This is a genomic window from Shewanella indica, assembly GCF_033842865.1.
GTDB classification, from domain to species: Bacteria; Pseudomonadota; Gammaproteobacteria; order Enterobacterales; family Shewanellaceae; genus Shewanella; species Shewanella indica.
Window position 1 is genome coordinate 57,672 of record NZ_JAWXXR010000001.1, and the last position, 115,343, is coordinate 173,014.

A 115,343-nucleotide genomic window follows, 5' to 3' on the forward strand; every position below is an offset into this window, starting at 1 on the left:
GACTGCCCTGCCAGAGTTTGGCACTGCGGGGATAGGAGATCACCAGCACCAAAGAGAATAGCCACCAGCAGGCGCCGATAAGAATGATGGCCAGCATGATGGGGTGTAACTGACCTCTGGACCAGACGGCATCGGTCGGTACCAGGAGGTTAATCGCCACCAATACTATCGCCAGGGTAGCGGTAAAACTCCATTGAGTGACCTCACAACGGCTGTCGATAATACGGCCCCACTCTTTCGCCGCAATCAGAAATACCGCCACCAAGGCCCATGAAAAATAACTCGCCGGGAGCAAAAAAATGGCCCCCATAACCAGTGGGATTAACCAAATTGCTGTTATTATTCGTTGTTTTAGCAAAAAATGTCCCTCGTAAGATGTTATTCGCTGCGTATTTCTTCTATCTGACTTCCGGTCAGACCGAAACGACGCTGGCGGCTGGCAAAAGTCGCCACAGCCTGGCGAAATGCCTGCTCATCAAAATCCGGCCAAAGGGTGTCGGTAAAGACCAACTCGGCATAAGCCGCCTGCCAGAGAATAAAATTACTGATGCGGTAATCCCCGCCCGTACGGATCATTAAATCAACTTCATGTTGATTTTGCATGCACAAATGCGCTGCCAGGGCCTCTTCACTGAACTGACTGCTGGTCATTTCACCGGATTCGACTTTTTCTGCCAGTTTGCGGGCGGCCTGCATTATGTCCCAGCGGCCACCATAATTAGCGGCGACATTGAGGGTCAGCTCTGAGTTGGCAGCGGTTTTCTCTTCGGCGGCACGGATCTGTTTTTGCAGTCTCTCGGAAAAACGACTGGTATCCCCAATAATATTCAACCGGACACCATTTTGGTGCAGCAGCTTGATTTCCCGACGCAGCACGGTAAAAAACAGCTCCATCAACAGGCTGACTTCCTGATCCGGACGACGCCAGTTCTCACTGGAAAACGCGAACAGGGTCAATGAACGTACCCCGAGCTGCCTTGCTGTACTCACGGCCCGGCGCACGGCTTTGACTCCGGCCTTATGCCCAAAAACCCTGGCTTTACCCTGGGCCTGAGCCCAACGGCCGTTACCATCCATAATGATAGCCACATGCTGCGGGATAGACTGTTTTACCAGCTCTGAAAGCTGCTCAGGTAAGCACTCTGAAGTCTGGCAGTCACCTGTGCTGGTTGGAGTCGTAGGATCGGCTTCCATATTGGATGACATCTGAATAAACAACCCTTATAAATAGACAAACGCCGCGTAGTATACCCCTACACGGCGCATCAACTCTAGTTTAGCGAGTCAATATCAGACTTCCATCAATTCCGCTTCTTTCGCGGCCAACAGTTCGTCTATCTTCTTGATATGTACGTCAGTTATCTTTTGTACTTCATCTTCGCTGCGGCGTACATCGTCCTCGGTACACTCTTTGTCCTTCTCCAGGTTCTTCACCGCAGAGTTGGCATCACGACGAACGTTACGCACGGCGATACGACCGTTTTCAGCCTCGGCACGCACCACTTTAACCAGATCACGGCGGCGCTCTTCGGTCAGAGCCGGCAGAGGGATACGGATAGTGGCACCGGCAGACATAGGGTTCAGGCCCAAATCTGAGCTCATGATCGCCTTTTCTACAGCCTGGATCATGCTACGGTCGAACACGTTAACCGCCAGAGTGCGGCTGTCTTCAACTGAAATATTACCCACCTGCTTGAGCGGGGTCATGGTGCCGTAGTAAGACACCTGGATAGAATCCAGCAGTGCGGGGTGAGCACGGCCGGTACGCACCTTGGCCATTTGTGCCTTGGTGGCTTCCACACACTTGTCCATACGAACCTGTGCATCTTCTTTAATCGCATCAATCACGTTAAATGTCCTTTTTGCAATCAGTCGGTTATTTCGTTTTGATCAGCGTGCCTTCGGCTTCTTCACCCATGATAACCCGGCGCAGCGCACCTGGCTTATTCATATTGAAGACCAATATAGGCATGTCGTGGTCACGGGCCATGGTGAAAGCAGCCAGATCCATGACTTTCAATTCTTTATCCAGAACTTCATTGTAACTCAGTTCATCGTATTTGACGGCTTCAGGGTTCTTCATAGGATCATCTGAATATACGCCATCAACTTTAGTGCCTTTTAGCACGACTTCTGCTTCAATTTCAATCCCTCTCAGGCAAGCAGCAGAGTCTGTGGTACAGAATGGGTTACCGGTACCGGCAGCAAAAATCACCACGCGCCCGGACTTGAGCAAGCTGATAGCTTCGGCCCAATTGTATCTATCGCACACGCCATTGAGCGGAATAGCAGACATCAGACGGGCATTAACATAGGCACGGTGCAGCGCATCACGCATTGCCAGACCATTCATCACTGTCGCCAGCATACCCATGTGATCGCCCACCACGCGGTTCATACCGGCCTTGGCCAGCCCTTCACCACGGAACAGGTTTCCGCCACCGATGACCACGCCAACCTGAATGCCGAGCTCAACCAGCTCCTTAATCTCCTGGGCCATACGATCCAGTACCTTAGGATCGATACCGAAGCCTTCTTCGCCCATCAGGGCTTCGCCACTCAGTTTCAGCAGAATACGTCGAAATGCAGGTTTTGGGTTGGTGCTCATCTTTTTCTGTCCTGGTCATAACAAGACCGCAGCGGCTGCTGCGGTCTTGGGAGGGTTAAGAATTGGCGATTAAGCCTTCTTGGAAGCAGCGATTTGGGCAGCTACTTCAGAAGCAAAATCTTCTTCTTTCTTCTCGATACCTTCACCCACTTCCAAGCGGATGAAGTTAGTCACAGTGGCGCCTTTCTCTTTCAGAACTTCGCCAACAGTTTTCTTTGGCTCCATGATGAATGGTTGACCAGTCAGAGAAACCTCACCGGTGAACTTCTTCATGCGGCCGGCAACCATCTTCTCAGCGATTTCCTGAGGCTTGCCTTCGTTCATAGCGATTTCAACTTGAACGGAACGCTCTTTCTCAACCACTTCAGCTGGAACGTCTTCTGGGTTAACGTACTCAGGCTTAGAGGCAGCAACGTGCATTGCAATGTGCTTCAGCGTTTCTTCATCGGCTTCACCGGTAACAACAACACCGATGCGATCGCCGTGACGATAGAAAGCCATCTTGTCACCGTCGATGTACTCAACGCGACGAACATTGATGTTTTCACCGATTTTGGCAACCAGGGCAACACGTGCTTCTTCGAACTGGGCTTTCAGATCTTCAACAGTCACTTTGGCAGCAGCGGCAGCGTCCAGAACTTCGTTGGCGAAAGCCAGGAAGTTAGAGTCTTTTGCTACGAAGTCAGTCTGGCAGTTAACTTCAACCAGAGCAGTGTAACCAGCACCGTTTTTGATCAGGATAGTACCTTCGGCAGCGATGTTACCGGCTTTCTTGGCCGCTTTAGCCGCGCCGCTCTTACGCATGTTATCGATTGCAGCTTCGATATCACCGTTAGTTTCGGTCAGGGCTTTTTTACAATCCATCATGCCTGCGCCAGTACGGTCGCGCAGTTCTTTAACCAGGGCAGCAGTAATTGCCATTGTTAAATCCTCAATTGATAATTCGACAAATTTAACCTATTGATAAGTAGGTATAAAACAGGGGCCATATGGCCCCTGTTAACCAATCATATCTCTTGGTTAATAAGGGTGATGTACTAGCATCGCACCTTATTATTCAGCTTCGATGAAACCGTCTTCTTCAGCTTGAACAGCCAGGTCCTGACCACGGCCAGCTTTGGCAGCAGCAGCTACAGACTCAGCATACAAACGGATTGCACGCATAGCGTCGTCGTTACCAGGAATGATGTAGTCAACGCCATCTGGAGCAGAGTTGGTATCTACTACGGCAACAACTGGGATACCCAGGTTGTTGGCTTCTTTGATAGCGATGTGTTCATGGTCGGCACCGATAACGAAAATGGCGTCTGGCAGACCGCCCATGTTCTTGATACCACCCAGAGACTTCTCAAGCTTTTCCAGCTCACGGGTACGCATCAGCGCTTCTTTCTTGGTCAGCTTGTCGAAAGTACCGTCAACAGACTGGGTTTCCAGATCTTTCAGGCGCTTGATTGACTGACGAACGGTTTTCCAGTTGGTCAGCATACCGCCGAGCCAGCGCTTGTCCACGTAGAACTGCTCGCAAGATACGGCAGCTTCTTTGATGGCTTCACTGGCAGCGCGCTTGGTGCCTACGAACAGGATTTTACCTTTCTTGGAAGCAATGTTGCTGATGAAAGCCAGAGCTTCATTGAACATTGGCACAGTGTGCTCGAGGTTGATGATGTGTACACCGTTGCGAGCACCGAAGATGAAAGGCTTCATCTTAGGGTTCCAGTAACGGGTTTGGTGACCGAAGTGTACACCGGCCTGGAGCATATCGCGCATTGAAACTGTAGTCATTTTCTATACCTTAATTTAAGGGGTTAGACCTCCACGCATCCCATGTCTTCGACCCTTTGGTCAAGCCGCGGGCACCCCGAAGAATGTGTCGATACGTGTGTGATTTAGTATTTGAGTTAAATGCCATGTATAATGGCCGCCATCTTTACTCTTACCTGCCGACAAAATGGGTTCCCCCATCAAAGGCAGCCGACTTGAAGCTAATTCGAACTCATAGAGTCGTCAACTCAAAGTCACTTAGAGTCAAACATAACGGCGCGCTTTATACCATAAATCGCCGGCAAACACAAACTTTTTACCGCTCTCATGTCGGCCTTAAACTCAGTTCAAAGCCGCGTCAGTAGCGTTATTTTACCGTTTCACAAACAAGGTGAATTGGCCTTGGCCAAGGCACTCGTTATTAAGAGAAAGCCCCATGAGTATAGTCATCAAGACAGCAGAAGAAATTGAGAAAATGCGCGCCGCCGGCAAGCTGGCCGCCAATGTGTTGGAAATGATAGCCCCACACGTCAAGGTCGGGGTCAGTACCAACGAACTCAACGATATCTGCGCCAAGTACACCGAAGAACAGGGCGCCATCTCCGCGCCGCTCAATTACCACGGTTTTCCCAAGTCCATCTGCACCTCTATCAATGAGGTGATCTGCCACGGTATTCCCAGTGATCGCGTGCTCAAGGACGGCGATATCCTTAACATTGATATCACAGTTATCAAGGACGGTTATCACGGCGACACTTCCAAAATGTTCCTGATCGGTGATGTCAGCCCGAAAGATCGCCGCCTGTGCCGTATCGCCCAGGAGAGCCTCTACGCCGCCATCCGTAAAGTTCGCCCCGGCATGCAGCTGGGCGAGATTGGTACCACAGTTGAGAAGTTTATCAAGGCCAGCAAGTCAGGCCTGGACAAATATTCAATCGTGCAGGATTACTGCGGTCACGGTATCGGCGCCGGCTTCCATGAAGAGCCACAAGTGGTGCACTACAGAAACAACGACAAGACCATACTACGCCCTGGCATGTGCTTTACCATTGAGCCGATGATCAACGCCGGTCGCCACACTTCTGTACTGAATAAGGATGACGGCTGGACTGTCACCACCTCAGATGGTAAAAATTCAGCTCAGTGGGAACATACTCTGTTAATCACCGAAACCGGCGTAGAAGTTCTGACGCTGCGCGCCGAGGAAGATTTCCCGAGGATCATCAATCACGCCAAATAAGGCGTCACCCAAGGAATAGAATGAGCACAGCGCTGGCAGCCAAAACGGCACTTTGTGAGCAGAATCAAGCCCTGTTTGACAGGTTTACCTCGCGAGAAAAGATAGTCGAACTGGTTACCAGCCGCTGTCGCTTTGTCGATAAGCAGCTGATTGAACAATGGCAGGCCGAAGGCTTGGATGCTTATCCCATCGCTCTTATCGCCGTCGGCGGCTATGGCCGCGGTGAGCTGCATCCCTACTCGGACATAGATCTGCTGTTTCTGGTGGATGACAACCTGGACCCAGCAGCCGAGAGCAGGCTCAGTGCTTATATCGCCTTTCTCTGGGACGCTGGTCTTGAAATCGGTCACAGTGTCAGAACCTTGAAAGAAACCCTGCAACAGGGTCGACAAGACATCACCATAGCCACCAACCTATTGGAAGCCAGACTGCTTACCGGCCCGGAAATCCTGTTTGATACTCTCTACGACGCGATTCGCGAGCACCAATTCTGGCCCTCAAACGCGTTTTTCAATGCCAAGCGAGATGAACAACGTGCCCGCCATGCCAGGGCCAACGCCTTCGATCTTGAGCCCAATATCAAGACCTGCCCCGGTGGCCTGAGGGATATTCAGACCATAGCCTGGGTCGCTATGCGCCACTTCGATGCCGCCAGACTTGAAGAACTGGTCGGACACGGCTTTTTGGAGCAGGTAGAACTCGAAGAGCTGCTTGAGTGTCAGCACTTCCTCTGGGAGCTGAGATTTGCCCTGCACCTGGCATCGGGCCGTGACGAAAACCGTTTGCTGTTTGACTTGCAGCGTCAGGTAGCCGGCCTCATGGGTTACGAAGACGCTACCCAACTGGCGGTCGAGCAGATGATGAAGCACTATTACCGCACAGTGCGGCGGGTGATGGAGCTCAACGAGATGCTGCTGCAACTGTTCAAACGCGCCACCCTCGGACACACTCAGGCGCTGGAAATCCAGCCTATAGATGAACACTATCAGCGCCGCGGTCGCTTTATCGAGGCGCTGGACTTGGCGCTGTTTGACGATCCGGAAGAGATCGTCAGGCTGTTTTTGCATGTGGCCCGCAATTCCAACATTCAGGGAATTTACGCGCCAACCCTGAGGGCACTGAGAAGAGCCAGACGCGCCCAGCCGCAACCTCTGATGGCCCGGGAGGGCTGCCGCAGAGTATTTATGGAAATTCTCCGTCATGCTCGCGGTATTGCCGCCCTGTCGCTAATGCACAAACACGGGGTGATGTCGGCTTATTTACCTGCCTGGCGCGCCATTGAAGGCCAGATGCAGTTTGACCTCTTCCACGCCTACACGGTAGATGAACACACTCACAGGCTGCTGCTCAATATCGACAAATTTGCCCAGGCAGAACAGAAAGAGGAATTCCCACTCGGCTCTGTGCTGATCAATCAATTGCCAAAAAAGGGGCTGCTGGTATTGGCGGCCATTTTCCACGACATCGCCAAGGGCCGCGGCGGCGATCACAGTAAGCTCGGCGCAGTCGATGCGCTGGAATTTTGCAAACTGCACGGTCTCAACGACCACGACGGCCGCTTGGTCAGCTGGTTGGTAGAAAATCATCTGTTGATGTCGATTGTCGCCCAGCGGCGGGATATTTCCGATCCGGAAGTGGTCGCCGACTTTGCCGATAAAGTTCGCGATGCGGTGCACCTGAGTTACCTCTACTGCCTGACGGTAGCCGATATCTGTGCCACCAATGAAAAAACCTGGAACAACTGGAAGGGCTCCCTGCTCAGGGATCTCTATTTTGCCACTCAGAGAGTGCTTGCCCGCGGTAAAGAAAAGCCGGTGGATATTCGTGCCCGGGTACGGGAGCATCAAGCTAAAGCCAAGAAAGAGTTGCTGCGGCGCGGCTTCAAGGAAAAAGCGCTGGATCTGTTGTGGCAGAGATTCAAGGCCGATTACTTTTTGCGTCATCAACCCAATCAAATCGCCTGGCACGCTGAGGCCATTCTAAAGCACAAGCAGGATGAACCGCTGGTAATGGTATCCAAACACACCACCCGTGGCGGCACAGAGCTGTTTGTCTACTGCCAGGACAAACCCAAGCTGTTTGCCACTGTGATGGCGGTGCTGGACAACAAGAATATCAATGTTCATGATGCCAACATCATGACATCCAAGGACAATTACGCTTTGGATACCTTTGTGATCCTCGAGCAGGACGGCAAGGCGGTAAGTCAGTTATCGCGGATACAAAGTATCCGCAAGGCCCTTGGCAAAGCGCTCAGTGGCGAACAACCCAAGATCCCGCGCTTTCGCAAGTTGTCGCGCAAGATGAAACCTTTTAAAGTTCCGACTCAGGTCAGTTTTCTGCCTACCCGCCGCCATGGTACAAGTATGATGGAGCTGATAGCCTTGGATAGCCCAGGTCTGCTGGCCAAGATAGGTGAAACCTTCTATCGCTGTGATGTCACCCTGCTGGCGGCCAAGATCACCACGATAGGCGAGCGCGCTGAGGACTTTTTTATTCTACAAACCAATCAGGGACTGGCACTGGATGAAGCCCAGCAACACAGGCTGAAAGAGTCACTGATCAGTGCCCTGTCCCAATTCGGGACCCCAACAACCTAAGTAAACGGGAGAAACCAATGGAGGCTTTACGCCAACGTATTGAGGCGGCTTTTGAAGCTCGCGCACAGATAAGCCCAACCACAGTTGACGCCGAGCTGCGTGCCGACGTGGAACGAGTGATTGACATGCTGGACAGAGGCGAGGCCCGAGTGGCCGAGAAACTGGACGGCCAATGGCATGTGCACCAATGGCTCAAGAAAGCCGTTTTGCTGTCTTTCCGCATCTTCGACAATGGCGTAATCGACGGGGCCGAAACCAAGTATTTCGACAAGGTACCACAGAAGTTTGCCGACTATGATGAAGCGCGTTTTCGCGCCGAAGCCATACGTGTTGTGCCACCGGCTGCGGTGCGCAAAGGCTCTTTCATCGGTAAAAACACTGTGCTTATGCCCTCCTACGTTAACCTGGGCGCCTATGTGGATGAAGGCACCATGGTCGACACCTGGGCCACGGTTGGCTCCTGCGCGCAAATTGGTAAAAACGTGCATCTCTCCGGCGGTGTCGGCATCGGTGGCGTACTCGAGCCACTGCAGGCCGGCCCGACCATTATTGAAGACAATTGCTTTATCGGTGCCCGCTCTGAAATCGTTGAAGGAGTCGTGGTCGAGGAAGGCTCAGTGATCTCCATGGGGGTCTATATCGGCCAGAGCACCCGCATCTATGACCGCGAAACCGGCGAAATTCACTATGGCCGGGTTCCAGCAGGTTCTGTGGTGGTGTCAGGCACTCTGCCCTCCAGCTGCGGCAAGTACAATCTTTATGCCGCCATCATAGTCAAGAAGGTAGACGAGAAGACCCGCGGAAAAGTGGGTATCAACGAACTGCTGCGGATGGTCGACTGACCCTTGCCCTCGGGAACTGACCTAGAGCAATAAACACTTTATTAGGTCAGTATCCCCATCTATGTGTCTGTCTGCTCTGCCCATAAGGGCACAGGCAGACACATTTACTTACCAAGAGACAAACTTCCACACCTTGGGACACACCCTGCCCAAACAGCAACAACTGCTGACAGAAAGCCTCTATTCAATCGCTGGCAAATGCCGCTGCTGCGACTGTACTTAAATGGTACTTGAAGCATCCCGAAAAGGAGCAAGCCATGAACCTTTGCCAACGTACCCGCACCGGCGCAGTATTACTGGCTGTCGCCGGCCTGAGCTTCGGCTCTCTCAGTGCCCAGGCCGCAATGGATCCTTATATTGAGCAGGCGTTGATCCAGGTCTGTAAATCCAGTGCCAGCAACAGCATGATAGAGTTTTCCACCACCTTGCGTGAGTACCGGATCAATGAACAGCGAGTATTCCCTCGACTGGTGTGCAATGGTGAGTCACTGCATCAATTTGCCATGAGTCATGGCGCCGATCGCACAGCCAAAAAGATTGGCCGCTTCCTGCCCGGCAAAGTGACCATTTCCGATATGGCCATGATCCCAGAGGAGGAAAAACTCTACGTGAGTTTCCGCTGAACTCACTGAGCCCAAAACACTCGGATTAAAATACCAAGGTTTTGTTGCCGTACACCACGACCTGTTCATTGAGTACCAGCGCCAGACCCCGGCTGAGAACACTTTTTTCCACATCTCGGCCGGCTTTGGCCATATCTGCCGCGCTGTAACTGTGATCCACAGGGATAACATCCTGCTTAATGATAGGCCCCTCATCCAAACAGTTATTCACAAAGTGCGCCGTGGCCCCAATAATTTTCACCCCGCGCTCCCACGCCTGACGATAGGGATTGGCGCCAATAAAGGCCGGCAGAAAGGAGTGATGAATATTGATGATCTTATTGGGATACTGCTCGACAAACTCAGGGGTAAGCACCCGCATATATTTGGCCAGTACCAGGTATTCAGGCTGATAGCCGGCGATAATATCCAACATGGCACGCTCATGGGCGCTGCGATCCAGCCCCTGATGGCTGACATGATGAAAAGGCACCTCAAACTTGGCCGCCAGCGGTGCCAGCGTATCGTAGTTGGCCACTATGGCGGCTATTTCCACATCGAGGGCACCATAGTAGGTTTTCATCAAGAGATCACCAAGGCAATGGGCCTCCTTGGTCGCCAACACCACTATGCGCTTGCGTCCGGCATCCACCAGTTTCATATGGTTTTGCTTGGGCAGAACTTCAGCCAATTCTTCTAACAGCTTAGCTTCATCGAACTCACCTTCAAGCTCGGTACGCATGAAAAAGCGCCCCTGCTGATTATCGACAAACTCGTTGTTTTTGATGATATTCAGTCTGTGCTGAAAGCATACCCCAGTAACTCTGGCGATAAGCCCATATTCATCGGCACAATCAATCATCAGTATTTTGCGTGGCATATCGGCTCCGATTACAGCATTAAAGTTTGAATATGCCACAGTCTCGCCACTGGCGCGCTTAAAATTTATTCATCAAAAGCAGCTCGTTATCTCCGGCTTGTCTGGCGGCTGTCCAGATACTTTTGCAAAAGCCCTCTCAAGGTCTCGGCCTTGGTGCCAAACACCACCTGAACGCCCTGCCCCACCACTATTACGCCCTTGGCTCCCAATCCCAACAAGCGTGACTTGTCCACCAGCTCAGGACGTTCAACACTCAGGCGCAACCGGGTCATACAGGCGCTGAGGTTGCGGATATTGGCGGCGCCGCCGAGCGCGCCTATCATGGCCAGCAGATTGCCGCCCGAAGTGGTTTCCGGCTCCAGCCGCCCCGGCGTCTTAAGATTGAATGCCATGATGGAAGCCCGGAAAATCAGGTAATAGATGACTGCGGTCAAGGGGCCCAGGATCAGAAACCAACCGGCGTTGGCGGATTGATGCCACAAAAGGGCAAAATCCAGCAAACCGTTGGAAAACACCAGCCCATAGTGAATGTCGAGCCAGATACAGACTGCATAAGCCAGCCCGGTCAGCAGTGCATGCACCAGATACAGCAAAGGCGCCACAAACAGGAAAGCAAACTCAATCGGCTCAGTTACCCCGGTGAGCCAACTGGTGGCCGCCGCCGACAGCATAATGCCGGCCAGCCGATTGCGTTCACTCTTGTCGGCACAGCGCCAAATCGCCAGGGCCGCCGCTGGCAGGCCCCACATTTTGATGAGATAGCCACCGGCCAGGTTGCCGGCCTGGGGATCGCCGGCGAGGTAGCGCGCCACTTCGCCTCTGAGCCATTGACCATCCTGATAATACTGCCCAAGCTCGAGGTAGAAAGGCGCATTCCAGATATGATGCAGTCCAAGCGGCAGCAAGAGGCGTTCCACTGTGCCATAGATGGCAAAGGCCAGCTGTGGCTTTTGATACACGGCCCAGTTGGAGAACACCTCAATATAGTGCGCCAAAGGTGGCCAGATAAGCGCCAGCAAATAGGCCAGCAACACCGCCAACGGCAGCATCAACAATGGCGCGCTGCGGCGTCCCTCAAAGAAGGAAAAGATAGCCGGCAAACGTAAATGACGACTCATGGCCATCGCCAAACAGGTCATTACCCCAAGCAACATGCCACCGGCTATACCTGTATCTATGGTTTCCACTCCGAGCCAAACCGAGGTGTGCACGGGGTTTTGCGAGGCCAGCAGCGATAAGCTTGAGTTGAATACCCCATAACCGAACGCAGCACTGAAGGCGGCAATCCCCTGATCACGGCAAAAGCCTATGGCAATCGCGATGGCAAACAACAACGGCATCATAGTGAAGATGAGATCGCCAGTAGTGGCAAACAGCTCATTGAGCGAAGGAGACAAAATACCTGTCGGCGTGCTGGCCAGGCCTTTCATCACTCCGGCAGCAGGCAGGATAGCTATGGGGACAAGCAGCGCCTGACTCAGGCGCTGAGCAAACTTAAACCAATGTTGTGAAAAGCCTTTCAGGCGCCCGCTTCTGTTTTCAGCAGGGGTAGCCAGTTGTTGAGCCATGCTTGAGCCTCGACCTCGGGTTCCATGGTTTCGCAGGCATCAATCTCCAAACGTTCACCGATACGTTTGGCGCCAAGCTCCGCAAACAGTTCATCCAATTGTTTACCTGCGCCGCAGAAGGTCTCATAACTCGAGTCTCCCAGGGCAATAACTCCGTACCTGAGCTCAGGCAAGTAGGGGGCCGTGTCTTTCAGTTCCAAAAACCAGGGCAAAATATCATCCGGAAGATCCCCTTGCCCGGTAGTGGAAGAAACCAGCAACAGATACTCATCGGCCGCCGGTATATATCCTTTAAGCTCATGACTTTGCCAAAGTTTAGCTTCCAAGCCATGAGTCTGGAGCTGCTTCTGGAGCGTCTCGGCAACAAACTGGGCATTACCATAGACAGTTCCAAACACCAGGTTCACTTTTTTCATGTTATACTCTGCACCTCGGAGTCAATACTCATTGTTCTCCACCATACTGTATCGTCTGCTTATGCTGCAAGCATAAGCATCAACAGACACCCAGCCGACACGCCATTGGCGATAAGGAAACGCAGCGATGCGACAGAGCAGCAGACAGAAACTTCAGAAGCAACATCAAAGGGCAACTCATGTTCGCCGTATGTGTTACTTTAGAGCCGCTCAACAAGACCAACACCATGCCCACTACCCACTCGACGCTTACCGTCCCTTGCTTGACATGATGCACCAGCGCACCAATAAAGACGAAACCTAAGCCAGCAGCAAACCGCTGTCTGACTCAAGCAGGGACTCATCCCAGCCCAGGCCATCGAACACTTGCTGCCATTCAGCCTCCGGCTCTGTCACTATAGTGACGGGGTCACCTGTCTTTGGGTGAGTGAAGCTCAAGCTCTGAGCCAGCAACCATAAACGGTTGAGGCCGAAGTGTTCGCGAAAGAAACGGTTTTGTTTGCCATCGCCGTGGGTGGTGTCACCTATGATGGGGTGACGCAGATGAGCCATATGCCTTCTGAGCTGATGCTTACGTCCGGTCAACGGCGAGAGGCGTATCAAGGCAAAACGACTGCTGGGGTACCGCCCTGACGGGAAAGGGATCTCGGCATTGAGCAGCGGCGCATATTGAGTAATGGCATCCTGGGCTTCCTTGTTGCGGTCGGCATTTTTATCGGCCACGGCATCCAACTCCTCTTTGAGTGGATAGTCCAGCGTACCGGCTTGGTGCATATTACCGCGCACCAGGGCCAGATACTCCTTGCGCGTCTCGCGCCCGGCAAACTGCTGACACAGAAGAGCAGCAACTTCACTGCTTTTGGCAAACAGCAAGACGCCCGAAGTAGGCCTATCCAACCTGTGCACCGGAAACACATGGCAACCCACCAGATCCCGAGTCAGCTGCATGGCGAAAAAACGCTCTTTTCGCGCCAGATAGGTTCTGTGCACCAGTAATCCCGCCGGTTTATGAATGGCAACCAGGTGTTCATCTTCATAGAGGATACGGATCTCGGGGCACTCTTCATCCACTGGTGTCAAAGATTGCTCCGAAATCTCGGCTTGAAGCTGGGTCTCATCTTGCTTGTTTGGTAAGGAGTTCATCCAAGGTTCTCAACAAAGTGATCAAATTACGATATGTGGGCGCTTCACCCCATACATGCTCGGCCATAGGCGCAGTTGCTATAGCTGATGGCAGCGGCATTTGTGCTTCTATCAGCGCGCGCATTTTCGGCAACAGAATAAACTGCAACCAGGCTTCAAACGCCATACTGTCACAGGCAAAGGGCGCCTGGCTGGCCATGGCAGTCGCGCCAGGATCCGTTGCGCTCCACATTCCCAGCGCTTTCAATTCGACCTCTATGGCCAACAGGAGTTTTTCAGTCGCCAGAAAAGGCATCTGTTACCTCGTAGATCCAAAACAATAAATTGGCGTCAATCATACCATCGGGCCAAGCTTATCCCTATAATGCACCGCATTTGTTGTACAAGAGTCAAACGAGCATGGACAGTATCACTACCCTCAGCGAACTTCTCACCGCCGCCAACACCCAGTATCAGGTCTATGATCTCGGCCGCAGGGTGCAGCACATAGATCCCATGGCTTTTCATCAAATAGAAGCCCTTCAAAGCCCTTACCCCTTTCCCATACAAGGGCATGCCCAGTTTGCCCTGGTGTTCTGGGATGGCAGCAATCAGCAATATATCTGGTTCCTGAAATTACCCTTGGATGAGCGCGGACTCCTGGTCCCAGCTGCGCGTAGCCAGTTTATTCAAATGCTGCTTGAAGCCATGGGGGAAAACCTGACCCGTGAACTGAGCGAAGCCCAGCAGCAACAGATGGCCAATCATCCCTTCAGTTTCAAGCCATCGCAGGAAAAATTGGCCCTGTTCAACGCCTTGGTGCGTAAACAATTGGGACAAGCCGCTTCTGTACAGTATGAATATGCCTGCCAATACCTGAGCGGCAAGGTGGCAGCCGAAAACTGGCAACATCTGGGACTGCAAGGGCTGGCGGATATCTGTGCCAGGGTCAATGAACTGGACCACTCAGCCCTGTTGCAACAAGGATTGAACAAAGGCGCCGCCGAGGTACAGATTGCCCTTTGCCAGCAATTGGAACATATATTGCTGCCTGAGCCGCTTGCCGAAACGCTCTTCCAGGCATTCAAAGAAGCGGCCCCCGAACATAAGGTTTACTTCCTTCGCGCCTTGGCGTCTCACCCCGAACTCTGCCAACAGGCGATAACTGAGCTGAACAAGCAACAAGCGCTAAATATTGATGCCTTGGTTGCCATCGCCGCCCGCTGCTGGCTTAGTCTGAAACAGGATGGATGCCGCAAAATTTATCTCGAGGCTTTGGCTTTACAGGAGCAAAGCTTCTTTAATCAAATCTTTGCTGATATTGTGGCCATACCCGGGATACGTACCCAGGTATTGAGCGAACTTCGCAATCCTCACCGCAGTGACCGCCTATCCGGCGCCATTGGCGGTCTGTTCAGGGCGACCACAGAATGATGACAGATTTTCTACTGATCGCAGCGCTGGTTATGATTGCTGCGTTTTTCTGGCAGCTGCGACAAATGGCCGAACTCAGCCGGGTATTTGCCGAAAGGGAATGCCAGCGACAAAAGGTGCAGATGCTTGCCATCGCCATGGAGTCGGCGCGTCCCAGCATAGGTGGCCGGAATGGTCTGTGCTGGAAGGCACGCTTTATGTTTGAGTTCAGTACCGATGGCATCAACCAGTATCGCGGCCATATTCTGATGCACGGCAAACAGATCCAGAAAATCGAATGGCCCATCTTTCCCGAACCCGAATGGCATGAAGCGCCAACGGCCAGGGGCAGTGTCGGTGGCGGTTGTGGCTCAGGAGGGGGGTGCAATTCGGGCAGGTGTCGATGAGGCCTTCTCTACCCATGAAAGCTAGTTAGGGTTGTTCTGCCATTAAAATTCAGAGTATGGAGCGACTGAGTTTATCTATTCTCAAAGCCCCGAAATAAGAAAGGGCGCGACAATTAAGCCGCGCCCATCTGTTTCTCTGTTAAGCCTTCCAGCTATTAAGTTGCTTCCCTGCACCATCCATGCGTCTGCCGTGCGTCCTGCGCTCCCTGTACCATCCTGGTGAGTCCCTGTACTTGCGTACCTGTTCCCTTAGTCCCGATTATCCCTTGATCGGGCCTTGCTCTGTCCTTAAGCGTGTCCTGTATCGTCCTTGTGCATCCTTTCAATACATCCTGTTTCGTCTTCCTGACGCTGACCATATTCCTTGGGTCAGTAGCTTTCCCTGTTTGCCATCATCCTGATAAGCATCTTCCTTGAGTTATCCCTGGACCGTGTTCCTCACGGTTGAGGCCTTCCTGACCTTGTTCCCTGAATCATCCTTGTCCTTGGATGATTTAAATACTAATACAATCCCGGCCCAGGAGTTGTACACAAACCGCCCAATAACTCTTGTAACTTTTTTGCAGCAATCAAAACAAGGTTGGTAAGTAATTAATTTTAAATGGTTTAATTATTTTTTAGTGACAAAACCCGCTATTTAACTCTTGTTTGTCTCACAACCTTGTGAGATATCTCGCACACCAACCCCGGCTTTAATGGAAAACGATGTGTAGTGAAAAACATATCGCCTATAAACCTGCAACAGAATCACCCAAACATCAATAATCTCAATAGAAGATAATAGTGTCACCCTAAAATACATTAACGCTTTTCTATAAAAGCCGCTTGCCAGGAGCTTATGCCCATATGCGATATTTAGGGTTTACATTTCCAAGATGAAAGCTGAGCAGTGATTACTGCGGGGGGAAATTTCTAATAGAAACCTTCGTCTGGCATAGCTGAATGTCCACCTTCTGCTATGGAGGTGATTTACGGCTGAAAACAAAAACCCGCCATATAGGCGGGTCTCTGTGCGAACACTTGCGTCTTTATATAGCGGCTTATTTAGTAGCCAGCTTCTCACGGATACGTGCAGACTTACCTGAACGCTCACGCAGATAGTACAGCTTGGCACGACGAACGCGACCACGACGCTTAACTTCGATGCTGGAAATCATTGGGCTGTGCGTTTGGAAAGCACGCTCAACACCTTCACCATTAGAGATCTTACGTACGGTAAATGCGGAGTGCAGACCGCGGTTACGCTTAGCGATAACCACGCCTTCAAAGGCCTGCAGACGCTCTTTGTCACCTTCTTTAACACGAACCTGAACGACTACGGTATCACCGGCACCGAAATCAGGTACGTCTTTTTTCATTTGCTCATCGTTGAGCATTTTAATGATGTTGTTCATAACTTACTCCGTTCTAGAATTAACTGAGCTGCGACTAGGCTGAGTCCATTGCGTCAACGAACTGCGCTAATAGAGTCGTCTGTTCGTCAGTCAGAGCTAGATTTTCAAATAATTCTGGCCGTCGCTGCAGTGTTCTTATCAAACTCTGCTGTAGACGCCAGCGTCTAATTTGTTCGTGGTTGCCGCTGAGCAACACCGCCGGAACATCCAGTCCATCAAGACATTCAGGCCGGGTATAGTGAGGACAATCCAATAATCCGTCAGAGAAGGAATCCTGCTCTGCCGAGGCCTGTTTGCCCAGCACGCCGGGAACCAGTCTCGAAACCGAATCTATCAGGGTCATTGCCGGCAATTCACCGCCCGAGAGCACGTAATCACCAACCGACCACTCCTCATCCACTTCCGTCTGAATGATGCGCTCATCGATACCTTCGTAGCGACCGCACACCAGGATCAGCTTGGATGATAGTGCCAACTCAGACACGCCTTGCTGAGTCAGCTTGCGTCCCTGAGGTGACAGATATATCACCTTGGCTCCCTCACCTGCCGCAGCCTTGGCTGCATGAATGGCATCGCGAAGGGGCTGAACCATCATCAACATTCCGGGACCACCACCATAAGGTCTGTCGTCCACAGTGTTGTGTCTATCATGGGTGAAATCCCTGGGATTCCACGTCTGTACTTCCAGCAGGCCATTCTTCACGGCCCGACCCGTCACGCCAAAGTCTGTTACTGCTCGAAACATCTCCGGGAACAGGGTGATGACCCCTAACCACATAAGCTGTTTCCTCGACTCAGAAGTCCGGATCCCAATCCACTAAAATCTGTTTTGCCGAAACGTTCACCTCTTTGATGAACTGTTCGGTGACAAAGGGGATCATACGTTCCGCTTTGCCAAAGCTATCTTTGGCGTTGGCCTTCACCAGCAAGACGTCGTTGGATCCTGTTTCCACGATCTGATCGACCTTGCCCATGTTGTAGCCCTTGGTGTTGATCACTTCGCAGCCGATAAGATCGCGCCAGTAGAATTCATCTTCCGGCAGGTCTTTCATCTGCTCAGGCAGTATGCCGATCTCACAGTTAGTGAGCATCTGCGCCCGCTCCCGCGTCTCTACCCCTTCAAGTGCGGCAACAACCGCCTTGCCCTGATAGCGCCACTGGGTGACCTTCACTTCACGCCATTCGCCCTGCTCTTTAATGAGCCAAGGTGAATAGTCAAAAATACCTTCAACAGAATCGGTATAGGCGGTGATTTTCAGCCAACCTTTAATGCCATAGCTGGAACCAAGTTTGCCCAACACGATTGGCTGTGGGTTACTGCTCATCAATCTATACCTTAAACGCTATTAAGCAGCTGCTTTACGAGCGTCTTTGATCAGTTTTGCTACGCGTTCTGTAGTTGCAGCACCGTTTGAAACCCAGTGCTCAACACGGTCCAGATCCAGGCGCAGAGTTTCTTCCTGACCTTTGGCCAGAGGGTTGAAGAAACCTACACGCTCGATGAAACGACCGTCACGGGCATTGCGGCTATCAGCAACAACGATGTTGTAAAATGGACGCTTTTTCGCGCCACCACGAGCTAAACGAATGGTAACCATGCGTTCTTTATCCTCTAATGATTTGCTTTTCAGCAAAAATAAAAACTGGAACCCCGTGTTCGCGAAGAGTCCCAGATAGAAAGCCGGAAGATTTTACCTGACTTTCGGGCGAATGCAACCGATCCCGGCTAATTTTACAACGCCCATTCACAGCTTATCCCAAGCGGGACAATAGTTAAGAACATCAGGTAATGTCATTTGGTATCAGCGACCGGGGAATTTCATTCCCGGAGGCAGCATGCCTCCCAGGCCGCGCATCATCTTATGCATGCCGCCTTTGGCAGACATTTTCTTCATCATTTTCTGCATCTGGGTAAACTGCTTCAGCAAGCGGTTTACATCTTGAATTTGAGTGCCTGAACCGGCAGCGATGCGGCGTTTTCGTGAGCCTTTGATCATATCCGGACGCTTACGTTCATTTGGCGTCATGGAGTTAATAATAGCTTCCATTTGACCTGTGAGCTTACCGTTTTGCACCTGCGCCAAAGCATCGGGAGGCAGTTGACCAACGCCGGGTAGTTTTTCCAGCATCCCCATCATGCCGCCCATATTCTTCATCTGCTGCAGCTGCTCACGGAAGTCTTCCAGGTCAAAACTGCCGCCGGACTTCACTTTAGAAGCCAGCTTAAGGGCTTTTTCCTTATCGACACCGCGCTCAACTTCTTCGATGAGCGACAACACGTCCCCCATTCCCAGAATACGGGAAGCTACCCGGTCTGGATGGAAAGGCTCGAGCGCATCAGTTTTTTCACCCACACCCAGGAACTTAATCGGTTTACCTGTGATGTGACGAATGGACAGGGCAGCACCGCCTCTGGCATCACCATCCACCTTGGTGAGGATCACCCCGGTCAGCGGCAGCGCTTCATTAAAGGCCTTGGCAGTATTGGCCGCATCCTGACCTGTCATGGCGTCGACCACAAACAGGGTTTCAACCGGCTTGACCGCAGCGTGCAGCGCCTTGATTTCATCCATCATCGCCTCGTCCACATGCAGGCGACCGGCGGTATCCAGAATGACTACATCAATAAACTTACGCTTGGCGTAAGCGATGGCGGCATTGGCGATATCCACCGGCTTTTGGCTGACGTCCGATGGGAAAAATTCGACTTCGACTTCATTGGCCAGGGTTTCCAGCTGCTTGATCGCCGCCGGACGGTATACGTCGGCACTGACCACAAGCACAGACTTCTTCTGTCTGGTTCGCAGGAACTTACCCAGCTTGGCAACACTGGTGGTTTTACCCGCGCCCTGCAGTCCTGCCATCATCAATACAGCAGGTGGCTGAGCGGCCAGATTGAGAGCCTCGTTGGCCTCCCCCATGGCTTTTTCCAGTTCACTCTGAACGATTTTGACAAATACCTGCCCAGGGGTCAGGCTCTTAGCCACTTCCTGGCCAACGGCACGTTCTTTGACGCTGCTGACAAATTCCCGCACCACAGGCAGAGCCACATCGGCCTCCAGCAGTGCCATACGAACTTCGCGCAGGGTGTCCTTCACGTTCTCTTCAGTCAAGCGACCCCGACCACTGATATTTTTCAGGGTGCGGGACAATCTGTCGGTGAGATTCTCAAACATCGTCCAGTTCTATACCGTTTATGAATGTAAAATGATGGGGCATATTATAACTATAGCCGGAGTATTAATGCAGCCCTGTTCTCAACATGGGGTTAAATAGACGCTTATCAAGGTACAAATGAATGTTTTTGACGGGAACCAATTACCCTTTATTACGCACTAATCTACTGGGCACTGAGTAATTTTGTCGTCTGGGTCACTGCCCAATTACCTGTGGCTCATGTTATTCTAATACCTGCAAGTTTTCTAAAGCTGCCCACAGAGGCCAATTACACATAAGGATAGGTTAATCCCAGATGGTCATTCTCTCTGCTGCCGCGATGTTTTTCTACAGCATAGCGCTGATATTAGTGACAAGCCGCTTGTTTCACGCCGAGGGGCCCAACCGCCGCACCGTTGCCGGTTTTGCCGCTTTGGGTGTGATACTGCACGCTGCAGCCTTGTACCAGGCAATCTTTACTGTCGATGGCCAGAATTTCAGTCTGACCAATGTAATATCCATGGTGAACTGGATTATCGCCCTGGCCTTTACCTTGGTACTTTCACGTATCAAGGTCATTGTGCTGGTACCTGTGGTGTACGCCTGCTCCGTGATATCCGTATCCCTGCTATGGCTTTTGCCACCTAAGTACATCACTCATTTTGAAGTGCACCCTGAAGTATTGGTCCACGTGGTATTGTCGCTGATGGCCTACAGTGCCTTGATGATAGCAGCGCTTTACGCCATACAACTGGCTGTAATCCAAAATAAGCTAAAGAAAAAGCAACTGATTTTGAACCCCGCGCTTCCGCCACTGATGACGGTAGAGAAGCAGCTGTATCATCTGATCATCATAGGGGTGATTCTGCTGAGTCTGTCGCTGGCCACCGGCTTTATTTTCCTTGATGATATGTTTGCCGATGGCAAGGGCCACAAGGCGGTACTTTCCATTCTGGCCTGGTTCGTCTATATCGCTATGCTGTGGCAGCAATATACCGTGGGTTGCCGTATCCGCACGGCAGTGATCTACAGTCTGACCGGTGCCAGCCTGCTCTCTCTGGCTTACTTTGGCGCCCGCATCGTCAAAGAACTTATCCTGAGCTAATCTGAATTAAGTCAGGCAGGGCTAGACCTTTGCCTGACTTGACACTCCATCCAATTGCCAGTATTTACTAACTTTCGCTATTCCTGACGGGGCCCCTTTTTGGACGATATATCGACCGGCATACTCCTGATAATTCTCCTGCTGTTAATCCTGATTTCGGCGTATTTTTCCGGTTCGGAAACCGCCATGATGACCCTAAACCGCTACCGGTTGCGTCATCTGGCCAATAATGGCCACAAAGGTGCCAAACGCGCCATCAAACTACTCGACCGTCCCGACAAACTCATAGGCCTGATCCTCATAGGCAATAACCTGGTTAATATTCTCGCCTCCTCAATCGCCACGATTCTGGGTATCCGACTCTGGGGCGACTTGGGATTAGCCATCGCCACCGGGGTACTGACACTCGTGGTATTAGTGTTTGCCGAAGTGACGCCCAAGACTGTGGCTGCACTGCATCCAGAACGCATCGCCTTCCCATCAAGCCTGATACTCAAGTGGTTGTTATGGCTGTTTTTGCCTCTGGTCAAAAGCGTCAACATCATCACGTCTTTCATACTCAGACTAATGGGGATCCGCACCATACGTGCCGATGATGCCCTGAGCCAGGAGGAACTCCGCACTGTTGTTCATGAAGCAGGAGCCCTTATCCCCAGACGCCACCAGGAAATGTTGTTGTCAATTCTGGATCTGGAGAAGGTCACTGTGGAAGACATCATGGTGCCCCGCTCTGAACTCTACGCCATCAATGTCAATGATGACTTCAAAAGCATCAATAAGCAGGTTATTCAGAGCCCGCATACCCGGGTACTCCTGTATCGTGACAACATAGATGATGCCGTAGGTTTTGTGCATCTGCGTGATGCGTTAAGACTGCAATCCAAGGAACAGTTCAGTAAATCTTCCCTGCTGAGGGCTGTAAAAGAGCTGTACTTTATTCCCGAAGGCACGCCGCTCAACGTGCAATTGGCCAACTTCCAGCACAACAAGGAACGCATCGGCCTGGTGGTAGATGAATACGGGGATATTCAAGGATTGGTGACGCTGGAAGATATTCTTGAAGAAATCGTCGGCGACTTTACCACTTCCATGATCACCACTCCCAGCGAAGATATTACCCCGCAGCAGGATGGCAGCTTCCTGATCGATGCCACCATCAACATCCGCGACCTCAACAAAGAGATGGAGTGGGACTTCCCAACCGACGGCCCCAAGACCCTCAATGGTTTGATCCTGGAATATCTGGAAGAGATCCCCCAGGCCAACACTAGCCTGAGACTCGCAGGTTACCCTATGGAAGTGGTAGAAGTGGCCGACAACATGATCAAAACGGTACGGATCATGCCGCAATTTTATCGTCCATCCTGAAACTCAACTTGCTTTGAACTAAGTCATTGGGCAGTTTTGGCTGCCCTTTTGGCCGCTTCCAGTGCCCGACGTTTGTCCCGAGCGATCGCGGTAATGGTGCGATCCAACTCATCTTCCAGTCCCAGCATAAAAAACACTTCGGCCATCAGGAAAAACGGGCCAATAAGCAGTTGGTTGAGATCATCAATAAAAGCAGGTTTGGCCTTTTCATACTTGTGACCTATAAACTGGAATATCCAACCTAAAACAAAAACTGTTATGCCCAACCAGATACTGGCATAGCCTTGAGTATAGAGCCATTCGGTTGTCAGAATAACCGGCAGAATAAACAGCGCCAGTCCCAGCGCCAAACGCCAATGCAACTTGATGTAATAGGCCATGACCAGGACAGCCAGTAGCATGGCTATACTGAACGTACCGTCAGCAAAAGGCAGACGCCACAGTGACAGCATTAAAAATACTGACCAGATAATCAAAGGGATACCAATAAAATGGCTTTTGATATTGGTGGGGTTCAGATGCACACTCTTGTAAGTGGACAACTGTTCAACAGCCGACTTCATAATGCTCTCCTTGGTTTTGTTATTATTCTCCTCCCGCCGAGCAGGGACCTCGAGTGCCTGGGTAATGTGCCACAGTGCTCATGGCAAATGCTTACTTATGTTTGAGCCACCAATTATCAAAGACAATTAAGGCCAATTAATGGTTTGAGATTAACGCAACACCTCCTAGGTGACAATGACTCCCCATCATTGAACAACTTGCACAAAGCTATCCAAGTAACTTTGTCTGCTTTAACTCTGAAACCATAATCCATCATCACTATCATTAACTAAATCAGTCACTCCTCTGTCATCAGAGATAGCTCATCCTGACGCCGCAAAATGGCAGGATGAAAACCTTGAACAATAAAGAGTAAAAAGCCGACCCTAAGGTCGGCTTTGGTATTGAAGATAAAGAGCTGTACTTAGAAGCGCAGGGCTACGCCTACTTTATATCTGGCTTCGCCTTCAAAGCTCCACACTGGGTAATCGGCCTTGAATTCGCTGATCACATCCTCTGCACTAATTGGGGAAACACCCGTCTGTATGCTGTCTTCTTCGGTGATGTTGACCGCTTCAAAGGTGATATCCAAATAGTCGGTTACCGAGTAGCTGGCACTGAGGTCCAAGGTCCCGTAAGACTCGTGCTGACGGTTACCATAGAAGCCAGGCAGCTCGCGCATCATATACTCAGAGCGCCAGTTATAGGCCAGACGAGCGCTGAAGTCGTCCATCTCATAGTAACCTACCAGGTTGACGGTATGCTTGGATGAGTCAGAGAACACGCCCACACGGTCAGGATAGTTTTCTGCCGGAGAGGATGCATCGGCAAAGGTATAGTTCACCGAGTAACCCAAACCGTTGTCGAAGGAGTCCTGCAGCTGCAGCTCGATACCATCTATGCTGCCGCCGTCGGCATTGTACTTCTCACTCACAGTCCAGCAGTCATAGATACCTACGCCACAAGAACTTTTACCTTCGGTTACCAGGTTGGGATCTTCAATACCTATCTGCTGATTCAGCTTCTGTTTGGTGGTGATAAAGGAGCTGACATCCTTGATAAAGTAAGTGGCGGCAAACAGGCCCGAATCACTGAAATACCACTCCAGACTCAAGTCGGCCTGAGTCGCCTTGAATGGATCCAGCGCCACACTGCCACGCACCAGTTTTTCATTATAAGGTGTGCCATCGTTGTAACCCGGCAGGGTCGAGGTGGCAAACAGCTCGGCGTAGTTGGGGCGAGAGATCACCTGAGCGGCAGAGGCGCGCAGTATCACATCCTCGCTCAAGTCGAAGGCGATGTTAACGCTCGGCAATACGTCGTTATAGCTGGACTTGTCTGTGCTCAGGTCATCGGCAAACTGCCCCTGTTTGTTGAGCGCATAATAGTCGGACTCAATATCGGTCGAGATATAACGGAAACCGAAGTTACCGCGGAATCCTTCCCCGGCAAAAGTAGCCATGGCGTACAGGGCCAGGTTCTCCTCCTGGATGGTGCCATAACCGGATTTGTCTATAGTAAAGCCATCGATGGCGGCATAGGCATCGGCAATCATGGCATCAAATATCGGTTCAGGCAGAGTGAAACCGGCGCCGGATGACATGGTGCCATTGTAGTAGGCAGAAGCATCTTTGGTCAGAACCTTGGCATCATTGACTATCGCCTTATCTGTCATCTGGGTGACTTCATGATCGGCATAACTCACACCTGTCTTGATGGCACTGATAGCGCCCCAGGCAACCGGGAAGTTGAAGTCCAACTGAGCGAAGGTTTCTTCATCCGTGTTGGGCTGCTTCTTCAGCGCCCAGCCGGCAGTGGCCAATGGGTCGTTAAAGTCACCGGCCTCAAAATACTTGTTGGCGATATCGATATTGATCTTATCGCCGGTGGCATCATAAATACCGGCAAAGTCAGCCGGGACACCGATTGAGTTACCATAGTTGGCAGTCAAGTCGGTACCACCTTCGGCTTCGGTGCGACCAATGCGACCTTCAATTGTGAAATTATCCGCTTCATAGTTGAAGTTGAAATCCACTGTATCCGAGCTCATGCTCGCCTTACGGGCCCAGGTTTGTGCCCAGGCAAAACCGCCTTGATCGCTGTGGTTTATCTTGGTACAAACACCGGCGGCATTGACCTGTTCACAGGTGTAGTCGCCTCGTTGTGTGGGGAACAGGAAGATGGAGGTGTTGGCGTTGTTGGCGTCCAACTCCAGATTCATGTAGTTGAGCCCCAGTTCCAGTCTGTCGGTAGGACGATGCTGCAACACCAGGTTGATTGCGGTGCGCTCACGATCCTGTTGGAAAGTGGTTGGCACTATCTCCCCCCAGCCAAGCAGGGTTTCGATACCATTACGCTGATAGTCCGTCTGGCTCCAGGAACCTGCCAGCAACACACCGAAGTTCTCATCTTCATTTTTCCAGCTGTAGAGGCCGGAGGCTTCAGGATCTATCTCTTCCGAGACGCTACCATAATCCCCTTTGGCACTCAGGAACACCGAGTTGGCATCCAAATCCAGCGGTTTGCGGGTGTTGATGATAACAGTGCCGCCAATCCCCCCTTCGGCAATATCGGCCTGGGACGATTTGTAGACTTCAATCGAGCCCACCATCTCGGGTGGCAGCAAGGTGTAATTGAAACTGCGGTCGATGGCCTGCTGATCGAACCAACCGGTAGAAGCCACAGAGTGACCATTGAGCTGGGTACTGGTCAGCTGCGCCGAGGCGCCGCGGATAGAAACCTGTTGCCCCTGACCGAACTGGCGGTTAACGGCGACCCCTGGAATACGTCCCAGAGACTCACCCACATCACTGTCGGGGAATTTACCAATATCTTCTGAAGTTACCGCATCGACTACGGCATCAGAAAAACGCTTGGTATTCACCGAAGCCTTCATCGAGGCACGCATGCCGCGGACTTCAATTTTTTCAATATTGGCAGTTTCGTTGCTGTTGTTATCTGCTGCCTCGGCAGCCAGCGCGCCAACAGATACCGCTCCCCCAAGAAGGATAGCGATATTTGCAGCGAGGGCAGTTTTCTTAAAGGTAGATGTTTTCATCTCGTTTCCCTTCCATCACTTTATTATCTTTTTTGTTGCCATAACCATTCCCTCCAAGGGAATGACAACGCTGTCATGTTCAGGAACAAACATTACACAATAATTAACAGCCTTGCCACAACAAAATAACCACAAAGCAAACAAAAACTGTCATATTGCTGTGTTAATGGGGTAAAACAGATTTTTAAGCTGGTCAAAAACTGTTCAGGCAGAGTTTTATACAACCAAGCATGTCAACTGTAGCGGGAAACAAATTAAGTCCCAGACTAAATCATGGCTAAATTCTGCGTTGCCAAACTGATTAAAAGTCAGCAGTATAAGATGCTCGACAGCGGCCATGCCGCTTCCGGCCCCTGCTGGCTGTGAGTATTCGCCTGATATCTCGGACTAAGTTGAATGAAAGTAACCATCAATGACGTGGCTAAATATGCCGGCGTTTCCATCAAGACAGTATCCCGGGTCACCAATAATGAGCCTTCGGTTAAACAGGCCACTATCGACAAGGTCAATGCTGCAATCAAAGCGTTGAATTACCAGCCCAATTTAGCTGCCCGCAACCTGGCTGCCACCAGTTCCTATGTCATAGGCTTCGTCTATGACAACCCCAACGCCTACTACATTATCGATATGCAGAACGGTATTCTCTCCGCCTGTCGGGACAAGGGCTATGAGCTGCTGATCCATCCCTGTGATGCCAAGGCCGATGGTATTTGTGAACAGCTGACCACCATGGTGAAACATGCCCGCCTGGCCGGACTGGTACTGACGCCGCCGCTGTCGGAAGATCCCAAGGTACTTTCCGCCCTGGATGCCATAGGCGCCAACTATGTTCGCATCATGGCCGGTGACAGAGTGCTGGCCGATACCGGGCTGGCGGTACTGGTTAACGACAGATCCGGCGCCGTGGCCATTACCCAACATCTTATCGATCTCGGGCATAGGCAAATCGCCTTTCTCAGCGGCGACTATCAGCACCAATCAACCAAAGAGCGTCTCGAAGGTTATCGTCAGGCCTTGAGGGACAACGGCCTGGACGAATCTCCCGAGCTGATTGTCGAGGGTGAATACTCGTTTGAATCCGGAGTTGAGGGTGCCAAAAAGCTGCTCAAAAAGGCTAACCGGCCCAGCGCCATAGTAGCCTGTAACGACGAAATCGCCGCCGGTGCCCTGTTTGCCGCCAGGCTGGAAGGGGTGGATATTCCCACCGAGCTCTCGATTGTCGGCTTTGAGGACAGCCCCTTCTCACGCCAAACCTGGCCCAAGTTGACCACAGTGCATCAGCCCAACGGCAAGATTGCCCAGATAGCTACCGAACTGTTGATTGCCAATCGCCGTGAACAGAGCGTTCGCAGTGAAATCTTTACCCCAGAGCCGGTTATCAGAGACTCGAGCGCCAGGGTGCAAGCAAGCTGAAATTCCAGCCACTAAAAAGGCGCTCTACAGAGCGCCTTTACGATAAGATTCAAAATCACTTTATCAGTGCAGCTTGAGTTTGGGCCTGTGCCACTTCAGCAGCCGCTGCGCCAGACGATACACCAACGCCGAAAACCAACCGTACAAACTCGCTAAATGGCGTTGATACAGGGACATGTACATCATCCGCGCCACATAACCCTCAATAAACAGAGAGCCGGATCTCAGGTTACCCATCAGATTGCCCACCGCCGAGAAACGGCTCAGTGACACCAATGAACCATAGTCGCGGTAAACAAAAGGATTTTCTGCCTTGCCCTTCAAACGGTTGAGAATATTTTTATACAGGGTTTCCGCCATCTGTGATGCGGCTTGGGCCCGGGGAGGCACAGGCTTGCCGTTGTCCTGCACCAAAAAGGCGCAGTCACCCAAGGCGTAGATATCCTTGTGGCCCTTGACCCGCATACAGGCATCTACCTCGATGAGATTACGGTTATTGACCGGCAACTTATCAAACTGTTGCAGTACATCCGGCCCCTTGACGCCGGCCGCCCACACCTTGAGTCCGGCAGGGATCAGCACATCTTCCTGGGTCACAAACCCCTGCTTGGTCACCTCTTTGACCTGCACCCCAATATGCAAGCGAACCCCGATATGATCCAGCACAGACTGGGCTCTGGAACTCACCTTGTCCGGCAATGCCGGCAATATCTTGGGCGCCGCCTCAATCAGGTGAATTTCCAGATGATGCTTGTCGACATTGAGGTAACCGTATTCTTTGACCGAGTCCAGCACATGATGCAACTCAGCGGCCAGCTCAACTCCGGTCGCGCCGGCGCCCACTATGCCGATACTGAGCTTTTCACTGGTTTCATCCAGCAGCAACAGGTTGTCCAGCAACTTGTGGTGAAATTGATTGGCACTGTCGAGGCTGTCGAGGAAGATACAGTGCTCTTTGGCACCCGGGGTGTTGAAGCTGTTGGCCACCCCGCCGATGGCGATCACCAAATAATCATAGGGTAAATCACGCTCGGCGATAATCTGCTCGCCGTCATCATTACTGACACCCGCCAGAGTGATAGTCTTGGCCTCAGGATCGCATTGCAGCATTTCACCGCGCAGAAAGCGATAGCCATTTTTCAGGCCATGGTCGCGATACAGCAAGCCTTCTACTGATTGATCTATCACCCCAACGGCCACTTCGTGCAGTTTGGGCTTCCAGATATGTACCGGACTCTTATCTATCAGGGTTATTTCAGCCTCTTCCTTCAGGCCCAATTTGCGTCCCAGCTTGGATGCCAGCGCCAATCCTCCGGCGCCGCCGCCCACAATTAAAATCCGCTTACTGGTCACAAATTCCCCCAAGAGTATGAACTAATGCAAGATAGTCTTTTATAACATGATCCCGCTCAAAAATAACCCGAGTTCTAAATTAATATTTCTTTATATATCACTGATGCAGGTAAATATTTGCCATCATTTCCTGTCCCTCAAGGTTGGTGTAATGCCACCTTGGTGCGCTTTAAGCTGTAGAACATCCACAGGCACAATAGGCTGCTGCAGGACGCCAAGGAGATCCACACGCCCGGCACCCCAAAGGCCCAGGCAAATACCCAGAGGAACAGGCCTATCAGCAGCAACTTGCTGCCCGTGAGTATCGAGGCCTCGGCCGGACGATTGATGGCCTGGAAGAAACTGGCGCCCACCAAAATCAAACCTTCCATCGGCAAGCCCCAGAAATAAAGATACATGCCTTCAATGGCAACCGGGGCCAGGGTCGGGTTGTCACCGGCAAACAGATACACCATCCATTCCGGGCGGCTGTAGATAAGCACCAATCCCAGCAAGGCGCAGATTAAGGTAACGGAAAATGCCATTTTGGCAGTCTGCTTGACCCTGTCATATTGACCGGCACCGGCATTGAAGCTGAGAATGGGTTGTGTGCCGAGGGCTATGCCTTCAAACACAAAATAGAACAGGGCCTCGGTATAACTCACCACGCCATAGGCGGCCACATGCAGCGAAGTGCCGGTCCAGAGCAGCGCCATGTTATGCATGGTCAAGACAATCGACAGGTAGAGATTCATCAGGAAACTGGGCATCCCCAACTTAACGATTTCCCAAACCAGCTCCAGGCTCAATTTCATCTGCTGCCAGTCGATATTAAGCCGGGTGCGCTTGCCAAAGAAATGTTGCAGACACAGGCCGCCGGTGACCGCCTGGGACAACATGGTAGCAATGGCGGCACCGGTCAATCCGAAGGGAAAGACCACAATAAACAGCCAATCCAGCAGAGTGTTGAGCACACCTCCAAATACCAGGATCCAGGTGACGAAACTGGGGCGACCGTCATTACGCAAAAGCGCCGAGAAGGCCATGGAGATAATGGGGAAAATACCTAAGGCAAAGTACCAGAACAGGTATTGGTAGGCACCTTCATAGACCTCACCTTCGGCTTTCAGCCAGCGCAGAATATCGTCGGTCAACATGGTTCCGGCAAGCGACACTACCAGCGCACTCAACAGGCAAAGACTAAAGGTGTTGCCGAGAATTTTTCTGGCCCTGGCGACATCACCGCGGCCAAGATTGATGGAGATAAGCGCGGCGCCGCCCATGCCCAAAAGCGCACCGATCGCATAAAGAATGGCGCCCACAGGGTAAGCCAGCATAATACCCGCGAGACCTGTTTCTCCCAGGTAATGGCCGATAAACATCCCATCTACTGTGACGTAAATTCCGGTCACCAACATGGACATCACTGTGGGGACTGTGTAACGCCAAAAGAGTTTACTGACCGGCTGCTGCAGTAAGGCGAGATCCTGCTCAGTCTGGGAGACGCTGTTTTGGGTCATGACGCTTTCTCAACATCGAAGGTGTTAAACCATAAGTTCGATATCAGAGGCCATATTAAGAGGCACCTACTCGGCCTCTTTTCAAATTAGCGCTCCGAAATTAATCACCTTAGAAAAGTGAATGGCGGATTGTACCCGAGTTATCAGCCAGGATGCCACCGCCTTGAACAGGCAGTTATTCGGCGACTTTGATGGCAAGCAGTTGCTGCTCCAAAGACTCAGGCTGCAAGGGGGCGCGACTGATGATTTCCAGTCTGGAATCCATGGCATCATCGAGCTCTTCAACACTCAATTCACCGTCGAGCATATTGAGTGCCGCTATGCCGTCTTTGGTGATCATCACAGCTTTTAGCCGCACCACATCGAGTGCCTTGGCCCAGCGATAGAGGCGCTCGAGATCGAACAGCCAATCCGAAGCAAAGATCCAGCCATAGCTGTAACAGCCCTCGCCTTTATTACTCTTGAACACTATGCCGCGAGCGTCCCACTCGGGTGCTTCGGGGCTTTGTGAGTCGGCATCAAGTGGCTTGATGGCAAACACACCGGCATTTTGCCGCAGCAGCCCGGCGCCTATGGGTGTGGCTTTAACGTTCAAATTGGCCTTTGCCGGCTTAGCCAGCGCTCGCAACAATTCATCGCTGAGCTTTTGCTCTTTGGACCAGTAAAACAGCTCCCCTTCCAGTTGCTGAGCGGCAATAAAGGCGGCTATCTGTTCACTTAGCTGATCACTCCCCGGATCACTTTGCGGCCTATCCCCAGGCAGAGCCATTGGCGCTTGGTGTTGCCAGAGGTCGTGCTTGCCGGCCAGCAGGATATCGGCTATCTGCAGCTGGGAGAGAAAGTTCTCATGTTCGGTATAACGCCTGTCACTGAATTTGCGCGGGTCAAACAGACAGATACTGGCCTTGAGGCTGAGCACTTCGGCAAACTGTTTCGAGCTTAGGATTTTCAAAATCTCTTTGGGATGTCCAAGGCCGGTGGGCTCTATCAGTAATCTGTCGGGTTTGGCCCGGGCCAGCAGCTGGGTCACCGCCACTTGAGTCGGCACCCCGGCGGCGCAGCACAAACAGCCACCGGGTACTTCTCGTATCACAACGCCTGAGTCACTCTGCCCCATCAAGCCGGCATCTATTCCTATTTCACCGAACTCATTGACCAATACCGCCCAGGTCTCACCAGCGGGCTTATTGGCCAGCAGCGCTTTGATAAAGGTAGTTTTGCCTGAGCCGAGAAAGCCGGTTATCAGATTGGTGGCGACGGGTTTAAGGATCATCTGTGACTCCATTCCTTACAGCATTGAGGCAACAGAGTGTAACCCAAGCAGGGAAAGAGTTAGCTGGAAATTGTAAACAGATGCAAAATGGGCGCCAATAGCGCCCATTTCTGTAAACCTGACTTAAGGTTTAAGTTCGTGATCCACTATCGGTGTCAGCCCTTTGGCACGGTTCTCAATGGCATCGTCCAGCTCAAAACCACTGGCGCGCCAACCCTTGGCCTCGGCCGCCGAGAAACTCTGCAAGTGCCACTCTTTGGCATCTTGGAGTTTAAAGCCTGCATCCTGCCAGGCGCCGGCATCTTTGGCATCGAAACCGGCAACATGCCACTGCTGGGCGCTTCGGGAGTCAAAGCCGGCCTCTTTCCAGGAGGCTATCTCGGTTGAACTCATACCGGACCAATCTTTGGGGGTAGAACTGCAAGCCACAAGCATACTCAACCACAGCAAGATCACTAATTTTCGCAACATACTCATCTCCTGATACCTTTACTATTCCTTAAGCTAAGGGGGCTGCGCTGCCGACGGCTTATTAAGGCAACGCATTGAGTATAGCAGGCTTTTTTAATCTATCTGCGCCTTGGCCCTTTCGGAGCCTGGCCCTTGCGACCGGGTTTATGCCCCCTGTGAGTCTTGGCATGTCGGGGCTTCTCTATTGACTGCGAGTAGCGCTCCGGCAGCGGCGCGCCCCTCTCGTAACCCGGCAGTACTTCTCTTGGCAGCTTGTAACCGAGCAAGGCTTCTATTTCAGCCAGTTTTTGCTCTTCGGCCGGGCTCACCAAAGAGATGGCTTCGCCGCTGCGCCCGGCTCTGCCGGTGCGGCCGATGCGATGAATATAGTCATCAGCCTGGGATGGCAGCTCGAGATTGATAACCCTTGGCAAGGCCGGAATATCCAGGCCTCGGGCCGCGACATCGGTTGCTACCAATACCCGAATCTCACCATCGATGAACTGCGCCAGAGCACGGCTGCGGGCGCCCTGAGTCTTGTCACCGTGAAAGCAGGCGCTCTTGATACCGTCGAGTTTCAGCTCTTGCTGCAACTGCTCGGCGCTCTCCTTGGTACTGACAAAGGCCAACACCTGTTGCCAGTTGTTGCGGCCAATAAGCTCGGCAAGCAACTCGGCTTTACGGCGATAGTCTACCGGATACACCTTTTGCTGGATCTGCGCCTGAGTTCGGCGCTCTTTATCCACTTCAAACCATTCTGGCTTATCAAGCAACTTATGCCCGAGGCGCTTGACCTCCTCGGGGAAGGTCGCCGAAAACAACATGGTCTGATGCCCGGCTGGCAGATAGCGCCCCAGACGCTCAATATCCGGTAAGAACCCCAGGTCCAACATGCGGTCCGCCTCATCCAACACCAGGGTCTTAACCTTATCCAGCCTGAGATGATCTTGGCTAAGGTGATCGAACAACCGCCCCGGCGTCGCCACCAGCACTTCAATACCGGCCGCTATCGCCTTACGTTGAGGGTTGAAGTTGGCGCCGCCGAAAATGGCCAGAATGCGAAATGGCGTATGGACGGCATATTTATCCAACTGAGTTGCCACCTGCTGTGCCAGCTCGCGGGTTGGTGTCAGGATAAGCACTCTAGGCGCGGCGCCATACTCAGGCTCAGCGAGCCCCAGTTGCTGCCACTCATCAATCAAGGCGGCCAACAGCGGCAAACCAAAGGCCGCGGTTTTGCCTGTACCTGTCTGGGCCGAAGCCATAATATCCCGCCCGGCCAATGCCGCCGGCAACACCTGCTGCTGCACCGCCGTCAGCTCACGATAGCCGCACTGGGCAACGGCTTCGAGCAGCGCTCCCGGCAGCTGGGTTTCAGAAAACTGCATCTTCAACACCTGAAACATAAAAAGGCCGGCGAGTATAGCGCAAACACAAGTTATCAGCTGACTTTTCCACTGCCGATGACCTGATGCTTACCAAGATATTTTTGCTCAAAGCCTTCGATATCCAATGCCTGGGAATACAGATACCCCTGAGCATAGTCACAACCTATACGAGTCAAGATCTCGGCCTGACCGGCAGTCTCCACCCCTTCGGCTATTACCTTCATCCCCAGTTTGTGCGCCATCACTATGATGGCTTCACAGAGAGTCAAATCGCTCTCATCTGTTTCCAAATTACGTGTAAACGATTGATCTATCTTGAGATAGTCGATATCAAACCGCTTCAGATACGCCAAGGAAGAATAGCCGGTACCAAAGTCATCCAACGACACCTGAATGCCGGCATCCCGGTAGGCCAACAACTTATCACTGACCCCCATTTTGGCATCCAGCAACAACCCTTCAGTTATCTCTATACAGATCCCGGAGCCGGACACCTCAAGACTTGCCAACAGCTCCAGCCACTCGGCAAAACGGTTACCCTCGTCGCGAAACTGGATTGGCGACTTATTGATACTAATCTGCACCTCGCGGCCATAGGCCTTGCGCCAGGCGGCACTCTGACGCGCCGCCTGTTCAAACACCCAGTTGCCGATATCGAAAATCAACCCAGTGTCTTCTGCAATAGGGATAAACTCTGCCGGCGAGACACTGCCGCGCTCACTGTGATTCCAGCGCAGCAAGGCTTCGGCCTTGAACACCCGACCGCTGCCCAGCTCGACTATAGGTTGGAACCTGAGTTCGAATTCATTTCGTTCAAGAGCCTGACGTAAATCCTGAATAAGCCGCATCCTGTATCTGGCGTATTCCTGCATTGAGGCGGTGAAATAGTTGAAGCGGTTACGGCCTTGGTCTTTGGCGGCGTACATGGCCTGATCCGCATGTTTAAGTAACAATTCAGCCGTTTGTCCATCATCTGGGAAAAGGGTAATACCTATGCTGGCACTGATAAAGGCGGTCTCATCGCCCAACTTGAAGGGCTCGGCCAGACTACTGAGGATATGATTGGCAACCCGCTCAACCCCGTTATGATCCTGCACATCCGAGAGCAATAGAGTGAACTCATCGCCACCAAGCCTGGCCACCACATCGGATTCACGGACACAGGTCTGCAGTCGCTCTGAGGTTTCCACCAGCAATAGGTCGCCCATATCATGGCCCAGGGTATCGTTAACTTCCTTGAAAAAATCCAGATCCAGAAACAGCAGCGCAAATTTTTGTTGATGACGAACAGCCTTGCGAATTTCATTGCCCAGGTGCTCGGTGAACATACGTCGGTTTGGCAAGCCCGTGAGGGCATCATAGTTGGCCTGACGCCAGATGAGACGCTCGTTCTGCTTTTTGTCGGTAATGTCGGAAAACAGCGCCACTCTTCTCAGCGGCGTATCATCCGTGCTATGAATAGTGTTGATGCTGAGCCAGATCATTATCTTGCGGCCATCGTAACAACGAAGCCACATTTCGCCCTGCCAACGCCCCTTATGCCCGAGCGCCTGACTTAGTTCACGATAGAACACTTCTCCATGATCGTCACATTTGAGCATGTCTATGTTGCTGCCAAGAATATCCTCCGCTTGATATCCCGTGATGGCACTGAATGCCGAGTTAACCGTCATAATAGTGCCGACTTCATCCAGCACACTCATCGCCTCACTGGAGTTTTCATAGACGGACGCCGCCAGTTTAAGGGAAGCTTCCTGCTGTTTTTGCTCGGTAATATCCACATGTACACCGCAAACCCTAAGCGGCCGTCCTTTTTCATCACGGCTAACCACCTTGCCGGTGTCCTGTACCCAACGCAACTCTCCATCCGGGCGGATCAGCCGGTATTGCACCTGGTGCTGCTTTGTTTTTCCGGCCAGATGATCATCCAAAGAACGCAGCACCCAGTCTCTGTCTTTGGGATGAATACCATCTAGCCACAGACGTTTGTTATCATTGAGGTTATCAAGCGAGCAACCAAGGATCTCGGCGCTGCGTTTGTTACGCACTACTGTATCCTTGATGGGATCCCAATCCCAGAAGCCGAGTTGACCGCTTTGCAACACCAGTTCCAACTGTTCGCGACTGGCGGCACTCGCCTGCTCAGCCAACTTGGCCGAGGTGATATCGATATAACCGGCAATCACCAGCTGCACCTGTTGATGATGGCGCTGACAGGCCACAGTCATATGGGTATAAACATAATGACCAGCCTTGGAGATAAAACGTTTCTCCATCTCATATTCGTCGATTTCACCGTCCAGCATCCGCCTGAATTGCGCCATATCAGCGGGCAAATCATCGGGATGGGTCATTTCAGACCAGGTCAATTGCGTCAGTTCCTGCTCTGTATAACCCAACATTTTGCTCATATGGGGGTTTATCTTGAGCCAATGTTGATCCGGCGCAGTAATCGAAATCCCTATATTGCCGATATTGAACTGGGAGCGAAACAAAAAGTCATCCTGCAGCCGAATGCGATTGTCGCGCTCAAACTCCAGTCGCCGCGACAGCAAGCGCCCAAGCAACACATTGGTGAGTGGGAACAAAGTCAGTACAGGTAAACTGATACTGGCAAGCACCCCTTTGGCGGTTTCCCAGGGCAGCAGCAACATCCAGGCCAGCATCACCAGATGCACCAGCAGGGAAAAGCCGGCCAGCTCCGGGTAGCCGATATCGGCGAGGGACTGTTTGCGTCGCCTGCGCCAAAGTAGACCAAGCAAACCACTAGAGAGAATCACTCCCACGCCAATCCAAACACCTTCGCCGCCCCCCTGATAAATACGAAAAGCGACTGCAATACTGCACCCTATCAGGGTTGGCAAACCGCCGAAAAACAGGCCTGAAATACTTAAAAGTACAGAGCGACTATCGAAGAAAATCCCCGGCTCATAGCTCCAGGGAGTGAGCATCAAAGCAATACAGATACCACCGATAATGACGCCTATTAACAAGCGCCACAGCAGGAAGTAGTCCCGTTGTTGTTGTCTGGGAATCGCATCATAAATAAATACCAATGCCAGCAGAAAAGCGGCATTTTGTGCCAAAGGAAGGAAAATGCTCTGTTCCATCTATTCCCAAGCCTGTGAATAACAAAGAAGAAATCTACAGGTCTAGTGTAGCAGAGCACCTTTGGAAACCTGACTAATTTATGCGCTTACCTCGGCGCAGTATTCATTACTGCCGAAAATTTAGGCGTCATATAACAACTTCAAATATAGTTGGGCACTGTCTTGCCATAAGAAGCGACTGGCGGAGGCCCTTTTTCTAAGGGCGTTCCAGTTGGCAGTGGGATAGAGCTCCAAGGCCCGGGACAGGGCGTCGAGCAGCGCCTTGGCCTGTTCATCCAGCCCAATCCCTGCGAATACCATGCCATTGTCACCGTCACTGATGGTATCGGCCAGCCCACCTGTGGCATGCACCAAACAGGGTTGGCCTGCTCTCAAAGCCAGCATCTGGCTGATACCACAAGGCTCAAAAGAACTGGGCATCACAAACAGATCGCCACATTGATAGAGGGCATCGGCCAGCTCCTGATGATAACCATTGATAAAGCGAAAATTGCTGTTACTCGCGGCGATGCGACCAAAGAGTGCCGCTATCTGCTCATCGCCGCTGCCGAGCAGCCAAAAACAGGCGCTGTCGCTGAACTGCGCCAGCCTTAGCAGCAGCTCTTCCAGCACTGTTTTGCCCTGCCAGGAATGACACAGCAAGAGTAACTTCTGCTCAGTGAGCCTGCCAACCGAGGTCAGCAGCATTCCCGGCGACTCAGATATCTGCCCCAAACGGATTTGGGTAATCATATCGGCCGGCGTCACTGCATCGCTGCGCCCGAGTTTACTCAATAATGCCTCTGTGGCTATCTTGGGCAGTTGCAGCTTGAGTTGCCGCCGCTTGCCGGCAGCAAGCGGTAATCCTTTTTGATAGTCACAGCCGTTGAGAATGCCGAACACCTGGCCAAGCTTGGCTTTGGCCTGCAGCTCAGCCTCCAATCCCTCGCCGCCAAAGAAGCCCAGTTCAGGCTGTGACGGACGCAGAACTTCCTTGGCGTAAGTCGCCGAGACCAGATGGATAACATCACTGAATTGAATCGCCGCCCGCAGCGGATTGATGCACCCGGGGTAGCGGGTATCCAGCGCCAGTTGCAGCTTGGGATTTGCCCCTTCGGCCAACAGCCAGGGATACCAGGCCGCCAGGGAAGATGCCTCGCCGGCAAGCGGCCGCACCCCCTGCATCGCCAGATTGTGGATACTGAGAACACAGGGCACTTTTGATAGGCCGCAGTAGGCGGGATCCAGTGCTCTTAACATGGCAAAACCGCCGCAGTGCCAGTCGTGCAGGTGAAACCTGTCCGGCAGCGGCAATAATCCCTGTTTCAGCGCCGCCGCAACAGCAGCGCCGAAGAGGGCAAACTTGCCTGCATCTGTGGCAAAGGGGCGCTCAGGGCCATCCAGGCTGTAGACTTCACGCTTAACGCTGCAAAAACCTTCATGGGCCAGAAGATAGATCCACAACCCCTGAGAGTCAGGCTGAACCGCCGGATTGGCGATACGATACAGCCGCGCCCGGGTGTTGCCTGCGCCGAAAGCAAATTCAAACTCGCACAGAAAATCGGCCCCCTGCTCCTTGGCCAAAAAACCATAGTCCGGCATTATGATATGCGCCGCCACGCCTTGGCTTTGCAGCGCCAAAGGCAACTCGGCCAGCACATCGGCCATACCGCCGACTTTGGCGCCGGCCAGGGCGGCATTTTCCGCTGCCAACATCAACACCTGCAGTTTTGCTTTCGCCACCATTATTCGTACCCCACAGGCAGTCCCAACATGTCGCGGGTCACCAGCACCACACCGTTTTCCGAGACCCGAAAACCCTTGGCCCTGTCGTGGTCATGGTTGAAGCCTATCTCCATCCCCTCGGGGATAATGCAGCCCCGGTCGATAATAGCCTTGCGAATCCGGCAATGACGCAACACCACCACATCGGGCAGGATCACCGAGTCTTCCACCTCTGAGTATGAACAAACCCTGACCTCATTAAAGAGAACGCAGTGGCGCACAGTGGCACCAGAGATAATGCAGCCACTGGAAACCACAGAGTCCAGCGCCATGCCGCGCCTGTCATCATCGTCAAACACAAACTTGGCCGGCGGCAGTTGTTCCTGATAGGTCCAGATGGGCCATTTGGCATCATAGAGATTGAGTGCCGGCGTCGGCGACAACAGTTCCATATTGGCTTGCCAGAAAGAATCCAGAGTTCCCACATCGCGCCAGTAGGCCTGTTCGTTGGGAAAGGCGCTGCGAAACGGATAGGCATAGACCCGGTGCTTTTCTATGATGGCCGGGATAATGTCCTTGCCGAAATCCCGGTTGGAATCGGCGTTCTGGGCATCTTTTTTCAGCTGTTCAAACAGAAACTCAGTATTGAACACATAGTTGCCCATAGATGCCAGGCAGGATTCGGGGTTATCCGGCAAGGGCCTGGGTTCGACCGGTTTCTCTTCAAACCCCAGAATACGGTTGCTGCTGTCCACCTCCATCACCCCGAAGGCGTTGGCCGCTTCGGCCACCGGCACCTCCATACAGGAAACCGTCATATCGGCGCCGGACTCGGCATGAGCGGCCAGCAGACCGGCGTAATCCATGCGGTAGATATGATCGCCCGAAAGCACCATCACATAGCGCGGCAGCTCGTGACGTATGATGTCTATATTCTGAAACACAGCATCGGCCGTGCCCTGATACCAGTTGTCCGAATACCGTTGAGACGCCGGCAATATCTCCACCGACTCCCCCAACTCCTTTTTGAAATGCCCCCAGCCGCGGGTCACGTGGCGGATAAGCGAATGGGACTTGTACTGGGTCACCACCCCTACCCGGCGGATCCCCGAGTTGATGCAGTTGGACAGCGGAAAGTCGATGATCCTGAACTTACCGCCGAAATAGAGCGCAGGCTTGGCCCGCCAATCGGTCAGCTCATGGAGGCGGGAACCCCGGCCTCCGGCCAGGATCAGGGCATAGGTTTCACGGGTAAGGTTACTGATATAACGCGGACTCGGATTCGGCATAAAAGCGTGCTCCCAATTAACAGAAAAAGGCGCTCACTGCGCGCCCCAGATATGGTCGCGATAACCGGCTATGGTGACATCGCTGGAGAAGCGGCCACTGACCGCGGTGTTGCGAATACTCATGGCTGTCCAGCGCTGAGGGTCCTGATAAGCCTTGGCGGCTTGCAGCTGGGCCAGACGGTAGGTTTCAAAATCGGCCGCCAGCATCCAGGGATCCTGTGGCGACTCAATGGCGGCTATGATGGGGTCGAAGATCCCCGGTTCCAGCAGATTAAAGTGCCCACTTTTAAGCAGCGCCATTACGCCGCCGAGCGCCGCCGAGGACGCTATATATTGCGCCGGACAGTAGTGCGCCTTGAGCTCCTCCACCGCCAGGGCATTGAGGCCAAACAGAAAGAAGTTGTCTTCACCTACCTCTTCGAGCATCTCGATATTGGCGCCATCCAGAGTGCCTATGGTCAGGGCGCCATTCATCATGAATTTCATATTGCCTGTGCCCGAGGCTTCCTTGCCGGCGGTGGATATCTGCTCTGACAAATCCGTACCCGGGCAGATCACCTCCATGGCGCTGACGTTATAGTCGGGCAAAAAGGCAAACCTGAGCCAAGGAGTGACTCTGGGATCCTCATTGACCATATGAGCCACGTTGTTGGCCAATTTGATCACCCGTTTCGCCATGGCATAACCGGGGGCCGCCTTGCCGCCAATCAAGACGCAGCGTGGTTGCATCCCCTGGGTATCGCCACTGACAATCCGCTGATAGAGATGGATCACATGCATGATATTCAGCAGTTGCCGCTTATATTCGTGGATCCTCTTAACCTGCACATCAAACATCATGGAGGGGTCGAAGTTCACCTGGCAGCGCTGCGCCACCAGCTCGGCCAGCGCCTGTTTATTGGCCTGCTTCACCTCACGCCAGGCGGCAATAAATGGCTTGTCCGAGGTAAAGGCGTTGAGGGCAGTCAGGCATCTTAGGTCGCTCAGCCAATCCTGCCCCAGGCGACTGCTGATGAGCGCAGTCAAACGGGGGTTACAGTGAGCCAGCCAGCGCCTGGGCGTCACGCCATTGGTACGGTTGTTGAACTTATGCGGCCAGAGTTCGTAAAAGTCCCGAAACAGCCCTGTGGTCAACAGCCTTGAGTGCAGCGCCGCCACACCATTGACCGAAAAGCTGGCCACTATTGCCAGATAGGCCATACGGATATGGGGCTCATCCCCCTCTTCTATGATGGACATCTGCCGCAGACGTGACACGTCGCCGGGCCAGTGATGCGCCACCAACTCCAGGTATCTGGCGTTGATTTCATAGATGATCTCCAGAATACGCGGCAGCATCTGGGCGAACATACGCACCGGCCAGCGCTCCAGCGCCTCCGGCAACAAGGTATGGTTGGTGTAGGCCATGCAGTGGCTGACTATGTCCCAGGCGGCTTGCCACTCCAGCTGATATTCGTCGATAATCAGGCGCATCAACTCGGGCACCGCAATCGCCGGATGGGTATCATTGAGCTGCAGCACATGAAACTTGGCAAACTCACTGAAGTCCCGGCCTTTGTTGGCAACCCAGGTCGTCAACAGATCCTGCAAACTGGCAGAGGACAGGAAATACTGCTGCCGCAGCCGCAACTCTTTACCGTTTTCACTGCTGTCATTGGGGTACAGCACCATGGTGATCTGCTCGGCCAGATTCTTGGCCGCCACGGCTTCGGTGTAATCCCCCTGGTTGAACTCGGCAAGGTCAAACTCATCCGTGGCCTCGGCCTTCCAAAGCCTCAGAGTGTTGACCCGGCCGTTGCGATAACCCGGCACCGGCATATCATAGGCAACCGCCAGTACATCCTGGGTATCCACCCAGGCTCTGTGCCGACGGCCATCGCGGTCAACATGACTCTGCACATGACCAAAGAAAGGCACTGTCACATTGTGCTGTGAGGCCCGCACTTCCCAGGGGTTGCCATCCCTGAGCCAGCGGTCCGGCTGCTCCTGCTGGTAACCATCAACTATCTGCTGGGCAAACATGCCGTACTCATAACGAATGCCATAGCCAGTGACCGCCAGCCCGAGACTGGCGCAGCTGTCCATAAAGCAAGCCGCCAGCCGCCCGAGACCGCCGTTTCCCAGACCGGCGTCATGCTCTTGCTGTTGCAGGGTTTCAAGCGCTACCGCATAGCCTTGCAGCATCTCCCGGCACTCGTCGGTCAGCTCCAGATTGAGCAAGGCGTTGCCCAGGCTTCGGCCCATCAAAAACTCCAGCGACAGATAGGCCACCTGTTTGCGCTGGTACAAAGCATCCTGGCTGCGACTGGCGCACCAATCGTCCAACAGCTGCTCTTTGACGCTCAGGGCCAACGCCTGATAGAGCTCCTGAGGCCTGCGCTCATTGCGGTTAAGATCGTATCTCAGCTGTCTGGCAAAGGCCGCCGGCAGTGAATCACAGGGCTCGCAGTCATGGTGCGCCAGATGGCCTGGGGCTTGTTGAGTGGCGGGCGCGATTGGCGATGCGGCTTTTGATGCTGTTGTCGATTGGCTCTTACTGCGGCTCTTGACTCTATTCCTTGAAGTGTCAGTCATGGCTGGCTCCTTTGGCTGAGGACGACAGATAACGGCCACCTGCGGCCAGCAGCTGAAAACTGAAGGCGGCAACGGCGAAAGATGAAGCTGTGGGATAGCAGGATTGCTGTTCATCCCGTCCGGCTTCGCTGGAAAGCAGCAGTTGCCACTGCTCACCGGCTCCGGGCGGCGGAGATGGCAGACAAAAATGGCTGTTGCTGTCACCGGCATGCAGCAGGATCAGCAGGGCTTCGGTCTGAAGTTTGTTTTCTCCTTGAGGGCTCATATTGGGCTGATGGCTCTTGCTCAGCTGATGGCTCTTGCTCAGCTGATGGCTCTTGCTCAGCTGAAGGCTCTTATTGCGCTGACGGCTCTCTGCCCGCTGAAGGCTCTTATTGAGCTGACGGCTCTGCATCAACTGTAAGCTGCGGCACTGGACTTCGCCCCAATGGCCGGGTGTCATGGCCTCGCCGGAGGCGGCAAACCAAGCCAGGGCTCTGGGAGCCTGGAGGGCATCGGTGTGAACATAGTCATCGCTGTCATAAAAACCGCAATCCCGGCGGATATGGATAAGCTTGCGAACAAAGGCGCCGAGCTCAGTATCTTCCCTGTGCCAATCGAGCCAACCCAATGGGTTGTCCTGACAATAGGCGTTGTTGTTGCCGCTCTGGGAGTTGCCGAACTCATCGCCGGCCAGCAACATGGGCGTGCCCTGGGAGAGCAGTAAACTCGCCAGCAGATTACGGCTTTGGCGCGCTCTCAAGGCCAATATGGCGGCATCCTTGCTCTCGCCTTCCACGCCATGGTTGGCACTGAAGTTTTCATGGTGACCATCGCGGTTGTTTTCGCCGTTGGCCTGATTGTGCCGCTCCCGATAGCTCACCAGGTCTCTCAGAGTGAAACCATCATGGCTGCAGATAAAGTTGATTGAACTTTGTGGGCCGCGCCCCGAGTGTTCAAACAGATCGCCGGAGCCGGAAAGGCGCCTGGCAAGCTCGGGCAAGAGCCCGGCATCACCGCGCCAGAAACGCCGCAGGGTATCGCGATATCTGTCGTTCCATTCGGCAAAGCGATTGGGGAACTGCCCCAACTGATAACCGCCCGGGCCTATGTCCCAGGGCTCGGCTATCAGCACACATTGCTGCAGTTCAGGGTCTTGCAGCAAGGCATCGAACAATCCGGCGCGATTGCTGAACCCCTGCGTCTCACGGCCAAGGCTGGTGGCCAGATCGAAACGAAAGCCATCCACCCCCATGATATCGACCCAGTAACGCAGCGAGTCCATCAGCAGCTGTACGACTCTTGGATGACTGATATCCAGGCAGTTGCCACAGCCAGAGTCATTGATATAAAAACGCTTATCTGCCGGATGCAAACGGTAGTAGCTGAGATTGTCCAAGCCGCGAAAACTGACGGTCGGCCCCTGACGATTACCCTCGGCGCTGTGATTGAAGACCACATCCAGCACGAGTTTGATACCGGCATCATGCAGGGCTGAGACCATCTGCTTGAATTCGCCAATGGCATCGTCAGAGGCCGAATATGCCCCATGGGGAGCGAAGAAACCTATGCTGTTATAACCCCAGTAATTGCTGAGCCCGCTATCCAGCAGAAAAGGCTCGGACAGAAAGGCCTGCACCGGCAGCAGTTCGACACAGGTGATCCCGAGCGACTTGAGATAAGCTATCGCCACCGGGTGCGCCAAACCGGCAAAGGTGCCGCGAAGCTCAGGGGGGATCCCGGCCATGGCGGCGGTGAAGCCCTTGAGGTGCATCTCGTAGATCACTTCATTACGCCATTGGCCGCCCGGTAAGCGCTTGCCGGTAAAGCGGGTATCGGCTACCACTTGGCATTTGGGCATGGCCCAGGCGTTGTCACAGGGATCGGCCCATAAGTCATCACCTATTCCGCCGCTGCCGGACTCCCGCTCTGGGGTCCCTGGTACTGGGGATTCAGCCCCCCCCGGATGGCACACAGCGGCCAATGGCCGGCCCTGCTCATCGACTCTGGCATAGCCAAGTTGCCAGGGCCCATACTGCCAGCGACCACAAAAGGCTCTGGCGTAAGGGTCCAGCAGCAGCTTGGCCGAATTGAATCTGTGCCCTTCCTGAGGCTGATAAGGGCCATGCACCCGATAGCCATAGCAGAGTCCTTCACCGGCCCCCAGCAGCAAACCATGGAACACCTGTTGCGAGGACGGCATAAGCTCGAAACGGCCCGACTCCCGCCATTGGCCATTTTTGAATTCAAACAGGCACAGCTCTACCCGGGTTGCATGAGCCGAAAACAGCGCAAAATTCACCCCTTCCGGCTCGCCATTGGCTTCATGTACCAGAGTTGAGCCCAGAGGCCAGGGTTTGCCTGCAAGCATCTGCATCAGCCACGCTCCAAGGCGAAATAGACGCTCGCCAGGGGCGGCACCCGGATCAGCGCGCTATATGGCATGCCCTGCCAGGGGATCACCTCGGCTTCCATACCGCCGGCGTTGCCTTGATTACTGCCGCCGTAGAATGCGCTGTCGCTGTTGAGCAGCTCGCGGTAACGTCCGGGCTCTGGCAATCCCAGTCGATAGCCTTCCCTGACACAAGGGGTAAAGTTACAGATAACCAGCACCATGTTGCCGTCAGAATCGATACGCGTAAACGCCAGCAGGCTGTGCTGACTGTCGTTGCAGTCGAGCCAGCGAAACCCTTGCGGCTCGCCGTCACACTGCCACAATGACGGCTGCCGGCGGTAACAGAGGTTAAGATCCCGCACCCAATCGCTGAGTCCCTGATGAGACGGATACTGCAGCAGGTGCCAGTCGAGGCTGAAGTCATGTTGCCATTCGCGTCGCTGGCCAAACTCGCCGCCCATAAAAAGCAGCTTTTTCCCCGGGTGAGCCCACATAAAACCGTAAAAAGCCCGCAGTGTGGCAAACTTCTGCCAGTCATCGCCGGGGATCTTCTCCAACAAGGCGCGCTTGCCATGCACCACTTCATCGTGACTCAGCGACAAAATAAACTGCTCGGTATAGGCATAGATGAGGGAAAAAGTCAGTTGCCCGTGGTGATAGCTGCGATGTACCGGCTCCTTGGTGAGATAATCCAAGGTGTCGTGCATCCAGCCCATATTCCATTTGAAGCCGAACCCCAGGCCGCCGGCAGCGACATCCCGGCTGACACCATCCCAGGCGGTGGACTCTTCGGCAATCATGATGATCCCCGGGTACTCATGGTAGAGACGCGTATTGAGCTGCTGCAAAAAGGCTATCGCTTCCAAATTCTCACGGCCGCCATATTCGTTGGCCTGCCACTGGCCCTCTTCGCGGCTGTAATCCAGATAGAGCATGGAGGACACGGCATCGAGGCGCAGGCCATCGAAATGAAACTCCTCCAGCCAATAACAGGCATTGCTGAGCAGAAAACTCTGCACCTCTTTGCGGCCATAGTTGTAGATCAAGGTGTCCCAATCGGGATGACGGCCACGGCGGGGATCTTCATGTTCATACAGACAAGTGCCATCAAAATGCGCCAGGCCGTGGGGATCGGAAGGAAAGTGCGCCGCCACCCAGTCGAGCAGCACACCAATACCCGCCCTGTGGCAGGCATCAACCAGCAGTTTAAGCCCCTCGGGATCGCCAAACCTGTGACTGGGAGCATACAGCCCCACGGGTTGATAACCCCAGGAACCGTCGAAGGGGTATTCACTCAGCGGCATAAATTCCACATGGGTAAAACCGTGAGATTGCAGGTAAGGCACCAAGAGTTCTGCCACCTCTGCGTAGCTGAGAAAACCACCTTCGCCGTTACGCCGCCAGGACCCCAGGTGCAGCTCATAGATACTGACCGCCTGTCGGTGCCAGGTGCTTTGCGCCCTGGCGGCCATCCAATCATTGTCCTGCCACTGCCAATCACTTTCCGCCATCGGCACTATCGAGGCGTTGTGGGGCGCACCTTGCATCTGTCTGGCGCAGGGGTCGGCCTTTTCCAGCCAGCTGCCATCCTGGGTTTGCAGCAAAAATTTATAGTGCTCACCGCCCTGGATTTGCGGCAAAAACAGCTCCCAAAGACCTGAGGCCGGGTGGCGGCGCATACTGTGGCGACGCCTGTCCCAATGGTTGAAATCCCCCAGCAAAGACACGCTTTTGGCATTGGGAGCCCAAACACAAAAACGCACACCTTTTTCGCCCTGGCACTCCAGCCAATTGGCTCCAAGCAACTGCCAGCCCTTCAGCAGACTGCCTTCATTGAAGAGAAAACATGCCTGCTCATCGAGCGAAGCATCAAAGCGGTAAGGGTCGTCCAGCACCAGCTCGGCCTGGGGATAGCTGATGCGGAGCCTGTAGTCGAAGGGTTTTACCCTGCGCCCCATAAAACCACTGAACAGGGGCTCGGCGCCAACGACAGGGTTAAGCTCGGCTACCTTACGGCCGGTTTTCGCATCCAGCACCTCGACAGCGGCGGCGCCGGGCAGCACGGCGCGCAGTAGCAAGCGGCTGCGGCCATTTTGCTCGACCAGATGCATTCCGAGCCAGGCGAAGGGATCGCCATGGCGCCCTTCGGCCAAGGCGCAGGCGGCGGCAAAGTCCAGTTCCGGGACCAGGCTTTCCTGCTTTGGCTCACTAAAGTGCGGCGCGGTTTCATTGGCGGCGATTTGCTGTTTCATCTGCATCTCCTGTTGATTGAGCTCGAAGCCGCTCCGGCTCAGCGCAGCAACTTTGCTCGCGCACCCGGCGGATATCCCTGAGCAAGGTTTGCAGCAGCTCGGAATCATTGAGCCTTTCCACGGCCAACGAATAACGTCGGCGCCAGTTGGGATACTCAGCGCTGGTGCCCGGGATATTGACTGCCACCTTATCGCCGAGCAGATCTGTCAGCGGCAGGCTGAAAAGCGCACTGCACCCCGAGGCAACTGTGACGGCGAGGTTGTGGATCACGTTTTGGGTATAGGTGACAGAGTCCGGCTCAAGTGCAACTTTTATCTTGTTTTCAAAGGGATAAAATTGCGAGAGCCAAACTTCAAGAGCCTGAATATCCCTGCGGCGGTCATCGCTTTCCCTTGCGTATTGTTCAGCACCCAGCAAACCAAGTTCCCGCCTGAGCCTGAGATCTTCTTCTTCCAGCCAGGCTTTGAGCGGCGCTACATCATGGTTGCTCAGCATCATGATGGCGTTTGGCTTGTAGTCATTTGGCGGCCGAAATCCACCAAACTCGGGGAAATCCTGCTGCTCACGGCAAAAATAGAACAGCTCATTGGAGTACAGCCCGCCAAGCTTAAGCGGCGCTAAGATTTGCGGTGGCACCAGACCAAGGTCTTCGCCAATCACCAGGCAGCGGGCACGCTGGCTCTCCAGCAATAAAATCGCCAGCAGGGTATCGAAGGGGTAATAGACATAGGCGCCTTCAGGCTTGCCAGACTCAGTTTCGACTGCAGTTTCAATCTGATTTTCGGCCTCGGCCGGCCACCACCAGAGACGAAACAGCGACATCACGTGATCTATCCGAATGGCACCGCTGTGGCGCATATTGGTGCGCAGCAACTCAATAAAATGGCTAAAATCCGCTTGCTTGAGACCGACGGGATCCAGAGGCGTCAGCCCCCAGTTCTGCCCCTGGGGCGCAAAGGCATCCGGCGGCGCCCCTATGCTGGCACCTTGGCAAAACTGACTCTGATGCTGACTCACCTCAGTGCCGCTGCCAACTGTGCCGACAGCCAGATCCCGGATAAGGCCGATACTCATGCCGGCTTCTATGGCGCGGGATTGGCACAATGCCAACTGCTCTTCGGCAACAAACTGCAGATAGAGATAAAAGCTGGCATCTGCGGGCCAGTCTCCGGTGGCGAAACTTGCCTGCTCCCGGGCATAGTGCTGCAGCGCCAGTCCCTCCCGACGCACAAAACCTTCGTAGCCCAGGCGCCTGGGAGCATCCTTGGGCAAAGCGTTGAAACGCTGCCACATTGCTTTGAGGCGGGCACACTTATCACGGTTGACAAGGGCATAGTCCAGCCAGGGGCTGAAGGCCGTTTGCTCGGCAAAAGATTCAGCATCACGGATTGGTGCCGTCCCTTCGGCGCAAAGCAGCGGCGAGATATACAAGGGGTGCAGGCGGCGTCTGTCTATTGGGCTGTAGGGACTTGAGGAGGCATCCTCGGTGAGCGCCAGCGCATGCAGGGGATTAAGCAGAATAAAGTCCAGCCCCTTGGGGGCCAGCTGGGTTATCAGCTTCAGCAAGGCTCCAAAGTCGCCCATTGCCTCAGGGCCGGGAGTATCCTCCTGCCACAGAGAAAACAACTGCACACTGACACCCCAGGGCCTGCGATGAGGCTCGGTTTGTCGCGCCGTATTTTTTTGCAGTACGCCTTGGAAAGCCTGCCTTGGCGCTACCATCAAGGTACCAACAGCAAGTAGCTGCTCATCGCCATCACGCTCAATGATGGATAAAGACACCCTGTGGTAGCCAAGTCCGGCGGCAATGCCACAGTTACCGGAAACCTCGTCCAGTTTAAGCTCGTGCTCAAAATAGCAGCGCTCACCGATACGATAATCGCCACGCACCGGACAGTCTGCCGCTGAAAAGCTGACAACAAACTCCTCACCCAGCTCACTCGTCAGCGTCAGCTGCAGCGCCTTGGATAGCAAAGACTGCGCCTCGAGTCTGAACCTCAGACTGAGACTGTCGAGATAACACCATTGAAATGAAGGCAACAGCTGCTGCCAGGGTTCGGCATCGAGCTGATGGATCCGCTGCTCAATCCAAAGCTCGCTCGCATCTTCGGGTATAGGGCCACACATGGCGCAGAGGATCTGTTTGCGTGTGTCGGCCGATGTAGGGCAAAAACGCCCATAGCTATCGCTGAAGCCGTCCCCTATCCCTTGCAGATACAGCAACTTCTCCAGTCCCATCTCAGCACTCCACGCCAATCACCTTAAGTTCCCTGTGAGCAGATAGCATGCCAGGGTAAAATAACAGCAATAAGACAGAGGTGTGTCAGCCAAGTGACAAGTATTTAATGATTCAATTCAGCAACTTGATGAAATCAACCCTGATGCTTGGCGAGCGTCTCTCAAAAGGCAGCAAAGGTAAATGAGTTGCACCAATGACTCAAGAGTGTGCAATCTTTCACCAATTGAGTGCAAGACATCGCCGACAAAAGCCGGGATGGGCAACCAGGGGGAAAACGGGGGTTCAAACAGAAGTCAATCTTGGGGTCGCTGACGGCGACCCGCTTGTAAAGAGGAAAACTCAGCTCTTGGTTTGCTTTGGGGTCACAGCTTCCGGCTCATCGCTCGGCTGAATTTGTCCCACCAGCAGCATGGGGGCGGCATCCAGCTCTTCGGCATCCATCATGGTGGCAATCCGCTCCACCGCAGACAAGAGCTGGCTCTGCTCCCAGGCCTCCAGCGCCTGATAGCGCTTGATAAAGTGCTCTTGCAAGGGTTTGGGCGCCTGTCCCAACAAGGCAACACCGGACTCACTCAGCAACAGGTGTATCTTGCGCTTATCGGTTTGGCTGCGCTGACGTATGACCAAGTCCTTGGCTTCCAGACGGTCGATGATGGTGGTGACGGTGGCAGGGCTCAGATTGATCTCGGTCGCCACCTGTTTAGCTAGCGGCGATCCCATGGAAGCGATTTTCTGCATCACCATAAGCTGCGGTCCGGTGAGGCCCGAGTGCTTGCTCAGCTGCCTGGAATGCAGGTCGATGGCGCGGATCACTTTGCGCAGCGAGATTAATAACTGCTCATACTTTTCCATGAATACTTCCTACTCACACTGGTTCGAAAAGGGCTACTGAAATCACAGGTAGCCGAAAGGCGCCAGCTTATCAGAAAAGCCCGGCAAACTCATAGCCCATCTACTCAATAGCTGAATTTCCCAAAATGTCAGCACCGCCAAATGCAACTTTAGACCAACAAATTATTCATCTTTTGTTGATACAAAAACCTCATAGTGTAATCATTAGATAGCTAACAATTAGAGCTCAAATCAATTATCGAGCATTAATTATCAGAAAAGGACTATCCCCATGTCGGCCACCAGCCTGAAGTACAAGAGCGAAGAAAATCCTATTCCACTGAAAGTCATCACAGAGAAGCGGCCATTTTCCAGCCATCAGGCGCTGATGCAGTTTGATGTTGCCAATCGCCCCTGGCGAGAAACCCTGTCGCTGAGCTTTAAGAATGACAAACAACTGTCCCAGGTATTCAACAATATTCGCGCGGTCGATGACCAAGTTTATGAAGTGATTGCCGCCAGGATCACCCCCTATATAGCCCAGCTGATGGACAAAGATGATCCCAACTGCCCGATTCGGTTGCAGTACGTCCCAGAGCAGGATGAGTTGGAGGTCGCCCCCCATGAAATGGGCGATCAATTGGCGGAAGATGACATGATGCCGGAAGGCACCTCGATAGTGCACAGGTATCCCAACCGGGTGTTGTTTCTGGTGCATAACATCTGTGGTTCCTATTGCCGCCACTGCACCCGCAAGCGCATGGTGTCCGATCCGCTCAATGTGATCTCCATGGACAGGATCCGTCGTTCGGTGGAGTATCTGCGCCAACATACAGAAGTGCAGGACGTGCTCCTGTCGGGCGGCGATCCTTTGCTGCTCACAGATGACAAGCTGGATGAGATTCTGTCGATGATCCGAGAGGCCAGACCGGATCTGAAAATTCTGCGTATCGGCAGCCGTTTATTGGCGCAGCTTCCTACCCGGGTCACCCCCGAGTTGTGCCGGGTACTGAAGCGTAACCGAGTCACACTGATCAACACCCAAGTAAACCACCCCAGAGAAATCACCCCCTTATTCAGCAAACATATCGCCATGCTCAGGGAAACCGGCATCATGCTCGGCAACCAGAGTGTGCTGATCAAAGGCGTCAACGACAGCATAGATACTATGCAGGAACTGGTAATGGAGTTGGTATCCATAGGCATACGTCCCTATTACGTCTATGCCATGGATCCGGCGCCGGGCAACAGCAAGTTTCAGGTCAGTTATCAGCGAATGCTGAAAATCTATCACGGCATCCGCGGCTGGGTATCCGGCCCGGCAATTCCCACCTTTATCGTCGATGGCGTCGGCGGCCTGGGCAAAATGCCGGTGCAGCCGGAATATGTCCGCAGGCAAACAGGCCCGGAAGGCGAGCGTCTGATAGCCACCAACTTTGAGGGGCGCAGCGCCGACGTATCATTCCTGCTACAGGAGTGATCCATGCACGCATTGGACTATGGAATTTTCCTGGCGTATCTCGTAGGTTTACTGGGGTTTGGTTACTTCCATTTCAAACGCCACAGTGACGGCGATGACTACTATCTCGGTGGCCGCAACATCAAAGCCAGGCACGTGGGCTTTTCCATTGCCGCCACGGATGTGGGCGGTGGATTTTCCATAGGTCTTGCCGGTCTCGGCTTCAGTATGGGGCTGGCGGGCAGCTGGCTGCTGTTTACCGGTTTGCTGGGGGCCTGGTTATCTGCTGTGTTTGTTATTCCCAGGGTCAAACGTCTGGAGCAGGGCGAGCGCTTTTATACCTATCCGGATCTGCTCAAGCACAGATTCGGGGCCAGAGTCGCCATGTTGGCCGCCTTGATCTCCTGTATCGGTTATCTGGGGTTTACCGGCGCGCAGATCCTCGCCGGCGCCAAACTGGCGGCCGCCACTCTGTTGCCCAAGGGCTTCGATGCCTTGCCGCCGCTGCAATTGGCACTCTGGGTTATAGGCGGGACCACCATACTTTACACTGTATTTGGGGGCCTCAAGGCGGTTATCTATACCGACAGCGTTCAGTGGCTCATTTTATTGCTGGGCTTGATTGGCTTTACCCTGCCCTACGCTCTGGTAGAGGTCGGTGGCTGGCAGGGGTTGAGCCGCAATCTGCCGCCGTCCCATATGTCACTGACCGCCATAGATCCCATCACGGCCATCAATTGGCTACTCACCATCACACCTGTGTGGCTGATTGCCATGACTCTCTATCAGCGAATGTTTGCCTGTAAAGATAGCGCCACCGCCAAGCGCGCCTGGTATCTGGCCGGGGTGCTTGAATATCCCCTGATGGCGATATCCGGTGTTTTATTGGGGATGTGCGCCAGAGTCATGTTGCCACATATGGACAGTGAAATGGCGGTGCCGGCGATGATCCGCGATCTCTTGCCAATGGGCTTTACCGGGCTGATTATCGCGGCATACTTTTCCGCCATCATGTCCACCGCAGACAGTTGCCTGATGGCGGCATCCGGCAACCTGACCCAAGATCTGCTCGGGCTGGATCCCAGAGGGAACAACACCCTGAGACTGTCGATGATTGCCACTCTATTGCTGGGGCTGGCGGCCATCTACCTCGCCAGTCAGGCCAGGCAGGTATTGGATGCCATTCTCTATGCTTATGCCTTTATGGTTTCCGGACTGTTTGTCCCGACTCTGGCGGCGCTGTTTTGGCCCAGAGTCAGCTCCACGGCGGCACTTTGCGCCATGTTAGGGGGTGGCCTCACGGCGCTGGCACTACTGACAGAGCTGCTCAAGCTGCCGGATGGCTTGGCTAAACTCGGTCTAGATCCCAGTATCTATGGCATTTTGGTCTCCGCCGGTTTGTTGGTGCTGGTCAACATCATTCACCAACCAGCTCCCAAGCCCCGGCTCACCTCGCATCAGGACAGTTCACACTCATGACCCAAGTTCAATTTGATCAGCAACTCAACTTACTCGGCGCCCACATCCAGCATGGCCCAGCCAATGATCGCATTTATTTAATCTCCCTTGGTAATGCCGAACCCGGCCCTTTACTGGATGCGCTGAATGCTATGGCGCTGCAACATGGTTACGGCAAGATCATCGCCAAGTTACCTGAGCACAAGGCCGGTCTGTTTTTGGCATATGGTTTCAGCGAAGAAGCCAGGATCCCAGGATTTTATCAAGGCCGGGATGCCGTATTTCTCGCCCGTTACCAGGACAAAACCAGGCAATTTCGCACCATGCCGGAGTTGGATACCCTGTTGGAGCGCGCCAGGGCGGATATCAAGCCTGAATTCCATTCACCGGCCGAGGTCAGTCGCTGCCGGGCAGAGGACCTACCACAGATGGCCAGGCTCTATAGCGAGGTGTTTCCCAGCTACCCCTTCCCCATTGAAGATCCGGAATTTTTACGGCAGAACATGGCCAGTAATGTCGACTACTTTGGGATCCGCCAACAAGGGCGGCTGATAGCCCTGGCTTCTGCCGAAAAAGATCCCAAGAGTCTCAGTGCAGAAATGACAGATTTCGCCACTTTGCCACAGGCCCGCGGACAGGGCTGCGCCAGAGCCTTGCTGGCACATATGGAACAAGCAATACTCCACCAGGGCTACCGAACCGCCTATACCATAGCCAGAGCCGTTTCCGTTGGTATGAACCGTACCTTTGCCGCAGCAGATTACCGCTATGGCGGCCGTCTGCACCTCAATACCCAAATAGGTGGTCAGATAGAGAGCATGAACCTCTGGCATAAATTACTTGTTTAGCTACCACTTATGTGGTACTTAATGAGTCGGTCTACCACGGAAAGGTTCGATTACCCAATATAAATACGGGTCTTTGTCGAGAGAATTCCATGCTTTCGACTAATAGCCCTCCCCTTGTTAAGGGATAATATGGTGACCGTAGGAACCCTAGCCACCATGGAAGGAAAGGCGTTATCCGCATCTGTGTCATAAAAACAGCTTTTATGTCACTTAGTTTCAGTTCTCTCTTAATTTTCTTTCTTTTTGGCGCGATTCTTAGCGCTACCTCACGCTTTTTGGTCAGATGAGTTGGTAATTTGACATCAAGAGAGATACAGATTTCATTTTCAACAGCATATACAGGTGAACTTATGGCTGCTAAATTCTTTATCCCTTCAGTAAACGTCCTGGGTCAGGGCGCTGTAGACGATGCTATCGGTGATATCCAAACTCTGGGATTCAAACGAGCCCTGATAGTGACAGACAAGCCTCTGGTCAACATAGGTCTGGTAGGACAGATCGCCGAAAAGCTGGGTCAGGCAGGCATTAGCGCCACTGTATTCGATGGCGTTCAACCCAACCCAACCGTTAGCAACGTGGAAGCAGGCCTTGAGTTGTTGCGCGCCAACAACTGTGACTTCGTAATCTCCCTGGGTGGCGGTTCACCACATGATTGCGCCAAGGGTATTGCCCTGGTTGCAGCCAATGGCGGTTCCATCAAAGACTATGAAGGCTTAGATCAGTCGGCCAAACCCCAGTTGCCTTTAGTGGCTATCAATACAACAGCCGGCACCGCCAGTGAAATGACCCGCTTCTGCATCATCACAGATGAAAGCCGCCATATTAAGATGGCCATTGTCGACAAGCACACTACCCCCATCATCTCAGTCAACGACCCAGAGCTGATGCTGAAAAAACCTGCCAGCCTGACCGCGGCAACCGGTATGGATGCCCTGACGCACGCGGTAGAAGCCTATGTTTCCACAGCAGCTAACCCCATCACTGATGCCTGTGCCATCAAGGCTATTGAGCTTATTCACGCCAACCTGGTCAATGCGGTAGAGCATGGTGACAATATCCAGGCCCGTGAGCAGATGGCATACGCCCAGTTCCTCGCCGGTATGGCATTCAACAACGCCAGCCTGGGTTATGTACATGCGATGGCGCACCAGTTAGGTGGTTTCTACGATCTGCCCCATGGCGTTTGTAACGCACTCTTGCTGCCTTATGTGCAGGAATACAATGCTCAAGTGGCGGCACCAAGACTGAAAGATGTTGCCAAAGCCATGGGTGTTGATGTCAGTGCCATGAGTGATGAACAGGGTGCTGCGGCAGCAATCAAGGCGATTAAAGAATTGGCTTCGGCAGTAAAAATCCCTGAAAACCTGACAAAAATCGGAGTAAAAGCCGAAGATATTCCTGTGCTTGCAGATAATGCTCTAAAAGATGCCTGCGGCTTTACCAACCCCAAACAGGCGACTCACGAGGAAATTTGCCAAATTTTCACTAACGCACTTTGATACATTTGTAATATAATTTCAGCGTCCGCTTTTTCCCTGCAATGAGAAAGCTGTACAAGAGGCCCGCTCACCGAGCGGGCCTCTTCTCTTTCTGTCAACACTCTCTTCAAGCTTCCAAGCCCATCAGCTCAGCATTTCGACGGTTATTCGGCAACAGCTAAATTTTGAGATCTGTCCCCGGTTTATTTCTGTCGAATACAGGCTAAATGAGATTAAGAGCAGCAAGCAATAAGGAGTACACCCCCGCGTTTGTAACCCTTGTCACAGTGGCCGATTTTTAGTTCAGCCCCTATGATAAATTCAGGAATCAACCAGGCAGGATCCCTTATGACAGCCATTACCCAGATAATCAATTACACAGTTCGTTGCCCCCACTACCAAGATCAGAGCGCCGAAGCCACATGGCGCAATCACATCGAAATCAATCACTCGGCAGAAATCGCCCTCGACCGACTCAGTAAGTGGCATGCTCACTCAGGTAACAGAGTATTTTGTTTTCAGAACATAGTGGTGCGTAAGGCGGAAAAGGAGGAGGCTTACTTCGCCATGATCAGCGAGAGATTAAAATCCGCCGGCCATGCGCTGATCACGCTTAAAGTGTTTATCGACAAGTGCACCAAAGATACCTCTGTTGAGGAGATAGTTGAGCACATATACCAGGACTGCCAGACTCGCCTGAAAAGCCTGGGTTGAACCGCCCTGGAGCTGATTACCCCTGAGTCAATCAAGCTGCCATAGGCAGACTCTCAATTGGCCGTATTCTTGTCATTGCTGGTAAAGATACGGCCAAACAAGCGCCAGCTCACAAATTTACTACGGACAACGGCGATAGATCACAGATATTCAATTCATTTTGGCACAAATCCGATAGATAATATCATTTTTGAGAAAATCATTTCCTTATTTTTCAAAAGCTAATAAAAGAAAACTCAAACTTACCCCAGATATAAACCATTTTTAGGCCAATTGTTGGCAAACCCTGCCACTGCTAGACTTTCCAGCGCGGGCCAAAGTCTAAAGATCTCAATCATTCAGGCCTTGCGGGGTTGATGCAAATCAGGGCGACCGAGTTCGCCCGCCGGAATAACAGAATTTGTTTTTAAATCTGCAACAGGAAAGCCATTAAATGCACGAGTTAGCCAATATCGTCATCGTCGGCGGCGGCGCCGGTGGTATGGAGATCGCCACCAAACTGGGCCACAAACTGGGCCGCAAAGCCAAGGCCAGAGTCACGCTTATCGATGTCGCCGACAGCCATGTCTGGAAACCCCTGCTCCATGAAGTCGCCACAGGCGCATTGGATGTCGGGGTTGATGCCATCAGTTACCGCAGTCACGCTGCCGCTCACGGCTATCACTTTCAACAAGGCGCCATGACGGACATAGACCGCAAAGCCAAGCAGGTGATACTGGCGCCCATTTGTGATGACAAAGGTGAAGAGCTGTTGCCATCACGGCGCATCGACTATGACTATCTGGTGGTTGCCATCGGCAGTATCGCCAACGACTTCAATATTCCCGGGGTGCGGGAACACTGCGTCTTCCTCGACAACACAGAGCAGGCCATGGCCATCCGCCAGCGCTTGTTGAACAAGTTTATGCGTTATGCCAGCCATCAACAGTTGGATGAGAAGATCAAAATCGCCGTCGTCGGCGCCGGTGCCACCGGAGTGGAGATGTCGGCCGAAATGCATCACGCAGTGGATCAGCTCAAAGGCTTTGGCTACAAGATAGATACCAGCTTGTTGGAAGTCACCCTGATTGAGGCCGACAAACGAATACTGCCCAAGGTGGAAAAGGAAGAGATCTCGGCGGCAGTCGCCAGAGAGCTGAGCACTCTGGGGGTCCGGGTGATGACCAATACCCGTATCACCCAGGTGACGGCCAAAGCGTTGACAACCAGTGAAGGCGAAGAGATCCCGAGCGATATGGTGATCTGGTCCACCGGGGTCAAGGCGCCTGAGTTTCTCCACGGTATTGGCGGCCTGGAAAGCAATCATATCCATCAGCTGCTGGTCAAACCCAATGCCCAAACCACGCTGGATGAGCATATCTTTGCCATTGGAGACTGTGCCGCTTGTCCGCAGCCGGACGGCAGCTGGGTGCCGCCAAGAGGCCAGGCCGCCAGGCAGATGGCCTTGATGACTGCGGATAACATCATAGCCATGCTCAGCGGCAAGACGCCCTCGAAAGAGTACCTTTACAAGGATCTCGGTTCACTGGTGAACCTGTCGCGCTTCCACACAGTCGGCAACCTGATGTCTTTCATTGGCGGAGGCGTCATGGTCGAAGGCAAAATAGCCAGATTTGTCTATACCTCGCTCTATCGCCGCCATTTGATAGAGCTGCACGGCGTGGTCAAGGGCACCCTGCTGATGTTTGCCAAGGGGATAACCCGGATAATCCATCCCCACCTCAAGTTGCATTGATAGAGGGGGCGCCAGGCGCCCCCTCTTTTATTTGTCACGCCGGCGAGGCTATAATCGCTGCAGACTTATTTACCCGTAACAGACGAATTCAGATACTGCCTATGACAGCTCAATCCACCGACTTTTCCAATATCAACCAAAGCAGCGCCCAGTCCTTCAAGGCGCAGAAGAATCTGATCAAACAACTGCTGGCCGGTAAAAAAGTGCCCTGCCCTAAATGCCAACAAGCCTTGAGTGCCACCTTGCCACCGGCAAAATCCACCTCAGAGCTTGCCAGCATCCGCTGCCCCAAGGGCTGCACAGATATTGAGCTGGAAACCGAACTGCCGGGCAAGTGAGTAAGCCCAATAAAAAAGGACCGCAACAGACGGTGGAAATCATCTGCTGCGGCTGCAAAGCAAAACTGTTCAAATATCGAAAGGGCGGCAAAGGCGCCTTGGTTAAATGTTTTGTCGAACGGATCCTCACAGATCATACGCAAACGCCCTGTACCTGCCCCGGCTGCGGCCAGGTCTTCGCCCGTCAGGCACTGATCCGCGGCGTGCCTGCATTCAAGATTATCGGTGGCAAGGCGCGCATGAATTAGCCCCCTTGTGCGGGCGCCGAGCCTTTGCGGCGCAGATAGAAACGGTAGTACCCCAACAGATTGCTGCCGATAAACACAGACTCCATCAATACCGCCATCGGCGAACCCAACAGGATGTTATTCAGCAGCCAGCAACCGCTGCCGACGAACATCAGCTCCCTTAATCCTTTGTCATCACGGCAAAAGGCCGCCCTGGTCTGCAACAAACTGCCGGCCAGACTCAAAAGGTCGAGCCATTGATTGAAACTCACGGCCACGGCCGTGACCGAAGCGGCCATAAACAGCCACATCAGACGTCTGTCAACGGTGAAGATACTGACAAAGAATCTGACACTGGCAACCAACATTAAAATGCCCGGGCTCCAGTGGTTAAGCAAGATAAAATGCGCCGCGATCAGCAGGCCCGACACCACCAGACAAGCGAGCACGGCGCGTCTGTGCCTGAATTGGAATGACAAAAGATCGCTAAACAGCGCCAGAGTGACCAACAGCTGTGAAATAACAAAAATGGACAACACTACATCCCGGAAGATTGAAACCGGCCGCTATTGTGCTGTGCCATTGAGGCGATGGCATTAACTTAGGTTAAGACGCCGGCGAATACGGCTGAGGCTCTCTGGGGTGATGCCGATATAGTTGGCCAACTGCACCTGGCTCAGGGCGCTTATCCAGTGTGGCCAGTGATTTTTTAACCACAGGTAGCGCTGCTCTGGCGACTTAAGCAATAGAAAAGCTTCTTTCTGCTCCTTGTAACGCAGCTGGGCACGCAGCAATGAAAGCTCGGCGCGCTGAAACCCGCCAAGCTCAAACAGGCTCAGGGGCACAACCACCAGAGTGCTGTTTTCCAGTGCCTCAAGCTGATAACGGGCAGGCTCAGCACTGAGAAAACTGCTGTAAAGCAGACAAAATTCGCCAGGGAAATAGAACTCTTTGCAGCGCTGCTGACCATCACTCAGATAGTGGCTGGCCCGCAGCAGACCATTGAGCAATAAAAAGCCCGATTGCTGTTTGCCACCTTGTGCCAGCAGCACCTCACCTGCCTGACAACTTTTCAGCTGAGCCTTATCCAAGAGTGGCGCCAAAGCACTGGGTTCAAGCCCCAATTCAAGGAAAAAGTCTGTCAGCGCCCGGAAAGCGGCCTGATGAGACATAGATTCATGGCTCATTCAGTCGGGCGCCTATTGGGAAGAAGACGGCAGAATCGAAGTAAGTGTCACAAAGAAAGTACGTTCCACATACTCGCCCGGCACTTCGGCCATAGATTGCTCCTGGGTGCGGGTCTTCAGCGCCAGAGTCACGCTGTAAGGTGGGTCGAACGGCTCTTTGGGAGTAATGGCTTCAATCTCAATTCGGTCGCCGAGAAACTGGCTGGCCAGATGCGCAATGGCGCCGGTTTGATAGTCGAATCTGAACATGCCCAAATACCAGAACACACCTGAGCCCTGGGTTGTCACCGCGAACGGAACAACAAACTGCATGGATTCGGCATTGCCGGGCAAGTTTAAGGGAGTCAGCTTACGGTAATCGAGCAACACCTCCCCACGAACCACTTCATCCTGATATTCGCCAAACGCCAGATGCTGCTCTTCTTTAAAGCCGGTGAGAGTGACTAACTTATTGCTGTCCGGCAAACGGATCCTGAACTGTTCTCGGGTATCCAGGCTGAACAACCTCTGCATCACACCTTGAGCGCCACCATCAAATTCAGCCAATGGACGCACCATATCGTTTTCCCTGACATAGAGGTCATCTTGGGTGAAGTTGAACCTGTAGATCCCAAGCGCAATCACCGCCAGAAACACCAGCCCCAACACTACAGCCACACGAATAAACAGCTTCATAATTCATCCTGTTAACACCAAAAACAACCATATCGGCACATTGAGCTACCTTAACCTCAAAGCCCAATGGCCGCAGCCGGGATCTGAATTCCTGTCAGCCCGGGTTCAGTCAAGAGCGCAATATTTAATATCCGTTGAAACGCCAACCTATGACTGAAGCGGTAACCATCAAAAGTACGTGCCAATGAGTTTCAGCCAACCAGATTCAGTATCATTAATTTATCAAATACAGTAGCAGACAGCTTGGTCGTTGAGAACTCAAGTTCGGCAACTGGTGATTCAGCTATTGAGGGCCCACGCAGTGCATTAATTAACAAAACAAGCGCACTGATGGAGCCTCGCGGCTCCGCCAAGGACGGAAGGTTAACTTTGCTCAAGATAGATGGCTCAAGACTCAAGCTCTGCCAGCCAGCCCTTGAGCAGCGCAGCCAGTTTCTGCCTGTCTTTGGCAGATACACCCTTGAGTAACTGCTGCTGAGTCGCCATATGAGCAGGCAGTGCGGCCTCAACCTTGGCCTTGCCTTCGGCGGTTAATCGTACATTCACCGCGCGGCGATCTTCGGTGCTGTGGCTGCGACAAATGAATCCTTTCTGCTCCAGCTTATCCAAACGGCTGGTCATGGCGCCTGAGGTCAGCATCATGCTCTGGTGCAATTGCCCCGGAGTCAGAGTGTATGGCTCACCGCTGCGGCGTAAGGTTGCCAACACATCAAACTCTCCCTGACGCAAGCCAAATTCGCTATGGCAACGGAGGATTTCAGCATCTATATATTTGTAGATCCTGGCCAGGCGGCCAAAGACTTCCATCGGCTGCAGGTCGTCAGTCACCCCGGCGACCAACCACTGGCTGACTATGGTATCTACGCCATCCTTGATATCTGCGGCTTGCGGCTTGTGGGCTTGTGGCTTGTGGGTTTGTGTTTTTAGCTCTTCCTGCGACATAACTATCTCTATAGCAAGATTCTTTATAAGGAATATTATGTCAGCAAGCGGCTATTCCCAAGCCTGAAAAGCAAAAACGCCGCAGAAATCGATTTCTGCGGCGTTTTTAACTGAATCAATCAGTAAAGAGGCGAATTACTCCCCTTATGATTTCTTCACATAACAGCTAAGGATAACGATGCGGGTGCCATTGACCCGACCTTCGATATGCTCAGGGTTATTGGTCAGAGCTATGTTACGCACGGCGGTACCGCGCTTGGCCACAAAGCTGGTGCCTTTCACGTTGAGATCTTTAATGATCACCACGCTATCACCAGCGGCCAACTGAGTGCCATTGCTGTCCAGTGTCGGCGCCGAATCATCGCTCTCGGCCGCCAAAGACTCGGCATCGCCCCAAGCTTTGAGATCGTCTTCCAGATAAAGCATATCCAGCAGATCCTGAGCCCAACTCTCGCCATTGAGGCGCTTGAGCATGCGATAAGCCATGACCTGCACGGCAGGAACCTGACTCCACATACAGTCGTTCAGGCAACGCCAGTGGTTAACATCCATGGTGTCCGGAGCGGTAATCTGGCCTTCACAGGTAGCGCAGATCATAATGTCACTATCGGTGCGATCACCCGAGTGAGGCAGATCATAGACAGACAGAGCGCCTTCGGCTCCACAGAGTTCACATTTCCCGCCACAGCGGCTTTGCAATTCAGTTTCTGAAGTCATCACTAATATTCTTCGGTCAGGCAAAACGCACATTATGCCGCAAAATCAGAGCTTGATCAGTTTTGCAGTTCACAAAAGCACAAAATAACTGGGGTTTTATCAGAAATGATACGCCATACTAAGGCGAATATCCCGTCCCTGAGCCGCAATGCCGTCAGCCAAATGCGGGCTGTAATACTGGTTGGTCAGGTTACGCAGCGCCAGCCTCAGCTCAAGCCCCTGCAACATATTTTCCGGCTGGAAGGCGAGATACAAGTCCTGCAGAAAATAGGCCTGGCTGGGTCTGTCGCTGACAAACAGGCCCTCATCCGGCACCTTCTGCTGCGCATCATACCAACTGCCACGCCAGGAGAGCGACAGCTCAGGAGTCAGGTAATATCCCAGGTGCAGACGCATATTGAGCGGAGGAATGTCTGCCAGGTTTTCATCCCTGCCACTGCTGTCACGCAGGCTGCCGCTGTGCTTGCCGCGGGTATAGGAAGCCGTATAGTCGGCAAACCAATCGTGCCAACGGTATTGAGCCTCGAAATCGCCACCGTAGATATGGTAGCCGTCGAGATTCACATAACCGCTCTCAAATGGCTGACTCTTGTCGACCCAGAGTCCTTTGCGCTGGGCGATATCCTGTTTTCCCTGATTCCAATACAGAGTCAGTTGGGTCGAGAGCCTGTCATCACCGGCGAAGACCCCATCAAAGGCGCTGCTCAGCCCAAGCTTATAGGCGTGCAGCCGCTCGACATCTATCCCGCGACTGGTCGCCTGAGCACTACTGGCCTTGGCATATTGCACCGCGTAAATCTCATCCACCACAGGTGCCTGCAGGCTGTAGGCATAATCCAGGGTTAGGAAGCTGACATCACCGAGACGGTATTCCAGCCCAAGCCTTGGCGACCAACCGCTGTGGCGGGTAGAGGAAAAATCATGGCCGACACTGGGGTCGTTGTAATCCGGCGCCAGATTGCCATGGCCTATGCTGTAAATACTGTCGAACCGCAACGATGGTTTTAGGATGAGGTTATCCGTCAGGGCAATGCTGTCGCTGATATAAAAGGCGTAGGTATCCTGGCGACCTCCAGGCTGGTAGTAAGGCGTGTACAGGCCGAAGTTTTTCTCCGCCTTGTTCTGATAACTCTTGTTGAATACCAATGAGCGGCGATCGAGCGAGCGATACTGCAGCCCCACAGTCAGCAAGTGGTCACCCAACTGGCTGGTGTTGTTGATATCGATAAAGTCCCTGTCGTATTCGAGCCAGGACTCGTGGCCAAAGTTACCTACAGAAACAAACATCTTATCGAAGGCTATCTGGGGCCTTACCCAGTGCCTGTCGTTACTGCTGCTGGACAGCGCCAATTGCAGATCCCACAGCGGACTGGCCGGTGTATAACGGTAGTTGAGTGAAACTGTGCTGTCTTTATAACTGTTGAGGGCGGTATTGGCGTATTCTGCCGCCTCAAAAGAGCCGTACTTTTTGATATTGAACTCAGATACAGTGGGCATTTCGCCGCGGCGGTTGGCCCAGGGTTTACGGCCTTCATCATCGTAGGAGGTATAGCTCAAAGACAACTTGTGCGCCCCCAACTCATAATCCAGCTTGGCCAGTAGGTTGTTTTGCCGATAGCCTGAGAAACGAAACACCTGGCCATTGCCCAGCTCAAGATCGCCGGCATCTTTATAGCTGTAGTTAACAAGTGCCGACAGCCCTGAGTTCAAGCGGCCATAAAGCGTACCAGTGTAAGTCTCCAAGCCGTTGTTATCGGCATAGCTGGCCTTGACTCTGGCGCCCAAGCTTTTGCCGTAATCCAGAAAATCATCGGCACTCTTGGTCACCACATACATGGAGCCACCGAAACCACCATTGCCGGAGCGGGGATCGTGGGCGCCCTTGATCACCTCAATTCGCTTGACCATATCCGGGTCGATAAAGAAAGAGCCGTAGCGATACTGTTCAAACCCGACCGGGGCGTTGTCGACATAGACATTGAGATCTTCTGTCTCACCAAAGCCCCAGACATTGATTTTCTCACCGCCGCTGCGGGGGCCGCCATCAAGAGTGATGCCGGGCACAGTGTCCAGCACTTCGGCAAAGTTTCCCGCCTGTTGCTCCTCTATGTCCTCCAATGTCACCAAGGCTTCGCCCGGACGGGTCAGCGTCAGTTCCCGACGAAAAGGCTGGCCACGCACCTCTATGATCTCTATCGCTTCCACCTTAGGTTCACCCAGCACGCTGGTACCACTCTTGGACGGCTGAGAAGTGGCGGCCAGCAAGGGCCAGGGCGCCAAGGCACACAGCAGTAATAGCAGCTTGCCGCTCGGCGCCATTCGCCGGGATTGTTCGCTTGTCATCTATCATCTCCCCTTAAAAATAAGGCGGCATTATAAGAATCAAGTCGACAAATGAGAATTATTCTCACCGATATTTACACAGGATCCAATTTGGTTATCTTTGTTTTAAAAATGTAAAACCACTTGACTCACAACAGGCTTTCACCTGAGATATCGCCGTGAAGAAAATGGAGAACAAAAATGAGCTTCAGCGAACAAGGTTTTGCCTTTCTGACCCGGCTGGAAAACAACAACGACAGGGCCTGGTTCAAGCAACATCAGGATGAGTATGAAACCCTGCTCAGGGGGCCAGCACTGGCGTTTATTGAACAGATGCAGCAGCCTATTCAGGCCTTGTCTCCCAGATTGACAGCGATCGCCAAGAAGGTCGGAGGCAGTTTGATGCGGCCACAGCGGGACACTCGCTTTGGTCACGACAAGTCGCCCTACAAGCTCAATGTCGGGATCCAGTTTCGCCATTTTCAGGGTAAGGATGTCCACGCTCCCGGGTTGTATCTGCATCTGGCCAACGATGGCTGCTTTATCGCTGCCGGGATCTGGCGCCCCGAATCCAAGGTGCTCGGCGCCATCAGACAATGTATCGACGACAACCCACGCGCCTACAGTAAGGCGTTGGAGGAATTACAGCGCCATGGGTTTACGATGGACGGTGACAGCCTGGTGCGACCACCCAAGGGGTTCGATAAAAGCCACCCATTGATAAACGAATTGAAACGCAAAGACTTTGTGGCGCTTAAGATGCTGACAAAAGAGCAGGTTTGTCGCAGCGATTTTGTCGACTTCTGTGCCAGTGAGTTCCAACACACCCAGGCGTTGATGCGCTATCTGTGCTTTGCCCTGGACTTGGATTATTGATGTCTGTTCCTGGATTATTGATTGCCGTACCCGAGCTTAAACTGCCCAGGTAGAATCTGGCTCAACGTCCAAGCTGAGCGCGCATCACACTCAACGCCTGCTGCAACTCCTGATGCAAACCGGCCTTGCCGAGCACCCGAATCCCCTGCAGTTGCAACAGTAACCAGGCCGCGAGCGCCTCGGTATTGTCACTGTTAAGCTCGCCGCGCTCTCTGGCGTGGGTCAACGCCTTGGCAAACGCCTCCTTGATGGAGTCAAACAAGTGCCGACTCTCTTGCTGTACGACAGCATCCTCCAGGCTCATCTCCAGCAGCGCATTTTGCAGGAAACAGCCGTATTTTTGCTCTCGCTGCAGGGCCACAAACTGTTCAAGGTAATCAATTACCTGCTGTAACCCTGCGCCTTCAGCGCGCAGGCTGTCGAGCGCTGGCAAAGAGTTTTGCTGCAGATACAGACGCAGCGCCTCCCGGTACAGATTCAGCTTGTCGCCATAAGTGTTATAGAGACTGAATCTGTTGATCCCCAGATGCTCGACCAGATCCGCCACTGAGGTGGCGGCATAGCCCTTTTGCCAAAAGAGCTCCATTGCCAATTTCAGCTTATCTTGCCGGTCAAAATTGCAACTTCTTGCCATACTGCTCCCAAACGTTTTCAGCGAATGACGTGCTGTATATTTAGCCAAATTAATTCTTGACTGATCGTTCTGATATCCCTAAAGTCTAACCTAAACGATCGTTCCGAAAAAGATTTGAATACATTTTCCTGAAACCAAACCAGGAAAAGTAACTAAACGACCCAAGACAGATGGAGAAAGATAGATGAAGCTGTATGAACTCGGACCTACCCCAAGTGCCCGCAGAGTCAGTATTTTCATGGCGGAGAAAGGCATAGATATCGAGCGGATAAACGTCGATCTTCGCGGCGGAGAAAATCTCTCGGCCGAATTCAAGGCCAAGAGTCTCAATGGCCGCATTCCGCTGCTGGAGCTGGATGATGGCAGTTATCTGTGCGAGTCTGTGGCCATCTGCCGTTATCTCGACGAATTGTTCCCTACCGAGCTCAAGCTCTTTGGCAACACGCCGCTGGAGCGAGCAAAGGTGGAGATGTGGCAGCGCATCGTTGAACTGCAGGGGCTGTTACCTGCCTTTCAGGCATTTCGCAATATCAGCGGCATCTACAGCGACCGGGAAACCTGCATTCAAGATTGGGGCGAAGAATCCCGCAAGCGCCTGGAATCTTTCCTGCCTCTGCTGGAGCAGCGCCTGAGTGAATCCCCTTATCTGGCCGGTGACAACTACTCCATTGCCGATATCACCGCCTATATCTTATTGGGATTCATCAAAAATCTGCAGATTTCCCTGCAGCCTTTCCCTGTGCTGCAGAGCTGGTATGAGCAAACCGGACAACGCCCGGCAATGAGCCAGCCAAAACAAGGATAAAAGCAAGGATAAAATCTAGGAGACACACATGATTGAACTCTATACCGCCGCCACCCCCAACGGCTTTAAAATCAGTATTGCCCTGGAAGAGATGGGCTTGCCCTACCGGGTACACCATCTGGATCTCAGTGCCAATGAACAGAAACAACCCGAGTTTTTAGCCATTAACCCAAACGGCCGGATCCCGGCCATCATAGACAGGGATAACGATGATTTCGTGGTGTTTGAATCCGGTGCTATCTTGCTTTACTTGGCTGAAAAAACAGGGAAATTCTTACCTGTAGATGCCAAGAAGCGCTCCCAGGTCATCCAATGGCTGATGTTCCAGATGGGCGGCGTAGGCCCCATGATGGGACAAGCCAATGTGTTCTACCGTTATTTTCCGGAGAAGATCCCGGCCGCGATAGAGCGTTATCAAAAAGAGGGCCGGCGTCTGTTTGAGGTGATGGATAATCAGTTGGCCAAACATGCCTATCTGGCCGGTGATGAGTACAGCATAGCCGATATGGCCACCTGGCCCTGGGTACGGATTTACGACTGGAGCGGCATAGATATTCAAGGCCTGCCTCATCTGCAACGTTGGCTCGATACGCTGGCCCAGCGCCCGGCCTGTCAAAAAGGCATAGTCACCCCTGAGTCCAGAGACCAGTTAAGCGATGAAGACAGGGCCAAACAGATAGCGCAAATGGTTACCCGCTAAGTCTGAGTCGTGTGGTAACCATTAGCAAACATTAGCAAAACAAGGTGCCGGGGACAGGCCGCGGCACTTCTGTTAATATTGGCGCCATTGCTATCCACACTTGATGCAGAGAAACCTTTGACCGCGCCAAGCCCTTCATTGACTCCGGCCCAAAAACGTGCCGCCAGTTATGCCAACACCATCAACACTCTGTTTACTGAAATCCTCGACAGTCGCCAGAGTGCCGATCGGGTGCTGGCGAACTATTTCCGCAGCAACAAGAAACACGGCTCCAAGGACAGAAAGGTCATTCGGGAAACCCTGTTTGCCCTGTTTCGTTGGTGGGGTTGGTTACAACAACTTGAAGCTACCGATGAGCAAACCCTGTGGTTCCAGCGCCTGGCATTGGCGGCGGCGATAGAAGCTCACCCTTGGACGGACATTATCAGTGCCTGGCAGCAACAAGTGGGCAAGTCATTCGCCCTGCCTGAGCAGGCTCTGGCCCCCAAAGCCGCCGCCGCATTGGTATTCAAGGTCTCTGGCCAACATGTCTTGGCAAGAGACCTGGCGCCGGACTGGTTCTGGCAGGCCGTGGCGCCGCTGCCAGCGGCCCGGGAAGAGCTGCTGATAGACGCGCTTTGCAGTCGCCCGCCTATCTGGGCCAGGGTGCAAAATATGCCGCAGTCCAAGGCCCTGGCCGAACTCAGAAGCGCCGGAGTCGATGCTAGCGCCGCTCCCGTCTTCAATGACGCCATCAGCCTTGGCAGCAAGAGTATCAACCTCAATGAAATCAGACTCTATAAAGAAGGGTTTATTGAAGTGCAGGATCTGGCCTCCCAGGTCATAGGCCAGGTTTGCGCCCCAAGAGCCAATGAAAACTGGTGGGACGCCTGCTCCGGCGCCGGTGGCAAGAGCCTGCAACTCAGTTCGCTGATGCAGCAAGATAGTGCCGCCAAAGGCGTTTTTGGCACTATTACCGCCTCGGATATCCGCCCGGCTGCGCTCAATGAACTGGAAAAACGCGCCAAACGCGCCGGTTTCAACATCAAGGTTGCGCCTTGGCGCAGCGATGCCCTGCCGGTTGCCAGAGAAACCTTCGACGGCGTGCTGGTCGATGCCCCCTGCAGCTGCACCGGCACCTGGCGCCGAAATCCGGACATGCGCTGGTTGGATGACAGCCAGGCCATCAGCGATAAACCCGCGCTGCAGCTCGACATACTCAGCCGCGCCTGCGATGCGGTCAAGCCAGGTGGCACTCTGGTTTACGCCACCTGCTCACTGGCGGACAGCGAAAACCGCCAGGTGGTCGATGCCTTCCTGGCCAAGCGGCCCGAGTTTACTCTGGAAACGCTCAGCCACCCATTCAGCGGTGAACAGACGCAGTATTTGACGATTTGGCCCTTTGAAGCCAATGCCGATGGGATGTTTGTTGTTCGTTTTCGTAAACAAGGCTAGCAAGAGTCAGGTTAATGCCCGAAGGGAATCGGGACAGGGAATCGGGGACAGACATGCAATAATTTTTACCTTGAGACGCTAAATTTCTCACTTTAGCTTAACCGGCGCTTTAGGTAAAAAGGAGCGGTGCAACCTATTATGCACTGTGTTATTGGAAATGGACCATGTCAAACCACTATGATTTCGATGACAACGATGCTCCATGGGGAGATCATGTCAGAGGTAAGCAAAAGAACAAACGGGTCAAACAACGCCGCCGGGACAGCAAGAGACGTTATCCGGACGAATATATGGAGCCTGAGTTCCTCAGAGATAAATGGAAATAATCTTGGCTTAATCTCAAGAAAACCAATCAACAACAAAGGGGCTTAGGAAAGGGCGAATAAGCTGCGAATAAGCCCCATTTGTGCACTGCGTCAACTCACCTGTCTAGGCTACGCCAATTTGCAACAACGCCAGCGGCGGCTCCGAAGGGGGTATTGGTGCAATTCTGCAAAAATAACGTTGCTTAAAATTGCTTATATTTCTACAAACATACACCTCATTTCCAGGCACAGGCGGAACTGTGACCGTCGAAAACAGGGACGTTTTCGTCGAGGCTACATGGACGTATTCACGCCATGTCACAGGATCGCCTGTGCGAAAGGCGCACCGCAGGTGATTGGCGGCTGCTTAGCCAGAAGCTAAGACCTAGTTTATTGATGAGTTTTGACTTAAAGCCATGATAGCCGCTGTGCCAGCGGCCTAAAGTCGTGGAGCTTCGCCCCACACCCGAGGAAAGGGGGCTGTATCGACTCGCCCCCTTTCCAAACCCCCAGCGACCCGCGACGCAGCGGAAAACCCCCTGTGCTTTTGATGCCAATTCGCTATCGCGCCAGACGCTCATCCCTGATTCGACTGGCGCTACTTCAACATAAAAAATGGACACCCAGCATTAATGGCGTGGTAGTTAGCTTCCGACTATGCTTTGTTTAAGCATTTAACAAGGAGGTTATTATGCCGCGCCCTCGCCGAACTCAAATCAGCCTTGAAGATACGCCCTACTATCACTGTTGCAGCCGCGTGGTGCGGCGAGCCTTTCTGTGTGGTGATGATGCCTACTCGGGTAAGAATTATGACCACCGCCGTGGTTGGGTGGAATCGTTATTGTTTGAACTGGAAGCTGTTTTTGCCATTGATGTGGCGGCATTCGCCATCATGAGTAATCATCTGCATCTGGTGTTGCATATCGATATAGAGACAGCAAACCGATGGACAGACAGAGAAGTGCTTGAGCAATGGCATAAGCTGTTCAAAGGTGATGAGTTAACCCGCAAATTCACCCAGGGTGAGCTGATTGAAGCGCATGAAGTTCCCAGGCTGAAGCATACTATCGCGAATAAAAAATGGACACCCAGCATTAATGGCGCGGTAGTTAGCTTCCGACTATGCTTTGTTTAAGCATTTAACAAGGAGGTTATTATGCCGCGCCCTCGCCGAACTCAAATCAGCCTTGAAGATACGCCCTACTACCACTGTTGCAGCCGCGTGGTGCGGCGAGCCTTTCTGTGTGGTGATGATGCCTACTCGGGTAAGAATTATGACCACCGCCGTGGTTGGGTGGAATCGTTATTGTTTGAACTGGAAGCTGCTTTTGCCATTGATGTGGCGGCATTCGCCATCATGAGTAATCATCTGCATCTGGTGTTGCATATCGATATAGAGACAGCAAACCGATGGACAGACAGAGAAGTGCTTGAGCAATGGCACAAGCTGTTCAAAGGTGATGAGTTGACCCGCAAATTCACCCAGGGTGAGCTGATTGAAGCGTATGAAGTGCCTAGGCTGAAGCATACTATCGCGATTTTTCGCAGCAGGTTATGTGACATCAGTTGGTTCATGCGTTGTCTCAACGAACCGATAGCGCGTCAAGCCAATCAGGAAGATAACTGTACCGGCCGATTCTATTCGCCGCCATCCCTGGCGCTCTCCCTGCGGGCCAGCTAAAGCTGTTCAAATTTATTCCGGATAAATTTGTGGGAAGGAAGATTTAAGTCGCAAGCCTTACTGGATGAAGCCGCGGTGTTAACCTGCATGGCTTACGTTGACCTCAATCCCATCAGAGCCAAGATGGCGGATACGCCTGAGCAGTCGGCGCATACCAGCATTCGGCTACGTATTCAGGCAGCATTGAAATGCGAACAACCCGCCAGGTTACTGCCCTTTATCGGTAATGAATGCAGTAATCAGCCCTGTGGTATTACGTTTGGGCTCAAGGATTATCTTGAATTGGTGGATGATACCGGGCGCTGTATTCGCAATGATAAACGTGGCGCGATAGGTGAAAAGAGTGCCAAGCTACTGACGCGGTTGAATATCCCTCATGAGAACTGGCTCAAGCTTACCACTGAATTTGGAAGACTATTTCGTGGACCGGTAGGCACCTTGCAAGAGCTCAGCTGTTACTGCGAACATTTGGAGAAGCGACGACGGCATTTTGCAACCAGTAGCCAGTACTTTCAAACGGCTTGAACCCCACTCTATCTCAACCGCAGTCATTGAAATCCCCTGAACCATGGGTAGGGCTAGCACGGCTCAAATCTCGCATTTTTGCGTGAAATCGGTTCGATTTCATCAAACCTCTGCAACTCACGGATATCTTTCTACCTCCGGGTGCTCAAATCCCCTAGCGGTGCTTGAACGCAGACTGAAAGAAGATTAAGTTATTGTTTTAAAGTGGGTGGCTTGATTTTTTCCTCTTTCGACCTCCGGTTGCTCAAATCCCCTACTGGTGCTTGAACGCAGACTGAAAGAAGATTAAGTTATTGTTTTACAGTGGGTGGCTTGATTTTTTGGCCCTGCGAACATTTGGAGAAGCGACGACGGCATTTTGCAACCAGTTGCCAGTACTTTCAAACGGCTTGAACCCCACTCTATCTCAACCGCAGTCATTGAAATCCCCTGAACCATGGGTAGGGCTAGCACGGCTCAAATCTCGCATTTTTGCGTGAAATCGGTTCGATTTCATCAAACCTCTGCAACTCACGGATATCTTTCTACCTCCGGGTGCTCAAATCCCCTAGCGGTGCTTGAACGCAGACCGAAAGAAGATTAAGTTATTGTTTTAAAGTGGGTGGCTTGATTTTTTCTGTAAAAAATGGAGTAGCTTGAAACATCTGAAATGTCTGCAGACATACACCTCATTTCCAGGCACAGGCGGAACTGTGACCGTCGAAAGCAGGGACGTTTTCGTCGAGGCTACATGGACGTATTCACGCCGAGTCACAGGATCGCCTGTGCGAGAGCACACCGCAGGTGATTGGCAGCTGCTTAGCCAGAAGCTAAGACCTAGTTTATTGGTGAGTTTTGGCTTAAAGCTATGTTAGCCGCTGTGCCAGCGGCCGAAAGTCGTGGTGTAAATGCCTCCATGCACAAGGGCCAGTTCGCCATCCCTGGCTCTCGCTCGAAAGCACGTTGCTATGCAACTCTCGCCAAACCACACCGGGCAAGGGGTTTTGCTTGTCCAAAGCCCCTTGCATCCCCAAGGACACCCCGACGTAACCGAAATCCCCACTGGCTTATGAAGCAAATTGGCTACACTCAGGACTCGCCAAATGCATCCATGCATAACGGCCAGCTCGCCTTCCTTGGCTCGCGCTCATGAACTTGTTGCTTCGCAACATTCGCCTTGCTCGACCTTCGAGCCTCGACATCCCTGTCTCGGCTACGCCAATTTGCAACAACGCCAGCGGCGGCTCCGAAGGGGAGCTGGTGCAATTCTGTTAGCGCTGAGTAGCTGGAAACATTTGAGAGTTCTGCAGACATACACCTCATTTCTAGGCACAGGCGGAACTGTGACCTTCCGAGCCAGGGATGGCGAAGCAGAGCTTACAGGGATGTACTTGAACAACGTCCCTGTTTAACGGCCAGCTCGTCATCCATGACTCGCGCTCGAAAGCATGTTGCTGCGCAACTCTCGCCATGTCACAGGATCGCCTGTGCGAAAGGCGCACCGCAGGTGATTGGCTACACCGTGGCCCGAAGCTCGGCCAGTACTAACTTAGGAACTTTTAGCTGGAAGCTATGATAGCCGCTGTGCCAGCGGCCTAAAGTCGTGGAGCTTCGCCCCACACCCGAGGAAAGGGGGCTGTATCGACTCGCCCCCTTTCCAAACCCCCAGCGACCCGCGACGCAGCGGAAACCCCCTTGTGCTTTTGATGCCAATTCGCTATCGCGCCAGACGCTCATCCCTGATTCGACTGGCGCTGCTTCGGCATCCATGCCTCGCTACGCGATTGTCATCAACGCCCTGCGGCCGCTTCGAGCGGGCAAAGTGTATACCTTTAGCATTTGAGGTTCCTGATGATTAGGTGAATTTGAAATCGTGTATAGCCCAAAGACATACACATATTTGCAGCACTGGTTGAACTGTGACCGTCGAAAACGAGGAATAATGCAAACACCCAGCATTAGCTGGGGGAAGTCGCTTTGGGTTTCCAATCCAGTCAATTCTGCTTCAAAAACAAACTAAACCAGGGTTTTGTTGCCTTTGTCAAAAACTTGACCTTTGGCTAATTGTTTTCAAATTTAGTACTGGGTATTGTATAACCAATTCAAACACTTAGTTTTAGCACTTTCTTAAGCTTAAGGCCAGAAGCAGCACTTTTCCGTTTTCAACGGAATGTAGGGACGAACAGAGTTTGGACCCGTGCGGTAGCTATGGCTTTACTCGGCTTTTATAGGACCTGGAGCGTTCATGACAAGCGCCTCAGAACTGAATTTTTATACAGTATTATTGACGTTCCGGGCAAAATGCCGGGAATTTGCAGCTAAGCTTGCGCGTTATTTCCGTAACATTGCAGGAAATGCTATTAAATTCATAACGTTAAAAATACAGCTGGTAGATAATAGGTTTAGAAACCGCGCATGCGCGTTTAGCTGCAAGGGATATTAGGGCTAAACTCTATTATATCCAGCTAATACAAACAGATAGCGATGCGCGTTTACACTCCTCCGAGGACTAAAACGCGCATGCGCACTATACAGCTGTTAGAAATTTAATCAACTTAGTTGGAAAAGAGTAGTAAATTGGAAATACATGAATTAAAGAAAGTTTTCACACCGAGCAGACCTGCACGAATAACGTTTGTGGATCGTGATGAATTCAATGACGATATTGTTACAGCACTAGAGTTGCCTGGCACTCAATTGGTTGTTTTTGGACATACTGGATCAGGAAAAAGCACATTAGTTCAAAACCTTTTACATCGAGTTTATGAAAAACAAATAACCACAAATTGTATGAAAGGGATGACATTTGAAGAGGTTGTTCTGGATGCATTTGATGAACTGGGTGAGTTTTATGTTGATGAAGTAACTAATAATGTTAAGTCATCGATAAATGGTAGAGCTAAAGCTAACTATCTAGCTATTCAAACTCAGTTACAAGCTAGTATTGAAAGTGGGCAAGCGCATAAGCAAAAACGTTACTTACCACCTCAACTCACGCCACAACGATTAGCAAAACTTTTAGGTGAGGCTGGGTACTGTTGGGTACTAGAAGATTTTCATAAAATTGAGGGCGAAGAGAAAGAAAAGTTAGCCCAAATGATGAAAGTGTTTGTTAACTTGTCAGATGAGCATGAAGATTTAAAAGTTATTGCAATCGGCGCTGTAAATTCAGCTCGTGAGGTTGTGGAAACTGATGCAGAAATGAATACTCGAATTTCTGAATTTCAAGTACATCTGATGAACAATGACGAAATACGAGAAATTATCAAAAAAGGTTGCGAAGCTTTGAATGTTGTCATCCCAGAAAAACTACAAGATGAAATAATTCACTACTCCAATGGCCTTGGTTCAATTTGCCATAAACTTTGTTATTTCATGTGTGACGCTGCACTGGTTAAGAAAACGGTCCCTCAGCCTTTTGAGTTTGATTACACTGATCTTAAAGAAGCTCTGAAGCGGTACATTAAAAGTGTAGAAGACACGATTAAAAAATCGTTTGATAAAGCTATGACAATAAATTCAGTGGAAAATACTTTACGTATCGTCGCGCATCAAGAACAAGATGGGGCTCAAATTGACAGTCTACTCGAGTGGGCAGCTGAACATCATATAAAAATAACTAAGAACAAACTTAAAGCAGACTTAGCGAAGTTAGAGAAAGAAGACTTCGGTGAGCTAATCAAGTTTGATGAAAACTCTTGGAAGTACAGTTTTTCAAATCCTTTTTATGGTGCATTTGCTTTGGCTTATTTCGAAGAACAAGATAAGAAGATGCGCTCGGCTAAGAAAAAGTCCCAAAAAGAAATGATGCAACTACTAAATGAAGCGTTCAAGACATTCACTAGTAATGTTGCTCCTGAAGACGGGAATTAAAAATTTATAACAAAGCATTTAAGAGTGATTCCCAACGCATGGCATTTTTCATTCCATCGTTGGGTTTTGTGTTTACGGTGGTATGGTTAAGTGTCGTGGTAGCGTTGCTCACACCTTAATGCGGCGTTAGTTGCTTACTGGTATCCAAATGAATTTCGATAATTTGAAAAGCATTTTAGTTTTGGATGGTGACCATGAAATTAACCTAATTGATAATGACTGGTTGGTTACTAAAGGATTTAACTCAGACGACCATAATTGGTTATCTAAAGAGCAATTTGATGCAGTGTTCATTTCCACCTCTGAGCATTCAAATAATATCTCTGTTTATGCGTTTGAGACGTTTGAAAGAACATACACAAGTACAGGCTTAACTAAGAGGTTAAACGCTGAATTTGAATTGAACTGGGAAAGCTTTGATAGATTTCAGAGTTCCACTGATATCCTATTCCTATATGTGGTTCCTAAAAATTTGAGTTGGATTTTCTATGCAAATAGGGATTGGTGGCAGTTTGCAAAACGCAACTAACAAGCTGTTGAATAGTGGACAAAATTCAGTTGGCTGATTTCGCTCCGCTCAAGATTATAGCCAACCAAATTTTGCCCTTTAACAAGCGAGAAGTAACAAAGACACCCATCAGTAAGTAACAAAGACACCCATTATTAGCTGAGTGAAGGCTCTAGTTGCCTGACTCACAGAAACACTGATGTTTTCACTGAGAGAAAATAATCTTTCAAGCCTTTTGAGGGGTGCTCGGTTATTGAAATGAGTGCAAAAAATCGAATTTCAGGCACGATGGAGTTCGAACAAAGTTCGATTGGAGAGAAATACTTGGGAGCCGCAGGGATTCAGCTAAACAATTTCTGACAATTAGCGAGTTTATCTAACTAAAAGGTGTCTGGAAAACTAGTGGCGATTCATAACGCTACAGCAGAGTTGCTTGAAACTCACAGCAAGCAACTCTGCGATAATAACCTTGGTTTCAACCAAGCTGCGCCCAAGCCTTATTAACTTCTTCGGCGATGATTTCAAGAGGGTGTTCAAAATTCTGTGTCACGTTAAAAATCACAGATCGATGTGAGCATCCAGTCGTCCTTCAAAATGGATGGACAGCTGAGATAGCGTTAAATTCCAGTTTTGAATCGGGTGTGACCACCGCTCCTGAGCCTTCAATATACCGGCGTAGAGCAGTTTGAGTAAACTGTTCTCGTTGGCAAAACCACCCTTGGTTTTCGTCAGTTTACGAAACTGACGATGTACGGCCTCAACCGCGTTCGTGGTGTAGATAGCCTTACGCACGTATTCCGGGTACTTAAAATAGGTCGATAACAGCGCCCACTTGTTGCGCCAGGACTTGATGACCACAGGATATTTGTCGCCCCATTTGGCTTCCAGCTCGTCCAGCGCCATCTCAGCTGCATTGAGGGTTGTGGCTTTATAGACACACTTTAAATCAGCCATAAACGCCTTCTGGTTTTTAGACGCTACGTATTTCATTGAGTTACGAATTTGATGAATGATGCATGACTGCACCTCTGTATGTGGGTAAATGGTTTCAATGGCTTCAGGGAAGCCTTTAAGGCCATCAACACAGGCAATCAGGATGTCTTTAATACCGCGACTATGAAGATCGGTTAGTATACTTAGCCACTGATGTGCACCTTCAGTGTCTGAGATATACAAGCCCAACAGCTCCTTTTTTCCTTCTACATTGAGCGCCAGAATGGTGTACACAGCTTTGCTGACAAAGCGGCCATTCTCTTTGATTTTATAGTGAATAGCATCAAGCCAGAGGATGGGATACAGGGCTTCTAAATCACGTTCACGCCAAGCCTGAAGCTCAGGTAGCAGTTTATCAGTAATGGCGCTGATGGTGCCATTGGGGACTTCAATGCCGTAGATATCGGCGATATGGGCACGAATATCCTGATAACTTGTGCCCAGTGAAAATAGCGCAATGATTTTCCGCTCCATCTCATCGGTCAGGTATGTCTGGTTCTTTTTTACAACCTGAGGCTCGAAGGTGCCATCTCGGTCACGCGGAGTATGCAGCTCAAAGCTACCGGTAGCGGTCTTCAGTGTCTTACTGGTCTTGCCATTTCTGCGATTACCAGGCTGCTTATCTTCAAGATGTTGGTCGAGCTCAACATTGAGGGCCGCTTCAGTAAGCTGTTTAATGAGTGGTGTGAGAATACCATCTTTGCCGGTCAGGTCTTTACCTGCACGCAGAGCTTCAATGGCGGCTTCCATGTCAAATGTAGGTTTGGTCATTTGAATATCCTTTTGGGTGTATATTACTCAAATGACACAGATTTATGAACACTACCGATTTCAATGCCGCGGCGCATCAACTCGGGTTGTTGTACATAGTTCATCCGAATACACTCACCGGCGTGTGGCCACTCTTCGGCGAGTCCGAAGAAGAAATACTCCCCGGGCACCACCAACACGCCCCTGGCTTTCAGGCGGCGATAAAGTTCCATGACACTGATGGGCAGGCCTTCAAACCAGAGCCAAAGGAAAATCGCGCCCTCGGGTTTATGAATTCTGAACCTGGGGTCCGGAGAGAACAACAAAGACACCCATTATTAGCTGAGTGAAGGCTCTAGTTGCCTGGATTACAGAAACACTGATGTTTTCACTGAGAGAAAATCATCTTTCAAACCTTTTGAGGGCCATTCAGTTATTGAAATGAGCGAAAAAGTCGAATTTCAGACACGATGGAGGTCGAATAAAGTTCGATTGGAGAGAAATATCTTGGAGCCTCGGGGATTCAGCTAAACAACTTCTGACAATTAGCGGCTCCTTGTCTTCGTCGTCGTTGTAGGTGAATACAGTAGTCGGTAAGAGATTCCAGTGTACCCACTGGCCCTTTGAATAGACGGCTAAAATCAGTCGTTAACTTGAGCCAGTTGTCGATAGGGATGTTTAAACGATTCAAAATGGTTGTTGTGCCGGCAGTGATGTGACCGCGCTTGTCGTGGCGGATAATGCGCCCGGTATCATCGACCAGTTGTAGATAATCCTTGGCATCAAAGTGCAATCCTTGTGGCATGTTCAGCCGTTCATTGCCGACAAAGGGTAACAGCTCAGGTGTGTTTTTGCCTTGCATCGCGGCCCGTATCCGCCGTTGAATACTGGTATAGTCTGAGTCTTCCGGGATTTTGGCTATTCCCGCGCGGATAGGGTTCAGGTCAACATAAGCCATGCAGGCCAATACGGCTGCATCATCCAATAGCGCCTGGGATTTGAAGCGGCCTTCCCAGAAGCGACCACTGCACCCGTCTTCCCGATTGGCCTGTCTGGCAATAGGTTCATTGAGCGCCCGCATAAACCAACTGATATCCATCAAACGTTGGCGATAGACTTCAGCGGTTTGTTGCAGAGTGAGATATTCAATATCAGAAAGTGTTTCACCGCGCAGAAAACGCTGAGATAACAGAGTTCCACTGTAAAGCAGATGCCAACGCTGTAAAACCTGCTCCAATGTCCATTCAGTGGCGGTTTTCAAGTCAACTCTGAGCACCAAATGCAGATGATTGGACATGACTGCATAGGCACACAAGTCAATGGCGAACACTGCCGCCAGTTCCAATAGACGGGATTCAACCCAATCGCGGCGATGTTCATAGCTCTTGCCGGAATAATCATCAACACCACATAGAAAGGCGCGGCGTACACAGCGGGAGATGCAGTGATAGAAGGGAGTGTCCTCAAGACTGACTTGAGCATATCTTGGCCTCGGCATGGCATCCTTTCCTTTTCAAAGGCTCCATTCAAGCCTAGACAAGGTGAGAGAAACCTGCCAAGAATTATGGGTGTCTTCATTTTGATTAGGTGTCTTCATTTTGATTTTGTCAAGAATTATGGGTGTCTCCATTTTGCTACTTCATTTTGATTAGGTGTCTTCATTTTGATTTTGTCAAGAATTATGGGTGTCTCCATTTTGCTACCTCCGGGTGCTCAAATCCACTACTGGTGCTTGAACGCAGACAGAAAGAAGATTAAGTTATTGTTTTACAGTGGGTGGCTTGATTTTTATATGTGGATTTGAATCTGCCAACAAGTTAAGGAGATGTAGTGTAAATGAGTGATGATTTATATGAGGTTATATATTTCGACCAACATTTGATTCTTAAAAAAAGCTTATATGAACAAGTGCCTCATAGTGGATTAAATGTGGCTTTTAGTTCTAATGAAGGTGTTATTCTTAGACCTCATATATATTTTCGCCCTATCAATATGACTGATACTTTTAATGAATATAAGTTCTCTGAATTAATATTTGAATGTTACGAAGGAATGGCCAATGTTGTTTCTCAATTAGTTGAAGAGAACGATGAGGAAGTCCACGTAATTACGCGTTATTTTATGAGGCACGACGATGAGAATGGTCGTTTATTGGGGGATAAATTCATATACAAAACGGAATATTACACTTTTGAATATCAAATTGAAAACTCTCTAGTACCTATCAAAAGTGCCTGTACTCCTTTGAATCCATTAGGTTTATCCTGTGAAGGTACGCTGGAGTGTTGGGTAGCAGAGATCACCTTGGATAAATATTTTTCTTTACTACGATAATCGTGGTTTTACACATAAAAAACTGCTAAAACGGACGCAGGAACATTCGGTGGTTTTGGTTCTGAGTGTGATTGGCTTGTAGTGGCCAATTAACTTGACCACTACACTGTCAGTACAAGTCTGAGCTAGTGCAGGTAATATTCGACATCGACAACGATTGGAGTGGGTCATTGTTTTTATTTGGCGACTAAACAATAACTCTCCAACCGTTTTCATTTGTAGTCCACGCTAATCTGCGATGAACCTAATTTTTACATTCGTTTTTATACCGCTTCTTCGTTTTCTTCACCGGTACGGATACGAATAATGCGTTCGATATCGGTCACAAAGATCTTACCGTCGCCGATTTTACCGGTACGGGCGGTTTCAACAATCACATCCAGTGCCTGTTCCAGCAGATCATCCTGAATCACCAGTTCTATCTTCACCTTGGGCAGAAAGTCGACCATATACTCGGCACCACGGTACAACTCTGTATGTCCCTTCTGACGGCCAAAACCTTTGACTTCCAGAACCGTCATACCGGTTATTCCTATCTCAGCCAACGCCTCACGGACATCGTCCAGTTTAAACGGCTTGATTATGGCTTCCACTTTCTTCATCAGGCACTCCTTTAGGGCTTGGAATTCTTTTGCGACTCATGACTATTCCCACGGCAGTTTGACCGGAGAAATAGCTCGCGATTTTGCTTGTTCGGATACAATCGCAATAGCTTATCACGACATACTGCGGGCAAGAAGTGATTGTCCGCTCAGATGAAAAAACCAGGCATATTCTTTAGTAGTAGCCATGATCAACTCGGTGTACTTATTCATCCCTTAGGTAAGCAAGTGCAATATTTAGTGCAAACTCATCTAAAAGGACACCAGAGCCGAGCCTCTGCCTGGACTAAACTAACACTCAGGTTCGCCGGATGCGGGCCGCCCAATGCTCAAGGATGAGATTATGCGTCATTTACCACTTGGTTTTTCGCTGCTGGAGGTCATGGTCGCCATGGTGCTGCTGGCAATACTGGCCTCAGTCGGGGCGCCATCACTCAAGTCGCTCTACGAAGGTTATCGCGCTCAAACCGGTATAAAACAAGTACAAAAACTGCTGCAATTTGCCCGTAATCAGGCCATTAGTTATGGCGTCAGAGTCAGTGTCTGTGCGCTCAAGGATGGCCGCTGTGAAGCCGATGCCTGGCAGCAAGGGATAACGGTTTTCAGCGACCGCAACGGTAATCTGACCCTGGATGATGACGACAAGCTGCTGTTTCAAAGCGGCGCTTTTGATAGCCAAGACATACTCAAGTACAACCGGAAAGCGATACGCTTTCTGCCGGATGGACTGGCGTCAGGAACCAATGGCACCTTCAAGTATTGTCCTGGTAAGGCTAATAGTCCCCACTCAAAAGCCTTGATAATCAATCAAGCCGGACGAATTCGACGCTCTCAGGATAAAAACATCAGTTGTCAGGATGGTTGATGCTGGTGGAATTAACGACCACTGCACAGGGTTTGCAAAGACTACTGTAATTAACAACTCATTCACTTATACTTAAGCGTAATCTATTCGTGTGAAGAGTTGACTATGGCTGTTGCACATTTTTCCAGTTCCAGAATCCGTGGCTTTACGCTGGTCGAACTCATGGTCACCATTGCTGTTGCCGCCATACTGCTGTCTGTGGGAGTTCCCTCACTCACTTCTTTATATGAAAGCTATCGCAGTAAGTCGGAAATAAGCCGAATTGAACAAGCCCTGTCCTTCGCCCGCAACCAGGCCATCAGCTATGGTATGGAGGTGAAAGTTTGTGGCTATCAGAGTGATACAGGTTGTGCCGCCAATTTTAATGATGGCCTCAAGGTCTATACCGAGGCCGGAGGCAGCGAAAAAATATTGCGGGTAGTGGAAGGCATCGACAGCAAGGATGCCATCGTGGGCAGCAATGTTGGCTTTCGTGCCGATGGCCTAAGCAACACAGGCGAAGTGACCTTTATCTATTGCCCTTCCAAGCAAGCCAATGGCTCAAGAAGTGTGACGGTTTCCAGCTCAGGGATGATCAAATACGGCGCTGATGGCCTGGCCTGCCCAATTTAAATGACAGAGGTCATGCCGGTTTCAGTAGAGTGAATCTATGTCAGAGCCATGCTTACAAGTCACTTTAATCTGATGGTGAAGTCAACAGGAAACCCACCTCACCTTCTTCAGTCAGCCCCAGAGACTGCCAACCAAGATGGCGATAAAAGCCTTCGGCGCGGGTACCCGGCTCGGTACTGAGTTGCAGCTTGCTACAGCCTCCGGCATGGAGCCAGTCAACCGCTTGCTGTAACAAGGCCTTACCTATGCCCTTTCCTTCCGACTCCGGCGCGATAAAAAGCGCCCAAATTCTGGCATCATCACGATCGCTACAGACAAAACCCAATAGTTGTGTTTCATCCTCTGCAACCCAAGTGCGCCGCCGACCTGTCAAATAGCTGAGATAGCAAGCTTGAGTGATCCGCCCGGGATCCTGCAGGCGGTTTTCGCGCACATTCAATCTCAACGCCATTATGGCAGGAATATCGCTTAACCTGGCGGTGCGTATGCTTGGGTTCATACAATGATAGTAATAAAAACTGTTCACCATGCTCAAATTAACGCCAATCCGGCGGTTATGTCCAGTCATCAATATATTGTTATCCCAAGAGAAGTTTACTCCAGCCAAGCCATAGAAAGTGGAGAAGGTAACACTGCCAAGCAGCAACCTATTACACTTGCTTACACTAAGGAACACATATCCGGCAACGAACGTGTAATTGTAAGAAGCCTGAATATACGCTAGGTTTATTCAGCTAATTCAGTCAGATAAATCTGGCAAACGTCAGTACACAAGGATGGTCGCCATGAACGAACAACGCCCCGACTTTATCTACCCTCCCGGCTCAGTGCTTATGCACTCTCCTCTGGTGTTAACCCAGGCCGATATGTACGGCTTTTTCCTCAAGGGCAAGCTTGCCAATTTGCAACAGAGTGTCGACCAAACCCTGAACCAGGTCGCCAACAACAAGATGTATTTCAAGGTGTTGTCCCCTTATGTACTGACAACTTTCACTCAAATCGCCAAGGCTTATTCCAGTGTCGAGGTGGATCGCAACAAGGGTTGGATCCAGGAAACCGATATCATCACCTGGGTGATGGTGGGCAAACAGGCCAATCCAGATTCCGGCGAAATCAGCGAAATTCTGTTTCAGCCGCTGCATATCTGGGTCAATGATGCGATGGCATTGATCAATGGCCGCGAGCTGTTTGGTTATCCCAAATACGCCTGCGAATACCGGATGCCAGGCGTAGATGAGCCGCTGACAGAACTGTCGTTGGCGGCCAAGAGTTTTCAAAAATTCTCCCCGGATGCCGAGCTGGCAATGGCACCACTGCTCCAGATTAAGTGCAGGCCGCAGCAGGAGAATGCCCTCTCGCCACTGGAAGCCATAGGCCAAACCTGGGACTTTATTCAGGCCCAAACCGACTTTATTCCCGATCTGGATGCTCTTGGGGCCGAGCAGGTATTCGAACTGCTGTTCAAACCGGCGGTGGAGCAAGTTTTCCTGAAGCAGTTCCCCGACGCTTCCGGCACCAAGGCGGTATATCAGGCGCTGCTGCAGGCGCCCGCCAGAGTCACCAAGGTGCATCATCTGTCGCTGCTGGATAACTCCCTGGTGGCCACAGTCTTTGCCAACGACAGCTTCCCGCTGGCCGAAACCCTGGGGGTACAGCTCGGCGAGCAGCAGGTGTTGCTGCCCTACCATGTGAACTTTGACTTTGAGGTGCCGCCGGGCGAAGTGTTGGTGGACAACTCTATAGTCAAAAAAGAGAAAATTGCCATTCTCGGTGGAGGCGTTGCCGCCATTACCGCGGCCATGTGCCTTACAGAACAACCTGGCTGGCAAAACCGGTACCAGATAGATATCTATCAACAGGGCTGGCGCATTGGTGGCAAGGGAGCCTCCGGGCGCAATGCCGCCATGGGGGATCGTATCGAAGAGCATGGGCTGCATATTTGGTTTGGGTTCTACCAAAATGCCGCGGCCCTGATGCGCAAAGCCTATGAGGAACTGGGGCGAGCGGATGACGCGCCGCTGGCCAGCTTTGTCGAAGCATTCAAGCCCCATAACTTTATTGTGCTGCAGGAACAGATAGAGGGGCGCAGCCTGAGCTGGCCCATAGAGTTCCCGCCCATGCCGGGTATCCCCGGCGACAGTACAGAAACCCTGACGCTGTGGAAATTGGTCAAGGCGGCCTTTTACTGGATCCGTCAATGGCTAAAACAGATGGATGAAGTCGATGAGGCCGTGGCCAAGGATAGCCCCAGAGACTGGTTCACCCGCGACTGGTTTGAACGCCTGAACGATCGCATCGAAGAGGCGCTGGATGACGCCAAAGATAGCCTGGAAACCCTGGGAGACAAGCTGGAGTGCCGCTTCAACCAGCTGATAGGCCAGGAGTGTGACGATCACCACCACGACACTGTCGAGGACGATGGCCTAATCGAGAGTGCCGTCGATATACTGCATCGGCGTCTCAAGCGCCGCTTTGGCGATCACTTGAGTGGCAATGACGAGCTCAGGCGCCTCTACATAGGTGCCGACCTCGGTCTGACCATACTCAAGGGGATGTTTGTCGATGGGGTATTCAAGGGCGGATTCGATGTTATCAACGGCTATGACTACCGCGAATGGCTGCGTCGCCATGGCGCCAGCGAGCGTTACACTGTCGATTCGGCACCGGTAAGGGGCTTCTACGATCTGGTGTTCGCCTATGAACAGGGCGATTTCTCCCGCCCCAATGTGGAAGCCGGCACCATAATCCGCTCCATGCTGCGAATTGCCCTCTGCTACCAAGGGGGCGTGATGTGGAAAATGCAGGCCGGCATGGGCGACACAGTATTCACCCCCTACTATGAAGTGTTGAAACGCCGCGGAGTGAATTTTCACTTCTTCCACCAGGTACAACAGCTGCAATGTCAGGGGCAATCCGTCAGCGGCATAGAGATAGTGGAGCAGGCCAGCCTCAAGCCTGGACTCAGCGAGTATCAGCCGTTGGTGGATGTCAAAGGACTCGGCTGCTGGCCAAGCGAGCCTCTGCTATCACAACTGGATGAAACTCAAGCCAGATTAATTGCCGAAAACCGGGTCAACCTGGAACACTTCTGGAGTGATTGGCCGCAGCTGTACCAGCAAGAAACCGGCCACGCTCTGCCGGTGAAGCAGCTGCGTAAGGGGGTAGATTTTGACAAGGTGATCTTCGGTCTATCCATAGGCGCCGTTCCTCATGTGGCTAAAGAAGTGATGACCCAAAGTCCGGCGCTATCACAGGCTGTGGCCAAGGTGCAAACTGTGGCGACCCAGGCCTATCAGTTGTGGCTCAACACAGATCTCAACGGTCTTGGCTGGCAGCTTTTTCCGGCTTCCGGCGAAGAGCCTGTGCTGTCGGCCTTCAGCGAACCCTATGACACCTGGGCCAGTATGGATCAATTGATTGACAAAGAAAGCTGGCCGATAGGCCGCGTCAAGAATGCCAGTTACTTCTGCTCGGCGCTGCCGGTTGCCGAATATCCCCCCAGAGAGCAGAGCGACTTTAACCAGCAAATGAATGCCGTGGCCAAGTCCGGGGCTCTGGGGCAACTCGAGCATCAAATAGGCAATCTCTGGCCGGAAGCCAAAAATGGCTTTGTCTGGGATTGGCTGCACGATCCGGAGGAACGTCAAGGACAACAGCGCTTTGACAGCCAATACTGGCGTGCCAATGTCGACCCGTCCGAGCGGTATGTGTTGTCGGTGAAAGATAGCTCGCGTTTTCGCATCACCACAGACGGTACTGGGCTGGATAACCTCTATGTCACCGGTGATTGGATAAAAACAGGGCTGAATGTGGGCTGCGTCGAAGCCGCAACCATGGCGGGTATGCACACCTCCAAGGCTATCTGTGGCTATCCGCGCCATATCAAGGGTGAGGAAGACTTTTGATAAGCATCCAGGCGAGATTTAGCCGGTTCGACTCAGCTATGAGCTTGCTCTGGACTGAGCTGCTGACTTAGCTCCGGACTTAGCGCAGGAATTAGTCCCGAAATTAGCCCCGAGAGTTCAGCGGGGCAGGCCTTCGGCTGCGGCCAGTTGTCTGGCGTGCAGCTCACGACGACGCAGACTCTTGCACTGATACAAGTCTTTGTCAGCGGCGCGGACCCAATCCTGGACCGTTTCTTTGTCTGTACTGGCCGCAGAGCCATGATTGACACAGAGCTCGGCAAAACCTTCACTGGCAATACGCTGCTCCAGCCTCGGCAGCAAGTTCTGCAGTCGCTGCCCCTCGACTTCCGGCAGTAGCAAAGCAAAGTCATTGCCACTAATGCGAAAAGGCTTGAGCTTGGCTTCAGACCAGCTTTGTAGCTCTTCGGCTACCGCCAACAGCAATCTGTCCCCTTCCCCATGTCCCAGGGTGTCATTGACCCGTTTCAGCCCCTCAATATCCAACAATACCAACAGGTATCCCGGCTTGGGCATGCCACTACTCAGGCAGGAATCCGCCAGACTCTCATCATAGGCCAAGCGGTTGGCAAGACCTGTAAGGCTATCACTGCGAGCTCGTTCCCAAGCGATACCCAACTTGCGGATATACTCCTGGCGCTCCTCCGACAAGAGTTTGAGCTTACTTGCCAACGCCAAGGACAGCAACAGAGCATCGGCAGTGCCACCCAGCAAAGTTGCCAGCTCGGCATATTCAAAAAAGTCCGGGGTGATACCCATGTTACCAGGCAATATGATGATTGCCGGCAGCAGCAAACAGCTGAAGGCCATTATGAAATAACGCGCCGGCGAGAAGCCTTTCATCAGACAGACATTACCGCAAACTATCGCCAGTCCAATCCAGAGCATAATAAGCACTGAAGCAATAATCGCCGTATAGGACAAGAACCAAATACTGGTGGGCAGAGCCAACACACAGGCCCACAACAAGATGCGACTGAGGCGCCAAAGCTTGGGCGAATAGAGAGAAAGCTGCAGAAAATTGTTATAGAACAAAATGTTCAATATGGGCAGGCTGATAAAGAATAGGTGATGCAACTCGAGTTGCCGGAACTGAAACAAGTGCGCGGGCAAGTGGAAGGTCAAGGCCCAGCCGCCGAAGTAAGCCAGCACATAAAGACCGTACCAAAAGAACGCCTTGTCACGGGTGGTAAAGAAGATGAACAGGTTATAGCAGGCGATAAAAATCAAGCCCCCGAGACATAGCACCACGGCTGTGGCATGTCTGTCGGCGCTGAGCCTGTGTTCTATTTCAGGAGCCAGGCGGATCTCGGGTGCCGATGAGTAGTAACGGCTCTCAACCTTGACCACCAGCCAATAATCTATCCCCGGCTTGATGGTGAACCGCCTGCCATAATCAAACAGATACTGATAGTCGGCATCATAGCCCGAGTGGGCTTGCTGTTTGCTACCATCTTGCCCCAGCAGCAAAAGATCTATGGATTCTATAATGGAGTTGCGTACGTCTATGACCCAAGTCTGTTCACGACTTGCCACTCGTAAGGGATGCACCATCCAGTAACTGCCGCCGGTCAAACTCAGGCTGGTTTCCTGTTGCGCCCGGATCCAGGCTGGTACCGCCTCGAACGAAGTCGGTGCCAACTGTTGTGGCTCAGCCTTGAGAATGTAGCTGTTGTCGAGCACCTGAGTGGCCCAGGCACTCACACTAAACTGGAGCAGAACAAACGCCAGCAATAGCCTGAGCAGGGAACCTGGGTGTTTATCCATATTGAAGGGCGAACGTTTGTCTGTCGGCAAATCGATTTCCGTCCAAGACCATGGCGCTATCCTTATCCTTGAGTACATAAACGCCCAAGGCACTGAATCTATTTTTTATTGTTAATGATTTAACTCTATTTCGGTGAACCACATTTTGCAATCCAGCTCACAGCATTCGTGATAAAATTCTGTCAGGAAATGCCAGTTTGCCACGCTCCGGTGACGAAAAAGTGTAATTTCAGTCGATTCTGACCCTATCCCCCACCAACTTGAGCATTTCTGTAGCGACATCCACTTGGTCATCCAATACTAAAAAGTACCATCCCACAGTATTGCCTGTGCCTCTGATACTCAGATAGTTCCCCCAAAACTGCATCCCCGACTTGAGCAAATTATCACGACTGGCACGATTCTCTTCTCTAACTGTAGCAAACAATAGCCGGATCCCCATTTCCCGGGCGATTTGGATCCGTTTTTGGGTCAGGGCCGCCGCAATCCCCCGCCGTCTATAGTCGGGGCGCACCATTAAATATCCGAGCTCGGCGATATCTCCGCAACCGGCCTTGATCACAGCGCAGCCCACCAGCTCCCCGACTCCGTTTTGCGCCACTATCACGGCACGGGAGGCCATGAAGGCCTGATGATCCAAGGGGTGAGCATTATCATCGCGGCTATCAACCAAAGCGCAAGCGGCAGCAATCAAGTCAGGACTTTGGGCCAGGGAAACCGTGATTTCCTGGGCAGGATTAGGCATAAATACTCCTTTGGTGACTATACTTGGCGGATATGTGAGCTATCGAAGGGGACATTCCCCATAAAACCTAACCTCGGCTTAACCAGATTAACGTATGGCTACAGGTAAAAGCCGCAATTAGTTCGGGAAGGTGCGAACAGGTCCCATGTGTGCTCTGCGTAGGCTTACAGGCCAGGATGCAAGGCGTGATTCGCTGCAAATGGCCTTAGTCCTTTGCAAGAAGCACAACACAGCAGACTGGCCTGTAAGCCACGCCCTTCGGGGCTTACACTGCAACCGGCTCTCTGCGTTATCCGACTTTGACAGGCCCCGGCATGCCTTCAGTCAGATGCCTTGAACGCCAATTGCTGTGTAAGCCAGAGTGCCACGAGGACCTGTTTGCACCTTCCTTATGTTAGCCCCATTGAGGGAGTTTGTGGCAGACAACAAACACAATTCTCTGAGTAACCCCGGGTAACCGGGCACTGTCACGCTCCGGGAACAACAAGAGGAACCAAGATGAAAAATCGTATTTCAAGTATCGCACTGCTTTGCGGCTCAGGCCTGTTGCTGACTGCCTGTGGTGGCAGCGACAATGATACCCCGCCGACACCAACACCCAATACCGCCAAAGTTAGCTTCGCCGTATCTGATGCCCCGGTCGACAGTGCCGAAAAAGTGGTCGTGGCGTTTGACAAAATTGAGCTGGTACGGGAAGGACAAGATAACATCTTCCTCGAGGTCTCCGGACCTAACGGCGAAGACTACCGCCAACTGGATCTGCTGGAGTATCAAGGCAGCGACAGCGCTCTCATCCTCAGCGATGCCGAGTTGGAAGTCGGCACTTATTCACAGTTGATATTGCATATACTGGATGAGTCCACCGGCTCAGATCTCAGCTATGTGATCGACGAAACCGGTCAAGTGCCACTCAAGCAGCCCAGTACCAGGCTGCGTTTAGGCAGCTTCGAAGTCGACAGCACCGGCGTCCAGCGCTTCACCATAGAATTTGACCTGCGCCGCAGCCTGGTGGAAAACAAAAATGGTCAGCGCTATAACCTCAAGCCCCACGGCGTATCCATAGTCAACAATGCGACTGTGGCTTCCTTGTCCGGTGAGGTAGATATCAACCTGTTCAACGCAGGTGAATGTGCTGCCGATAGCGGCAACTTTGTCTACCTCTATCCCGGCCACGATCTGGACCCAGCATTGCTGACCGATAACCTGGATCCGGATGTCAACCAGAATGCGGTACCAGAAGGCGCCGTAGTGCCATATAACTCGGTCGAAGTGGAGTATGAAGCAGGTAACTTCGGCAAATACGCCTTTGGCTTTATTCCCGCCGGGGATTATACAGTGGCCTTCAGCTGCAGCGCGGAAAATGACGACCCAGAGCAATATGATGGTCTTATTATTCCCAACCCTGCCCCTCAGTTGCATCAGGTCACCCTGAGCAACCAAACCGATACAGTGCAAGACTTCAACGCCATTGTCGCCCAGTAGCTTTCAAAGCCTTTTGTGAAAGGGAGCCTGTGCTCCCTTTTCTTTTGACTGTCTTTTATTGAGCCCACTTTGCAGAAGTGGTCAATGCTGTCACATAAATAGCTAACGACTATAGATACAGCAAGGTTGCCAATCCAAGGAAAGTAAAGAAGCCAACAACATCCGTGACCGTAGTCAGGATCACCGAGCCGGAAAGCGCAGCATCCTGATTAAATTTCTGCAATATCATGGGTACTGCCACCCCGGCCAATGCCGCAACCAGCATATTGACCAAAATAGCCACAGCAATCGTCATACCAATCAGGTTATCGTCAAACCAGAGCCCAGCCACCAAACCTATGAGTACGGCCCAGAGAATACCGTTGAGAGCCCCTATCCCAAGCTCGTTCTTCATCAAGGAAAACAGGTTTCCTATGGAAATCTGTCCCATCGCCATGCCGCGGATCATCAGGGTCAATGATTGCGAGCCGGCAATTCCGCCCATAGAGGCCACTATCGGCATCAATACCGCCAGCGCCACCACTTTTGCCAATACATCCTCGAACAAACCTATGGTGGCAGAGGCCAAAAATGCCGTCAGTAGATTGATCCCGAGCCAAATGGCGCGGCGACGAGCGCCCTTGACGATAGGCGCAAACAGGTCATCGGACTCATCCATACCGGCCGAGGCCATCAAACGCGCTTCATAGTGTTCTCGCACCAAGGCGGTTGCCGTTCGCAGCGTCAAGCGGCCGATTAAGGTGCCTTCTTCATCGACCACCGGCAGCTCAATATCTGAGCTGTGCTCTATCGCTTCGGCGGCCTCTATCAAGGATGAATCGGCCGACAATACCCGGCTGTCCGGCTCGATAAGCGAAATAAGCGGGGTTTGCGGATCCTGACGAAAAATCTCATAGCGACTGACGGTTCCCTGGTAATGATTATCCTCATCCACCAGATAGAGGTTTTCGCAGCAATCCAAGTCAATACGGCGGAAGAAACGCTGCGCCTGTTCCACCCGGCTTTTGTTACTGAGCACCAAGGCCTGATGTTCTGTGTAACGACCTATTTCATTTTCCGAGTATTGATCATAAAGCTCATAGCGCTTGCGTTGCCGCTCCCCCATTTGCGCCAAAGCACGATCGATAAAGCTGTCGGGCAAATAATCGCTCCATTCGATCATCTCTTCAGCTGACAGTTGCGCCAGTAACAGATCCACCTCTTCCACCGACATCTGCCTAAGAAGGCTCATCCTGGGTTCGGCGCGCATCAAGCTGAGCACAGCTGACCGCTCAGCGAAGGCTATTTGATTCCAGCGCTCATAGCGTTCATCCAGCGGCAAGGATTCCAGCAATAAGGCTATCGTGCCAGGATCGGCCTCTTCTAGGATCTCACCAAAGACCTCGGCCTGAGCTTCGCCCTCCAATAGCGTTAACTGCTGTACCACCTGCCCCACTTCTGCTTGAGGTTGAAGCTCCGGCTCGACTGCTGTTTGTGTCACTCAACTCTCCTCTCTCTTTCTTTTTAGTATGCGCTTGGGTCAAAACTTAAATTGCGCACAAATAAATTGCTAACAATATAGTTTGTGTTATATAGTAAAGCTTCAACCAAGGAGCCACTATGTCTAACTCAATATACGCTATCCCACTTGAGAATATCCAAGGACAACAAACGGATCTCAGCGAATTTCAAGGACGGGTCATGTTGCTGGTCAATACCGCCAGTGCCTGTGGCTTTACTCCTCAGTATGCCGGATTGGAAAGCCTGTATCAGGAATTCAAAGACCAAGGCCTGGTGGTACTCGGCTTTCCCTGTAACCAGTTTGGTGCTCAGGAAAAGGGCAATGAGCAGGAGATCCAGTCCTTCTGCGAATTGAATTTTGGTGTTAGCTTCCCACTGTTTGCCAAGCTGGAAGTCAATGGCCCCCATGCTCATCCCTTGTTTAAACTGCTCAAGCAGCAGGCCCCTGGCGTGTTGGGCTCGGAAAGCATTAAATGGAATTTCACCAAGTTTCTGGTCGATCGCCATGGCAAAGTCAGCAAGCGCTATGCTCCCACAACCAAACCCGAGGCTCTGCGTAATCAGATTATCCAGCTATTACAGGATAAATAATCAATTGAAAAATAAACTAATTAAAAAAACATGATTATTTTTCGCCATTCAGGGGGAACCAAAACATCACTGCAGACTCCAACATAGTGAGCAGTGAATTTACTTTTTCATGTTCATCATTCTCCCTAAGGGGCTTCTAGCGCGGCCCCATTGATCTTCGATAGATCATAAGGCAGTCCTTAATGGCTGCCTTTTTTTATGCCTGCCGGCTCCACAAGAAAAATCTCTTTATGGCTGAACTTTTTCTCTCCGAATAGCTCTGAATAAGTGAAGCGATTTTAACGGTTTCATCATCATCTCCCTTTGGACTGAGATACTGGAGCTAGCGCCCAAGATCTTTGTCCCCTGCATTTTTTAGGCAGTCCTTTGGACTGCCATTTTTATTCTCTATTTTCATGCTGTTTGGAGACTTGCCTTTAATCATGCTTGGCATGTCGCAGATAAAAAATTTATCCACCAGGGAAACTTTTTCGGCAAAGCCGACTCTGAATAGCTGAACCTTTTTCAAGTGTTTCATCATCACCTCCCTTGGATGGGAGCCCGGCGCTAGCGCAGCGGGTTTTCATTCTTTGCACGACTTTTGTACGAATTAGCTTTGTACGACCTTATATGGCAACCCCTTGGGTTGCCATTTTTTTATCCCCGCTTTTCAGGCGCAAACCAAGGTCAGCAAAAAAATTTCTCTTTCCAGGAAACTTTTTCGGCAAAGCCGACTCTGAATAACAGAACCTTTTTCAAGTGTTTCATCATCACCTCCCTTGAATGGGAGCCCGGCGCTAGCGCAGCGGGTTTTCATTCTTTGCACGACTTTTGTACGAATTAGCTTTGTACGACCTTATATGGCAGCCCCTTGGGTTGCCATTTTTTTATCCCGGCTTTTCAGGCGCAAACCAAGGTCAGCAAAAAAATTTCTCTTTCCAGGAAACTTTTTCGGCAAAGCCGACTCTGAATAGCTGAACCTTTTTCAAGTGTTTCATCATCACCTCCCTTGGATGGGAGCCCGGCGCTAGCGCAGCGGGTTTTCATTCTTTGCACGACTTTTGTACGAATTAGCTTTGTACGACCTTATATGGCAACCCCTTGGGTTGCCATTTTTTTATCCCCGCTTTTCAGGCGCAAACCAAGGTCAGCAAAAAAATTTCTCTTTCCAGGAAACTTTTTCGGCAAAGCCGACTCTGAATAACAGAACCTTTTTCAAGTGTTTCATCATCACCTCCCTTGGATGGGAGCCCGGCGCTAGCGCAGCGGGTTTTCATTCTTTGCACGACTTTTTGTACGACCTTATATGGCAGCCCCTTGGGTTGCCATTTTTTTATCCTGCTGCTCAACTCACCCAGGTAAATAAATAGTTGATGCCAATATTGCCATTCAAGAAAATGAAAAGACTGAGTCAAACTCACTGCAACATCATAATATGGCAGACTTTTCTGGAATCTACTGTTCGGAGTGAAACAAATAAAATGAATTATTTTGCTTGGTGCGGGAACTCGCGGAAAAATCGGTAGTCAGAATTAGTGAACCGAGTGTTTCATCATTATCCTCCCTTCAAGATGGTTTCTAGCGCACCATCCAGAGTTTAGATTGAACTCTGACAGCGACCCAAATGGGTCGCTTTTTTTATGTCTCTATTTTACTGCTTGTCAGGCCCATTGAGGCGATGCTTGTGAACTTTGCAGAAGCGTGGTCAGCATATTAGCCAATTTATCCAGCGCTAGTTTTAACCCCTTTGGCATACTTTGAACATCTATGCCAAGCAGCAAGTTTTTAACCTCGAGTCCCAATTCGGTATCGCCTTCTATACTCAGTCGGCGCTGGAAGAATAGAGTGTCCGGATCCTCTTTGGCGGCTGCCACCAGCAAGAGTTCGGCGCTATTGGCACTGAAAGTGACTTCCGGAGCCGTAAAAGGTCGCACCTTGAAGCCCTGTTTGAAGCTGACTTCAAATGCCAATTCCATATCCTCGACCCGGACGCCAACCCATTGGTCTTCAAGAAAATCCAACTCGCCATCCTGAACCTGCTCGCTAAGCAATACCGCCAACAACTGTTGCAGTACACCCGCCTTGATAGTGAAAGGAACCAAATTCAGCGGTTTCCCGGCCAACTTGGGAGCCAGGGTGAGAATATCGCGCGCCGCCTTGGCGGCTAAAGCCGTGCGCATCTTGAGTTACTCCTGATAAAAAAGCCCAAACTCTGGCAGTCTAACTAAGTTTTATGGTTATAAACCTGTTTTATATCAACTCTATGAGATCCAAAGGTCGATAAACTGCTGCTTTGTTTGCAATTAGGGAGAAAGTTAACATGGAACTCCTGTGTCCGGCCGGGAACTTGGCTTCACTCAAGGCCGCTCTCAACGCCGGCGCCGATGCCCTCTATCTGGGGTTGAAAGACGATACCAACGCCCGCTCATTTGCCGGGTTGAACTTCACACCGACCAAGCTGCAACAGGCAGCCAAAGAAGTAAAGTCACAAGGGCGCAAACTGTATCTGACTATTAATACCTTTCCGCAGCCGGGTGAAGAGAAACGCTGGTATCAAGCCGTCGATCTGGCCGCCAACACAGATATTGATGGGCTGATCATGGCCGATCTGTCGCTGCTGGATTATGCCCATAATCACTACCCTCACCTGCCGTTGCATTTGTCGGTACAAGCCAGCGCCACCAATATCGGCGCCTTGTCGCTCTATAAGCGAGAATTCAACATTGAGCGCGCCGTACTTCCCAGAGTGCTTTCCATCAAGCAGGTCAAGGATCTCGCCAAAGCCAGCCCGGTTGACCTGGAAGTGTTCGCCTTCGGCAGTCTATGCATTATGGCCGAAGGACGCTGTCAATTATCTTCTTATGTGACCGGGGAATCTCCCAACTCAGGAGGTTCCTGCTCACCGGCAAAACATGTGCGCTGGCAGGAAAATCAAGGCTGTCGCCAGACCCGTCTCAACGAAGTCTTGATTGACAGCTCGGGGTTGAATGAACAGATGGGCTACCCTGTGGTATGTAAGGGACGATATCTGACCGAAGAAGACAGCCAGCCAGGCTTCTTGCTGGAATCCCCCACCAGCCTCAATACTTTGGACTTACTGCCGGAACTGGCTCAGGCTGGCATAGTGTCGCTCAAAATTGAAGGTCGCCAACGCAGCCCCGCCTATGTGGAACAAGTTACCCGGGTTTGGCGCCAGGCACTGGACACCTATCAGAATGCGCCTGAGCGGTTCCAATCCAAACCAGAATGGCATGCCGCACTGGCCAAAGTATCCGAGGGACAAACCACTACGCTGGGTGCCTACGAGCGCAGCTGGCAATAGGAAGTTTTCTATGAATATTTCTCTTGGCCCGCTGCTTTATTGCTGGCCTAAAGCACAGGTACAAGCCTTTTACCGTGAAGTAGCAGACAGCACTATTCCACTGATTTATCTGGGAGAAGCCGTTTGCAGCCGCCGCAGGCAGATGAAGTTTGCCGATTATCTGGCCCTGGCCCATGAACTCAAAGACGCCGGTAAACAGATTGTACTGTCAACCTTGGCCTTGATAGAAGCACAATCCGAGCTTAAAGAGCTTAAGAAACAACTTGATAATGGCGAATTTATGGTTGAAGCCAACGATATGGCCGCCGTAGGTATGGCGCGAGAACAGGGACTGCCCTTTGTCTGTGGCGCCAGTATCAATAACTACAACAGAGCCAGCCTGGACAAACTGCACCAATGGGGCATGCAGCGCTTTGTGATGCCCATTGAGCTGTCAAAGACTTGGCTACAGAAAGTCACTACTCCCGCACCAAGCTTTGAAGTCGAGTTATTGGGCTATGGTTATCTGCCCTTGGCCCACTCGGCCCGCTGTTTCACTGCCCGCCATCGGGGACTGGCGAAAGATGACTGTCAGACAATATGCATCCAGCACCCCAAAGGCCTGGTCGCACAAACCCAGGAGCAACAGCCGCTATTGCGACTCAACGGTATCCAGACTCAATCGGCAGGCCGCTGCGATCTCAGACGGGATATTCCAGAAATAAAACGTTTGGGCGTTGACTGGTTCAGGGTATCACCCGATGGCCATGATTCTATCGCTCTGGCGGAATCTTTACGGCAAGATGCAGGGAGTGAAGTCGACGCCGAAACGAGCAATGAAGCCTGTAATGGATACTGGCACGGCGCGCCAGGCATGGTCTATAGACGTTAAATCAAAATCTTACGCAAGCTCGTGTTTGGGCTTTTAATATGGATGTTCAACAGGCTCCTGTTCATCGGGAGCCTCTTTTGTACACAGCAGCAAACACAGGACCCAGAGCATAAAACTGCCGAGTCCCAGCCATACCAGCACCGCCGGCAACCAAAAGTCGGGGCGCGGTAATTGCAGCACCAACTCATAGTAAAAAGGATTGTCCCCCTCGGTAATACCAAGTTCCAGATATGGCAAAAACAGAAAAGCGCCCAAACTGATGCCGCTGATAAGCGCCGGGATTAAGGTCCATAAGGTGGCCGCGACAAAGGGGCGTTGTACTAGATAAATTAGATAGCAGCCTACGCTGATACAGCCAAAGATGAAAAACCACTTCAACATCATAGTGTGGAGATGATAGACATTGACCGGAAATAAGCCCACCCCGGCGAGCGCCATACAGGTCAGAGTCAAACTGAGATAAAGAAGATGACCACTCAATTGGCGAGATAGCTGCAGGATAAACAACCAGCAGAGTACCAAACTCAGGCTGCCAAAGAACAGACCACCATTAAGAACCACTGCCAAAGATGAATGACCATAACTGCCCAATTCACTCAAACTGTGATTGAGTAAACTGAAGCCCCGGCCATCGCCACTCTGATAGCCCAAGATAACCAACCCCAGGCCCAGCAGCAGTCCAAAGAGTCCCAGCAAACCAAAGCTCAACGCCATTCTTGCCAGTCTCTGTCTTCTTAACATGCCAGTGTTTGCCCCGGATTAGGTTTCTGCAGTCTAACTTACATGCTCCAGATTTTTTTTAAAGTCCGGGCAAGGTCTTTTTGCGTTACTGATCGCTTATTTACCCGAGTTTAAACAACAAAAGTCGCTCCCGGTCGAATTATTGCATTTTGGCACCAGAGTATAGATTCCGGTTCGTTGGCCCCTGGCTTATTCAGCAACTAATTGATGATATTGATTCTAATCGTCAAGATGATGACAGCCACGGAAATTGACATGGCTTGTCCAAGGGCAAAAATGCACCAGCAGATTCCACTGTAGTCAGCCGATAGCCAGTTTATTTATAGCGTTTTATCCCGGCCAAAACACTGACCACAGAATTTTACAATTAGTATTCATATCAATGATATGCAAATACTGGTTCCTAAAAGATTTGTCAAAAAAGCCCTCCCCCCAATAACCACAAAAATGTTATGCTTATCACACTTAAAACGATAATAAGGCCTGAATCAACATAGGGCCACTAACTCTGAGCCGGAATAAAGATGTCCACAAGGAATTCCACCACTACGGACAGGGAAGTCTGTCTGCAATCCACCGACGAACTCATTTCCACCACAGATCTTCGCGGCGTTATCACTTACGTCAACCCTGCCTTTGCCAAGATCTCGGGTTTCTCTGAAGTCGAGCTATTGGGCCACAGCCACAACATGGTTCGCCATCCCGACATGCCCAAAGCAGCCTTTGCCGAAATGTGGCAATGCCTCAAGGCGGGCCAATCCTGGCGGGGATTGGTCAAAAACCGTTGTAAGGATGGTGGTTTTTACTGGGTCGATGCTTTCGTTTCCCCCATCTTTGAACAGGGAAAAATCATTGGTTATCAATCCGTCAGGGTTAAGCCCAGCCAAGAGACTGTTAAGCGGGCCATCAAAGTTTACCACCGTCTGAACCAAGGGAAAGAAGTCAAAGATCCACTGACGCTGACACAAAAACGCTTGCTTTCAGCACTGATGGCTGGGGCTGGTCTGCTGCTCTGTGGTTATATTTGGGGATGGGGAGTGATGTTGGCCGGGGCCATATTGATGGCGCTCAATCTGGCAATCTTCTATGACGAAGCCTTTCGTATTCCCGCCCGACTGATGACACTCAAGCAAGAGTACGACTCTATCAGTCGCTTCATCTATGCCGGGCAAGACACCTCATCTGTGCTCGAATTCCAGTTACAACGTAAAGCTGCCATGCTTCAAGGCGTATTGGGCAGGACTCAGGATCAAGCTCTGAAAACCAATGATATTGCCGCTCAGTTGGTGGTGGCCACCGAGCAGGCCAGAGTCGGCATGGATCTGGAGCAGCAACAGATGCATCAAATTGCCAGCGCTATCGAAGAGTTGCACGCCACAATCAGTGAGGTAGCCGACAATACTCAGGCTACTTCTGGCCGTATAGATGAGGCTTATGGCCTCTGTCGTCAAAGCCGGGATGTGATGCATCAGAACAGCAAACATATTCTCCACCTAGCCGATGATGTTGCCAGGGCGGCTTCCAATGCCAAGCATCTGAACGATGAAGCTCAGCAAGTTGCCAATGCCATGTCGGAAATCGATGCCATTGCCGATCAAACCAACTTGCTGGCCCTCAATGCAGCCATAGAAGCAGCCAGAGCCGGTGAACAGGGACGCGGCTTTGCCGTAGTCGCCGACGAGGTCAGAGCCTTGTCGGCTCGAACCCAAGAGTCCACCAAAAGCATTTCAGCCAGCATAGAGACTATGTTCAGCATGCTGACCAAGTGGGCCACTGAGATGGAAGCCAGTAGACACCAAGCACAGAAATGTGCAACCGAAGCATTATCGGCAGTAGAGTCCATCAACACAGTTAACCAGGGAATGAGTGAAATACACGATCTCGCCAGACAAAATGCCGTGGCAGCCACTCAGCAGGGGCAAGTGGTACAGGAAATAGCAAGTGGCATCCAGATGATTCATGGCGCCACCCGTGACAACGTTTCTGCCCTAGGTCAAGTAGAGCACGCCGTATTGCAATTAAAGGCCAGTGCCGACAGGTCATTGAATCTGAGACAAACCTTCGGTTAAGGCTCAATCCTGGACTTGACTCGAGCAACAATTATTTAACTATTTATTTTTGAAGACTTTTTTATTAGGAACTGCTCAAACAATAATTACGCAAAGACTGCTAATAACTATGCTGTTGTGATCAAAGAGACAGAACTGACAGCGAATGAATTTACATAGCCGCATTAAGGGGGTAATCTTGCCCCCTTAAATTCTGGGGCTGGCTGAATGAAAATGCATCCAAAGCCAATATTGCCCCTGGCGAGTAACTTTTTACTCATTCATTAGTGTAAATTCAGGGTGTAACAAACGTGGCAAACGAAAAACAACCCCGCAACATAGCAACCATACTCACCTTCCTGGTGCCATCCCTGCTCGGTGTCTTACTCTTTATGACACCTATCAGTTATAACAACGAACTGACGATCCCTGTAGCTGTGTTGGCCGGTGAACTCAAAGGTTTGCTCAATGATTATCTGACCGGCATAATTTGCGCCATAGTAGTATTTATGGCCACTGCCAGTGTATTGGTAAAGCTCCTTCGTCCCGGCTTCGTCCGCCACAGCAAGTTTCTTAACTCTCTGTTGAATATCAGCCCTGCCTGGCTCTTGGTTAGAGTATTGGGAGCAATATTTATCTGCCTGACCTTCTTCCAGGTTGGCCCTGAGATACTCAGAGCCGATTCCACCGGCGCCTTGGTAATGAATGACCTGCTGCCGCTACTCTTCTGTGTGTTCTTTTTTGCCGGTATGTTCCTGCCTTTATTGCTCAATTTTGGCCTGCTGGAACTCTTCGGTACCTTACTGACCAAATTGATGCGACCGGTATTTAACCTGCCGGGACGCAGCGCCATCGACTGTATGGCCTCTTGGCTCGGGGATGGTAGCGTTGGTATTCTGCTCACCAGCAAGCAGTATGAAAACCGCTTCTATACCCAACGTGAAGCGGCGGTTATCGGCACCACCTTCTCGGCAGTCTCTATCACCTTTACCCTTGTGGTGCTCACTCAAGTAAAACTGCAGGCGATGTTTGTGCCCTTCTACCTGACGGTCTGTCTGGCCGGTATTGTTGCCGCCATAGTTGTGCCCAAGTTGCCGCCGCTGTCACGCAAAAAAGATCTCTATATTGATGGCAGTCCCAGGCAGAAAGATGATGAGTCACTGCCGCAAGGCCATAACTCCCTGTCCTGGGGGCTGGAACTGGCGCTCACCAAGGCAGCCAATACCGGCGGTATATTCAAGGTGCTCTCCGAAGGGGTAAAGAATGTCATCGATATGATCTTCGGGGTACTCCCTGTCGTGATGGCAATAGGCACCATAGCTTTGGTCATCGCCGAATACACCCCGGTATTTGACTATTTTGGCATGCCTTTTATTCCGCTGCTGGAATTGATGCAAATCCCCGAAGCAACACAGGCCTCCAAGACTATAGTCGTTGGGTTTGCCGATATGTTTATCCCCTCGATTCTGGCCACCAGCATAGAAGCCGACATGACACGTTTTGTGATTGCGGCGCTGTCGGTCACCCAATTGATCTACATGAGTGAAGTAGGCGCCTTGCTTATCGGCAGCAAGATACCGGTGAAAATTTGGGAGCTGTTCGCCGTCTTCCTGCTGCGTACTCTGGTCACCCTGCCTGTGATTGCCGGGATGGCACATCTGCTGTTCTAGGAGCAATGTAACCTAACCTCCCGACAACGGCCGCTACATGCGGCCGTTGTTGCAGCATCACCCATGAAATCCCCCCGTAAGTATCTGTGTCACCGCGGCTTCGCATCTGGCAGAGAATGTTAAAGCCTTCAACAAGTGCTTTTACGCCAAGGATGTCGATCAGCAAGATTTGCGAACAGTACCAAAGTGAAATGGCCGATTGCTGCCGACTGATGCTGACTAACCTGGAGCGCGCCGCCAAGCGGAGCCGCAGCTTCAAACAGCTCTCCGTCGAGAGAGTCCCATGAACAACTGCGGGAATTTAAACTGGTGACTCAAGTGCTTGGCGGCGAGATCCGCCTGATCAGTGCACCGGGGCATGGCAGCGAATTCCGCATCATATTGCCAAATGATATCGAGATGAGTTCGGGGCGTCACAATAAGGTCATCGAGACGTCACTTCAAGGTCAAATAACTGACTTAGAGTCTTTCACAGTCAAACCCGTTTCACTGGTTTTATCCAGGAGCCGCGATGAAAGACAGCAAGTCATTGGTCAACAAACCATCGACATTTCGCCCATACTCCCGCCGCGCAGCCGAGCCTGTCATCAAGCTCAACGCCCTCTGGCTCTCGGATATTCACCTGGGCAGCATTGACTGCAAGGCCGAATACCTGCTGCACTTCCTAAACAGCGTTCAGCCCAAGGTGCTGTATCTGGTGGGGGACATAGTCGATATCTGGGCCCTCAAACGCCGGGTATTCTGGCCCGAGAGTCACAACCAACTGCTGCAAAAACTGCTGCAGATGGCACAGAGCGGCATCAAGCTGGTGTATCTGCCCGGCAACCATGACGAGCTGTTTAAGGACTACCATCAGCTGCAACTCGCCGACGTCATTATCAGCAAAGAGTACCGACATCAAACCCTGAGCGGCAAAACCTTGCTGATGCTGCATGGCGATCAGTTTGACTCCGAAGTCTGTATCGGCCGCATCACCGCCCGCCTCGGCGATCACCTCTACGATGTCTTGATGTTTCTCAACCGCCAACTGCACAAGGTTCGCCGCCGTCTCGGGTACCCCTATTGGTCTTTGGCCGGTTTTATCAAGCAAAGAGTCGGCAAGGCCCAGCAAGCCATCAACAGTTTTCGCGAAGCCGTGGTGCGCTATGGCCGCAAGCAGAAGGTGGACGGCATCATCTGTGACCATATTCACCAGCCCGAGCTCACGGAAATGAGCGGCTTTATCTATGCCAATGATGGTGACTGGGTAGAGAACTGCACCCTATTGACCGAAACCCTCGAGGGCGAGCTGCAACTCGAGCGCTGGAATGAACAACTGGGCCGGACCGAAGTACTGAAACGCTTCGCCTGGCAGAGACAAGAACAACAAGCTGCTTAAATCAGGTACCCCATTATGATGTTTACCGTCGATAAAGTTGTGGAATCCAATCTGCCCAATATCAACAGCAAGCCTTGGCTCGCCAAGCCAACCAAGGCCTTACTGCGTTATCTGCTCAATGAGCGGGAGTGCAATGATATCGCCGGCCAATTCAGTTTTCTCAAGGGCGTGGATTTTGTTGAACAAGTGCTGGAAAGCTTTGCCGTCAGCTATACTGTGCCGGACAGTGAGGTGGAAAACATTCCCCATCAGGGCCGGGTCGTTATCTTCGCCAATCATCCAATAGGTTCGCTGGATGCTCTGGTGCTGATAAAACTTATCAGCGAAGTCAGGCCTGACATTAAAGTAGTTGCCAACGAGCTGCTGATGACACTGACGCCACTGCACAACATCCTGCTGCCGGTTCGCAATATGACAGGCGGCACCCCCAGACAACACCTGGAGAAGATCCATCAACATCTGCGTAGTGAAGGCGCTGTGCTCATCTTTCCATCGGGTGAGGTTTCCCGGCTCAGACCAAACGGCATTCGCGATACCCAGTGGCAAACCGGCTTCCTGAAGATGGCTATCAGCTGCAATGCGCCGCTGCTGCCCATGTATGTCGATGCCAAGAACTCGGCGACCTTTTACGGCGCTTCCATGTTATATAAACCTTTGGCTACCCTGCTGTTGGTCAAGGAGATGTTTAAACAAGCCAGTAACACTTTGCCGGTGCGTATCGGCGAGCTTATCCCGGCAGAAGCGGTCAGCGGCAGTAACTTCCCGCTCAAAACCCGGGTCAGTCTGCTGAAGAACCATCTCTATCGCATCGGCAAGAATCGTAGCCCACTTTTCAACACCCAGAGCGCCATCGCCCATCCTGAAAAACGTCGTGAGTTGCAACAGGCTTTACTGCAGTGCGAGCAGCTTGGTCAAACTCAGGATGACAAGCAGATTTTCCTCTACCGCCATCAGGGCAGCAGCCCTGTGATGCGGGAAATAGGTAGGCTGCGGGAACTGGCTTTCCGCGCCGTAGGTGAAGGTACGGGAAAACGCAGAGACATAGACAGGTACGACTCCAGTTATCTGCACCTGGTGCTCTGGGATCCCAAGGAGCTGGAAATAGTCGGCGCCTACCGCTTTGCCGAAGTTGCGAACTTGCACAGTGCCGGAGAAAGCCTCTACAGTGAGTCACTGTTTCACTATCAAGCTGAATTTTCGCCCTATTTCACCAAGGGCCTGGAACTCGGCCGCAGCTTTGTACAGCCTAAATATTGGGGGAAGCGCAGTCTCGATTACCTCTGGTACGGCATAGGTGCCTTTCTGGCTCGTCATCCCGGCTACCGCTATCTATTCGGGCCGGTGACCATAAGCAACCAACTGCCGGCACCAGCCAAGGAGATGTTGGTGCACTTCTACCTGCAGCAGTTTCCCTGTAAGACACAACTGGCACAGTCTTTCGCGCCTTTTGGTCTGTCACCTGAGCGCCAGACTGAGCTGGACAAACTCTATATCGATTCAGATTATCAAGACGCGTTTAAACAGCTCAAGCAGACCCTTGCCAGTATGGGAGCCGCTGTGCCAACTCTCTACAAGCAATACGGCGAACTTTGTCAGCCTGATGGGGTGCGCTTCCTCGCCTTTGGAGTGGATGCCGACTTTGCCGACTGTATCGATGGCTTGGTGCTGGTGGACTTGGACAAACTCAAGTTCAAAAAACGCAGCCGCTATATCGATTGCCATCTGCAGGAGCTCAATCAGCAAGATGAAAATACTCTGAGTTAGCATTATTGACAGGGCTCTGATATAACAAAGGAAAGGTTATGGAGGATCCCTATGCAGCTCTGCATCGCCGATATCATGATCACTCGGGTTGTCACAGTGGAAATGGACGATCGCCTGAGTGTGGCCAAAGAGATATTTCATCATGCAGGCTTTCATCACTTACTGGTAGTGAATGATGAAGGCAAGCTGGAAGGCGTCCTGTCCGAACGTGATCTGCTGCGGGCCTTAAGCCCCAACCTTGGCAGCGATACCGCCAGCAGCAGAGATCTGGAAACCCTCAATAAGCGGGCACACCAAGTAATGAGCCGTAACCCTGTAACCGTTGCGCCACACGTAGGCCTGGCGCAGGCTTCCAGGCTCTTATTGGAGAAAGATATAGGTTCACTGCCGGTACTGGAAGACGGCGAAATTGTCGGTATAGTGACCTGGAAGGATCTATTGCGAGCCTATTGCTGTTAACCCGAACTGGCTCAAGTGTCATGACTTAGGGAAAATTATCTTAGAGTCATCTCATCCAACTTACGAGCCTTCTCAGAGCTGAATGCTTCCTTGAGCAACACACACTCTCTGGCTTCCCTGATAAAGTAACGCTTACCGCGGGCATCCTTTAACGACTTACCGCTCAAACGCGCCATAAATAGCTGCTGCTTGTCCAAGTCCCAGCGATAAAAGGCAATCTGCTCTCCCTTGCTGGTAATCAAGTGACATTTAACATCCTGCCGCTCGGCGGCTTGGGCTGTAAATAGCATACCGGGCAGTAGGAGCAACAAACCATATTTAATTGATCTCATCATTTCCAACACTCCGTTGAAGCACCACTTTTAATCCCGGCATCGGTCAAGGTCAGCGTTTTACACTTACTGTCGCGGCTGGCCTGCGCTCCTTGTGCCGTTGCGGTCAGGGTGAAATCCGCTGTGCCGGTTGACGCGATACTGTAATGACCATTCTCAGTAATAAAGGGACTGGCATTGAGCCCCAGTTTGGTCATATCCGTGGCATAAGTGCGATTATCCAAATAGTATTGCTCCTGCAGATTGGCCAGTCGCATCAAGGCCGCATGAGCCTCGGAGCGAGTACTCTTGGCAATGTACTGCACATAAGATGGATAAGCGATAGACGCCAGTATGCCGATAATGACCACAGTGATCATGACTTCTATCAGGGTAAAACCCGCTGGTCTTTTCATCTCTTATCCTACTCATTTACATGGTAATAAATTCGATTGGTCGTTAAACCACTTCCCAGAGAAATTGTTCCTTTACAATCACCATTTTCACACTCACCCTTTCCTACGCCGATAATATATGCAGTAGGATCCTCATCAGTCTCTGGTTTAGGGATAACTATTTGAGGAGTATCTGGCACTCTCTCCCCAACATCATAAAAAACTTCACTAAAACTGCGTGTTCCCTTATGCAAGTCAAATACATATAAACGGCCTTGACCGGCAAATCCACATATCCCTGCATCTAAATCTATATCTGAATTAACTGGCGGAACAAAAGATGTAAAATACACCTTGCCGTCAAAAATTAATGATGCTGATAGGGATTTTTCCCCTGAAGATCCAAAATTATAAAACCATCCTCTTTTTGTTCCAAAGGCAACATCCTCAGATTGAGATGCAGGAGCCGACGACGTAACATCATACAAATCTTCAAGACCCAATGGCTGTGGAGTACCGTCTGAAAAATATTGAGTCACAACATTTCTATCTTGAAATACATAAAACATATCGTCTGTTGCTGTACCTAGAGGATGAGTTCGATTCCCGCTACCAATAGCTACTGCATCATAAGGGATATTTTGATAACTTAAAGCCCCATTATCACTATGTATATTGCTGAATTGAGTCTGAGCCACAACTGGCTCAACAAAAAACATTCTATCATTAGGAGAACCTGAGGTAGCAATAGAGGCAAACATAAAGATAGGCCATTTAGACATCTCATTACTAGGCATATCGACTCGCCATATTTGCCCACTCACATCTGAAGCGTAAATTCTGTCACTTAAACCGTCATTATTACTATCAAGTACTGCGACTCTATTGGGAATGCTACTCATCCCAACTTCAGACCATTTCTTTATCAGTTCACCAGTAGCAGCATTGATTATATATATAGCATTACCAGCTCCTCCAGAAAAAGCCATCCCCCCGCCAATTATCAACACTGGGCCACTAACACCTGGGATATGAGTAATGACAGGTTCAGACCATGACTCACCTAGCTCCTCAAACCCAGCACTGTCAGAATTAATCATCCATTTAAAAACTGGGCTATCTGGGTTTGTTATATCTAATGAATAATATGAACTCCCCCCTCTTCGCATACCTAAATAGACCCAAGCCTTAGACACTTTTCCGGCTGAGTCTGTTTCAGTATAAGCGATAGGAGACAAATCCATTCCATAAACACTATGTACTCCAGTTTCATAGTTTCTACGCAACTCAGGGACATTTCCCCATAATTCATTGGGTATGAATGCCCATGACTCTTGAACATTACCAATAGAATAATCACCGCTTCCTGAATCTGAGTCTTTAAACATGTGTACTAAACCCTGATTAGTACCAATTAGTATTCTAACATCAAGATTTTCTCCTTTATCATCTGGAGTTCCACCAAAGTTAATTGCCAAGGGTTTGGAGTGGAGAGGATCACCCATTATATCTTCTCTAGCTTCTGATGTAATGCTATCACCATCATCATCATCCACGTCAACGCCATATAACCAATCTAGATCATCTTGAGAGTAAGCAGAGCTAAAGCTTGAGCTTTTTAAGTCTACCAAACCATTGCCTACATTAGTCTTTATCGCTCTACCTTTTAAACTATCCTGTAAAGTTGGAAGCACTCCGCCTGAGTTAACCTTATTACCATCAATCTTATTCCCAGAACAAGCGTTCCAATAAGTACACACGGTCGGTGCAATATTTCCGCTAGGATCAATTGCGTTAGTAGTGCCGCCAGGAGCAACAATTTCTCCAGATGAATTAACTTTAAGCTTCTTAAGATTACCGCTCCACCTGGGCCCCTCACCGGGTAAAAACATCGCGAAATAAGCAGAATTATAAGTTTGAGTTTTATCAAAGTTATTGCTGGCAATACTTGGTGAGGTAAAAGAAGAGTCTATTGATAAAATTGACTTCAGAGCATCATCCATAGCTCCAACTAAATCTAACCCAGTTTTAGCAACATAATAACCTTTAGATATACCATTGTCATTTCTTGGATTACCTCCTCTAAAAGCCGCCTCCTCTAAAAGAGCTGCGGCCGTCTCCGCGCCTTCGGAGAAACCTATTGTAAAAACTCGCACATTCTGTTTATTATCTATCCCTGTTGAGTCTTTAATACCTTTAACCAAGTCATTGTTATACATGTAAGCAGCTAATGCTGGAAAATAACTAACCTCTTCCTCACCATCATCATTCACAAACTCAAACCCAGAATAATCAGCAGCACTATCTGAAGATGAAGTCAAAGATAAAATATTCGCATTAGCGCTATTATCTAAAGTTGGTGCTCCATCTGTAATATAGATAACATATGCGGTATCAGGGCATTTTTTAAACGGTGATGAGTAATTACCTGAAGATATAATACTTGGCGGGTTATTAGGAATGTAGTCATCAATATTGAAAAGACCTTTCCCATTAGCATCTTTATTGCCATATGTTACAGGCCCACCACTAAAATATTGATATGCTTCATACAATGTTTCGCATAAGGGGGTATTGGTCTGCGCCGGCATACCATTAATTAATGATGTAAGACTGGCTAGATTACCATCGGTCATTTCCGCTATATCGAATACGATTCTGCCACCATTCGCATCACCCTCTTCAGGGTAGTTAAGATTAAATACGGCTAAACCCGCATCGATTGGAATAGCCAAATCTGTAAGAGCTGAAACTAAAGCCTCCTTTGCGACCTCAAGCCTTGTTCCAGTTCCACCACTATTTTTACCATCTTCAGTTGTTGTGACCCACTCATACCAAACTAGATAATGAGCAGTATACAGGGTGACAGGAGACCCCTTTCCGAAATCAGTATGGTCTAAGCTGTACTGACTAGCGACATCGTCCGTACCTACTGTATACATATCTTTTGAATCTATAGGATACCCTAAAGGAAAATCTCCACCCTTCTTATTTTTCCCAGGATTGCCAGGATTTTCATTTAATATATCCTCGTAACAATCAACAATCTGCCCTTGATTAAACCCTTCATTATCTGCCAGAGAATACCATTTACCGGAATTCCCTTTCAGTTTAAACTCCCGCAAATAGCCAGTATATCGCCCTCTAGAAGTTAATGCATCAGCGGCAAGCTGACAATTATTATTATCACTATAAAATCTACGGGACTCTGTTGGGTCATCAGGCACAGGCATAGTACTCGTATTATCTATACCTCCAGCGTTCCAATATATACCTTTTTCATTAATATAGCCTGCATATCCAGTAAGGTAATCAGAAAAACCATCAGCGTACGTGCAACGTTTATTATTATAATCTTCTTCAGAGCAGTATGAACTTATAGCATTTTCATCTTCGGTGGACATACTCCCCGAATTATCGAAGATAAATAGCACTTGCGGACGTTTACCACTTCTGACTGTAGAATCAATTAGGTAAAGTTCTGTATCATCAGCAATAGTAACTCCAGAAACTACAACCATGGCCATCAGAACACTTAGTAATAGTTTATTAAACATAATTTTAGTTTCCTGTAAGTATTTGCTGTTCAACTCCGGATGCAACCGTTAACGAACCTAGGCTATCGCGGCCATAACTGACTGTACTTGTTATCTGAAATCGGCGACAACTCACTAAATTGGCTCCGGTAGCATTGGAGGTTCTTTGACAACTAACATCCTTCACCCCTGTTTCCGGTAAAGGCGAAATAACCTGCTTACCATAAAATCTGTCCAAACCCACTTCATCTTTAACATTCGCAAATGGCGCCCCGGCATACTCTGTAATAACCGCCTGCAACCCACCATCGGCCAAGGCTTTGGCTTCCACCCGCTCGGCACCGGCGCCGGCCATGCGCAGCGACTGACTGGAGTTAACCGCCAGTGCCACACCAATTAAGGTCAAAATAATCAGGAGGATAAGTGCAAAAAAAAGTACAACTCCCCGCTGCTGCCTTATCTTCATCTACTTAATTCCTTATCAACACCGGGTTTTCAAGCACCACAGTGGTCGAAACCACCTTACGGCGGAAGTGATCAGGTTTTACATTGTCATTCTTGTCAGGCCTTGGGTATGTAATTGTTTTATCACCTATTTGATAGGTATTCTCATTTGTATATGCCTTGTCCTCTGCAACTGAACGTACCAGTAAAAAGACTCTCAAGGCCACAATTCGCTGAAACAGCTGGTTATCCCACATTAGATCCGTCACACTCTGCACCGGCATAAAGCTATCGGCTGTGTCATCACCATCCTCATCAAACCCATAGAGAATGCGCATATTCTCTATGCCTTCGACCAAGGGTTCGTCCACATCCATTCCATTTTTAGAAAGTGATTTGCGGGTCAGAACCGGCACGCCGTTATTGTCTTTGATAAAGTAAACATGGTGTTGATATTCCCACACCCTTTGGTTTTCAAGGGCGGGATCTGTATCGTTAAAAAACACCGCCTGGCTGGCCGTTGTCGCTACCCGAAAACCACCGCCGGTACCGGGAGGCCCCACCAGACGTTTAATCTGAATCACATCTGTCCTATCAATCACTGAACTGACACAGCTCAGTGAGCCGGTACTCACCCCGGCCTCATAGCCCCAAAGACGTCTGAAGTGGGCAGGTTTATCATTAGGCAGAGTGGCGTTGTTGAGCCCCTCGCCGGTGCAATCTGTCCCAACTGTATTATCGACCCGAGTATTGGTACCCAGCACAAAGTCTGTACCCGTCATATCTCCGAAGAAACCTACCTGACTCAGATCCGGTACCATGATAGCCAGCGCGATACGGCCATTTTCCTGCAACTGATTGAACTGCCCTGTGGTAGTAACATTGGTGGCAGACATACTGAACATGGCGAACAAGCCTAGTGTCAGAAACAGGCTGATAACCATGGCCACCATGAGCTCAACCAGAGAAAAACCCGACTGCTTTGAATTTGTCACACTCATCGCCTTAACCTTGGTTAATCACAGTCTTGAGGATAAAAACCCGCCGACGCTTCCCCAGGCTATCGCCGCAGTCAGTCGCTTCATAGGCGGTGCCGGCGGTTTCCTGAATGCCTCGCCATGCCATCACGATAGTGACATCACTGCCTTTGACAGTCAGACAAGCAGTGGCGCTATCGAGGCCGCCGACATTCCGGCTATCTGCCTTTTCAGCAGCGCCGGTAAAGAGCTCCTGCCATTGGTAAAGATCCCAAGCCAAAGTCTCGGCAGTAGTGCAGGTCACAGTGGCGCTAAGGCCCACATCACAGGATTTTGCAGGGGCACTTCCGCTTCCATCATAGGAGCCCTCATAACTACTCAAAACCTTGTTATTGAGCTTCATTCGATTGAGGATATCGTTGGCAAAGTAGGCAGCCTGAGTCTGTTGAAATGATTCAAAGCTGGCGCGCTTGGCTACTATATGTAAGTTAAATATCCCGATAAGCCCTATCACCAAAATGACGAGCGCTACCATAACCTCAATCAGAGAGAACCCCTCCCTGCGTTTTTTCATAGGTGTCAAATCTCCAGACAGCGCCATGTTTTTGACAATAAATTCAGCCTATTAGTTCTTTAATATCTTATAGTTAGCTAAACGCAACAATAATACCTGTTAATGATAGTTGAGTCGAATGTAAATCGCCAGTAACAAGTATCGCTAATAAATTCAAGCCTGATAAGAAGTATTTTTTCCATAAAAAAAAGAGGCTTAGATAGCCTCTTTTTAAAATGCTGTTCGCTTAAATAAGCGCGATAAACTCGCGGTTTCTTACCTTAGCTCAACCGGTACGGCAAATACGGTATCTTCCTTGCGCCCTTCCACTTCGGTCACCACGCTCGGCGCCAATTTAGCTATAGCCTCAACAACCTGCTGCACCAACACCTCAGGAGCAGAAGCCCCGGCAGTAACCGCAACCTTGCTGACACCATCAAACCACTCACGTTCTACATCATCGGCGTTATCGACCAGATAGGCCTGAGTGCCAGACTTGAGCGCCAATTCCCGCAGTCTGTTGGAATTGGAGCTGTTTTTGGAGCCAACCACAATCAGCAAGTCCACATCCTGGGCCATTTTACGTACCGCATCCTGACGGTTTTGGGTCGCGTAGCAGATATCGTCTTTCCTGGGCCCTTCAATCGAAGGGAACCGCTTCTGCAGCGCGGCAATAATATCCAGGGTATCATCCACCGACAGCGTGGTTTGGGTAACAAAGCAAAGGTTGTCCGGCTCTTTCACCTGCAATGCATCCACGTCGGCCGGAGACTCAATGAGATAGACTCCCCCTTCAGGGTTATCGTACTGCCCCATGGTGCCTTCCACTTCGGGATGGCCGGCATGACCGATAAGAATGCACTCAATACCCTTGCGACTGGCGCGGGTCACCTGCAGATGCACCTTGGTCACCAGAGGACAAGTGGCATCAAACACCTTAAGACCACGACGCTTGGCTTCATTGCGCACCGCCTGCGACACCCCATGAGCACTGAAAATCACTATGCTGTTGTCGGGCACCTGATCCAGTTCATCGACAAAAATCGCCCCCCGCTGCTTGAGATCTTCAACCACATAACGGTTATGCACTACTTCATGGCGCACATAGATAGGCGGGGAAAAGAGTTCCAGCGCCCGTTCCACTATGCTGATAGCCCGGTCAACACCGGCACAGAAGCCTCTGGGATTGGCCAGTAATATGTTAAGACCGGTAGATTTTGCTACTGACATATCAAAGCTCCTGCAATACTTCCAGTTCAAAGGTCACCTGGTGGCCCGCCAGCGGATGGTTCAAATCCACAGTGACAGAATCACCGGCTATCTCCCTCACTATTCCGGGTATTTCACTGCCGCCAGGGCCAGCAAAGCTGACTATAACACCGGGTTCCAGCGTCATATCTGCCGGGAAGCGAGTGCGATCCAAGTGATGAATGGCGTCGGGATTGGACTCGCCGAAAGCATCGGCTGGGGCCAAGGTAAAGCTGTGATTATCGCCGGCTTTCAGCTCAAGAAGCTCAGCTTCAAACGCCGGGCTCAGACTGCCGTCGCCAATATTGAGCCTGGCAGGTTTACCGGAGGCTTTGGTACTGTCAGCAGTCGAGCCGTCTTCCAGCAATATATTAAGGTGGCACAAGAGGGATTTTACATCAGACATCTGCGTTACTCCTTGGCTTCATTCTGCTTGGCTGCGGCCTTGTCACCGCCGAAAAATGAATCCCAGATGATCAGGACTGCGCCAACACAGATAGCCGAGTCAGCGATATTGAATGCCGGGTAATGACTGGTTTTCCAGTAAAAATCGAGGAAGTCCACCACAAAGCCATGCATCAGGCGATCAACAAGATTTCCCAGTGCGCCGCCAATCACCAGAGTGTAAGCCAGGTTAAGGCGCCACAATCCAGCCGATTGCCGTCTGAGCCAAACGGTCAGCAACACACTGAAGCCGACAGCGACGGCAGTGAACAACCAACGCTGCCAGCCACCGGCATCACTGAGAAAGCTAAAGGCGGCACCATAGTTACGCACATAGGTCAGATTAAAGAAAGGCAACAGCTGCACCGACTCATACAGCTTGAAGTTCCCCAATACCCACTGTTTGGACAGCTGGTCAGCCAAAAAGGCCAACACAGCCACCCAATACCAGCGCAGGCCACTTTGTTTCCAGTCTGCGGGCATGTTTATTATCCTCAGGCGAACAGGCGCTGTTCACCTTCTCCTTCGATATTGGTCACACAGCGGCCACACAGCAACGGATGCTCGGCGATCTGGCCAACGTCTTCTCTGTGGTGCCAGCAGCGATCACACTTGGCCGCTTCTGACTTGGCAACGCTTAGCTTAAGTGATGCCAGCTCAGTTTCACGGGCAGCGGCAGGCGCATCGGCAAGCGGCTTAACCACGGCTTTGGAGGTCAGCAGCACAAAGCGCAGCTCGTCACCCAGTTTGGCCAAAGCTTCAGTCAGCGCCGCATCGGCAAACAGAGTCACCTCGGCTTCCAGCGCGCCGCCGATCAGCTTATCGCGGCGGCCTTGCTCCAGTGCCTTGTTGACTTCATCACGAACCTGCAGCAACTGTGCCCAGTATTCATCACTCAAATCTGAGTCCAGCTGGACAGCCTTGAGGCCCTGGTACCATTCCTGAGTAAACACATAGGCGTCACGCTTACCGGGCAGCAACTGCCAGATTTCATCGGCAGTGAAGCTAAGAATCGGGGCCACCCAACGCACCATGGCTTCGGCAATCAGATACAGAGCCGACTGACAGCTGCGACGGGCGTGACCATCACGCTTGGCGGTATACTGTCTGTCCTTGATGATATCCAGATAGAAGCTGCCCAATTCAACCGAGCAGAACTGCATCAGCTTCTGGGTCACTATATGGAAGTTGTAGGCATCATAGGCTTCCAGCAACTCTTCCTGCAGTTTGGCGGCGCGGCGCACCACCCAGCGATCCAGTGCCACCATGTCTTCGATGGCAATCATGTCTGTCTCTGGTTCAAAACCGCTCAGGTTAGCCAGCAGGAAGCGGGCGGTGTTACGGATACGGCGATAAGCATCGGCGCTACGATTAAGGATCTCATCGGATACCGTCATTTCACCGCTGTAGTCGGTAGAAGCCACCCACAGACGCAGAATATCGGCGCCCAGTTTGTTGGTTACCTGCTGTGGTGCAATCACGTTGCCGATAGACTTGGACATCTTGCGGCCCTTGCCATCCACGGTAAAGCCGTGGGTCAGTACCTGCTTGTAAGGTGCCTTGCCGTTCATGGCGGTTGAAATCATCAGTGATGACATGAACCAACCACGGTGCTGATCCGAGCCTTCCAGGTAGAGGTCAATTCCCTGCCCCTGGAATTCAGGGCGGGCGGCAACCACTGATGAGAAGGTAGAACCTGAGTCATACCAAACATCCAGAGTGTCGGTCACCTTGCGGTACTGTGCTGCATCTTCACCCAGGAGTTCAGACTCATCCAGATCCCACCAGGCTTGAATGCCCTGCTGCTCAATGCGATGAGCAACACGCTCCATCAAAGCCACGCTGTCTGGATGCAGCTCTTCGGTTTCCTTGTGAACAAACAGAGTGATAGGCACGCCCCAGGTACGTTGGCGCGAGATACACCAGTCAGGACGGTTCTCGACCATCTTCTCAATCCGGCTCTGTCCCCAATCCGGGATCCACTGGGTTTGCTCAATTTCACCCATAGCTTGAGTACGCAGCCCTTTGTTATCCATGGAGATAAACCACTGCGGTGTGGCGCGGAAGATAATAGGAGTCTTGTGGCGCCAGCAGTGAGGGTAGCTGTGACGATAAGCTTCGCGGTGCAGCAAGGCATCTTTTTCCTGCAGCAGCGCTACAATTTCATCATTGGCCTTGAACACGTGCTTGCCGGCAAACAGCGGGGTATCTGCCTTGTAAACGCCGTTATCACCTACAGGGTTAGCCACTTCCAAACCATACTTCTGGCCAACCACAAAGTCGTCCTGACCGTGTCCAGGGGCAGTGTGTACCACACCGGTACCGGACTCTGTGGTCACGTGATCGCCAAGGATCGCCGGCACACTGAAATCATAGAAAGGATGTTGGAACTGCATCAACTCAAGCTCGGCACCTTTGGCGCGACCCAGGAGCTGATGGCTCTTGACACCATAACGGGTGATACAGCTTTCCAGCAGGGCTTCCGCCAGAATAACCGCTTGCTTGGCACCTTCTTCAGACTCAATCTCTACCAGCACATAGTCCAAATCAGGACTCAGTGACAAAGCGCGGTTGGCAGGCAAGGTCCAGGGAGTAGTAGTCCAGATAACCATGGAGACTGGCGCTTGATACTCAGTAACCCCGAAAGCAGCTAGCACTTTAGCCTTATCCACGGCGGCAAAGGCCACGTCTATGGCCGGTGAAGTCTTGTCTTCATATTCCACTTCGGCTTCGGCCAGGGCAGAACCACAGTCGGTACACCAATGCACCGGCTTAACCCCTTTGTGCAGGTGGCCGTTGTCGATCACTTTAGCCAATGAGCGAATGATGTTGGCCTCAGTGCTGAAATCCATGGTCAGGTAAGGTTTGAACCAGTCACCGAGTACGCCGAGACGGATAAAGTCATTGCGCTGACCATCCACCTGTTTGGCGGCATACTTACGGCACTCGTCACGAAACTCGGCGGCAGAAATTTTCTGTCCAGGCTTACCAACTTTCTGTTCTACCTTGAGTTCAATCGGCAGACCATGGCAGTCCCAACCTGGCACATAAGGCGCATCAAACCCCGACAAGGTCTTGGATTTGATAATAATATCTTTGAGGATCTTGTTAACTGAGTGACCAATATGAATATCGCCATTCGCATATGGAGGGCCATCGTGCAGAATGAAAAGCTTGCGGCCAATACGGCTATCACGGATCTGTTGGTACAGATTCTCCTCGGTCCAGCGTTTCAACATCTCTGGCTCGCGATTTGCCAAATTACCACGCATCGGAAACTCGGTTTCCGGCAAATTCAAAGTTGATTTATAGTCGCTCATTGATCCTAATACCATTAATTTAGCTAAGAGAGCTCAGCCTGCTTCATTGCTGAGTAAGGCGCGAGCCTCATCAGCGTCATTCATTATTTGTTTCTTAAGTGCCTCAAGGGACTCGAACGGTTTCTCGTCACGGATCTTGGCCACTAATTCCACTTCTACTTTACGCCCGTAGAGGTCACCTTCAAAGTCAAACAGGTGCACTTCCAACTGGCAGTTTTGTCCCTGAACCGTGGGGCGAAAACCCACATTGGCAACGCCATCGTATTGTTCGCTACCATCCCACCAGAGCCTGACCGCAAAAACGCCCCTCACGGGAACCACTTTACGCTTCATGGCAATATTGGCTGTGGGGAATCCTAGCGTCCGGCCCAGCTTTTTGCCATGTGCCACCTTACCACTGAGAGTATAGGGATGTCCCAATAAACGTCTGGCCTGATCAAGATTGCCCTTGGCCAGTGCTTCTCTG

Annotated in this window: 98 protein-coding genes and 3 pseudogenes (2 of these 101 cut by a window edge); 40 read left to right on the forward strand and 61 right to left on the reverse strand. The window is 51.4% G+C overall.

Translation table 11 applies throughout. The features are described 5' to 3' along the window. The 6 genes from SIL79_RS00270 to rpsB form a co-directional block, all read right to left on the reverse strand. A protein-coding gene (locus tag SIL79_RS00270) for a phosphatidate cytidylyltransferase (RefSeq protein WP_039034777.1) crosses the window boundary here: on the reverse strand, window positions 1–358 show its 5' end (the start). 500 nt of this gene lie to the left of the window's left edge; only the first 358 of its 858 coding nucleotides appear in the window; its start codon is at window positions 356–358; its stop codon lies beyond the left edge, outside the window. Window positions 359–378: 20 nt separating this feature from the next. Then, window positions 379–1,206: a polyprenyl diphosphate synthase gene (gene uppS, locus SIL79_RS00275; protein WP_039034776.1), complete on the reverse strand. Its 828-nt coding sequence runs from the start codon at window positions 1,204–1,206 to the stop codon at window positions 379–381. A gap of 84 nt (window positions 1,207–1,290) precedes the next feature. After that, window positions 1,291–1,848, reverse strand: coding sequence for a ribosome recycling factor (gene frr, locus SIL79_RS00280; RefSeq protein WP_039034775.1), 558 nt, complete (start codon window positions 1,846–1,848; stop codon window positions 1,291–1,293). A 28-nt stretch (window positions 1,849–1,876) separates the two neighbouring features. Continuing rightward, window positions 1,877–2,608 (reverse strand): UMP kinase, encoded by a 732-nt coding sequence (gene pyrH / locus SIL79_RS00285; RefSeq protein ID WP_039034774.1) that lies wholly within the window; start codon window positions 2,606–2,608, stop codon window positions 1,877–1,879. Window positions 2,609–2,677: 69 nt separating this feature from the next. Next, complete coding sequence (gene tsf / locus SIL79_RS00290) at window positions 2,678–3,529, reverse strand: translation elongation factor Ts (RefSeq protein ID WP_028779851.1); 852 nt, start codon at window positions 3,527–3,529, stop codon at window positions 2,678–2,680. Window positions 3,530–3,661: 132 nt separating this feature from the next. Continuing rightward, window positions 3,662–4,390, reverse strand: a complete 729-nt coding sequence (gene rpsB, locus SIL79_RS00295) for a 30S ribosomal protein S2 (protein WP_025010979.1) — start codon at window positions 4,388–4,390, stop codon at window positions 3,662–3,664. 415 nt (window positions 4,391–4,805) lie between these two features. Here rpsB and map point away from each other — a divergent pair, with 415 nt between their 5' ends. The 4 genes from map to SIL79_RS00315 all read left to right on the forward strand — a co-directional run bounded on the left by map (window position 4,806) and on the right by SIL79_RS00315 (window position 9,674). Continuing rightward, window positions 4,806–5,609: a type I methionyl aminopeptidase gene (gene map / locus SIL79_RS00300; protein ID WP_039034773.1), complete on the forward strand. Its 804-nt coding sequence runs from the start codon at window positions 4,806–4,808 to the stop codon at window positions 5,607–5,609. A gap of 20 nt (window positions 5,610–5,629) precedes the next feature. After that, window positions 5,630–8,209, forward strand: a complete 2,580-nt coding sequence (gene glnD / locus SIL79_RS00305) for a bifunctional uridylyltransferase/uridylyl-removing protein GlnD (protein WP_039034772.1) — start codon at window positions 5,630–5,632, stop codon at window positions 8,207–8,209. Window positions 8,210–8,226: 17 nt separating this feature from the next. Further along, window positions 8,227–9,051, forward strand: a complete 825-nt coding sequence (gene dapD / locus SIL79_RS00310; protein WP_028779848.1) for a 2,3,4,5-tetrahydropyridine-2,6-dicarboxylate N-succinyltransferase — start codon at window positions 8,227–8,229, stop codon at window positions 9,049–9,051. A 257-nt stretch (window positions 9,052–9,308) separates the two neighbouring features. Further along, window positions 9,309–9,674 (forward strand): DUF3718 domain-containing protein, encoded by a 366-nt coding sequence (locus SIL79_RS00315; RefSeq protein WP_039034770.1) that lies wholly within the window; start codon window positions 9,309–9,311, stop codon window positions 9,672–9,674. Between the two features lie 25 nt (window positions 9,675–9,699). Here SIL79_RS00315 and purU read toward each other — a convergent pair whose 3' ends face one another. From purU to SIL79_RS00330, 3 genes are all read right to left on the reverse strand, one after another. Continuing rightward, window positions 9,700–10,533 carry a formyltetrahydrofolate deformylase gene (gene purU, locus SIL79_RS00320; protein ID WP_071477057.1) on the reverse strand — a complete coding sequence of 278 codons (834 nt, stop codon included), beginning with the start codon at window positions 10,531–10,533 and terminating at the stop codon, window positions 9,700–9,702. A gap of 86 nt (window positions 10,534–10,619) precedes the next feature. Beyond that, window positions 10,620–12,101 carry a PTS transporter subunit EIIC gene (locus SIL79_RS00325; protein WP_071477056.1) on the reverse strand — a complete coding sequence of 494 codons (1,482 nt, stop codon included), beginning with the start codon at window positions 12,099–12,101 and terminating at the stop codon, window positions 10,620–10,622. Then, window positions 12,053–12,517 carry a flavodoxin gene (locus SIL79_RS00330; protein ID WP_071477065.1) on the reverse strand — a complete coding sequence of 155 codons (465 nt, stop codon included), beginning with the start codon at window positions 12,515–12,517 and terminating at the stop codon, window positions 12,053–12,055. Before SIL79_RS00330 ends, SIL79_RS00325 begins: the two co-directional genes overlap by 49 nt. A 127-nt stretch (window positions 12,518–12,644) precedes the next feature. Here SIL79_RS00330 and SIL79_RS00335 point away from each other — a divergent pair, with 127 nt between their 5' ends. Then, entirely contained in the window at window positions 12,645–12,821 is a 177-nt protein-coding gene (locus SIL79_RS00335; RefSeq protein ID WP_099049524.1) for a hypothetical protein, read from the forward strand. Here the strand turns inward: SIL79_RS00335 and truC are convergent. Both truC and SIL79_RS00345 read right to left on the reverse strand, forming a co-directional pair. Next, the gene (gene truC / locus SIL79_RS00340) at window positions 12,818–13,660 is read right to left on the reverse strand and encodes a tRNA pseudouridine(65) synthase TruC (protein ID WP_233962731.1); all 843 of its coding nucleotides are present in this window, start codon (window positions 13,658–13,660) and stop codon (window positions 12,818–12,820) included. The genes SIL79_RS00335 and truC overlap by 4 nt on opposite strands. After that, a complete protein-coding gene (locus tag SIL79_RS00345; protein ID WP_071477055.1) occupies window positions 13,632–13,955 on the reverse strand; it encodes a YqcC family protein in 324 nt (107 codons plus the stop codon). Before SIL79_RS00345 ends, truC begins: the two co-directional genes overlap by 29 nt. Before the next feature lie 104 nt (window positions 13,956–14,059). On the opposite strand from SIL79_RS00345, the gene SIL79_RS00350 reads away from it, so the two are divergent. Together SIL79_RS00350 and SIL79_RS00355 are read left to right on the forward strand one after the other, a co-directional pair. Next, window positions 14,060–15,073, forward strand: coding sequence for a DUF3549 family protein (locus SIL79_RS00350; protein ID WP_071477054.1), 1,014 nt, complete (start codon window positions 14,060–14,062; stop codon window positions 15,071–15,073). Continuing rightward, on the forward strand, window positions 15,070–15,459 hold the full coding sequence (locus tag SIL79_RS00355; protein ID WP_039034764.1) for a DUF3301 domain-containing protein: 390 nt from the start codon (window positions 15,070–15,072) through the stop codon (window positions 15,457–15,459). The genes SIL79_RS00350 and SIL79_RS00355 overlap by 4 nt, the downstream gene beginning before the upstream one ends. Before the next feature lie 1,040 nt (window positions 15,460–16,499). Here SIL79_RS00355 and rplS read toward each other — a convergent pair. The 5 genes from rplS to ffh all read right to left on the reverse strand — a co-directional run bounded on the left by rplS (window position 16,500) and on the right by ffh (window position 20,029). Beyond that, on the reverse strand, window positions 16,500–16,853 hold the full coding sequence (rplS, locus tag SIL79_RS00360; RefSeq protein ID WP_039034762.1) for a 50S ribosomal protein L19: 354 nt from the start codon (window positions 16,851–16,853) through the stop codon (window positions 16,500–16,502). Between the two features lie 34 nt (window positions 16,854–16,887). Beyond that, the gene (trmD, locus tag SIL79_RS00365; RefSeq protein ID WP_039034761.1) at window positions 16,888–17,631 is read right to left on the reverse strand and encodes a tRNA (guanosine(37)-N1)-methyltransferase TrmD; all 744 of its coding nucleotides are present in this window, start codon (window positions 17,629–17,631) and stop codon (window positions 16,888–16,890) included. A gap of 16 nt (window positions 17,632–17,647) precedes the next feature. Beyond that, complete coding sequence (gene rimM / locus SIL79_RS00370) at window positions 17,648–18,178, reverse strand: ribosome maturation factor RimM (RefSeq protein ID WP_025010565.1); 531 nt, start codon at window positions 18,176–18,178, stop codon at window positions 17,648–17,650. A 21-nt stretch (window positions 18,179–18,199) separates the two neighbouring features. Further along, the gene (gene rpsP / locus SIL79_RS00375; protein WP_025010564.1) at window positions 18,200–18,451 is read right to left on the reverse strand and encodes a 30S ribosomal protein S16; all 252 of its coding nucleotides are present in this window, start codon (window positions 18,449–18,451) and stop codon (window positions 18,200–18,202) included. Between the two features lie 204 nt (window positions 18,452–18,655). Beyond that, window positions 18,656–20,029 (reverse strand): signal recognition particle protein, encoded by a 1,374-nt coding sequence (ffh, locus tag SIL79_RS00380; RefSeq protein ID WP_039034760.1) that lies wholly within the window; start codon window positions 20,027–20,029, stop codon window positions 18,656–18,658. Window positions 20,030–20,325: 296 nt separating this feature from the next. Here ffh and SIL79_RS00385 point away from each other — a divergent pair, with 296 nt between their 5' ends. Both SIL79_RS00385 and SIL79_RS00390 read left to right on the forward strand, forming a co-directional pair. Next, the gene (locus tag SIL79_RS00385) at window positions 20,326–21,114 is read left to right on the forward strand and encodes a cytochrome C assembly family protein (RefSeq protein WP_039034759.1); all 789 of its coding nucleotides are present in this window, start codon (window positions 20,326–20,328) and stop codon (window positions 21,112–21,114) included. A 99-nt stretch (window positions 21,115–21,213) separates the two neighbouring features. Next, complete coding sequence (locus tag SIL79_RS00390; RefSeq protein WP_039034758.1) at window positions 21,214–22,482, forward strand: HlyC/CorC family transporter; 1,269 nt, start codon at window positions 21,214–21,216, stop codon at window positions 22,480–22,482. Between the two features lie 23 nt (window positions 22,483–22,505). Here the strand turns inward: SIL79_RS00390 and SIL79_RS00395 are convergent, their stop codons facing one another. Continuing rightward, complete coding sequence (locus SIL79_RS00395; RefSeq protein WP_039034757.1) at window positions 22,506–23,045, reverse strand: Mpo1 family 2-hydroxy fatty acid dioxygenase; 540 nt, start codon at window positions 23,043–23,045, stop codon at window positions 22,506–22,508. A gap of 404 nt (window positions 23,046–23,449) precedes the next feature. Next, a complete protein-coding gene (locus tag SIL79_RS00400) occupies window positions 23,450–26,083 on the reverse strand; it encodes a TonB-dependent receptor (RefSeq protein WP_162207049.1) in 2,634 nt (877 codons plus the stop codon). Window positions 26,084–26,479: 396 nt separating this feature from the next. On the opposite strand from SIL79_RS00400, the gene SIL79_RS00405 reads away from it, so the two are divergent. Then, entirely contained in the window at window positions 26,480–27,496 is a 1,017-nt protein-coding gene (locus tag SIL79_RS00405) for a LacI family DNA-binding transcriptional regulator (RefSeq protein WP_071477051.1), read from the forward strand. A 63-nt stretch (window positions 27,497–27,559) separates the two neighbouring features. Here SIL79_RS00405 and SIL79_RS00410 read toward each other — a convergent pair whose 3' ends face one another. The 13 genes from SIL79_RS00410 to SIL79_RS00470 form a co-directional block, all read right to left on the reverse strand. After that, complete coding sequence (locus SIL79_RS00410) at window positions 27,560–28,849, reverse strand: NAD(P)/FAD-dependent oxidoreductase (protein ID WP_039034798.1); 1,290 nt, start codon at window positions 28,847–28,849, stop codon at window positions 27,560–27,562. A 137-nt stretch (window positions 28,850–28,986) separates the two neighbouring features. After that, the gene (locus SIL79_RS00415; RefSeq protein ID WP_039034754.1) at window positions 28,987–30,348 is read right to left on the reverse strand and encodes an MATE family efflux transporter; all 1,362 of its coding nucleotides are present in this window, start codon (window positions 30,346–30,348) and stop codon (window positions 28,987–28,989) included. 175 nt (window positions 30,349–30,523) lie between these two features. Further along, window positions 30,524–31,621: a CobW family GTP-binding protein gene (locus SIL79_RS00420; RefSeq protein WP_071476605.1), complete on the reverse strand. Its 1,098-nt coding sequence runs from the start codon at window positions 31,619–31,621 to the stop codon at window positions 30,524–30,526. 123 nt (window positions 31,622–31,744) lie between these two features. Next, window positions 31,745–32,092: a hypothetical protein gene (locus SIL79_RS00425; protein WP_052248153.1), complete on the reverse strand. Its 348-nt coding sequence runs from the start codon at window positions 32,090–32,092 to the stop codon at window positions 31,745–31,747. 98 nt (window positions 32,093–32,190) lie between these two features. Further along, on the reverse strand, window positions 32,191–33,459 hold the full coding sequence (locus SIL79_RS00430) for a DEAD/DEAH box helicase (protein ID WP_233962729.1): 1,269 nt from the start codon (window positions 33,457–33,459) through the stop codon (window positions 32,191–32,193). Between the two features lie 53 nt (window positions 33,460–33,512). Further along, the gene (locus SIL79_RS00435) at window positions 33,513–36,569 is read right to left on the reverse strand and encodes an EAL domain-containing protein (RefSeq protein ID WP_162207051.1); all 3,057 of its coding nucleotides are present in this window, start codon (window positions 36,567–36,569) and stop codon (window positions 33,513–33,515) included. A gap of 120 nt (window positions 36,570–36,689) precedes the next feature. Further along, complete coding sequence (locus SIL79_RS00440) at window positions 36,690–38,294, reverse strand: glycogen synthase (RefSeq protein WP_319618888.1); 1,605 nt, start codon at window positions 38,292–38,294, stop codon at window positions 36,690–36,692. Then, window positions 38,294–39,562, reverse strand: a complete 1,269-nt coding sequence (glgC, locus tag SIL79_RS00445; RefSeq protein WP_044733960.1) for a glucose-1-phosphate adenylyltransferase — start codon at window positions 39,560–39,562, stop codon at window positions 38,294–38,296. The genes SIL79_RS00440 and glgC overlap by 1 nt, the downstream gene beginning before the upstream one ends. A 33-nt stretch (window positions 39,563–39,595) precedes the next feature. After that, the gene (locus SIL79_RS00450; protein ID WP_233962727.1) at window positions 39,596–42,136 is read right to left on the reverse strand and encodes a glycogen/starch/alpha-glucan phosphorylase; all 2,541 of its coding nucleotides are present in this window, start codon (window positions 42,134–42,136) and stop codon (window positions 39,596–39,598) included. Then, entirely contained in the window at window positions 42,129–44,492 is a 2,364-nt protein-coding gene (glgX, locus tag SIL79_RS00455; protein WP_233962726.1) for a glycogen debranching protein GlgX, read from the reverse strand. The genes SIL79_RS00450 and glgX overlap by 8 nt, the downstream gene beginning before the upstream one ends. Further along, window positions 44,492–46,762, reverse strand: a complete 2,271-nt coding sequence (gene glgB, locus SIL79_RS00460) for a 1,4-alpha-glucan branching protein GlgB (protein ID WP_144361683.1) — start codon at window positions 46,760–46,762, stop codon at window positions 44,492–44,494. Before glgB ends, glgX begins: the two co-directional genes overlap by 1 nt. Then, the gene (malQ, locus tag SIL79_RS00465) at window positions 46,737–49,001 is read right to left on the reverse strand and encodes a 4-alpha-glucanotransferase (RefSeq protein ID WP_319618889.1); all 2,265 of its coding nucleotides are present in this window, start codon (window positions 48,999–49,001) and stop codon (window positions 46,737–46,739) included. The genes glgB and malQ overlap by 26 nt, the downstream gene beginning before the upstream one ends. 340 nt (window positions 49,002–49,341) lie before the next feature. After that, window positions 49,342–49,854, reverse strand: a complete 513-nt coding sequence (locus SIL79_RS00470; protein ID WP_039034750.1) for a MarR family winged helix-turn-helix transcriptional regulator — start codon at window positions 49,852–49,854, stop codon at window positions 49,342–49,344. 271 nt (window positions 49,855–50,125) lie between these two features. Between SIL79_RS00470 and SIL79_RS00475 the strand changes: the two genes are divergently transcribed. The 8 genes from SIL79_RS00475 (at window position 50,126) to SIL79_RS00510 (ending at window position 58,111) form a co-directional block, all read left to right on the forward strand. Then, window positions 50,126–51,313: a KamA family radical SAM protein gene (locus SIL79_RS00475; protein WP_071476610.1), complete on the forward strand. Its 1,188-nt coding sequence runs from the start codon at window positions 50,126–50,128 to the stop codon at window positions 51,311–51,313. 3 nt (window positions 51,314–51,316) lie between these two features. After that, on the forward strand, window positions 51,317–52,771 hold the full coding sequence (locus SIL79_RS00480; protein WP_071476611.1) for a sodium:solute symporter family protein: 1,455 nt from the start codon (window positions 51,317–51,319) through the stop codon (window positions 52,769–52,771). Continuing rightward, on the forward strand, window positions 52,768–53,598 hold the full coding sequence (gene ablB / locus SIL79_RS00485) for a putative beta-lysine N-acetyltransferase (RefSeq protein ID WP_071476612.1): 831 nt from the start codon (window positions 52,768–52,770) through the stop codon (window positions 53,596–53,598). Before SIL79_RS00480 ends, ablB begins: the two co-directional genes overlap by 4 nt. Window positions 53,599–53,948: 350 nt before the next feature. Next, on the forward strand, window positions 53,949–55,097 hold the full coding sequence (gene yiaY / locus SIL79_RS00490; protein WP_233962723.1) for an L-threonine dehydrogenase: 1,149 nt from the start codon (window positions 53,949–53,951) through the stop codon (window positions 55,095–55,097). Window positions 55,098–55,424: 327 nt separating this feature from the next. After that, window positions 55,425–55,790, forward strand: a complete 366-nt coding sequence (locus SIL79_RS00495) for a hypothetical protein (protein ID WP_039034746.1) — start codon at window positions 55,425–55,427, stop codon at window positions 55,788–55,790. Window positions 55,791–56,223: 433 nt separating this feature from the next. Continuing rightward, window positions 56,224–57,525, forward strand: a complete 1,302-nt coding sequence (locus tag SIL79_RS00500; protein ID WP_025889419.1) for an NAD(P)/FAD-dependent oxidoreductase — start codon at window positions 56,224–56,226, stop codon at window positions 57,523–57,525. 101 nt (window positions 57,526–57,626) lie between these two features. After that, window positions 57,627–57,863, forward strand: coding sequence for a hypothetical protein (locus SIL79_RS00505; RefSeq protein WP_101055448.1), 237 nt, complete (start codon window positions 57,627–57,629; stop codon window positions 57,861–57,863). Further along, window positions 57,860–58,111 carry a hypothetical protein gene (locus SIL79_RS00510; protein WP_028778989.1) on the forward strand — a complete coding sequence of 84 codons (252 nt, stop codon included), beginning with the start codon at window positions 57,860–57,862 and terminating at the stop codon, window positions 58,109–58,111. Before SIL79_RS00505 ends, SIL79_RS00510 begins: the two co-directional genes overlap by 4 nt. Here the strand turns inward: SIL79_RS00510 and SIL79_RS00515 are convergent. The 6 genes from SIL79_RS00515 to SIL79_RS00540 form a co-directional block, all read right to left on the reverse strand. Then, entirely contained in the window at window positions 58,108–58,626 is a 519-nt protein-coding gene (locus tag SIL79_RS00515) for a YgjV family protein (RefSeq protein WP_233962722.1), read from the reverse strand. The genes SIL79_RS00510 and SIL79_RS00515 overlap by 4 nt on opposite strands. A 60-nt stretch (window positions 58,627–58,686) precedes the next feature. Further along, on the reverse strand, window positions 58,687–59,277 hold the full coding sequence (locus tag SIL79_RS00520) for a Crp/Fnr family transcriptional regulator (RefSeq protein WP_162207055.1): 591 nt from the start codon (window positions 59,275–59,277) through the stop codon (window positions 58,687–58,689). 12 nt (window positions 59,278–59,289) lie between these two features. Beyond that, window positions 59,290–59,952, reverse strand: coding sequence for a hypothetical protein (locus SIL79_RS00525; protein ID WP_039034743.1), 663 nt, complete (start codon window positions 59,950–59,952; stop codon window positions 59,290–59,292). A gap of 387 nt (window positions 59,953–60,339) precedes the next feature. Then, window positions 60,340–60,894: a MarR family winged helix-turn-helix transcriptional regulator gene (locus SIL79_RS00530; protein WP_071476615.1), complete on the reverse strand. Its 555-nt coding sequence runs from the start codon at window positions 60,892–60,894 to the stop codon at window positions 60,340–60,342. A 144-nt stretch (window positions 60,895–61,038) separates the two neighbouring features. Next, window positions 61,039–61,611 (reverse strand): PhnA domain-containing protein, encoded by a 573-nt coding sequence (locus tag SIL79_RS00535; protein ID WP_319618890.1) that lies wholly within the window; start codon window positions 61,609–61,611, stop codon window positions 61,039–61,041. A 99-nt stretch (window positions 61,612–61,710) separates the two neighbouring features. Continuing rightward, entirely contained in the window at window positions 61,711–63,954 is a 2,244-nt protein-coding gene (locus SIL79_RS00540; RefSeq protein ID WP_319618891.1) for a TonB-dependent receptor domain-containing protein, read from the reverse strand. Window positions 63,955–64,134: 180 nt separating this feature from the next. Between SIL79_RS00540 and SIL79_RS00545 the strand changes: the two genes are divergently transcribed. Continuing rightward, the gene (locus tag SIL79_RS00545; protein WP_039034740.1) at window positions 64,135–64,809 is read left to right on the forward strand and encodes a DUF2461 domain-containing protein; all 675 of its coding nucleotides are present in this window, start codon (window positions 64,135–64,137) and stop codon (window positions 64,807–64,809) included. A 61-nt stretch (window positions 64,810–64,870) separates the two neighbouring features. On the opposite strand, the gene SIL79_RS00550 is transcribed toward SIL79_RS00545, so the two are convergent. Further along, window positions 64,871–65,443: a TetR/AcrR family transcriptional regulator gene (locus tag SIL79_RS00550; RefSeq protein ID WP_071476619.1), complete on the reverse strand. Its 573-nt coding sequence runs from the start codon at window positions 65,441–65,443 to the stop codon at window positions 64,871–64,873. 184 nt (window positions 65,444–65,627) lie between these two features. Between SIL79_RS00550 and SIL79_RS00555 the strand changes: the two genes are divergently transcribed. The 8 genes and pseudogenes from SIL79_RS00555 to SIL79_RS00590 all read left to right on the forward strand — a co-directional run bounded on the left by SIL79_RS00555 (window position 65,628) and on the right by SIL79_RS00590 (window position 75,274). Further along, the gene (locus tag SIL79_RS00555; protein ID WP_319618892.1) at window positions 65,628–66,248 is read left to right on the forward strand and encodes a glutathione S-transferase family protein; all 621 of its coding nucleotides are present in this window, start codon (window positions 65,628–65,630) and stop codon (window positions 66,246–66,248) included. Window positions 66,249–66,276: 28 nt separating this feature from the next. Next, window positions 66,277–66,948 carry a glutathione S-transferase family protein gene (locus SIL79_RS00560; protein ID WP_039034737.1) on the forward strand — a complete coding sequence of 224 codons (672 nt, stop codon included), beginning with the start codon at window positions 66,277–66,279 and terminating at the stop codon, window positions 66,946–66,948. A gap of 117 nt (window positions 66,949–67,065) precedes the next feature. Beyond that, window positions 67,066–68,382, forward strand: a complete 1,317-nt coding sequence (locus SIL79_RS00565; RefSeq protein ID WP_319618893.1) for an RsmB/NOP family class I SAM-dependent RNA methyltransferase — start codon at window positions 67,066–67,068, stop codon at window positions 68,380–68,382. A gap of 164 nt (window positions 68,383–68,546) precedes the next feature. Further along, the gene (locus tag SIL79_RS00570) at window positions 68,547–68,708 is read left to right on the forward strand and encodes a hypothetical protein (RefSeq protein WP_037437387.1); all 162 of its coding nucleotides are present in this window, start codon (window positions 68,547–68,549) and stop codon (window positions 68,706–68,708) included. A gap of 670 nt (window positions 68,709–69,378) precedes the next feature. After that, window positions 69,379–69,759, forward strand: a pseudogene (locus SIL79_RS00575) (transposase); the annotation flags it as partial. An 84-nt stretch (window positions 69,760–69,843) separates the two neighbouring features. Continuing rightward, window positions 69,844–70,893: pseudogene (locus SIL79_RS00580) on the forward strand (transposase). A 2,556-nt stretch (window positions 70,894–73,449) separates the two neighbouring features. Continuing rightward, window positions 73,450–74,745 (forward strand): AAA family ATPase, encoded by a 1,296-nt coding sequence (locus tag SIL79_RS00585; RefSeq protein WP_319618894.1) that lies wholly within the window; start codon window positions 73,450–73,452, stop codon window positions 74,743–74,745. A gap of 148 nt (window positions 74,746–74,893) precedes the next feature. Next, entirely contained in the window at window positions 74,894–75,274 is a 381-nt protein-coding gene (locus tag SIL79_RS00590; RefSeq protein ID WP_071477379.1) for a hypothetical protein, read from the forward strand. A gap of 537 nt (window positions 75,275–75,811) precedes the next feature. Here SIL79_RS00590 and SIL79_RS00595 read toward each other — a convergent pair. The 3 genes and pseudogenes from SIL79_RS00595 to SIL79_RS00605 form a co-directional block, all read right to left on the reverse strand. Continuing rightward, window positions 75,812–77,017: an IS256 family transposase gene (locus SIL79_RS00595; RefSeq protein WP_117199825.1), complete on the reverse strand. Its 1,206-nt coding sequence runs from the start codon at window positions 77,015–77,017 to the stop codon at window positions 75,812–75,814. Window positions 77,018–77,040: 23 nt separating this feature from the next. Continuing rightward, window positions 77,041–77,307: pseudogene (locus SIL79_RS00600) on the reverse strand (hypothetical protein); the annotation flags it as partial. 212 nt (window positions 77,308–77,519) lie between these two features. Beyond that, window positions 77,520–78,494, reverse strand: a complete 975-nt coding sequence (locus SIL79_RS00605) for a transposase (RefSeq protein ID WP_221050622.1) — start codon at window positions 78,492–78,494, stop codon at window positions 77,520–77,522. A gap of 338 nt (window positions 78,495–78,832) precedes the next feature. On the opposite strand from SIL79_RS00605, the gene SIL79_RS00610 reads away from it, so the two are divergent. Beyond that, window positions 78,833–79,330: a hypothetical protein gene (locus tag SIL79_RS00610; RefSeq protein WP_054744774.1), complete on the forward strand. Its 498-nt coding sequence runs from the start codon at window positions 78,833–78,835 to the stop codon at window positions 79,328–79,330. Window positions 79,331–79,593: 263 nt separating this feature from the next. Here SIL79_RS00610 and glnB read toward each other — a convergent pair whose 3' ends face one another. Next, window positions 79,594–79,932 carry a nitrogen regulatory protein P-II gene (gene glnB, locus SIL79_RS00615; RefSeq protein WP_025009956.1) on the reverse strand — a complete coding sequence of 113 codons (339 nt, stop codon included), beginning with the start codon at window positions 79,930–79,932 and terminating at the stop codon, window positions 79,594–79,596. A gap of 343 nt (window positions 79,933–80,275) precedes the next feature. Between glnB and SIL79_RS00620 the strand changes: the two genes are divergently transcribed. Together SIL79_RS00620 and SIL79_RS00625 are read left to right on the forward strand one after the other, a co-directional pair. Further along, window positions 80,276–80,797, forward strand: coding sequence for a GspH/FimT family pseudopilin (locus tag SIL79_RS00620; RefSeq protein WP_319618895.1), 522 nt, complete (start codon window positions 80,276–80,278; stop codon window positions 80,795–80,797). A gap of 105 nt (window positions 80,798–80,902) precedes the next feature. Next, complete coding sequence (locus tag SIL79_RS00625) at window positions 80,903–81,409, forward strand: GspH/FimT family pseudopilin (protein ID WP_039036087.1); 507 nt, start codon at window positions 80,903–80,905, stop codon at window positions 81,407–81,409. A 64-nt stretch (window positions 81,410–81,473) separates the two neighbouring features. Here the strand turns inward: SIL79_RS00625 and SIL79_RS00630 are convergent, their stop codons facing one another. Further along, entirely contained in the window at window positions 81,474–81,977 is a 504-nt protein-coding gene (locus tag SIL79_RS00630; protein ID WP_143078467.1) for a GNAT family N-acetyltransferase, read from the reverse strand. Between the two features lie 217 nt (window positions 81,978–82,194). Here SIL79_RS00630 and SIL79_RS00635 point away from each other — a divergent pair, with 217 nt between their 5' ends. After that, window positions 82,195–85,314, forward strand: coding sequence for an NAD(P)-binding protein (locus tag SIL79_RS00635; protein ID WP_215774124.1), 3,120 nt, complete (start codon window positions 82,195–82,197; stop codon window positions 85,312–85,314). A 117-nt stretch (window positions 85,315–85,431) separates the two neighbouring features. On the opposite strand, the gene SIL79_RS00640 is transcribed toward SIL79_RS00635, so the two are convergent. Beyond that, on the reverse strand, window positions 85,432–87,099 hold the full coding sequence (locus tag SIL79_RS00640; protein WP_039036090.1) for a GGDEF domain-containing protein: 1,668 nt from the start codon (window positions 87,097–87,099) through the stop codon (window positions 85,432–85,434). Between the two features lie 229 nt (window positions 87,100–87,328). Further along, entirely contained in the window at window positions 87,329–87,844 is a 516-nt protein-coding gene (locus SIL79_RS00645; RefSeq protein ID WP_039036085.1) for a GNAT family N-acetyltransferase, read from the reverse strand. Window positions 87,845–88,342: 498 nt separating this feature from the next. Here SIL79_RS00645 and SIL79_RS00650 point away from each other — a divergent pair, with 498 nt between their 5' ends. Beyond that, entirely contained in the window at window positions 88,343–89,326 is a 984-nt protein-coding gene (locus tag SIL79_RS00650; RefSeq protein ID WP_071477228.1) for a DUF4382 domain-containing protein, read from the forward strand. A gap of 109 nt (window positions 89,327–89,435) precedes the next feature. Here the strand turns inward: SIL79_RS00650 and SIL79_RS00655 are convergent, their stop codons facing one another. After that, complete coding sequence (locus tag SIL79_RS00655; protein ID WP_215774123.1) at window positions 89,436–90,806, reverse strand: magnesium transporter; 1,371 nt, start codon at window positions 90,804–90,806, stop codon at window positions 89,436–89,438. Between the two features lie 119 nt (window positions 90,807–90,925). Between SIL79_RS00655 and SIL79_RS00660 the strand changes: the two genes are divergently transcribed. Next, complete coding sequence (locus tag SIL79_RS00660) at window positions 90,926–91,417, forward strand: glutathione peroxidase (RefSeq protein WP_039036082.1); 492 nt, start codon at window positions 90,926–90,928, stop codon at window positions 91,415–91,417. A 322-nt stretch (window positions 91,418–91,739) separates the two neighbouring features. Here the strand turns inward: SIL79_RS00660 and SIL79_RS00665 are convergent, their stop codons facing one another. The 3 genes from SIL79_RS00665 to ubiT all read right to left on the reverse strand — a co-directional run bounded on the left by SIL79_RS00665 (window position 91,740) and on the right by ubiT (window position 93,576). Continuing rightward, window positions 91,740–91,934 (reverse strand): hypothetical protein, encoded by a 195-nt coding sequence (locus SIL79_RS00665; protein WP_162207308.1) that lies wholly within the window; start codon window positions 91,932–91,934, stop codon window positions 91,740–91,742. 592 nt (window positions 91,935–92,526) lie between these two features. Further along, window positions 92,527–92,817, reverse strand: a complete 291-nt coding sequence (locus SIL79_RS00670; protein WP_319618896.1) for a hypothetical protein — start codon at window positions 92,815–92,817, stop codon at window positions 92,527–92,529. A gap of 240 nt (window positions 92,818–93,057) precedes the next feature. Then, entirely contained in the window at window positions 93,058–93,576 is a 519-nt protein-coding gene (gene ubiT, locus SIL79_RS00675) for a ubiquinone anaerobic biosynthesis accessory factor UbiT (protein ID WP_039034871.1), read from the reverse strand. Between the two features lie 140 nt (window positions 93,577–93,716). Between ubiT and ubiU the strand changes: the two genes are divergently transcribed. After that, window positions 93,717–94,718 (forward strand): ubiquinone anaerobic biosynthesis protein UbiU, encoded by a 1,002-nt coding sequence (gene ubiU / locus SIL79_RS00680; RefSeq protein ID WP_039034872.1) that lies wholly within the window; start codon window positions 93,717–93,719, stop codon window positions 94,716–94,718. Between the two features lie 10 nt (window positions 94,719–94,728). Next, complete coding sequence (locus SIL79_RS00685) at window positions 94,729–95,589, forward strand: U32 family peptidase (RefSeq protein WP_319618897.1); 861 nt, start codon at window positions 94,729–94,731, stop codon at window positions 95,587–95,589. Window positions 95,590–95,622: 33 nt separating this feature from the next. Here the strand turns inward: SIL79_RS00685 and SIL79_RS00690 are convergent, their stop codons facing one another. After that, window positions 95,623–96,330, reverse strand: a complete 708-nt coding sequence (locus tag SIL79_RS00690) for a DUF998 domain-containing protein (protein ID WP_071477015.1) — start codon at window positions 96,328–96,330, stop codon at window positions 95,623–95,625. Window positions 96,331–96,854: 524 nt separating this feature from the next. Here SIL79_RS00690 and SIL79_RS00695 point away from each other — a divergent pair. From SIL79_RS00695 to SIL79_RS00715, 5 genes are all read left to right on the forward strand, one after another. Next, entirely contained in the window at window positions 96,855–98,399 is a 1,545-nt protein-coding gene (locus SIL79_RS00695) for a methyl-accepting chemotaxis protein (protein ID WP_039034874.1), read from the forward strand. A gap of 290 nt (window positions 98,400–98,689) precedes the next feature. Further along, the gene (locus SIL79_RS00700; RefSeq protein ID WP_319618898.1) at window positions 98,690–100,048 is read left to right on the forward strand and encodes a YjiH family protein; all 1,359 of its coding nucleotides are present in this window, start codon (window positions 98,690–98,692) and stop codon (window positions 100,046–100,048) included. 511 nt (window positions 100,049–100,559) lie between these two features. Then, entirely contained in the window at window positions 100,560–101,426 is an 867-nt protein-coding gene (locus SIL79_RS00705; protein WP_319618899.1) for a UDP-2,3-diacylglucosamine diphosphatase, read from the forward strand. 15 nt (window positions 101,427–101,441) lie between these two features. Next, window positions 101,442–103,190, forward strand: coding sequence for a GNAT family N-acyltransferase (locus SIL79_RS00710; RefSeq protein WP_082014313.1), 1,749 nt, complete (start codon window positions 101,442–101,444; stop codon window positions 103,188–103,190). Window positions 103,191–103,241: 51 nt separating this feature from the next. After that, window positions 103,242–103,649: a CBS domain-containing protein gene (locus tag SIL79_RS00715; protein ID WP_071477011.1), complete on the forward strand. Its 408-nt coding sequence runs from the start codon at window positions 103,242–103,244 to the stop codon at window positions 103,647–103,649. A gap of 35 nt (window positions 103,650–103,684) precedes the next feature. On the opposite strand, the gene SIL79_RS00720 is transcribed toward SIL79_RS00715, so the two are convergent. From SIL79_RS00720 to ribF, 11 genes are all read right to left on the reverse strand, one after another. After that, window positions 103,685–103,984, reverse strand: a complete 300-nt coding sequence (locus SIL79_RS00720; RefSeq protein WP_071477010.1) for a TapY2 family type IVa secretion system protein — start codon at window positions 103,982–103,984, stop codon at window positions 103,685–103,687. Further along, a complete protein-coding gene (locus SIL79_RS00725; protein WP_039034878.1) occupies window positions 103,981–104,376 on the reverse strand; it encodes a type IV pilin protein in 396 nt (131 codons plus the stop codon). The genes SIL79_RS00720 and SIL79_RS00725 overlap by 4 nt, the downstream gene beginning before the upstream one ends. Before the next feature lie 8 nt (window positions 104,377–104,384). Then, a complete protein-coding gene (locus SIL79_RS00730; RefSeq protein ID WP_162206687.1) occupies window positions 104,385–107,912 on the reverse strand; it encodes a pilus assembly protein in 3,528 nt (1,175 codons plus the stop codon). Window positions 107,913–107,916: 4 nt separating this feature from the next. Further along, complete coding sequence (locus SIL79_RS00735) at window positions 107,917–108,351, reverse strand: PilX N-terminal domain-containing pilus assembly protein (protein ID WP_071477019.1); 435 nt, start codon at window positions 108,349–108,351, stop codon at window positions 107,917–107,919. A 10-nt stretch (window positions 108,352–108,361) separates the two neighbouring features. Continuing rightward, window positions 108,362–109,336, reverse strand: a complete 975-nt coding sequence (locus SIL79_RS00740) for a PilW family protein (RefSeq protein ID WP_039034880.1) — start codon at window positions 109,334–109,336, stop codon at window positions 108,362–108,364. A 4-nt stretch (window positions 109,337–109,340) separates the two neighbouring features. After that, on the reverse strand, window positions 109,341–109,886 hold the full coding sequence (pilV, locus tag SIL79_RS00745; protein ID WP_144362131.1) for a type IV pilus modification protein PilV: 546 nt from the start codon (window positions 109,884–109,886) through the stop codon (window positions 109,341–109,343). A 255-nt stretch (window positions 109,887–110,141) separates the two neighbouring features. After that, window positions 110,142–111,095 carry a 4-hydroxy-3-methylbut-2-enyl diphosphate reductase gene (gene ispH / locus SIL79_RS00750; protein WP_039034882.1) on the reverse strand — a complete coding sequence of 318 codons (954 nt, stop codon included), beginning with the start codon at window positions 111,093–111,095 and terminating at the stop codon, window positions 110,142–110,144. Between the two features lies 1 nt (window position 111,096). Further along, window positions 111,097–111,519 carry an FKBP-type peptidyl-prolyl cis-trans isomerase gene (fkpB, locus tag SIL79_RS00755; protein WP_039034883.1) on the reverse strand — a complete coding sequence of 141 codons (423 nt, stop codon included), beginning with the start codon at window positions 111,517–111,519 and terminating at the stop codon, window positions 111,097–111,099. Window positions 111,520–111,524: 5 nt separating this feature from the next. Continuing rightward, complete coding sequence (gene lspA / locus SIL79_RS00760) at window positions 111,525–112,040, reverse strand: signal peptidase II (protein ID WP_025011911.1); 516 nt, start codon at window positions 112,038–112,040, stop codon at window positions 111,525–111,527. An 11-nt stretch (window positions 112,041–112,051) separates the two neighbouring features. After that, entirely contained in the window at window positions 112,052–114,877 is a 2,826-nt protein-coding gene (gene ileS, locus SIL79_RS00765) for an isoleucine--tRNA ligase (RefSeq protein ID WP_071477007.1), read from the reverse strand. A gap of 33 nt (window positions 114,878–114,910) precedes the next feature. Then, a protein-coding gene (gene ribF / locus SIL79_RS00770; protein WP_071238256.1) for a bifunctional riboflavin kinase/FAD synthetase crosses the window boundary here: on the reverse strand, window positions 114,911–115,343 show its end. 503 nt of this gene lie beyond the right edge of the window; only the last 433 of its 936 coding nucleotides appear in the window; the start codon falls outside the window, past its right edge — the gene reads right to left on this strand; the stop codon is at window positions 114,911–114,913.

Excerpts from the sequence above, each read along its gene's own strand:
- ubiU (WP_039034872.1), top strand. The coding sequence starts at position 93,717 with ATGGAACTCCTGTGTCCGGCCGGGAACTTGGCTTCACTCAAGGCCGCT.
- SIL79_RS00620 (WP_319618895.1), top strand. The coding sequence starts at position 80,276 with ATGCGTCATTTACCACTTGGTTTTTCGCTGCTGGAGGTCATGGTCGCC.
- SIL79_RS00330 (WP_071477065.1), bottom strand. The coding sequence starts at position 12,517 with ATGAAAAAAGTGAACCTGGTGTTTGGAACTGTCTATGGTAATGCCCAG.
- SIL79_RS00635 (WP_215774124.1), top strand. The coding sequence starts at position 82,195 with ATGAACGAACAACGCCCCGACTTTATCTACCCTCCCGGCTCAGTGCTT.
- ispH (WP_039034882.1), bottom strand. The coding sequence starts at position 111,095 with ATGTCAGTAGCAAAATCTACCGGTCTTAACATATTACTGGCCAATCCC.
- SIL79_RS00555 (WP_319618892.1), top strand. The coding sequence starts at position 65,628 with ATGAAGCTGTATGAACTCGGACCTACCCCAAGTGCCCGCAGAGTCAGT.
- SIL79_RS00425 (WP_052248153.1), bottom strand. The coding sequence starts at position 32,092 with ATGTTGCGAAAATTAGTGATCTTGCTGTGGTTGAGTATGCTTGTGGCT.
- glgB (WP_144361683.1), bottom strand. The coding sequence starts at position 46,762 with ATGAAACAGCAAATCGCCGCCAATGAAACCGCGCCGCACTTTAGTGAG.
- SIL79_RS00705 (WP_319618899.1), top strand. The coding sequence starts at position 100,560 with ATGAAAGACAGCAAGTCATTGGTCAACAAACCATCGACATTTCGCCCA.
- purU (WP_071477057.1), bottom strand. The coding sequence starts at position 10,533 with ATGCCACGCAAAATACTGATGATTGATTGTGCCGATGAATATGGGCTT.
- rpsP (WP_025010564.1), bottom strand. The coding sequence starts at position 18,451 with ATGGTTACCATTCGTTTAGCTCGTGGTGGCGCGAAAAAGCGTCCATTT.
- ffh (WP_039034760.1), bottom strand. The coding sequence starts at position 20,029 with ATGTTTGAGAATCTCACCGACAGATTGTCCCGCACCCTGAAAAATATC.
- SIL79_RS00345 (WP_071477055.1), bottom strand. The coding sequence starts at position 13,955 with ATGCCTTTTCTGGCGACTGAAAAACTCCTGTTGGCCATAGAGGTCGAA.
- pilV (WP_144362131.1), bottom strand. The coding sequence starts at position 109,886 with ATGAAAAAACGCAGGGAGGGGTTCTCTCTGATTGAGGTTATGGTAGCG.
- glnD (WP_039034772.1), top strand. The coding sequence starts at position 5,630 with ATGAGCACAGCGCTGGCAGCCAAAACGGCACTTTGTGAGCAGAATCAA.
- SIL79_RS00640 (WP_039036090.1), bottom strand. The coding sequence starts at position 87,099 with ATGGATAAACACCCAGGTTCCCTGCTCAGGCTATTGCTGGCGTTTGTT.
- lspA (WP_025011911.1), bottom strand. The coding sequence starts at position 112,040 with ATGCCCGCAGACTGGAAACAAAGTGGCCTGCGCTGGTATTGGGTGGCT.
- SIL79_RS00540 (WP_319618891.1), bottom strand. The coding sequence starts at position 63,954 with ATGACAAGCGAACAATCCCGGCGAATGGCGCCGAGCGGCAAGCTGCTA.
- SIL79_RS00725 (WP_039034878.1), bottom strand. The coding sequence starts at position 104,376 with ATGAAAAGACCAGCGGGTTTTACCCTGATAGAAGTCATGATCACTGTG.
- SIL79_RS00650 (WP_071477228.1), top strand. The coding sequence starts at position 88,343 with ATGAAAAATCGTATTTCAAGTATCGCACTGCTTTGCGGCTCAGGCCTG.
- SIL79_RS00315 (WP_039034770.1), top strand. The coding sequence starts at position 9,309 with ATGAACCTTTGCCAACGTACCCGCACCGGCGCAGTATTACTGGCTGTC.
- SIL79_RS00630 (WP_143078467.1), bottom strand. The coding sequence starts at position 81,977 with ATGACTGGACATAACCGCCGGATTGGCGTTAATTTGAGCATGGTGAAC.
- rimM (WP_025010565.1), bottom strand. The coding sequence starts at position 18,178 with ATGAGCAGTAACCCACAGCCAATCGTGTTGGGCAAACTTGGTTCCAGC.
- fkpB (WP_039034883.1), bottom strand. The coding sequence starts at position 111,519 with ATGTCTGATGTAAAATCCCTCTTGTGCCACCTTAATATATTGCTGGAA.
- SIL79_RS00500 (WP_025889419.1), top strand. The coding sequence starts at position 56,224 with ATGCACGAGTTAGCCAATATCGTCATCGTCGGCGGCGGCGCCGGTGGT.
- SIL79_RS00405 (WP_071477051.1), top strand. The coding sequence starts at position 26,480 with ATGAAAGTAACCATCAATGACGTGGCTAAATATGCCGGCGTTTCCATC.
- SIL79_RS00730 (WP_162206687.1), bottom strand. The coding sequence starts at position 107,912 with ATGTTTAATAAACTATTACTAAGTGTTCTGATGGCCATGGTTGTAGTT.
- SIL79_RS00505 (WP_101055448.1), top strand. The coding sequence starts at position 57,627 with ATGACAGCTCAATCCACCGACTTTTCCAATATCAACCAAAGCAGCGCC.
- glgC (WP_044733960.1), bottom strand. The coding sequence starts at position 39,562 with ATGCCGAATCCGAGTCCGCGTTATATCAGTAACCTTACCCGTGAAACC.
- SIL79_RS00525 (WP_039034743.1), bottom strand. The coding sequence starts at position 59,952 with ATGAAGCTGTTTATTCGTGTGGCTGTAGTGTTGGGGCTGGTGTTTCTG.
- SIL79_RS00495 (WP_039034746.1), top strand. The coding sequence starts at position 55,425 with ATGACAGCCATTACCCAGATAATCAATTACACAGTTCGTTGCCCCCAC.
- SIL79_RS00665 (WP_162207308.1), bottom strand. The coding sequence starts at position 91,934 with ATGAAACACTTGAAAAAGGTTCAGCTATTCAGAGTCGGCTTTGCCGAA.
- SIL79_RS00695 (WP_039034874.1), top strand. The coding sequence starts at position 96,855 with ATGTCCACAAGGAATTCCACCACTACGGACAGGGAAGTCTGTCTGCAA.
- SIL79_RS00685 (WP_319618897.1), top strand. The coding sequence starts at position 94,729 with ATGAATATTTCTCTTGGCCCGCTGCTTTATTGCTGGCCTAAAGCACAG.
- dapD (WP_028779848.1), top strand. The coding sequence starts at position 8,227 with ATGGAGGCTTTACGCCAACGTATTGAGGCGGCTTTTGAAGCTCGCGCA.
- SIL79_RS00545 (WP_039034740.1), top strand. The coding sequence starts at position 64,135 with ATGAGCTTCAGCGAACAAGGTTTTGCCTTTCTGACCCGGCTGGAAAAC.
- SIL79_RS00355 (WP_039034764.1), top strand. The coding sequence starts at position 15,070 with ATGATGACAGATTTTCTACTGATCGCAGCGCTGGTTATGATTGCTGCG.
- SIL79_RS00385 (WP_039034759.1), top strand. The coding sequence starts at position 20,326 with ATGGTCATTCTCTCTGCTGCCGCGATGTTTTTCTACAGCATAGCGCTG.
- SIL79_RS00470 (WP_039034750.1), bottom strand. The coding sequence starts at position 49,854 with ATGGAAAAGTATGAGCAGTTATTAATCTCGCTGCGCAAAGTGATCCGC.
- glnB (WP_025009956.1), bottom strand. The coding sequence starts at position 79,932 with ATGAAGAAAGTGGAAGCCATAATCAAGCCGTTTAAACTGGACGATGTC.
- trmD (WP_039034761.1), bottom strand. The coding sequence starts at position 17,631 with ATGTGGTTAGGGGTCATCACCCTGTTCCCGGAGATGTTTCGAGCAGTA.
- SIL79_RS00420 (WP_071476605.1), bottom strand. The coding sequence starts at position 31,621 with ATGATCCTTAAACCCGTCGCCACCAATCTGATAACCGGCTTTCTCGGC.
- SIL79_RS00430 (WP_233962729.1), bottom strand. The coding sequence starts at position 33,459 with ATGCAGTTTTCTGAAACCCAGCTGCCGGGAGCGCTGCTCGAAGCCGTT.
- SIL79_RS00625 (WP_039036087.1), top strand. The coding sequence starts at position 80,903 with ATGGCTGTTGCACATTTTTCCAGTTCCAGAATCCGTGGCTTTACGCTG.
- SIL79_RS00395 (WP_039034757.1), bottom strand. The coding sequence starts at position 23,045 with ATGAAGTCGGCTGTTGAACAGTTGTCCACTTACAAGAGTGTGCATCTG.
- glgX (WP_233962726.1), bottom strand. The coding sequence starts at position 44,492 with ATGCAGATGCTTGCAGGCAAACCCTGGCCTCTGGGCTCAACTCTGGTA.
- SIL79_RS00560 (WP_039034737.1), top strand. The coding sequence starts at position 66,277 with ATGATTGAACTCTATACCGCCGCCACCCCCAACGGCTTTAAAATCAGT.
- SIL79_RS00550 (WP_071476619.1), bottom strand. The coding sequence starts at position 65,443 with ATGGCAAGAAGTTGCAATTTTGACCGGCAAGATAAGCTGAAATTGGCA.
- SIL79_RS00350 (WP_071477054.1), top strand. The coding sequence starts at position 14,060 with ATGGACAGTATCACTACCCTCAGCGAACTTCTCACCGCCGCCAACACC.
- SIL79_RS00660 (WP_039036082.1), top strand. The coding sequence starts at position 90,926 with ATGTCTAACTCAATATACGCTATCCCACTTGAGAATATCCAAGGACAA.
- ileS (WP_071477007.1), bottom strand. The coding sequence starts at position 114,877 with ATGAGCGACTATAAATCAACTTTGAATTTGCCGGAAACCGAGTTTCCG.
- SIL79_RS00570 (WP_037437387.1), top strand. The coding sequence starts at position 68,547 with ATGTCAAACCACTATGATTTCGATGACAACGATGCTCCATGGGGAGAT.
- SIL79_RS00520 (WP_162207055.1), bottom strand. The coding sequence starts at position 59,277 with ATGAGCCATGAATCTATGTCTCATCAGGCCGCTTTCCGGGCGCTGACA.
- SIL79_RS00740 (WP_039034880.1), bottom strand. The coding sequence starts at position 109,336 with ATGAGTGTGACAAATTCAAAGCAGTCGGGTTTTTCTCTGGTTGAGCTC.
- rplS (WP_039034762.1), bottom strand. The coding sequence starts at position 16,853 with ATGAACAACATCATTAAAATGCTCAACGATGAGCAAATGAAAAAAGAC.
- ubiT (WP_039034871.1), bottom strand. The coding sequence starts at position 93,576 with ATGCGCACGGCTTTAGCCGCCAAGGCGGCGCGCGATATTCTCACCCTG.
- SIL79_RS00645 (WP_039036085.1), bottom strand. The coding sequence starts at position 87,844 with ATGCCTAATCCTGCCCAGGAAATCACGGTTTCCCTGGCCCAAAGTCCT.
- SIL79_RS00605 (WP_221050622.1), bottom strand. The coding sequence starts at position 78,494 with ATGCCGAGGCCAAGATATGCTCAAGTCAGTCTTGAGGACACTCCCTTC.
- SIL79_RS00610 (WP_054744774.1), top strand. The coding sequence starts at position 78,833 with ATGAGTGATGATTTATATGAGGTTATATATTTCGACCAACATTTGATT.
- SIL79_RS00710 (WP_082014313.1), top strand. The coding sequence starts at position 101,442 with ATGATGTTTACCGTCGATAAAGTTGTGGAATCCAATCTGCCCAATATC.
- truC (WP_233962731.1), bottom strand. The coding sequence starts at position 13,660 with ATGAACTCCTTACCAAACAAGCAAGATGAGACCCAGCTTCAAGCCGAG.
- SIL79_RS00335 (WP_099049524.1), top strand. The coding sequence starts at position 12,645 with ATGCGACAGAGCAGCAGACAGAAACTTCAGAAGCAACATCAAAGGGCA.
- SIL79_RS00535 (WP_319618890.1), bottom strand. The coding sequence starts at position 61,611 with ATGACTTCAGAAACTGAATTGCAAAGCCGCTGTGGCGGGAAATGTGAA.
- rpsB (WP_025010979.1), bottom strand. The coding sequence starts at position 4,390 with ATGACTACAGTTTCAATGCGCGATATGCTCCAGGCCGGTGTACACTTC.
- SIL79_RS00435 (WP_162207051.1), bottom strand. The coding sequence starts at position 36,569 with ATGGAACAGAGCATTTTCCTTCCTTTGGCACAAAATGCCGCTTTTCTG.
- SIL79_RS00590 (WP_071477379.1), top strand. The coding sequence starts at position 74,894 with ATGAATTTCGATAATTTGAAAAGCATTTTAGTTTTGGATGGTGACCAT.
- SIL79_RS00530 (WP_071476615.1), bottom strand. The coding sequence starts at position 60,894 with ATGTCGCAGGAAGAGCTAAAAACACAAACCCACAAGCCACAAGCCCAC.
- SIL79_RS00325 (WP_071477056.1), bottom strand. The coding sequence starts at position 12,101 with ATGGCTCAACAACTGGCTACCCCTGCTGAAAACAGAAGCGGGCGCCTG.
- SIL79_RS00480 (WP_071476611.1), top strand. The coding sequence starts at position 51,317 with ATGCACGCATTGGACTATGGAATTTTCCTGGCGTATCTCGTAGGTTTA.
- tsf (WP_028779851.1), bottom strand. The coding sequence starts at position 3,529 with ATGGCAATTACTGCTGCCCTGGTTAAAGAACTGCGCGACCGTACTGGC.
- SIL79_RS00440 (WP_319618888.1), bottom strand. The coding sequence starts at position 38,294 with ATGGTGGCGAAAGCAAAACTGCAGGTGTTGATGTTGGCAGCGGAAAAT.
- pyrH (WP_039034774.1), bottom strand. The coding sequence starts at position 2,608 with ATGAGCACCAACCCAAAACCTGCATTTCGACGTATTCTGCTGAAACTG.
- uppS (WP_039034776.1), bottom strand. The coding sequence starts at position 1,206 with ATGTCATCCAATATGGAAGCCGATCCTACGACTCCAACCAGCACAGGT.
- SIL79_RS00475 (WP_071476610.1), top strand. The coding sequence starts at position 50,126 with ATGTCGGCCACCAGCCTGAAGTACAAGAGCGAAGAAAATCCTATTCCA.
- SIL79_RS00415 (WP_039034754.1), bottom strand. The coding sequence starts at position 30,348 with ATGACCCAAAACAGCGTCTCCCAGACTGAGCAGGATCTCGCCTTACTG.
- SIL79_RS00450 (WP_233962727.1), bottom strand. The coding sequence starts at position 42,136 with ATGACTGACACTTCAAGGAATAGAGTCAAGAGCCGCAGTAAGAGCCAA.
- map (WP_039034773.1), top strand. The coding sequence starts at position 4,806 with ATGAGTATAGTCATCAAGACAGCAGAAGAAATTGAGAAAATGCGCGCC.
- SIL79_RS00690 (WP_071477015.1), bottom strand. The coding sequence starts at position 96,330 with ATGTTAAGAAGACAGAGACTGGCAAGAATGGCGTTGAGCTTTGGTTTG.
- SIL79_RS00715 (WP_071477011.1), top strand. The coding sequence starts at position 103,242 with ATGCAGCTCTGCATCGCCGATATCATGATCACTCGGGTTGTCACAGTG.
- ablB (WP_071476612.1), top strand. The coding sequence starts at position 52,768 with ATGACCCAAGTTCAATTTGATCAGCAACTCAACTTACTCGGCGCCCAC.
- SIL79_RS00720 (WP_071477010.1), bottom strand. The coding sequence starts at position 103,984 with ATGATGAGATCAATTAAATATGGTTTGTTGCTCCTACTGCCCGGTATG.
- SIL79_RS00400 (WP_162207049.1), bottom strand. The coding sequence starts at position 26,083 with ATGAAAACATCTACCTTTAAGAAAACTGCCCTCGCTGCAAATATCGCT.
- yiaY (WP_233962723.1), top strand. The coding sequence starts at position 53,949 with ATGGCTGCTAAATTCTTTATCCCTTCAGTAAACGTCCTGGGTCAGGGC.
- SIL79_RS00595 (WP_117199825.1), bottom strand. The coding sequence starts at position 77,017 with ATGACCAAACCTACATTTGACATGGAAGCCGCCATTGAAGCTCTGCGT.
- malQ (WP_319618889.1), bottom strand. The coding sequence starts at position 49,001 with ATGGGACTGGAGAAGTTGCTGTATCTGCAAGGGATAGGGGACGGCTTC.